Genomic DNA, 115,343 nt, shown 5'->3' on the forward strand with positions numbered 1-115,343 from the left:
ACGCATTTCCCTTCTATTTCTTTGTCAATTGTTTGAGGGAAGTGCGAAACATGAGAAAATGATAAAATAGAATGGCTTACAGGGAGTGTGGAAAGACAAGATATATCCAATATGGTGACATGTACCGGAACACTGGAACCTATCACGAAAATTGATGTGGGAACACAGGTAAGCGGGAGAGTCGATAAAATTTATGTCGATTACAATAGCATAGTTTCACAAGGTGAATTGCTTGCCGAACTCGACCAGACAGTTTTGCTGGCAACATTATCATCAGCAAGGAGTTCGATGGCCACAGCCAAAAGCGAGCTGGAATACAAGGAGAAGAATTATGGGCGTTTTAAGGTATTGTATGAAAAACAACTGATAAGCAGTTCGGATTACGAAGAGGCGCTATATTCTTATCAAAAAGCCCGGAATGATTATAATGTGAGCGTAAGCAGCTATCAGACAGCCGAAACGAATCTGGGATACGCGAAAATATATTCTCCCATCGACGGTGTTGTTTTAAGCCGTGAGGTAGAAGAAGGCCAGACCGTTGCTGCCAGTTTCGAAACGCCGACACTATTCACTATAGCAAATGATCTTACCAAGATGCGTGTAATAGCGGAAGTGGATGAAGCGGATATGGGTGATATCGCCATCGGACAACGGGTGATGTTCACCGTGGATGCTTTTCCCTATGAAGAGTTTACCGGCACAACTACCCAGGTTAGACTATCACCTACGACTACCAATAATGTCGTTACTTATGAAGTCGTGGTGGAGGCGCCTAACGGTGGACTGAAGCTGAAACCGGGCATGACGGCTACCTGTACGATCTATACACTGGATAAACCGGATGCACTTGCCGTTCCGTCCCAGGCCGTTAATTTCAATCCCGGAAATGAGATGATTAGCGAAAAAGATACGGTTGTATGGGTGCTTGATGAGAATAATTTCCCGGTCCGCCGACAGATAAAAACAGGCAATAGCAATAATATGTATACCGAAGTAATATCGGGCCTGACCGAAGGTGAAAAAGTGATTACAGGAAAGAATACCCAGGCACGCAAGCTTACAACCCCACCGGATAGTGGAAACGAATCCAGTCCTTTCATGGCGCAACCGCCACGTCGTGGAGGCGGAGGTGGAAGAAGGTAACCAGAATACGAATGATTCCAAAAGTTGAAAAAATGAACAATAATCCTGTTATCATCGACATATCGGATATCCGTCGCGATTTCATTGTAGGTGCGGAAACCGTCCATGCCTTACGTAGTGTAACGTTCAGTATCAAGGAAGGTGAATTCGTTACCATCATGGGGAAATCGGGAAGCGGGAAAAGTACCCTGCTGAATATTCTGGGTTGTCTGGATACCCCTACCGAAGGTTCTTACCTGCTCGACGGCATCTCGGTACAGAAAATGAACAAAGACCAGCGCGCCAGGATCAGGAATACCAAGATAGGATTTGTTTTCCAGAGTTATAACCTGTTGGCTAATACCACGGCTGTGGAAAACGTGGAACTTCCGCTGATGTATAATCCCGGCATTTCCTCATCCTTGCGCCGGCAGAAAGCTATCGATGCGCTGGAGAGGGTGGAGCTTGGCGATCGCCTGTTGCATAAGAGTAACCAGATGAGTGGCGGACAGATGCAACGTGTTGCCATAGCCCGGGCATTGGTGAATGATCCGGCAGTGATCCTCGCCGACGAAGCGACCGGAAACCTGGATACGCGCACATCGTTCAGTATCCTGAAATTGCTCCAGCAACTGAATCAGGAAGAAAGAACCATTATTTTCGTAACCCATAACGAGGATATAGCCCGCTACAGCACCCGCAATATCGTATTGAAAGACGGGCGGATCATTGAAGATACGTATAATCAACACATCTTGTCGGCTGCCGAAGCTTATGAGAAATTGCCCAAAGAAGAGGTGTAAGTTGATCCCGACAAGTCGGGACAGGTCGTGATGATTTACTGATTTGATAATTGGTTAGATACACCATAAAGAATAGAAAAATCAAATGAATGCAGAGAATTTATTTAAAATAGCGCTGGTAGCACTGTCCCGAAACAAAGTCCGGGCGTTGCTGACTATGCTCGGTATTATTATCGGCGTAGCCTCGGTCATTACCATGTTAGCGATAGGAGAAGGCTCCAAGCGAAGCATACGGAAGCAGATATCGGAGATGGGATCGAATATGATCATGATACATCCTTATTCCGAACGTGGCGAGGGTGGGGCACGCATTAGTATGTCCAGTCTGGAAACACTGAAAAACAGAGACTATTTCGACATAAGGGATAAAGCTGAATATGTTTCAGCAGTCTCCCCGAATGTAAGCAGTAGCGGACAGTTCATTTATCAGAATCAGAATTATCCGAGCAGTATCAACGGCGTAAGTCCTGAATACCTGATTATCCGCCAGTTGAAAATTCAATCCGGCTCCATGTTCACTCAGGAAGATGTGGAGACGAACAATAAAGTCTGCATCATCGGGAAAACTATTGTCGATAATTTATTCACAAAAGGCGAAGATCCCATCGGCAAGGTCATTCGTTTCAACACGATCCCTTTCGAAGTGACCGGAGTGCTGGAAAGCAAAGGATATAATACAATGGGAATGGATCAGGATGATATCGTACTGGCTCCCTATACCGCCGTGCAAAAAAGAATCTTAGCGATCAACTATTTGCAGGGAATCTATTGTTCTGCTGTTTCGGAAGAAGCGACGCCAGATGCTGTTGAAAGCATCATGGCAATCCTGGCAGAGAATCACGGTATATCGGATCCCGACAATTATGATTTCGAGATACGTTCACAGGAAGAATTAAGTTCAATGCTCACGACTACTTCCGATCTGATGACGATCCTTTTGGCCTGCGTAGCCGGCATCAGCCTGGTAGTAGGCGGTATAGGAATTATGAATATCATGTATGTCTCCGTCACCGAACGTACCCGTGAAATCGGATTGAGAATGAGTGTGGGAGCCCGGGGAAAAGATGTATTGATGCAATTCCTTATAGAAGCGATTCTGATTAGTGTAATTGGAGGAATTATTGGTATTTTTGTGGGTGTGGGTGCTACATTTGTAGTAAAATGGGCTGCTTCGTGGCCGGTATTCATTCAATCATGGAGCGTATTGCTCTCATTCGGTGTTTGCTCGATAACCGGTATTTTCTTTGGATGGTATCCGGCAAAGAAAGCTGCAAAGCTCGATCCTATCGAAGCAATACGATATGAATAAGGAACTGTTAAAAATCAGAGAAGATGGATCAGAAAAAAACAGATGCACCGGGAGGTAAGTCAAAATTGAAAATAACACCTGATAAAGTTCAGTATTGGTTGCCTTATACAAAATTGGCTGACAATATCTTTATCCACATTGCAGCATGGAGCATAATCTTTGGACTGCCATTGTTTTTCATGAGCCGGGGAGATTTTTCCTGGGTAAATTTTCTCTTGTTTCTTCCTGTTCCGGTTTGTTTTATGATCGTGTTTTATAGTAATTACTTCTATTTTATCGATCGTCTCTTATTTGAAAACAGGAAGAACGAATTTTTTATTATCAATATCCTATTGATTTTGGGAACAGCTTTACTCATTCATCTTTGGCATGAATTTTCTTTCACATTGAATGTACAGGGTAATATGCCTCCTTTTGGCGGGGGAAAGCCCCCGGAAGGGCCTCCTCCTCCGGAAAAAAACAGATGGGTGCCGATTGTGATTTTCATACTTCGGGATGTAATTTTACTGACATTGGTGGTCGTTTTGAGTACGGCTATCAAAATGAGCAGCCGATGGACCAAAATAGAGGCCATGCAGAAAGAAATGCAGCAGGCGATGATAGAAGCCGAATTGAAAAACTTGAAGAATCAGATAAATCCGCATTTTCTGCTCAATACGCTGAATAATATCTATGCGCTGGCACAACTCAATTCGCCGAAAGTGAAACCGGCTATTATGGATTTAAGCCGGTTATTGCAATATGTGTTATATGAGAATAATAAGATGTATGTGCCATTGAAAGAAGAGGTGAATTTTATCGGTAACTATATTGATCTGATGCGTCTGCGTTTGCCCGCCAATACCAACCTCAGCGTAAAATTCGATATCAGGGAAAATAGTCAGGTGATGATTGCTCCGCTTATTTTTATCTCGTTGATAGAAAATGCTTTTAAACACGGGGTGAGTAGTGATGAGTATTCATTTATCGATATTTCTTTGACGGAAAAGGAAGACAGGAAGATCGAATTCTTGTGCCGCAATAGTCATTTCCCGAAGGACGAGTCGGATAAAAGCGGTAGCGGTATCGGGTTGCAACAAGTGAAGAAGAGACTGGAACTGATTTATCCTTACCGCTATATGTGGCATAAAGAAATTGAGAATAATATCTATTCAACTGTATTGATCATCGAAACCTGAAAAAAGAAGAATAATGAATAAAGTACTGACCTGCTGGATTATTGACGATGAGCCGTTGGCATTGAGCCTTTTGGAATCGTATATACAGGATACCCCCGGCCTTTTATTAACGGGAAAATACAATAATCCCGCTTTGGCGATGCAAGACCTTGTAAACAAAAAGGTAGATTTGATTTTTCTGGATATCCAAATGCCGCATATCAACGGTATGGAATTAGCCCGTCTGGTGCCGCCTGACACAAAGATCATCTTTATTACGGCTTTTAAAGAGTATGCATTGGAGGGATATCGCGTAAATGCCTTCGACTATTTGTTAAAACCGGTCTCTTTCGACGAATTCCTGGTAACGTGCAAAAAAGCACAAGACTGGTTTGAAGCTGTAACGAAAAATGTTCCTATACAGAAAAATATTCTTGAAACAGACGCGATTTTCGTGAAATCAGACCAGCAGATCATTCCCATCCCTTTTAAGGATATCCTTTATATCGAAGGTCTAAGGGATTATATAAAGATTTACACCGGAAATCAGAGTCGGCCATATATCACCCTGGAGTCGATGAAAAATATGGAAAAGGTACTTCCTGCCCATTTATTTATCAGAGTGCATCGTTCTTTTATAGTACAGAAAAACAAAATTGAGTTCCTCAACAGAAACCGGCTTATGGTAGCGAATCGGGAGATACCCATCGGAAGGACTTACAAACAAGGAGTGTTCAATTTTATCGCTGCTAAATAAGATAAACGCGGTGGTCTCTTGCTCCCCTTAATGGGTAACCTGCTTCCACCAAGCGGTCAGGTGTATAATTATGTGGCGATGTGGTTAACAAGAATACTGTGAATAATTTCACAATTCGGATAAAATGAAAGAGGATTTGAAAAATTAGTTGCATTATTTCCGGAATTTTTCTAACTTTGTGTCCTAATATCATACAATTATCAACTCTACAAATAATGTAACGCACTATGCACAGATACAAACCGGTGCGATTGATCCTTGAAAACGGGATGTTTTTTCATGGGCAATCTTTTGGAGCCGAAAAGGCAACATCGGGAGAGGTAGTTTTCAACACGGCAATGGTCGGTTACCCCGAGAGCCTGACAGACCCCTCCTACGAAGGACAAATTTTAACACTCACATATCCTATAATCGGAAATTACGGAGTTCCCGCTCACAGCGAAACAGACGGAATTTCCGATTTTTTTGAGTCTGAGCATATCCATGCCTGTGGTTTGATCGTGCAGGATTACTCCCGGGAACATTCTCACTGGAATGCGGTGAAAAGTCTGGGCGACTGGCTTAAGGAAGAAGGGGTGCCCGGTATCTGCGGAGTCGATACCCGTCTGCTTACAAAGATCCTCCGGGAAAAAGGATCCATGCTGGGGAAGATAGTATATGAGGAAGATGGTGAAGTGGATTTCTACGATCCCGAAACTGAAAACCTTGTAGCCAAAGTCAGCTGCAGTGAAGTGATCGAATATGGGCAGGGTGAAAAGAAGGTAGTCCTGATCGATTGCGGTGCCAAACTGAATATCGTACGGGAACTGGTTAAGCAGGGAGTTCGTTTGATCCGTGTTCCATGGGACTACGATTTCAACAGGATCGACTACGATGGAGTGATGATCTCCAACGGCCCGGGAAACCCCGATCATTGCGGAATCACCGTCGCCCATATCCGTGAAGCAATGAAGAAAGAGAAGCCTATCTTCGGGATCTGCATGGGGAACCAACTGCTGTCGAAAGCGGCCGGAGCCAATATCTACAAACTGAAATACGGGCACCGCAGTCATAACCAACCGGTACAAAAGGTGGGGAGTAGCCGTTGTTATATTACTTCCCAGAACCATGGCTATGCAGTGGACGAATCGCAGTTGGGTGCTGGGTGGGAACCCTGGTTCGTGAATATGAATGATGGTACCAACGAAGGAATCCGGCATAAAACGAAACCTTTCTATTCGGTGCAGTTCCATCCTGAGGCGACTGGCGGACCGACCGATACCCGCTTTTTCTTTGAAGAGTTTGTGAAGATGCTTTGATCGTTTGGAAATTACAAATTACTAATTACCAATTTTATATGCTGATTGTCGTGAAGCGAGATGTGAATATTAAAATCAAGAACCAGGAGTCAGGAGCCAAGACTTCTTCACTTCTTGAACTTCTTCACTTCCGACTTCCAAATTCTCAGTTCTTAGTTCTCAATTCTAACTTCTGCAATAATAATGAACAATAATTTATTTACACAAGATATGGCACCTGCTTCCGGGGAAGACAAGATAAAAGTGAAAAAAGCGCTTATCCTTGGGTCCGGCGCACTTAAGATCGGTGAGGCGGGTGAATTCGACTACTCCGGTTCACAGGCACTGAAAGCATTGCGGGAAGAGGGTGTAGAGACCATCCTGATCAATCCGAATATAGCCACAGTGCAGACTTCGGAAGGATCAGCCGATAAGATATATTTCCTGCCGGTAACGCCTTATTTTGTAGAGAAGGTGATCGAAAAAGAACGGCCCGATGGTATCCTGCTGGCTTTCGGTGGACAGACCGCGCTGAACTGTGGTGTACAGTTATATACTGCAGGCACGCTTGAAAAATATAATGTCGCTGTGCTGGGAACACCGGTACAGTCGATCATGGATACCGAAGACCGCGATCTGTTCGTGAAAAAACTCGACCAGATCAACGTGAAAACTATCCAAAGCTATGCTGTCTCCACAACCAAAGATGCTTTACAGGCTGCAAACCGACTGGGTTATCCCATTATCGTCCGTGCCGCTTATGCGCTCGGGGGACTGGGTTCGGGTTTCTGTAACGATGAAGAAGAACTGAAATCGCTGGCCTCCAAAGCATTCAACTACTCCGACCAACTTCTGGTGGAGAAATCCCTTAAAGGGTGGAAAGAGGTCGAATATGAAGTGGTGCGTGACCGATACGATAACTGTATCACCGTCTGTAACATGGAGAACTTTGACCCGCTCGGCATACATACCGGCGAGAGTATTGTGGTGGCTCCCTCGCAAACGCTGACCAATTCCGAGTATCACAAGTTAAGGGAACTCTCGATCAGGATTGTCCGTCATATCGGTATCGTGGGAGAATGTAACGTGCAGTACGCTTTCGACCCTGCCTCGGAAGATTACCGGGTGATCGAGGTCAATGCCCGCCTGAGCCGTTCATCGGCACTGGCATCCAAGGCGACCGGTTACCCGTTGGCATTCGTAGCGGCCAAACTCGCTTTAGGATACGGCCTGTTCGACCTGAAGAACTCGGTGACCCGTTCGACCAGTGCCTTTTTTGAACCGGCACTCGATTATATCGTCGTGAAAATACCCCGCTGGGATCTGGGAAAATTCAGCGGAGTTTCCAAAGAGATCGGTTCCTCTATGAAATCGGTCGGTGAGATCATGGCGATCGGCCGTACCTTTGAAGAAGCCATACAAAAAGGACTTCGGATGACCGGTTTAGGAATGCATGGCTTTGTGGAGAACAAAGAATTGAAGATCGACGATATAGACAAAGCGCTCCGGGAGCCGACCGACCAGCGCATCTTCGTCATCAGCAAAGCATTCAGGAAAGGATATACTATCGACCAGATTCATGACCTGACAAAAATAGACCGCTGGTTCCTGCAGAAACTGTATAATATCGTAAAGACTGCGGAAACATTGGAAAATTATACGGACGAATCAATTGATCCTGGAAAAGAAAATAATCCCGGGTTCGATGAGATACTGAAAACAGCCAAACAACAGGGATTTTCCGATTTTCAGGTGGCACGGGCTATCCGGAAGGAAAAAATGAAAGAAGATGATTTCATTCAAATACGTGAATACCGGAAAAAACTGGGTATCCTGCCATTTGTGAAACAGATAGATACACTTGCCGCGGAATATCCCGCCCAGACTAATTACCTCTATCTCACTTATAACGGATCGGAAAATGATGTACATTATCTGGGGGATCACCGCTCGGTCATCGTGCTTGGGTCGGGTGCTTATCGTATCGGCTCATCGGTGGAATTCGACTGGTGCTCGGTCAATGCGTTGAACACAGTCCGTAAGGAAGGGTTCCGCTCCGTGATGATCAACTACAATCCCGAAACGGTGTCGACCGATTATGATATGTGCGACCGGCTTTACTTCGATGAGTTGTCATACGAGCGGGTAATGGATATCATCGAACTGGAGAATCCACATGGTGTCATCCTCTCCGTGGGAGGACAGATCCCCAATAACCTGGCAGTAAGATTGGATCAGTCGGGTGTGAATATTCTGGGTACGGGTGCCAAAAGTATCGACAATGCAGAAGACCGGCACAAGTTCTCTTCCATGCTCGACCGGTTGGGCATCGACCAGCCGCGCTGGAAAGAGCTCACCACCCTCAGTGATATCCATCAATTTGCCGAAGAAGTGGGATTCCCTCTGCTGGTACGCCCTTCCTATGTCCTTTCGGGGGCAGCCATGAATGTTTGTTCCAACGAAAAGGAACTGGAGCATTTCCTTACGCTGGCAACTGAAGTATCGGCCAAATACCCGGTGGTAGTATCGGAGTTTGTCGAAAATGCCAAGGAGATAGAGATGGACGCGGTAGCACGCAACGGCGAACTGATCGTCTATGCCATCTCCGAACATGTGGAATTTGCAGGTGTACACTCCGGCGATGCCACCATTCAGTTCCCGCCGCAGAAAATTTATGTGCAAACGGTAAGGAGAATTAAACAGATCACGCGGGAGATTGCACGAGCCCTGCAAATTACCGGACCGTTCAATATTCAGTTTCTGGCCAAGGATAACGCCATCAAGGTGATCGAGTGTAACCTGAGGGCGTCAAGATCATTTCCATTTGTATCCAAGGTATTGAAAATTAACTTTATAGAACTCGCAACGAAAGTGATGCTTGATATTCCGGTGGAGAAACCGGAAAAATCGGCGTTCGAACTCGATTATGTGGGTATCAAAGCACCCCAGTTCTCTTTTACCCGGCTACAGAAAGCTGACCCCGTATTGGGAGTGGATATGGCTTCCACGGGAGAAGTAGGAGCTATCGGAACCCATTTTGATGATGCGTTACTTACTTCTATGCTGGCAGTAGGCTACCGTATTCCGGAGAAAAATATCATGGTTTCTTCAGGAGGATCCCGCTCGAAAGTCGACTTGCTGGATGCCTGCCGTCTTTTGCAACAACACGGTTACAACCTGTATGCTACCGGTGGGACGCAGAAATTTCTGGAGGAGAACGGTGTCAAAAGTCATTATGTGGCCTGGCCCGATGAGAAAGGAGCGGAACTGAAGGTGGATGAGATGATTGCCGAAAGGAAATTCGATCTGATCATCAATATTCCTAAAAACCTTACCGAGAGGGAGTTGACAAACGGATATAAGATCCGTCGCGGGGCCATAGATTACAATATCCCGCTTATCACCAATGCCCGCCTGGCAAGTGCTTTTATCAAAGCCTTCTGCAGGATGTCGCAGGATAAAATAGAAATCAAACATTGGGGAGAGTATAATTAATTGACAATTGATAATTGATAATTGACAATGAATGTGTAAATTCGCTTTTAGTAAACTCAAATGAACCACTCATTACATCAATCTCATTCAATCTCTATCAATCTGGTTCAATTTCCATCAATCTGATTCAATCAAAAAAATCATATAATTCAATTCATGGACAAATCAATTAAAAAAGTTATTTTATTGGGTTCCGGCGCCCTGAAGATCGGACAAGCGGGAGAATTTGATTATTCCGGTTCGCAGGCTTTGAAAGCAATGCGTGAAGAGGGAATAGAGACGGTATTGATTAACCCCAATATTGCCACTATCCAAACTTCTGAAGGCGTGGCTGACAGGGTTTATTTCCTGCCAATCACTCCCTATTTCGTAGAGAAGGTAATCCGGAAAGAGCAACCGGATGGTATCCTCCTGGCTTTTGGCGGGCAGACGGCACTGAACTGTGGCGCCGAACTATACCAAAGCGGAATACTCGATAAATATGGCGTACGTGTATTGGGAACGTCGGTAGAGGCGATCATGATCACAGAGGACAGGGATTTGTTTGTGAAGAAATTAGATGAGATCGATGCCAAAACACCTGCATCGAGAGCGGTAGAAAACCTGGAAGATGCTTTGGCTACAGCACGTGAGATGGGATTTCCTATTATGGTGCGTTCGGCATATGCATTAGGCGGACAAGGTTCGGGTATCTGCACGAATCAGGAGGAGTTTGTAGAGCTATGCAAGAGTGCCCTCTCTTTCTCCAGCCAGATACTGGTAGAGGAAAGCCTGAAAGGGTGGAAAGAGATTGAGTTTGAAGTGATCCGCGACAAGAACGACCACTGCTTCACGGTCGTACCGATGGAAAACTTCGACCCACTGGGTATCCATACCGGTGAAAGCATTGTGGTGGCGCCCATCATCACACTCAGCAAAGAGCAGATTGCCATGCTCGAAGATATCGCACAGCGTGTGGTACGCCATATCGGCATCGTGGGAGAATGCAATATCCAGTATGCTTTCAATGCGGAAACCAACGATTACCGTATTATCGAGATCAATGCCCGTCTGAGCCGCTCATCTGCCCTCGCTTCCAAAGCATCGGGATATCCTCTGGCTTTTGTGGCGGCAAAACTGGCTTTGGGGTATACGCTCGACCAGATAGGGGAGATGGGAACGCCCAACTCCGCCTATGTAGCTCCAAAGGTAGACTATATGATCGTGAAGATCCCCCGTTGGGACCTCAATAAATTCTACGGCGTCAGCCACGAGATCGGCTCCTCCATGAAATCGGTCGGTGAGATCATGTCCATCGGACAATCGTTCGAAGAGATCATCCAAAAGGGATTACGTATGATCGGGCAGGGGATGCATGGCTTCGTGGGAAACAGGGAGATGACCTTCGATAATGTGGAGGATGCTCTCTCAAAGCCGACCGATATGCGTATCTTCGCTATTGCGGATGCTTTTGAAAAAGGATATTCAGTGCAACAAATTGAGGAATTGACTAAAATCGATCCGTGGTTCCTGGAGAGGCTGGAAAATATTTATAACTACTCAAAGGTACTTGCAGCTTATAACAAAATCGACGAGCTACCCGAAGATGTGCTTCGTGAAGCAAAGCGTCTTGGCTTTTCCGATTTCCAGATCGCACGGTTTGTAGAAGATCCGCAGAGTACGGTAGAGGATGAGCTGATCAGGGTACGTAACTATAGGAAGTCTTTACAGATTACACCCATTGTACGCCGCATTAACACGGTTGCTTCCGAGAATCCGGATAAGACCAATTATTTATATTTTACGTATGATTCAGATAAAGCTTTTACACCCGGTAAAAGTGAAAAAGAATCGGTGATTGTATTAGGATCGGGAGCCTATCGCATCGGCTCGTCGGTGGAGTTCGACTGGTGCTCGGTCAACGCCGTACAGACTGCCCGTGAACTGGGATATGAATCGGTAATGATCAACTATAACCCCGAGACGGTATCGACCGATTACGATATGTGTGACCGGCTCTATTTCGATGAACTGTCGTTCGAGCGTGTACTTGACGTGATCGATATAGAAAATCCAAAAGGGGTGATCGTTTCGGTAGGGGGACAGATCCCCAACAACCTCGCCATGAAGTTGTACCGGCAGAATGTATCCATCCTGGGAACCTCTCCCTTGTCGATCGACCGGGCCGAGAACCGCCATAAGTTTTCCTCCATGCTCGATGAATTGGGAATCGACCAGCCCCGCTGGAAAGAGATGACCAGCTTCGAAGAGATCGATGCTTTTATCGACGAAGTGGGCTTCCCCGTATTGATCCGTCCTTCTTATGTGCTTTCGGGGGCTGCCATGAACGTTTGTTACGATAAGGAACAGATGCATGCTTTCCTGAAAATGGCGGCCAATGTATCGAAAGAGTACCCTGTGGTGGTCTCCTCTTTCCTGCAGAATGCCAAGGAGATTGAATTCGATGCGGTAGCCCGTGAGGGAGAAGTGGTAGAATATGCCATTTCGGAACATGTGGAGTTTGCCGGTGTCCATTCGGGCGATGCTACTCTGGTATTCCCCGCGCAGAAGATCTATTTCGAGACCATGCGTCGAGTGAAGAAAATATCCAAGCGAATCGCGAAGGAATTGAATATCAGCGGGCCGTTCAATATACAGTACCTTGCCAAGAATAACGAGATCAAGGTGATTGAGTGTAACCTGCGGGCATCCCGCTCTTTCCCCTTTGTCTCCAAAGTATTGAAACATAATTTTATTGATACCGCAACCCGCATCATGTTGGATGCGCCTTTCAGCAAACCCGACAGCTCGGTCTTCGACCTGGACTATATTGGGGTAAAAGCATCCCAGTTCTCTTTCTCACGTTTGCAGAATACCGACCCGGTACTGGGTGTGGATATGTCCTCCACCGGTGAGGTGGGATGCATCGGGGAAGATTTCTCGGATGCGATCCTCAAGTCGATGCTCTCGGTAGGATACAAAATACCCCAAAAAGGTATCCTGATTTCTTCGGGAGAGATGAAGTCGAAAGTCGACCTGCTGGAGGCATGCAAGCTATTGGGTGAGAAAGGCTATGATCTCTATGCCAGCCACGGTACGCAGAAGTTCCTGGAGGAGAACGGCATTAAGGCGACCGATGTGAACTGGCCGGACGAAGATGGGGAAAACAATATCAGGCAGATGATCGTTGACAAGCGGTTCGACCTGATCATCAATATTCCCAAAAACGTCACGAAACGGGAGCTTACCAACGGATATATCATTCGTCGTGGCGCGGTCGATTTTAATATCCCACTCATCACCAATGCCCGTCTTGCCAGTGCTTTTATCACTGCTTTCTGTAATTTGGATAAGGAAGATCTTGAGATCAAGAGCTGGAACGAGTATTAAAGAATCGATGTTTCGCTGGTCGAGTGATTTAGTTGCAAGTACCACGTATTACAAATATAAAACGAGAGCCAAGATTTTAATGTCCCGGCTCTCGCATTTTTTATCTAAAAGTCTAATTCCAAAAATCTTAAATCTTGAATCTTGAATTCTAAATCTAAACATATTTGAATCGACGGATACTTCGTTTAGGTGTTTTTTCGAACTCTTCTTCCCGAATCCGGAAGGAGGTGATCTTACTGTACGAAGGCAATTGGCTGTTTACCTCTGCAATCACCTGCTGGAACAAGGTATTCATATCCTGGTCTGTAAAACCATTTTCCTTCAGGATATCCTTGTCGGGTACGAGCAGGGCGATGATCTTTTGGTCTTCACTGATAGCCAGTGATTCTTTTACATACGGAGAACTGTTGATCTTCTCTTCAATCTCTTCGGGATAGATGTTCTGCCCGGAAGATCCCAGTATCATATTTTTATTTCGACCTTTGATAAAGATGAAATCGTCGCTGTCTATGGTTCCCAAATCTCCGGTTTTTAACCAGCCATCTTCGGTAAAGGTTTGTTTTGTAGCCTCTTCGTTTTTATAATATCCCAGCATTACGTTACTACCGCGGGCCAATATTTCACCTACGATATTTTGCGGGTCGTCCGAATCGATCTTCACCTCCATCCTGTCCACGACTTTTCCACTGGAACGTTCTTTATACTTAGTCCAGTAGGCGTAAGAGATCAATGGGCCACATTCGGTCATCCCGTATCCTACAGTGTAAGGGAATCTGATTTTCCTTAAAAACTTCTCTACATCGGGGTTGAGTGCTGCACCGCCGATTACCACTTCAACCAGCTCTCCGCCGAAGAACTTGATCATTGAGGCTCGTACCTTACTATATACGACACTGTTTAACAGGGGGACTTTGACAAGGGTTTTTGCCGCTCCCTGCTGCAGTTTCGGAAGTACACTCCGGTTGACAATTTTCTCTATGATAAGAGGAACTGCCAATACCAATTTGGGTTTCACTTTCGAAAACATCTCGAGTAGTACCTGAGGAGAAGGAGTCTTTCCCAGAAAATGAATATGACAACCCAGGGAGATGGTATTGAGTATTTCGAAAGCCAGGCCGTAGGCATGTGCTATCGGTAGCATACAGACTATTTTATCTCCCGATTCGATAAATGGCAGGTTGTCGATTGCGAATCTGGTATTTGACCAAAGGCTCCTGTAGGGAAGCATTACCCCTTTGGGACTATTGGTAGTGCCAGAAGTGTAATTGATTACGGCCAGCTCTTCCGGTTTATCGGTACGGAAAACAATATCGTTCACGAAAAATCCTTTTCCATATTTTTTATCGAAATAGTCCGGCGTGTCTGCATCGAACTGTTTCAATTCGTCGGAAGATGATTTCAGCAACAAATAGTTTTCAAGGGAAAAAACAGTTTCAACTTTTGGTATGGTTTTCTCATCGATTTCGTTCCAAATGGTGTCGTCGACAAATAACATTTTTGAATCGGAATGATCTACGATGAATTGCACGCTGGCCTTGTCGAATTCATGAAGGATACTCACTGCGACAGCACCATAGGAGAGTGTGGCAAAAAAGGAAATAACCCATCTTGCAGAATTTTTACCGCATATCGAAATTTTGTCACCTCGTTGAATGCCGGCAGTTCTAAAATAGTCATGCAGTTGGTCTATCTCGCGGGCAAAATCTTTGTAATAAAAAGTCTTGCCCTGGAAGTCGGTCATAGCCGGCATCTCCCAATGATTGCGAATACTTTGCTCGATTAGGCCTAAAAAGGTGTTTTGATTCATCTTTTCAATATTCAATAAATTAATGGTCAGAATTTTTATATTTTTAAAAACAATCGGTTAAACGATTTGTTTGTTTTTATTCGCTACAAATGTCGGAATTTTTTCCTTCTTAGAAATAAAATATCTAATTTTGTTCAATTACTGTAATAAAATTTCATTTTCAAAAATATTTGTTTTACTTTTACACCTGAATTATGGAATGAGGTGAAAATTTTTAGTCAGATAAGAGATGCAATCAATACATTATAGCAAATTACAACGATACGCGCTGTTTATTCTACGTGTTCTGATAGGATGGTATTTTTTATATGAGGGTTTGGCAAAGGTATTTACCCCGAACTGGTCGGCATTTGGCTACCTGATGGATTCAAAAGGTATGTTTGCGTCGTTTTTCGTGCGGCTTGCAGAAAATCCGGCATCGCTTGAAGTCGTCAATTTTATCAATATCTGGGGATTGACAATCGTTGGCTTGATGTTGGTTTTAGGGCTTTTTACGAATATCGGCTATATAGGAGCCATGATCTTTTTGCTGCTCTACTACCTCTCACACCCTCCTTTATTATTTGCAGAATATATTCTGCCCGCCGAAGGATCTTATCTATGGGTTGATAAGAATCTGATTTTATTGGTGACAGTAGCAGTATTGATGTTGTTTCCGGCCTCCAGGGCTATTAGTTTTGACAGCTTACTATTTCGTAAAAGTAGGTAGATTATTATTTTTATGAAGGAAGAAGAAAAAGAGATTAACAATCAAAAAGAAGATAAGACCCCATCAGCAAAAGAGGTTTCTCAGGGTCGCCGTGATGCGCTTAAGGCTATAGTTTCCGTACCGGTATTGGGGGCTATGGCTTATGGGGTTTACAGGAAGAGAAAAGCAGAAAGTACCCACCGTAACGCAGCGGAGATGTCCCGTTTTCGTACGGATGTGGTACCTTACTCGCCACCCTCTCCCGATGCGGAAGTAATCCGGGTAGGTATCATCGGTTTTGGTATCAGGGGAGCCCAGTTGGTGCAAGGATTAGGATTTGCCACTCCCGAATATGTGGAAAACCTGATCCAGCAATCGAAAATAAACCCGGAGAATACCCGTTATCAGGATTTTATGGAGCAGGATGATCTGCGGGTAGTGGTTACTGCGGTGTGCGATATTTTTGATGCTTATGGCGAAGAGGCTGTACTTGCCGGAGCCAACATCCACAGAGAGGGAGTAGGAGGGACATTAGGCCCCAAACCCAGACGTTATCGCTACTATAAGGAATTATTGGCTGCACCCGATGTGGATGCCGTGGTAATTGCATCCCCCGATCATTGGCACGGTACCATGGCTATGGATGCTATCAGGGCCGGTAAACATGTTTACTTGGAAAAGCCGATGACATGGACGGTCCCCGAAACTTATGAGCTTCGCGCTTTGGCGAGAAGCAACCCTCAGCTGGTGTTTCAGTTGGGACATCAAAACAGGCAGATCGAAGCCTACGAGAGGGCGCGGCAGATTATAGAAAAAGGACTGTTGGGGAAAATCTCACTTGTAGAGACGGGTACCAATCGTAACGATCCCAATGGGGCATGGGTTTACCCCATACATAAGGACGCCAATCAAAAAACCATCGACTGGGAGCAGTTTGAAGGAAATCCGGACAGGATTAAAGAATATATGGATTATATGACTTCGGCAGGATTGTTGAAGTATGTGGGGCCTGAATCCCGGGAGAAATTCAGCCTGGAAAGATTTTTCCGCTGGCGCTGCTGGTGGGATTACAGTACCGGCCTGAGCGGCGATCTGCTGACACACGAGTACGACGCGATGAACCAGATCCTTCATCTGGGTATTCCCTCATCGGCCTCCTCTTCGGGAGGAGTCTATTTCTTTAAGGACGGCCGTACCGTACCCGATGTGTTACAAACGGTATTTGAGTTCAGAGATAAGGAACTCACCATGTTGTATTCAGCTACGTTGGCCAGCCAGTTCAGCCGCAGCCGGAAAATCATGGGGCACGATGCGACTATGGAAGTGGGCAACACACTCAAGATAACTGTGGATCCGCAGTCAGAACAGTATCGTAGGCAGATCGACCAGGGTATTGTGAAATTAGACGAACCGTTCTATACCTATCTTCCAGGGCAGAGTGTAGATGCTGTGTCTACCGCTACCGAGAGATATTTTGCCGAACGGGGCCTTCTCTATTCATTCATCAGTGGAAAGCGTTATAACACTACTTTCCTGCATCTGAAAGAGTGGCTCGATTGCATCAGGAACGGTAAACAACCTTCTTGTGGCATCGATCAGGGATTCGAAGAAGCTATTACCGCCCATATGGGAACACGGGCGTACCTGGAAGGACGAACAATGTATTGGGATAAGGATAAAGAAGAGATAACCAGAGAATAAATATCAAAAACGTTAAAATTTAATCCAAAAAAAAGTACTTATGTCATCAAAAATTTCAAGAAGAAAATTCTTAGAAACCGGTGCGATTGCAGCAGCCGGTCTCACAGTTGTACCTTCTTCGGTACTGGGAAAGAGTATGGGGTACAAGGCTCCGAGTGATAAACTCAACATTGTAGGTGTTGGTGTTGGAGGGATGGGTAATGCTAACCTGAACCAGCTCCAGAGTGAGAATATCATCGGGCTTTGCGATGTAGACTGGAAATACAGCAAACGCGTATTCGACAAATATCCCAACGCGAAGAAATATTACGACTACAGGAAGATGTATGATGAGTTGGGTAAATCCATCGACGGTGTAGTGGTGGCTACTGCCGACCATACACACGCGATTATTGCCGCAGACGCCATGACGATGGGCAAACATGTGTATGTACAGAAACCGCTTACTCATAGCGTGTACGAATCGCGTCTGTTGACAAAACTTGCCGCCAAACATAAAGTGGCTACCAGTATGGGTAACCAGGGTTCTTCCGGACCCGGTGTTCGGCAGGTAATCGACTGGATCAGAGACGGACAGATCGGTGAAGTAACGAAAGTAGAAGCATTTACCGACAGGCCTATCTGGCCACAGGGATTAATGACTCCTAAGCAAGCGCATAAGGTTCCTTCTACCTTGAACTGGGATCTCTTCATCGGGCCGGCCAATAAACGTCCGTTCAATGAAATTTATCATCCCTGGAACTGGCGCGGATGGTGGGACTTCGGAACCGGCGCTTTGGGTGATATGGCTTGTCATATACTTCATCCGGTGTTTAAAGGATTGAATCTGGGCTACCCCACAAAAGTACAGGGATCGTCCACCATGCTGCTTACCGACTGTGCTCCCAATGCACAGATGGTAAAATATGTGTTCCCGCAACGCGACAATCTGCCCAAAGTGGCTATGCCCGAAGTTGAGGTGACCTGGTACGATGGCGGTTTGACCCCCATGCGTCCTGAAGGTGTTCCCGCCGGTAAGAACCTGAATGATCAGGGTGGTGGTGTGATATTCTACGGAACCAAAGATATCCTTATCTGCGGATGCTATGGCGTGAATCCGTGGTTGGTATCCGGACGCAAACCCAACTCTCCGAAAACACAACGTGAAGTAACCCTCTCTCACGAAATGGATTGGGTGCGCGCATGTAAGGAATCTCCCGAAAACCGTGTAGAAACAGCTTCACCTTTCTCTGAAGCAGGACCTTTCAACGAAATGGTGGTGATGGGTGTGCTCGCAGTAAGACTGCAGGCTTTGAATCAGGAATTGCACTGGGATGGTGAAAATATGAAATTCACGAACATTCCGTCCGACGCGACTGTCAGAACTATTATTGAAGACGGTTTCAAAATTACCGACGGTCACCCCACATTCGACAAAACATGGACTGAACCGGTAAATGCCATTGCATATGCTGAAGAAATGATCAAGCATACTTATCAGAATGGCTGGAAATTACCCGACATGCCGTAATTTTACAGTATTGAATAGTATTGAAGGGAATAGCGACGGCTTTGTCCGTCGTTATTCCCCCATTTCAACAGAAGTTAATTATCAGTTTAATTAAAAGAAAAATAGTTATGAAACGAATTAAAAAATCAATTTACGGATTAAGTTGTTGTATGCTTGCAAGTGTATTGATGGCTTGCGGTCCCGGTGGAAAAAAGACCGATGCTGCCGCAGATAATGGAGCCGATTCTACTGCGGAAAGTGCCGTTCCTGAATATACAGTATTAGATAAACCTCAGGTAGACCTATCTCAGTTCCAGACAGATAAAGACGGATATATCGTTATCTTCAACGGTAAAGACTTCACAGGATGGAGAGGTTACGGAAAAGATGATGTTCCCGGGAAATGGACTATCGAAGATGGTGCGATCAAGTTTAACGGTTCCGGTGGTGGTGAAGCACAGGACGCTGACGGTGGCGATATCATCTTTGCTCATAAGTTCAAAAATTTTGAACTGGATTTCGAGTGGAAAGTAGCCAAAGGTAGCAACTCAGGTGTATTCTATCTTGCACAGGAAGTACAGACTAAAGATCCTAACACTGGCGAAATGAGGATGGAACCTATTTATATCTCTGCTCCGGAAGCTCAGATACTTGACAATGAAAATCATCCTGATGCAAAATTGGGTAAGGATAACAACCGGCAGTCACTGTCGTTGTACGACATGATCCCGGCCGTTCCCCAGAACTCAAAACCGTTCGGAGAATGGAATACCGGTGGAGTAATGGTGTATAAAGGAACCGTTGTTCACAGGCAGAATGGTGAAAATGTGGTTGAATATCATTTGTGGACACAACAGTGGACAGACATGTTGCAGGCAAGTAAATTCAGCCAGGAAAAATGGCCATTGGCATTCGAATTGCTGAACAACTGTGGTGGTGAGAACCGTGAAGGTTACATTGGTCTGCAGGACCACGGTGATGATGTGTGGTTCAGGAACATCCGTGTTAAAATTTTAGATTAATTTTTATCAAATAACTGAGAAGAATATTTCTGCCTGAAGGCGGGAATATTCTTTTCTTTAAACAAGCAATACAATGAAAAAGGTTTCATTTTTATTAATGGCTGCACTTCTGGGAGGACTGTTAATTTTACCGGCCTGTACCCAGAAGAAAGAGATTTATCTCCAGCTTTATTCAGTGCGTGACGATATCAAGGCCGACTATACAGGTACTATCGCTAAAGTGGCTGAGATGGGATATACCGGAGTAGAAACAGCCGGTTACGCCGACGGACAGTTCTATGGATTGTCACCGGCCGATTTCAAAAAATCTATTGAAGAGGTGGGTATGGAAGTACTCTCTTCTCATACGGCAAGACCATTGGCTGACAGTGTAGCCGCAACCAACTGGGATGAGGTTTGGGCTTGGTGGGATACCGCTATCCAGGCGCATAAGGAGGCAGGTATGAAATATATTGTTACCCCCTGGATGCCTACACCCGCCACGTTGGCCGATCTGCAGGCCTATTGCGATTATTATAACCAGATCGGTGAGAAGTGCAATGCAGCCGGTCTCCGCTTCGGCTACCACAATCACGATTTCGAATTCAAGGAGATAGAAGGCCAGTTGATGTATGATTATATGCTCAACAATACCGACCCCTCCAAGGTATTCTTCCAGATGGATGTCTATTGGGTAGTGAAAGGCGGTAAAGATCCGGTGGATTACTTCAACAATTATCCCGGCCGTTTCGAACTGCTTCATATCAAGGACGAACTCGAATTGGGCAGAAGCGGTGAGGTTGATTTCGAGAGCATCTATAACAATGCTGAAACTGCAGGAGCCAAATACATGATCGTGGAGGTAGAAAGATATACCGAAGGATTAACTCCTTTTGAAAGTGTGAAGGAAAGCTACGACTTTTTGAATGATGCTCCTTATGTGAAGGCCAGCTATTCGAAATAACCCCTTCCGTTCATACGGACCATAGAGAAAGCCCGGGCAGATATCTGTTCGGGTTTTTTGTATTGCGGCAAGGCTTAAAAAATCTCTATCGCACTTATATGACCTTTTTCTAAATTATTGTATGTGAATAATTTTACTTCCTATAAAAGTTAAACTACTTATACCGTGTTTATACCTTATTCCTGGCCTGTTTATTTCTTTTTAGCTTTACAGCAGAATTCAGCCTCAATTATTAAATTTTATATGTAAAAAGAAGGTGGTAGTTGGACAATTTACTATATTTGCAGGGACTATCTGGGAAGCATTACCCATATAGCCAATGCCGATGGTTCTTTGAAACAGGAATTGAGTTATGACGCCTGGGAACGGCTCAGGAATCCATCCTCACAAGTGGCATACGCGCCGGGAAGCGAACCGGCACTGTTCCTTGGGCGGGGTTATACCGGCCATGAGCACCTGCCTTGGTTCGGATTGGTAAATATGAACGCAAGGTTGTATGATCCGGCCCTAGGACGCTTTTTAAGTCCTGACCCATATGTGCAGATGCCAGATTTTACACAAAACTTCAACAGGTACAGTTATGCATTAAATAATCCACTCATGTATGTGGATGAGGATGGAGAATTTGTACATTTAATAGTAGGTGCCCTCATCGGAGGCGTCGCAAATGTTGTGGCTAATTGGAAAACTATTAAGCAACATGGATTTTGGACGGGGCTTGGCTATTTTGGAGTTGGAGCTGCTGCTGGGGCACTAAGTGCGGGTGTTGGAGCAGGTATAAGTTCTGCATTAGTAAGCGGGGGCTCTTTTAGTGCCGGATTCTTAGGCACTGCAGCTGCGAAAACAGCAGCATCAAGTTTTATATCCGGGGCAGCAATCGGCGCTGGGTCTGGAGGTTCTGGAGGCTTTGTAACCGGTTTTGGAAATGGATTACTCAGTGGAAAAAGTTTTGGGCAGTCTCTTGGACAAGGTGCAGTCTTTGGAGCTACAGGTATAGCTTCCGGAGGATTAGTCGGTGGTCTTATTGGAGGTGTTAGTGCCGTTATAGATGGAAGACGCTTTACTGATGGAGCAAAAGTTACAAAGTCGTTTGTAACAGAGGTTGATGTGGTTAAAGTTAAACAGATTGGGGATCAAAACTGTCTTCCGGCATCTGGTGAGAGTGTTAATAAGTCATTAAAAGGTAATCTCGACCAAAAGCAATTAAGATCGTTAGCCGGGGGAAATCCCCAAACAGACGCATTACCAGATGGATACTTTTGGGAGGATATTTATCAAAACAATTCCGGACATACTGTTACAGGAAAAGGTGGCCTCACCACTTCAAAATTAAATGACATAATACCAACACTTAAAGCGGGAGGACGAGTAACTGTTGGTGTTGAGGGAGTTGGAAATGTTGGACATTCCGTTGTTGTGAAAAGCGTGTACCTTCAAACGGTTGAGAAAGTAAACGGGACTATTACTAATACAGTAATGTACCGGGTTATGGACCCTGCAACAGGATCTTTCAGAACAATTCCATTTAATAAGATTATAGGAAACGTATGGCATATAATTCCGGACACTATCCCAATAAGTGTGTAAGTAGTAATTGAAGGGCCTTCTTTACAGTCGTACCCTATCGGCAAAGATAACTAAAAATTGGTTTAAAATTAGTCCCCAGTTCCTCACCGGCCTCGTCCATTTCTTGGTCGCTTCTCTAACGGCCAGGTATACAGACTTCATGACGGCCTCGTCGGTAGGGAATGAAAGCTTGTTTCTCGTGTACTTCCTGATCTTCCCGTTCAGGTTCTCGATCAGGTTGGTAGTATAAATAATACGCCTGATTTCCACCGGGAAATCAAAAAACACGGTCAGCCCCTCCCAGTTGTCCCTCCAGGATTTGACGGCATACGCGTATTTACCTTCCCATTTGAGGGCGAAATCGTTCAATGCCGCTTCCGCCGCCTCCCTGGTGGGGGCATCATATATCTGTTTCATGTCAGCGGTGAACTCTTTCTTGTCTTTCCACACCACGTACCTGCACGCGTTCCGTATCTGGTGAACCACACATATTTGTGTCCTGGATTGGGGGAACACGTTTTGTATGGTGTCGGTGAAACCGTTCAGGTTGTCGGTGGCCGTGATCAGGATATCCTTGACACCGCGGGCTTTCATGTCTGTCAGGACACTCATCCAGAAAGAGGCGCTTTCATTCTTGCCGAGCCAGAGGCCCAGCACCTCCTTCTTGCCATCACGACGGAGCCCCACGGCAATGTAAACGGTCTTGTTGACCACCCTGGAGTTCTCGCGCACCTTGAAAACGATCCCGTCCATCCAGACGATCATGTAGACCTCTTCCAGGGGCCGGTTTTGCCAGGCTATGATATCTTCCGTCACGCGGTCCGTTATCCTGGATATCGCGCTCGTGGAAAGCCTGAAGTCATATATCTCGTGGAGTTGCTCCTCGATGTCGGCATTACTCATCCCTTTGGCGTACAGGGATATCACCAGGGATTCCATCCCCTCGGCGAGGCTCTTCCGCTTGGGCACAATGACCGGCTCGAAGCTGCTGTCCCGGTCACGGGGGACGTCAATGCGGGCTTCACCGAAACCGGTCTTTATCGTTTTGCTCCCGTACCCGTTACGGGCGTTGGAATGGCCACTTTTGGCGTGTTTGTCGTAACCCGGGTGATGGTCAAGCTCACCCTCGAGCATTTGCTCGATACCTCGTTTATGTAACCCGGAAAGAAAGCTCTCGAACTCTTTCCCGCTCTTGAATTGTTTAAAAAAATCGTCGTTTAATAATTCTTCTTTTCTCATAACTGTTGAAGTGGTAAGTTAATAAAAATTTCTGAAGGGTTCAAGCCCGGGCTTGAACCCTTCAGATTACCAACTTACACAGTTCATGGGATACTCCCAATAAGATAATACAAGTGATAGCCGTAAGTGGGATTCTTCTTAAAACTATTGTTATACAACTATTTAAGTCCATATTCTTGATAATTTCGTTTTCACCAATAACAGCCACCTTCTACCTGGTCAGCATCACGAGGTTTCAAGTTATCTCCCGGTCTGACCCAATATTCATTCATTAAAGCCGAATAATTAATGATAGCGTTATAATTCGGATTTTCCCAACGTTTGCCCCTTATTCCAAAAAGTAATTGTAGCGAACCACCTAAATGTACTGCTTTTTTACCGCTTCTTTTTGCATGTGCAGCTAATGGAAAGCCATAAGCGCCACAACCAATCAACGCTATATCATAATCAATATTATTCATTTCATTCTTCATCCATTCCAATGCTTCAAACCAGTCTTCAAATGTGTCCGAATGTCCACCTATACTTTGTACGGCGCGCAGAGTCAGAAGAGAGAATCCGGGAAGTATTTCTTTATTGTCAAAAAGTTTTTCCCTATTTTCCTGATACTGGTATTCAATTAATTCGGCAAAGGGATGAACGACCAAAACTTTTTTACCCTTTAAAGCCCGGGTCCACGGATACTGGGTGAAATAAGGATTTAATAATTCTATAGTCACTTTAGTCACCTCTTTTAATCCGTCCTCAAAATATTTTTCCCCTTCCAGCCAACTACCCAGGACATCCACTTCTTTCATATCTTCAAGCATTAATTCGCCAAATTGAGAGATCTTTTCTTCGGTAGGAGGAAAAAAACCAGCATTACTTTGCATCTGTTGTACTGACTTCTTATTCCACCACCACTGTAATGTTTCACCCTTAATATATTTCCAGATATTCTTATCAGGGTATTTTACTCCTATGTAGTTTATGATGGCAATTAATTCTACGCTCCCAAACCGTGCAATCATGCACGGTTTATCGTCCATTAACCTGTTGTATATAATCTGTGAAACTTTATCGGGATCCTGTTCGCAGATATAGGGCCAGGGCTGTTTACGGAATATTTTTCCGTATAACTTGCGTAAGGCTTTTAAGATAAGTTCAGATTGTCGGTTCATTTTCTTTTATTTGAATATTTTTGTCTTTAAAGAATTTATCAAATTGGCAGTCAGGGATCTCTCTTCTTTTGTCATGATAACATACATCATAATAACAAACGAAATACTGGTTATTGTTCCAACAAATAGTAACCGAATAAAGGATTCGTTTAACCAATAAACAGGCATAACTCCTAAAATGAACATACATATAGTAAGCACCATACAAGGAAATAATACTTTACCTATAAAATCAGAATACTTAAGTCCGCATTTCAGTTTTGCAAAATAGACAGAAAGTCCCCCGCCTATTACTCCTCCTCCCAAAATCCAGACAACATATAAAAAGTAAGGTGGGAAACCGTAATAGAAAAACAAATAAGTTAAGATAATAGGCAATGTATTCAGGAAAGATTGTACGGCAGAAAATACCTTTATGTCTCCTTGTACATAGACAGTCCTGCCAACCATGACAGTCAGTTGCTCTACTAATGAGCGAATTAACTGTAGTCTGACAAACAGTACAGCCCATTCAGGAACATTTTTGAGCCATATTCTAAGGATATACGGGGTTTCCAATATAAACGGTATGGCAAAAAAAGCCAATAACAAAAAAGCGTATTTAGCAGATACTAATGATGCATTCACCATTTTTTCTCTTTCTCCTGCTCCTTCACTTTTTGCAATCACCGGTGTAACTGCCTTTATCATGGTGTTGGAAAAGACCATCAATTGACCGGATATCTGATTGGCAATAGCTTGTGCAGCGTTTAAAATGGTTCCAAAAAAATTATTTAATACAATACTCAATCCGTATTGTGAAATCATCCCCGTGGCACTGTTCAACAAATTCCATCCTGCAAATCCGGTCATCTCTTTCATCAGCCCGATGTCCCAATACCGTTTAGGCGCGATAGTGCATTCTTCGTAGCGTCTGTGACAGTATACACGCATAACCACCATGACCAGCAGCGAGATTACCGCCATCAATACACCATATACTATCAGTTTATCCTGCAGGACATACACTACGATAAAAGCTACTGCCAATTTTAGAAAGGATTCTATGATACCTACAATAGCATAGTATAACATATTCTCCCGGGCGTTCAGTACGGCATCATAGGGTACGGTCATCACCGTAAACATGGTACTGATGATCATACTGCCATACACTACCTTGGCTGCAAATACCCTGTCAGCAGGAATATTCAATATACCATTGAAGAAAAAATAGCCTGCTCCCAGCAGCATCAATCCAAGGATAATAGCGATAGCCAAATGTAATATTACGCTGATATTGAATATAGTTTTTTTCTTCTCCGGCTTACCTTCTCCTTCTGCAATGCTCATGAAGCGTTGCGTGGCACCAGCCATGGCTGCATTCAAAAAACCCAGCATGGCAATAGCACCACCCACTACATTAAAAATACCGAAGTCGGAAGCTCCCAATGAGTTGAGTAATAGCCGTGTAGTATAGAGGGATACGAACATGGTTATCCCCATCCTGACATACAAGAAACCGGTATTTTTTATGACTCTGCTGGCTGTACTCACCTTTTTATTACTAAAGTTTGGCACTTCCCGTAAATGCATGACAAAGAGATAGAAAGGAAATGCGATATTTTTCTATATCCGTGTGATTAATACTGATAGTATATCTTTTTCATCGCTTAAGTATCTTTGTTTTTAAAGAACCTATCAGATTTACACTCCAGGCTCTTTCCTCATGGGACATGATAACATACATTATAATGACAAACGAAATACTGGTCATTATACCAACAGACAGTAACCGAAGCAAGGAATCGCTTAGCCAATAAACAGGTAAAGCCCCTATAATCAACATAGAAATACTAATCAGTAGACAGGGAGAGAGTACTTTCTTTACAAAGTCGGTATATCTGAGACCACATTTTATTTTTGCAAAAAAGACCCGAACAGCTCCACCTAATCCACCACCAATAACAATCCAAATGATATATAGATAGTAAGGAGGAAAACCAAAAGAGAAAAACAGGTAAGTGAGTATAATAGGCAAAATGTTAAAAAGGGACCGAACAAGAGAGTAAGCCCGTATATCCCCCTGCACCTCCACAGTCCTACCGACCATGAAAGTCAGTTGCTCGACTAATGAACGAATTAACTGTAGTCTGACAAACAGTACAGCCCATTCAGGGACATTTTTGAGCCATATTTTAAGGATATACGGAGTTTCCAATATAAACGGTATGGCAAAAAAAGCCAATAGTATAAAAGAATATTTCGATGCCAACAATGAAAAATTCAGCATATTGTGTCTTTCTCCCGCACCCTCACTTTTTGCAATCACCGGTGTGACGGCCTTTATCATATTGCTGGAAAAGACCATCAATTGACCGGATATCTGATTGGCAATACCTTGTGCAGCGTTTAAAATAGTTCCAAAAAAACTATTTAACACGACACCCAATCCATATTGTGAAATCATCCCCGTGGCACTGTTCAGCAAATTCCATCCTGCAAACCCGGTCATCTCTTTCATCAGTCCACTGTCCCAATACCGTTTAGGCGCGATAGTGCATTCTTCGTAGCGCCTGTGACAGTATACGCGCATAACCACCATGACCAGCAGCGAGATTACCGCCATCAATACACCATATACTATCAGTTTATCCTGCAGGACATACACTACGATAAAAGCTACTGCCAATTTTAGAAAGGATTCTATGATACCTACAATAGCATAGTATAACATATTCTCCCGGGCGTTCAGTACGGCATCATAGGGTACGGTCATCACCGTAAACATGGTACTGATGATCATACTGCCGTACACTACCTTGGCTGCATATACCCTGTCAGCAGGAATATTTAAGATGCCATTGAAGAAAAAATAACCTGCTCCCAACAGCATCAATCCAAGAATAATAGCGATAGCCAAATGTAATATTACACTGGTATTGAAAATGCTCCTCTTCTTCTCCGGTTTACCTTCTCCTTCTGCAATGCTCATGAAGCGTTGCGTGGCACCAGCCATGGCCGCATTCAAAAAACCCAACATGGCAATAGCGCCGCCTACTACATTAAAAATACCGAAGTCGGAAACTCCCAATGAGTTGAGTAATAGCCGTGTAGTATAGAGGGATACGAACATGGTTATCCCCATCTTGGCATACAAGAAGCCGGTATTTTTTATGACTCTGTTGGCTGTACTCACCTTTTATTAACTAATATTTCGCACTTTCCAGAAATACCTGACAAAGAGATAGAAGGGAAATATAATGTCTTTTAAGTCTCTGTGATTTATACTATATTGGCATCCACCAAGGTTTAGTCATTGCTTTGGATTGGTTGTCCCACCAGGACTCGAACCTAGACTGGCTGAACCAAAATCAGATGTGCTACCATTACACCATGGGACAATCCTTAACTGCTTCGTGAAAAGCAGTGCAAAAGTAGTATAATATTTGTAACATTCCAAATAATTGGGGTGATTTTTCCCCTCTATTCTGCAATCAACAGGAAGTAGTTCTTTTTCCCCCGCTGAGCGAGAATATATTTGTCGCCGATAAGGTGGGAGAGGGCAATAGTTTCGTCGAATGACTCCAACTTCTCCTTATTGATCATCACGCCTCCTGCCTGTACGGTCTTGCGCATTTCTCCTTTGGATGGGAATACGGCAGCCTCTTCGGTGAGCAGATCGACTGCCTTGATACCTTGTGCCAGTTTTTCCCGTGAAACGATAAATTGCGGAACCCCTTCAAATACCTGTAGAAAAGTTTCTTCATCGATGGAACGGAGCGATTGTGAGGTGGACTTGCCGAACAGTATCTCCGAAGCATTGACTGCCATCTCGTAATCTTCGCGCGAATGTACCATTACCGTAATCTCTTCGGCCAACCGTTTTTGTAATGGACGAAGATGAGGGGTTGTTTGCTGCTCTGCCACCAATGCTTCTATTTCCTCTTTCGGCAGGGAAGTGAAGATCTTGATATATTTTTCTGCGTCGGCATCGCTCACATTAAGCCAGAACTGGTAGAATTTATAAGGTGAAGTATAGCGACGGTCGAGCCATACATTGCCACTCTCGGTCTTGCCGAACTTACCTCCGTCGGCCTTGGTGATAAGCGGACATACCAATGCATAGGCCTCACCCCCCTCCACACGGCGGATCAATTCCGTGCCGGTAGTGATATTGCCCCACTGGTCCGAACCTCCCAATTGGAGGCGGCATTCCTTGTCACGGTAGAGATGGAGGAAATCGTACCCTTGCAACAGTTGATAAGAGAACTCGGTAAACGACATACCCTCGCTTGATTCACCGCTCAGTCTCTTCTTGACAGAGTCTTTGGCCATCATATAATTGACGGTGATATGCTTACCGATATCACGGATGAAATTCAGGAAAGAATAGTCTTTCATCCAGTCGTAATTATTCACCAGAATAGCTTTGTTGGGGATCTCACTTTCAAAGTCGAGGAATTTCGCCAACTGTTTTTTGATGGCTTCCTGGTTATATCGTAATGTTGCTTCGTCGAGCAGATTACGTTCGGCCGATTTCATGGATGGATCGCCGATCATTCCCGTGGCACCGCCCACCAGTGCGATAGGAGTGTGTCCTGCACGTTGAAAATGCTTCAGCATCATTACACCCACTAAGTGGCCGATATGTAGCGAATCAGCTGTGGGGTCGATCCCCAGATATCCCGCTGTACGTTCTTTTAATAACTGTTCTTCCGTCCCGGGCATTATTTCATGTATCATACCACGCCAACGGAGTTCTTCCACAAAATTCATCATTTGATTAAGTCTATAGTTCGTTTTTAGAGTGTGCAAAGTTACTATTTCTCATTCAATTTTTCCTGAACTTTGACTCTTTTGTTTTTCATTTCTATTTTCATTTTGCTCATTTAGAATTGTATGGTATTTTTTAATATGAAGGTCTGAAACTATTGGTAATAAAAATCTTTCTTTCACATTGTTTATGGATGCTAATGATTGCTTTTTCCATTCTTTTTCATTTTCTAAAATGAATTTTATCGCACTGTAAATTTCATCTGTTGATCTGACATCTATAAGAGTGCCTGCTTTTCCATAGTCCAATACCCAGGGAACTGCTCCTGAATATTTTCCTCCTATACATGGTGTTCCTTGTGCCATTGCTTCCACTAGTGTATTACCAAAGGATTCTTCTAAGGAGGGATGAACCAGAATATCTGCGTTTCTTAAAAGGTCAATTACTTCAGAATTGGATTTATGGCCTAAAAACTCTATGCCGCCCTCAATATTATGTTCAATAGCCCACTTATGAGCCATTCCATTCGCTTCAAAATGAATTCCTACTAACTGGAGTGTAACATTTTTATTTTCATTATGGATACGGGAAAATGCTGACATTAATTTACTGGTGTTTTTCAGTTTGCTAAAGCCATTATTTATTGAGATAATTATTTGATCTGTTTTTCTCAAATTACGTTGTGCTGCATTTTCATAAATTGAGTCTATTGGATTTGGTATAATATCTATTTCCCTTCTGGTTTTTTTTTCTAAATATTTTTGGATATATAATGAGTTTGCAATTAAATTTTTTGCATGAGATAATACATATTCATTCATAAAATATCTGACTAACCTATATATTTTATCATTAAAATTTTTCAATACATTTAATGCATTATCTCTGACTGTAATTACATGTGGCTTATTACTTTTCAATGCAGCAATTGCATATTCATAACTCCAATGAGCATGTATAATATCTATGTCTGATTTATTTATTATTTTCTTCAAATATGAAATCTCTTTACTAAATACATCTATTATTTTTATCTTTCCACGCGAGGGGAAAATATGTATCTTAATATTATCCCCATGGATATGTATTTCTTCATTAATATTCGGGTCTAAAGTGAAAACTTCAATCTGATACCCCATGTTCAATAAACCCAATATTATTCTAACAACACCATCACCACCTGTACCCAATTTCAAATACTCTGGGTTCGTGGGGTTTATGTGTTTGGAGAACGGACCTACTAGTATGGGTGAACATATACCGATTTTAAGACTCATAATTTCGTATTAATGTCCAGTTATGGACAATGTAATTATTAATTTTATTATAGCGGCGTAAAACTACAATAAAACCCTTCTTTCCCCGATCTTTTTATTGTTTAAAAAACTAAAAAAAGAACGGATTTTTATTGTTTTGTCCTTTTTTTGCATCGTTGTCCCTTTTTTGTGATTTTTAAACACCCCGCCGCCTTCAGTGCGATAGGGGTGTGTCCTGTATGTTGATGCCCAACATGGAGTTTCTACTTTAATCTTTCCTGCACAGCAATAAGAAAAGAGCGAATACGTTCATAATTTCCAGACGTCCCAGTAACATATTCGCTGAAAGTATGTATTTGGCTGCATTGGGTAGCTGGCCGTAATTGCCGAGTGAACTCACATCTCCGAAACCGGGGCCTACGTTTCCGATGGTGGCAATGGAGGCCGACAAAGAAGTTGTTCCATCTATTCCCATGGTTGCAAGCAGGAGGGTTGTAGTCATCATCGTGATAAGATAAGCGACGATAAAGATCATAACCTGTAACTCAAGATTGTGATCGATGATTTTTTTATCCATTTTCACGACATACATTCCTTCGGGATGAATGATCGATTTAAATTGCTTTTTTACAGATGCGAAGAAGAGATAGATCCGGTCGAATTTAATACCGCCGGCTGTAGAGCCAACCATCCCACACTGCATGGAATAATACAGAAGCAGGATAATAGAGAACAAGGGCCACTTCGCCGTATCTACAGTAGCAAGACCGGTAGTGCTTACCAGTGAAATCACCTGAAAAGACGCATACCGGAGGGATTCCCCCAGTCCATATACTTTTTCCTGTGCCAGTTGAAAAGTTATCAGAATAATCCCGATGAATATGACAACCATATACATGCGTGCGGGACGGGAAGTGAAAATATTTGTCTTCTGGTTCGTCATGGTGCCATAAACCAGACCGAAATGCATACTGCTGATCAACATAAAAAACATGATGACCAGTTCCATCCAGATATTGTCATAAGCGGCAATACTCAGGTTTTTCGTGGAAAAACCTGCTGTCGCAACCGTGGAAAATGAATGACAAATGGCATCGAAAAAAGTCATGCCGAGCAGTTTCAACAGGATTGTCTCCACTACGATTAACGTGAAATAGACTGTGGCTATCATACGGATGATATACCGGGAGCGGGCCCGAAAATTCATTTTCGACAGATCCGATACTTCCGAGCGATAAAAACTGGCTTGTACCCCTTTCTTTTCCGGTAGGATCAGCAGTACAAAAAGAATAATACCTACACCCCCGATAAATGTAGTGGAAGAACGCCAGAATAACAATCCTTTCGGAAGCGCCTCTACATCACTCAAAATGCTTGCCCCGGTTGTAGTATAGCCTGAGACGCTCTCGAAAAGCGCATTCACCAAGCTAAATTCTCCTCCCCAGATATAATAGGGGATCATACCGACGATACAGGTAATGATCCAACCCATCACACTGATCGCCAATCCCTCGTGAAAAGATATCTCTTCTATCTTTTCGACAAAAATTTGCGGGAAAACTCCCAGCGCTGCTGTTAACAGGGCACTGAAAAGGAGTGCACTCACTGAGTCCTCATCATTGGCAAAGGAGATCATTGCCGAAATGGACAGGAATAATGCATTGAACAGTAGTATATAACCCAGATATTTGATAATTACTCTTGTTCGTATCATTGACCTAATGTTTATATTGAGTTTTTAGTCCGCCGCAGCCTGTATATTAACTGGTTGATTTCTTCTTCCAGTTCCTTAAATTCATCTTTGGATACTATTCCGGTGGACAATCGACCTTTTTCCGGATAGTATTCCTTTATACTGTTGATCAGTTGTCTGACGGGCCGGATAAAATAAGTACCGATAAAAAAGTAAAGCAATAGTGCGAAGATGATGGCAGCCGCGATAGAGACGGTGGCAGGCATCATGGCCCGGCGCGATTGCTCTTTCACGATCCCTGCCTGCCGGTACATCTGATCTTGATTCAATACCATCAGTCTGTTAATGGCCTCTTTTGTTTTGAGGAAAAGCGAATCTGTTCTGCTATAGTATATCAGTTTAGACTCTTCGGCATTATGTCCGCTTTCCAATATTGTCATTACGGAAGAATAGTATTGTTCATACTCATCCATAATTGCCCTTACGTACTGTGCTTCGTTGGTTTCGGTGATATTCTCTTCTATATCCACGATTGCTTTCCTGATTATTGAGTCGGAACCCAAAACGGTTTCAATTCCCGAATCTTTATTCCCTATCAGCCATAGCAATATACCACTATCTTCTCTTTCTACAGCATCGAGCATCTTCTTCGCTGATTCAATAGATTGGTAATTATTTTTCAACACCGTATCTACTGAGTTTCCTATTTTTCTGAAATCCAGAATAGACATAACGCCGGCAGCCATCAACATAAGAATCAGGAGGGAAAGGCTGAGCACAATCTTTATTTTGAGTGATTTTATCATCTTGATTTCATTTATAATGAGAGATAATTTACCGGTTGGCAAAGTTACGTGTTTTCAGGTTTGTTTATTTCATTTGAATAGGGTTTTTACAAAAAAAGAGAGACTGCCTCACTGAAGTTAATCTTCATTCTGAGACAGCCTCTTTGTCTTATAAACCTTGTAAGGGGTAATTAGAACTATTCTTTCAGTACTTGGATTTTATCTGACGATTGACATAAATTCCTGGTTAGTGCGATATTTCGCGAATTCCAGATCGTTCAGAGCCTTGGTGGCGATACTTCTGTCCCGGCCGATGGCAGTACGCAGATTGGATGCCACTTCGTTGAAGTTATTGGTTCTGGAGGCGATCACAGCAAGTAGGTAAGCCGTTATTGCATCGGGATTTTCCACTGCTTCAAGAGTTTGTTTTGCCCTATTATAGTCTCTTACTAATAATTGCGCCAAGCCTGCATTGTTGCTTTTGCTTTGTCCATAAGCACCCACAGCCTGGTTATAATTACCCTGAAACAGGTTGAGAAGACCCATGGCTTCATCAAGTCCGGCAGCACCGGCAGACCGTCCCAACAGTTCGTTGGCGGAGTTCAGGTCATTGTCCATTATAGCAAACAGGGCTTTGTTCATATTTACTTCTGGAGCAGAAGGATTCACCTGCGCTGCATGATCAAATGATTGTTTAGCTTTGGCATAATCCCCGCGTTTAAAGAACATGGTTCCGATATTGTTCCATCCCCTGTAATCGTTGGAGAAGTTTGCAGTTACATATTGATAAATACTCTCTTTTAGGGTCTCGTCGTTGGTGAGCGTAGAGGCGTACAATAATTCTTCAACCGATAGTTCTTTCGGATTTTGCTTCCATGCCGTCATGATTTCATCATCCGACTTACCGATGATCTCGATATTGGCGATGATACGTGAACGGCGCAGTTGAGGCAGAATGGTGCCTGCCAGTTCCTCGAACACATAAGAGATATTCTTGATTTCTCTTTCGCGGGTCTCAGAATCGGGATACATCTCCAGTACACGTAGGATTAGTTCTTTGTCCTGCAGATTGGAGGCGGAAACCAACTGACGGAATCCTTCCCAGTCCTGGGCCGTATAATGTGCATACACTTCGGTATCGATCTTTCTCTTATCCAACTCACTTTCCAGATATTTGGAGGTGTTCCGCTCACGTTCAGCGGCAAGTCTTTCGTTAAGGGAGAGACCCCCATCGGGTGATGCATAGGCAGACACCTCTACATTTACATTTTGACGGGGATCGTTGAATGCTTCTTCCACACGACGTTTCCATTCTGCCATATCCCGTTTGTTCAACTCACTCTGGCGCAAATTGGCTTGCTGGATGACGAACATGATATTGGCTTCCTGGGCGTCCTGAATGATACGCTGAAATCCATCAGGCGCTACGGAAGGAGAGGTAGTTGCCACATCCGCAAGGGCTGATGTAGCGATCACTCCATCAGCCACTTTCAGATCAGGTAGATTAGAGCGTTTGTTCTTAATTCTTCCGTCGAACCTGAGGTAGAGTTCTGATGACTGCATCTCGGGAGTGTAAGGGAATGAGCTGTTCATCGAGAAGTTACCACCCCTGTTTTGAGAAATGGTAATCCTGTTACCGGAGATATTCTCTCCCTGATAACTGTAAGGAGTGCCGGCAATTTCACCACTGGCATATTTCAGAATGGGGGTGATAGTCACCGTAGCATTTTTGTTAAACCATTTTTCGGGGAATGTACCATTAATGGTCACAGGGATTTGGTTCCCTACTGTTTCAAGCGGGGAAGGTGTTACGTTGAAGTTGTTCTGCGTAAGCGGCTTTAATTTGCTGCTGCACGAAGTCGAGAAAATGGCGACTCCGACAATGAGCAGAAGGGACAAAATAGAAGATTTTCTTTTCATGTGTGAATTTATTAATTTGTTTGCATTGATCAATTTTCCAAGAGTTTGCGAAAGACAAAAATACCCAATTCTACGCAATTAAAAAACAGGTTAATCTATATTTTTGCTATTTTATCAATCTTTTATATTGGATTTATACATATATGCCCCATGGTTCTACATTATACTTTTTCAGCATATTTAAAAAGTAAAAAGCAACTCCAGGGTGAATTTATCAGAATCCATCTCATCATTTGGTGAAAAGATATCCATTTCATGATTCACCATATACCATTCATAATCGAGCCGGAGAATAGAGGAAAAACGCTCATTATTAAATCCGAAACCGATACCTGTTGTCAACCGGTTGACATCGAAACCGCCTACTTCGGGTTGTCCGTCAATGGCATCCCATCGAACGGCTGGCCGGACAAATTCAAACATCTTTGTCCGGACGGGTATCGTATATGCACCTTGCAGATAATAAGAAAGCAAATCGGTATGAAACTCAGTTTTACTCTCTTTCTTCATGATTTCAGTTTCTACTTTCCAGTTATTTTGTTCGTAACGCAGGTCGGCACCATAGAAAAGAAAATGGGTAGTTTCGTCATTAGGATAGTCGTATATTTTTGCGGTCATGCGAAACCCCTGCATATTACCCAATTCTATTCTTCCTCCATAAGACATATTTTTCTTCCAGACCGGATCGTTGATCGTATTTCCATTAAATACGCCAAACTCAAACTTCGTGGGAATAGTACCGAGAAGAAAATCATATTTAGCTACAAAACCCAAATCACGGGTACTTAAAAAATATTTCCCCATGAAAGCTCGATTGGCAAACATCATTGCACCGGGAGTGACAATATAACTATTGAATAAAGGTATACTGGTTTGTCCTAATGTGAGTGACAGACCTTCGATAGGTTTCAGTGTCCCACTGAGGTCCAATACACTGAATTTGCCTTCGTCACTAAGCTCCACTTGTACCCTGTAGGCCGAATAAGAATTGATATTCCCTGCTACACCGATACGGGAGTTACGGACAGAGAAACGGGACATGCCAGTCTCAGAGGCATGCTCGAATTTATTTTTTAATGTTCCATCGACTTTAAAATTGGGGTATGTAGGTGTCTCGGCTTCTTGGGCGGGAAGAAAAAAAGAAGAGAATATAAATAATATCGATAATGCTATGGATAGCTTTCCATAAGATGCATCAGATGTGTTGGCACTGATTATGCCCCGATTTTTCTTTTGATGACACATTTTTTCAATATTCAGGCTTTTTTTCTTTGCTTGTAGTTGTTCCATTCTTTTTTAGTATATCCATTTTATTATGCATCGTCTTTTTTCACAAAAAACTGTTCAAAGCCTTCAGAATACTCTATACCGAATGATCCGTCGGGTTTTTCATAAATAAAATAATAGTGTAACCCGGGTATTTGTTTGGCTGTTTCAACCGATTGCTCTAAACCCATAGCCATAAAAGCGGTGGCATAAGCGTCGGCGGTCATACAATCATCGGCAATTACGGTAGCTCCCAAAATATCCAGTTGTGCGGGATATCCGGTATGTGGATCAATGGTATGGGCATATTTCTTACCTTCTTTGATATAGTAGTTGCGGTAGTTCCCCGATGTGGCGAGTGATTTATTGCAGAGTGAAAGTACTGCTTGCAGGTTGTGTAACATACCGGTGGCGTCGTCGATGGGTTTATCTATCCCGATACGCCAGCAGTCTCCCTTGTCGTTCACCCCTTTGGCCGCAATCTCGCCGCCAATTTCCACCATATAATTCTCTATGCCATAGCTTTCCAGCAGATCGGCAATTACATCACAGGCATATCCTTTGGCTATGGCAGAAGTGTTTATCTGCACCCGTGGGTCGGTTTTGACAATATTTCCCCCGGCATCGACCGATATTTTTTCATAGCCGACAAAGTCTTTCAGGCTATCGATAATTTCCGGGGTGATAGTGTCCATATTCTGAAAACCGAAACCCCAGGCATTGATAAGCGGAGAGACGGTGATGTCGAATTTCCCGCCTGTCGTGCGTGAGATCTCTTCCGATCTCCGGAACACCTTCAGGAAGAAAGAATCGAGTTCCACCGGTTCATTTCGATTTACTTTCGTAATGATAGAGTTCTCTTTGAAAGGGTTTAACGACATATCAAACCTGTTGAGTTCCGCCACGATATCCTCCTTTAATGAGCGGTTGTAGGCATACTTGATATTATATCCGGTCGTGAATATCTCTCCCTGATCCTGATAATAAAGGTCGTTCCGTTTGCTTCCCGACGTACAGGACAGCATAAGAACTAAGAACAATAACAGATTGTATTGATATTTTATTTGCATATATTTTTAATTAAAAGTGAAAATAAAAATTACTTATTATCAAAATGCTACATCGCTAAACCATCATTACTCCTCCCGATTCTATCGGGGCAACCTAATCACCTTTCCACCTTTCCACTTTTCCACTTTTTTCAGAATTCTTCATCAATCCGGTAGTGGTTTCTTTCAGGTGCATTCCTTGATACCAGTTCGCCCAGGAATCCTGCGAGGAAGAGTAGGGTACCCAGAATCATCATGGTAAGGGAAATATAAAAGTAGGGCGATTCTGTGACCAGGCGGTATGGATTGCCGTGATGCATATCATACAGTTTAATAGCGCCCACCAGAACAATAGCAATCAATCCCAGCAGGAACATCAGGCTTCCCCACAGGCCGAAAAAATGCATAGGCTTTTTCCCGAACCGGCTCAGAAACCAAAGCGTCATCAGGTCGAGATAACCATTGACGAAACGGTTTGCACCGAATTTACTTTTTCCGTATTTCCTCGGACTGTGCCGGACCACTTTCTCGCCTATACGGGTAAATCCTGCATTCTTGGCTAATACAGGGATCCAGCGGTGCATATCATTATAGACCTCGATACTCTTAGCCAGCGATTTACGATAGGCTTTCAATCCACAGTTAAAATCGTGGAGTTTAATGCCTGAAACCTTTCTGGCAGTAGCGTTGAAGAGTTTCGAAGGTAAGTTTTTGGTCAGTTTATCATCATATCTTTTCTTTTTCCAACCTGAAACCAGATCATACCCCTCTTCCTGAATCATCCGGTAAAGCTCCGGTATCTCATCAGGGCTATCCTGAAGGTCGGCGTCCATAGTGATGATTACATCGCCTTGCGCTTTCTGGAAAGCACAATACAGGGCCGGCGATTTCCCGTAATTCCGACGGAATTTAATCGCCCTTACAGTATCATATCTGTTTTTTAGTTCTTTAATGATTTCCCATGACCCGTCGTTACTCCCATCATCCACGAAAATAATCTCATACGACAGTTTGTTTTCAAGCATGACGTGCCGAATCCACTCATGCAGTTCGGTGAGCGACTCCTCCTCGTTGTAAAGCGGTATGACAACTGATATATCCATGTTTTCGTTTTATCATACAAATATACATGATTAAAGCGAGTTCCATACGCTACCTTTGAAAATAAATAATTTTGATCGTATGAAATAACTCCGGGGGAAAGATTGTTTTGTAAAGAATTATTTGTATTATTGCACACTGAAAAGTCCTTTCAGGTTCTTGTTGTTGTATATTATTAAGAGGATGCGAAAAAAACAATATATATCGATCCGGACAAGACGTTAACTCTTATTTGAATAACTTATTTATCCACCTGAGGTGCTCTTATAGATCTAGAACAATGAATTCTGTGACTTTTTTTACTATTTTATTTGCTTTCTTTCAGTGCATGACTTTTTGAAAAGGACTAATAATAATTCAGGCTAAAAGTTTTATAGTAACAGTATATATAAATTAACATTCAGATGAGTGCAAAAAGAAAAATACTTTGGTTCGCTGCCTCCGCACAATTTTCAGATGAAAAAATTAAATCTACAGGAACGTGGTTAATTGCAATGGGTAATGCGATAACTGAAACTACAGATATTGAACTTTATAATGTAACCTACGGAAATGTTAAATCCATTACGCAAAAGAATGCCAATAACGTAACTCAATGGCTTATACCCTATAAAGAAAAAAGAAACTACAAAAAAGCATCAAAAAAGCTAATCTCGTTCGTAAAAAAGATTAATAATGAAATAAAACCTGATTTAATCCATGTTTGGGGGACAGAAAATGGTCTTGTCTCCGCATTAACCGAAGCAAAGATTCAAACCCCTATATTATTGGAAATACAGGGGTTGTTATTTTCTATAGCGAGAAATTATTACGGTGGACTATCCTACAACGATCTGTTGAGATGTATCGGTTTGAAAGAAATACTTCGCCCGAAGAATCACCCTTATTTTGTCCGGAAAGAATTTGCAAATAGAGGTAGATATGAAACTCTATTGATCCAGCAGATGGAAAATATTTCAGTACAATCAGATTGGGTTGATTCGATCATTAAATCTTTAAGTCCAAAAAGTAATATCTTCAAAGCGGGAATCATGCTAAGGAGTGAATTTTATGAAGCGCCGATTTGGGAGTATCAGAAAAACAGTCAGACTATAAATATATTTACCTCATGCTCCGCAGCCATTCCTTATAAAGGTTTACAGGTTATTTTTGATGCTATTGCACTCCTTAAAAATAAGTATCCCAATATAAGACTGAATATTGGAGGAGGTATTCAGATTAAGAAAAAATATGGATTTATTAGAGAAGGTTATACCAGTTGGTTACTCAGAAAGGCAAAAAAGTTAGGTATCGCAGATTCTATTTCATGGCTGGGAAAATTGAACGCAAATGAAATGATAGGTGAAATGCATAAATCATCATTAGTGGTGGTTCCGTCCTTTGTTGAAACATATTGTCTGTTTATGGCAGAATCTATGATGGTGGGTGTTCCTATTGTTGCTTCATTTGCCGGTGCTTTGCCTCAACTGGCAGAACACGGTAAATCTGCTCTTTATTTTCCAACTGGAGATCATTGGTCATGTGCTCAACAAATAGAAAGAATTATCACTGATCAGGAACTGGTTAAAAAAATGTCGGTAGAGGCTAGAAACACGGCATTCCAAAGAAATGACCAAACTAAAGTGCTTCAAAACCAGTTAGATATTTACAATGAAATAATAGGTGCATTATGAGGAAATATTTCTCTTTAATATTTAGGGCGTTCAGGTTCGTTTTAAGATACGTGAAAGGTAAATTTCAATACATAGCATGCCGAATAATCTTGGAAGGAAATAATGTGGAGTACAAAAAAATAGTTACTAATGGAGTTCCTTTCGTATCGGTTGCACGAAAAGGAAAATGTGTAATTGGTGATAATTTTCACATGAATAATAATATACGAGGAAATCCTATAGGGAGGGTGCAAAGATGTATACTATTTGTGGACAATGGCGCTGAATTAATAATTGGTAATAATGTAGGAATAAGCTCTACTGCTTTGATAGCCAATATAAGTATCCATATAGGTGATAATGTGAAAATAGGAGGAGGGGTCTGTATTTACGATACTGATTTTCATTCTTTAGATTCCGAAATCCGCAAAGATAAAGGTATGGATAAAATTAATACAGATAATAAACCGGTTATAATTGGCAACAATGTATTTATTGGCGCTCATTCAACAATATTAAAAGGAGTAACCGTAGGTAATAATTCCATTATAGGGGCTTGTTCTGTTGTTACGAGAAGCATTCCGGAAAACGAAATATGGGCGGGTAATCCGGCTAAATTTATTAGAAAGATAAATTTTGACTAAAAAGAGCCTGTGAAAATTGCATTGGAGTAATTTGGGTAGTTAAAGTTGAAAAAAAGTTTTCACAATTAAAAGTGCAGAAAACTGTGGAATTATTCCATATGAAACAAAAAATATTAATTCATTTAAATATTTTAAAATCAATCATTTGCTATAAGTGTGTTGAAATTTGTAAGTTTTTGTAAGTTTTTTCTTGGTTAAATAGTATTTAAATATCGACCTTATGTTATATATTTGCGACAAATATTAAAAGTCACAGCAAAATGCGAACCCAAAAATTTGAAATAGGGGTTGGTACTGAGTACCAGTCCAATGTAGCGATTGTGGTCGATATTAATCAAATTCCTTATCCTACGGCTGTTTATATTCCTTTGAAAGGGGAAGTTGTCTTGAACAGGCGTGCTTATGAAATGCTTGGAATGAATGAAGGGGAAATCTTCGACCTGACAACATGGAGAAAAATCAATCCATATTTATGTGATTGTTATAAAAAAGTCAATGAAGATATAGTTAACGATCAGAAGGTGCATGTCATTCTACTCAATGGCAAACACGAAATAATGAATTATTCCCTGAGTCGGGTTAACAATCCTTCATTAGGACAAGTGTATATTATATATTTTTCAAAAGCATCTGAAAAATATTCTGTAGCCTCCATCTCGTCACTCTATTCGGTGAAGGAAGAGGTTGCAAAATTGAAACCCTATTTGAACAGAACGGGAAAAAGCATGCATGAGAGCTTGATGAAGAAATATTTCAGGGAGGAAAACCAACAACTGACGTTAGACGATCTGGTTTATTATGAAAGGGAATTACGCATTATCCAGAAGGCGTATCCCTCACTGTCCCATCGAGAAGTGATCCTTTGCGGATTACTTGTAAACGATATGGACAGCAAGGATATTGCCTCAATTACTAACCGGACCCTGGATGCAGTGTTCGTGACGATTCACCGTATTAACAGGAAACTGGATATACTCAACAAGAAGCAACTGATAGACACACTGAAAGAACTGGTCAATAAGCAAGAAGTAGATCAACCTGTTTCTTCTGTTGCACAAAGGTGATTTATTCCTTTATTCGATGTCCTTTTAACTGGTAAGTGTTCCCGTAAGGAGTTTCATCGTCCTCGAACTGTATCTCGAAGTAAATGCTGTCCGAATTGAATATCTTTCCGTTCGAAATTTTTATTCCAATAGCTTCCTCACTTACTTCGCAATTAGATAGTTCCGTTTGGAAAGTGCCATTCTTTTCGTCGACAAACGCTTTTATTTGGAATTCCCAGAATTTCACCTCAGTGTCCTGAATAGTGATCGAATCACTCTCGGCAGAAGGATTTTTCAGGGTGATTACCTTAAACGGTCCGGATATTAGTGTGGAATCATTATAGGCTGTCACTTCCCATTGTCCGGTGACGTTGACCAACTTGGTTGCATCGGCTGCTGCAGCGCTTTCTACTTCCTTCTCGCAGGAAACGATGATTCCTAGCGCAAGGAATCCCAGTAAGTATATAATTTTTTTCATACGATTGTTTTATTATTTAGATGTACTCTTCAGAGTCATCTTTTTATACGCGATGATAATGTGTTTGTTTTGTATGATTGTTATAATAATGTAGTTATATGCAATTTTTGTATTTAAGCCGAGGATAGGAAAGATGCATACTCATACGTTATATGGCCCAGGCTTTTAAATATTGCAATGATATAATTTCTGAATCAGGGAATATAAAGCGTTTTCATGTGTGCTTTATCCCCGTTTGTTACGAAGATAGTGTAATTACCCGGAGCAGGTCTATTAGGCAGCACAGTATGAAAACGTTTTAGCGGTTGGCGATAGATGATCTCCGATTTGTTGTTGGCACCGATAATTTCTGCCGATGGTGAAATCAAAGTTCCCTGAACGTTCACACAAACCCGGTTATAGCTATCCAGATAAATCTGGATGGAGGGGTCATTCTTTATATCGGGCAATGAAGTATCGGGATTGCTTTTATCATCTTCTGGAGAAGTAGTTGAGCGTGCTCTTCCTAAGATCTTATTCGGGAGGATAGAAGCCGATAAACTCGGGTCATATTTGTTGCTCTCTACGACTGTGACCGGTTTCACGTTGTCGCTAATCCACCATGAGTTACCGGCTACTCCGTCACGGTTTGTATAATTAACGATGTTGTTCTCAATCCTAAGCGTGTGAGATTTGCCAAACCTGGACTCGTAAAAATTTTTGGCGTAAAGAGCTACATTGGTAAAATATTGTTTTTTGCCATATATCTTATTATTTCTTATGGTCATGTTATGGCCACCTGCAATACCAATACCATATTGTCCGGGATCGACAAGGATATTATCTTCAGCAATTTGATAAGAGCCTCCTAAATCTCCTAACAGAATTCCTCCACCGTTTGGTGACGGGCCACCTCCTTTGATCCAGTTTCCTTTCACCATAATAGGGCTTTGGGACGTTCCGTCTGATCCATTCACGTTGATAATATCTCCAGGAGAACTATCCCCGAAAATATTTTCGATAGCATTGTAACTGATACTGTTCCCTGCTCCGGTTACCTTGTTAAACAAGGTGGCAAAACCATTAATGGTATTATCCGATAAAGCTAAAAGGCCTCCTAAATTAAGTACGTCATTGTACTCAAATTTGATTCCTTGAGATTCTTGGGCAGTCAGTGCAGTTCGCACATTTTCGAATGTATTGTCTATAATTGTTATGTTTTTGCATTGATACAAATACACACCTCTTTTATCAGAAGAGCGAAACCTGTTGTTCCGAATGATAACATTTTCACAATGGTATAGTGCAATAATATCACCTTTAGCATCAGAAAAGTCTAACCCCTCAATCACAAAATTATTTTTGCGATTATGGGTAATGATGGATGATTTCTTGTATGATCCCGTATATCTGGCACCCTGGCCATAAGATATGTGGATAGGGAGGCACAACAATGCCACCCCCAGAATGATAATAATGTTGTTTCGTTTCATTTTCCTTTTTTCAATTAAATAGTGTTGTTTTAAACATAAGTCTGATATCCGGCATTATTCGGTGGAAAGTACCGATAACTAACGATTTATTTCCCGACAGGTTGTTTAACGGGAGAGTATGCCTAATTTTCCAATAAAGTTACTTCCACCGAGAGTAACCAGTTCAATGTAGCTTGTTGTTTGATTGCAGTGCAAATATACGCTTTTATTTTCGTATCATCATGTTAAAATACAGGCCTATAGATGTGAAAAATATTCAAATTAATAAGAATTAAAGTGTATTAACGGGACAAAAATACACAATGTAGAATTATTTCAAAAAAATAAAGATTAGCAAAGTGAGCACCATAGTAGGTTTTGTGATTTTTGTTGTCCAAAATGTAATATTATGTAAGCCTTTTTTTATAGAAAAAATGTATTCTCTATTTATATTTGCAGCACTTAACTAATTTAGTTAAGAATATAGCGGTGCACAAAATAAAAATTTTGTCATTGTAGAGAAATTAAAAATCACAGTTACTGGTTGTTGCATAACCAATTGTCCCTTTTCTGTTGAAAATAGGGATATATTGTGCAATTACCCCAAAAGAAAATTCGAAAATGAGAAAAATTATTTATCTGCTGGTCTTTGCTTGCATTACAGTTTCCTGTACACAAGTGAAAGATATTGCCTACTTCCAGCAAACCGACCAAGGGCAGACTGTCCTCAACAGTGAAAAATATGATGCCCAAATCAAACCCAAAGATATGCTTTCAATTACGGTAGTGAGTAGTGAACCTGCGGCTGCGAGTAGATATAACCTCGTTATGCCACAGGTTGATGCCAGATCGAGCTCCATTCTGACTCAACCTGCATTGCAAAGCTACCTTGTGGACAATGATGGGACCATCAATTTCCCCTCCTTGGGAAAGCTAAAGGTGGGGGGATTAACCGCCAAGCAATTGGAAGAGCATATTGGAAAGCAATTAGAACCTTACTTTATAGAAGAGATGCCGGTGATTACCGTCAGATTTTTGAATTACACGGTGAACGTACTGGGAGAAGTACAGAGACCGGGTAAGTTTGAAACTACAAACGGTCGTATGACCATATTTGAGGGATTGGCCATGGCCGGAGACATGACCATATATGGTAAACGCGACAATGTGAAAGTATTGCGGGAAAATGAAAACGGAGAGAAAGTAATCTATACCTTGAATCTTAACAATAAAAAAGTATTTGATTCTCCTGCCTTTTTCCTGGAACAAAATGACATTGTCTATGTTGAACCCAATCAAACGAGAGCCAACTCATCCAGATATGGTGCGGCGGAGAACTTCAGGATTTCTACCTTGTCAATACTGATCTCCGTGGCCACATTAGGAGTCTCCCTTTTTTCAGTATTGTCACGACCACGATAAACTTATAAAAAATTATGAACATGAATTTGGGAGTTGAAGAAGAATTTATCGCTCTGTCTGAAAAGAAGATTGACGGGGTGTCTATTCTTATGAAATATTTAGGTTACTGGAAATGGTTTGTATTGTCTATTGCTTTCTGTCTTGCCATCGCGGTAGCTTATATCTATTTTACATTGCCAAGATACCAGATTACCACTTCTATTCTATTCAAAGATGATCTGAAAGGGGGCAATGCTGAATTGAATATGGGGCATGATATTGGCGTAGTTACCAGAAGGAATAATGTGGATAATGAAGTGCAGATCATGAAAAAGTCGATGATTGCTGAAAGTGTTGTTCGTGAACATCACCTGTATGCCACTTACACTGAAATGAAGCCTTTGTTGGGGATAAATAAAATTATCCCAGACTTCCCTAAACGAAAGACTGCAGTACTATATGGAGACGAACTACCTCTCAGGGTCATACTATCGGAAGATCAACTAAATGTCTTGCAAAAAGAAATAACGTTTGATCTGACAGCCTATCCCGATGGTAATTATCTGTTTGACGGCAGGTTTGACGGAGAAAAGTACCGGGTGAAAGCTTCGAAAAACGATTCCACCGTGCAATTACCCTTTGGAGAACTCCGGATTGCTAAAGGCAAAGTAATACCGGAAGAAAGATGGGTCAGGGTAGTTATCCGGCATCCATTAAGTGTTGCAGATGGATTTATAGGTTCGATGGATGTGAAATTAACCTCAAGAGCCTCTTCAGTAGCGGATATCACGATGAACGCTGCCAATATGCAATTGGGAAGGGATTTTCTGAGAGAATACATTGAGGCATATAACGAGCAGGGGATCAGGGATCAATTGGTACTGGCCGAAAAAACAGCAACGATAATTGACAACCATCTTGCCAATCTGAGTAACGAGTTAAGTAGTGTGGAAGATCAGGCACAACAGTTCAGACAATCACAGGGACTCACCGATATCGCATCTCAGGCCAACCTGTATAATTCTCAACTGGCAAGTATAAGCCAGCGAAGAATGGATGTTGAATCGCAATATGGTATCGTCTCGAGTTTGTTAAATTCCATACAGCAATACAGCGGTCATACTCAATTTATCCCTGCCAATACCGGCATTCAAAGTGCCGTATTGAACTCCCAGATTACAACCTATAATGATTTAGTATTGGAGCGAAACAGGCTGGCACGGATTGCCTCCAACAGCAATCAATCGATGATTGACCTGAATAATCAACTGCAATCCACATTCAGTTCCGTAGTGTCCGGTTTGCAAAGTGAGAAAAATACGCTGGAGATCCAATTAAAGGATATCAACAACGAGTATTATCGGAATAACGCTATGATCAGGGCTATACCCCAACAAGAACGGGCTTTCTCCGATATTAAACGTCAACAGAATATCAAGGAAGAGTTATTTCTCTATCTGCTTAAGAAAAAAGAAGAACGTTATATGAATATGACGGCAGTGGAGCCTAATTCTAAATTGGTGGACAATATCCGTGTAGCAGGTGTGGTATGGCCTCAAAAAATGATTATTCTGCTTCTGTTTTTTGTCATTGGCGCAATCTTACCCATAATTGGCATTAAGATAAGGGATTTATTGCGTTATCAACTAGATAGCAAAGAGGAATTGGAGAGAATATCTTCGATCCCACTTTTGGGAGAAATACCCAAGACGACGCAGTCGGAAACTGTTATGGTGAAAGAGGACAACAACGATAGTTTTAACGAAATGTTGAGACTGCTACGTGCCAACCTTTTGTTTGTGGTTGACAGTAAAGATAAAAAAGTGATCAATATACTATCGAGCGTCAGTGGAGAAGGGAAATCGTTTGTATCTCTCAATCTGGCAATGAGCCTGGCCTTGCTTGATAAAAAGGTGTTATTGGTCGAACTTGATATTCGAAAACCCAAACTGGCCAAACAACTGGGTCTGGACACTAAAAAGGGAATTACGCTCTATCTTTCAGGTTATTTGGATAAGCTGGAACTGGTAAAGCCATCAGGAATCCATCCCAATCTATCTGTTATCACTGCCGGATCTATTCCTCCAAACCCGAACGAGCTATTGGCAAAGCCGGCGCTGGATGAATTGATCAACGATTTAAAAGGTGAATACGATTTTATTATTGTCGATACATCACCGATAGGGATGGTGTCCGACGGCTTTTTGTTGGATCGTATCGCAGATGTGAATCTGTTTATTACCCGTGCCGGCGTTACACCGAAAAAGTATGTGGAAGATGCTGACAGGTATTTTAATGAAAACAGACTTAAGAAGATGTATTTCGTACTCAATTCTGTCAATTTAAACCGAGCGTCCTACCGATATGGCATTTATAAGAAATACGGGTATGGATATGCATAATTGGGTATGTACAATTGGCTGACAAAAAACTGTCGATTTTTCTAAATAAAGTGTCCGATTCTATTTATAAAGAATGTATGATGTTTAACATGTTTAAATGAATTGCAAGATGGCATTCAATGATGCGGAAATTATTCAACTTCCCAAGAATTTTGACAGAAGAGGAAATCTCTCTGTTATTGAACAGAGAAACCATATTCCCTTCAAGATTGAGCGCACCTACTGGATCTATGATGTCCCTGGGGGAGAGGTGAGGGGCGGACACGCCTACAAGTACAATCAGGAATTTATTGTGGCTTTGTCTGGAAGTTTCGAAGTGTTGCTGGATGATGGGAAATCAAGAAAACTTTTTTCCCTGAATCGCTCCTATTATGGGTTATATGTCCCTCAAGGGGTATGGAGGCAGATGCAGAATTTTTCCACCAACTCGGTTGCATTGATTCTGGCATCTACAAAATTCGATTTGTCGGATTATATTTATGATTACAACTCTTTTAAAGAAAATCCGGAATGAAGAAATCCACCATATACGATTGCTCTATTATAGAGATTGATAAGCATCAACACGAAAAAGGGAATATCAGTGTGATTGAAAACGGAAAGTCGATCCCGTTTGAAGTCAATCGTGTTTTTTATCTCTACGATATACCCGGAGGAGAGGATCGGGGAGCACACGCGCACAAGGAGTGTCATCAGTTTTTGGTTGCGGTGAGCGGAGCATTCGATATCATCCTGGATGATGGAAAGACAAAACGGACTCTCACGCTGAATCGACCCTATCTGGGATTACATATTCCACCCGGTATCTGGGCAGGGGAGATCGGTTTTTCATCAGGATCGGTTTGCTTGGTGTTGGCATCGCATTTATATGATGCCGGTGATTATATCAGGGATTATGAACAATTTTTATCATATAAGCAGGGAGATGATTAAATTTCTTGATTTACAAAAAATAACGCAGCAATACGCCTCAGAGATTCACGATGCCGTATCGCGCGTGATTGACGTGGGATGGTATCTGTTGGGAGAAGAGGTTAAGCAATTCGAAAAGAACTATGCAACATATACAGGAGCCGATTATTGTGTGGGTGTTGCCAATGGTCTGGACGCCTTGCGGATCATATTAAGGGCTTATATCGAGATGGGTGTGATGCAGCCCGGAGATGAGATCATTGTTCCGGCAAATACCTATATTGCTTCTATTCTTGCAGTTTCCGATAACGGCTTGGTACCGGTTCTGGTGGAGCCTGACATTAACACCTACCAAATAGATGAGTTGAAAATTGAATCGGCGATAACAGCAAAAACAAAAGGTGTCATGATTGTGCATCTATATGGACAATGTGCTTATACGGATAAGATCGGTAGCCTTTGCAGGCAATATGGTCTGAAACTGATTGAAGACAATGCACAGGCACACGGTTGTAAATTTAACGGAATGACGACCGGTACATTGGGTGATGCTGCAGGACATAGTTTTTATCCCGGTAAAAATCTGGGTGCGTTGGGAGATGGCGGAGCTGTTACTACGAATGACAAAGCATTGTCCGAAGTAGTAAGAACTCTTGCTAATTACGGGTCATCAGTAAAGTATCAATTCGATTATCAAGGGTATAATAGTCGTCTGGATGAGTTACAAGCAGCTGTATTGTCCGTAAAACTTCCAAATCTGGATAATGAAACAACTCGTCGAAGAGAAGTGGCAGCCTATTATCTGGAGCATATTACACATCCCGATATTATTTTGCCTGTGATAACTGACTGGGATGCCTATGTGTGTCATCTGTTTGTAATTCGTACGGTGAAACGAAATGAATTGCAGCGGTTTCTACATGAGAAAGGAGTGCAAACACTGATCCATTACCCGATTCCACCTCACAAACAAAAGGCATACAGCACATGGAACGACCTTTCGTTTCCGATTACGGAAAAGATACATGCCGAAGTATTAAGCCTGCCTGTCAGCCCTGTGATCACAGAGGAAGAGGTAAAAACGATTGTAAATGCAGTCAATGCTTTTGGTGGATATTAGGTAAAGGATATAATTTAGAATAGTATAAAAAAATTAGAAAATAATTGTTTATGACCCAAACTGACAACCCATTGGTCTCGGTGATCCTTGTCACTTATAACAGTGCTCCATATGTGGTGGAGACATTGGAAAGTGTAAAAAAGCAAACTTGGAAAAATATAGAGATTATCATAAGTGATGATGGTTCGACAGACAACACTATTCTGCTATGTTCTGGCTGGATAGAGAGAAATGAAGATCGTTTTGTGTCGATAAAATTAATAACTGTAGAGAAAAATACCGGTATTCCATCCAATTGCAACAGGGGATTACGGGCTGCAAACGGAGAATGGATAAAAATGATTGGTGGTGACGACAAACTCCTTAGAAATGCTGTTACGGACAATCTTACATATGCCCGGTGTTTTCCCGATGCTTCTTTTATCATTTCAGATGTTCAGGAAATTGACGAAAATGGCATGTTGATAAGAGATAGTGTCATCAATAAAGGACTGATTTTTTTCTCAAGTTTGCCCACAGCAAAAAAACAACTGAAAAACTACTCCCGGTGGCCGTTTTTTTTAAATTCTCCTACTTTCTTCTTTAAAAGAGAGTTGATCGATAAAATTGATTATATAGATGAAGAATTCAGGATATTTGAAGATATGACCACTTTGGTTCGGGTAATGGAAAATGGGATAAAACTGTATTATATGAGGAAGCCCACCGTGGCGTACAGGGTTCACCGGAGTTCTATTTCAAGAAGCCTGCAGATGGATGAGTTCAGGAAGAAAGAAACTTTTCGTTTTTTTAGAAAATACAGGAAACCCCATCTGAATCCATTCAATCCCATTGATTTATCAGTACATTATGAAAGTTGGTTAATATTTAAATACAAAGGATTTAACGGACGAAAAGGATTTACCATTTTGAGAAAATTCAGTCTATTTTATTGGTACTTAAGAGTAAATGGGATAAAAATGCATTAATATATTCTATCATAATTGAACAATGTAATGAAGGTACTACATATACTCTATGAACTAAAATACTCCGGGGCGGAGATAATGTATGTGGATGCAGCTCCTGCTTTTCAGGATAGAGGCTTCGAGCTCACTGTGATGGGCACGGCACCTAACCTTGGGGAATATGCTCCGCATTTCAGGAATGCCGGCTATGGAGTGGTGCATAAACCTTATCCTAAGGGATTAAATGTACATAAAATAAAGTATTACAGAGAGTTTATTCAATTTTTGAAAAAATCCAATTTCGATGTGATCCATATCCACGTACATGAATTTATGTGGACATTGGCATTCTGTACATGGATAGCAGGAAAACGACCTATATATACCTTTCATAGCATCTTTCTTTCTCATTCTTATAGTTATCTCTATCACATATTAAAACGATGGACGGCTAAAAATATTCTCGGTTGCAGATTCCAAAGTATAAGTGACTCGGTATGTGACCACGAGTTGACTTATTACCATAATAAAACAAAGAAAGTATATAACTGGTATGGTGAGAACAGGTTTTTTCCGGCACAAGAGGAGGAAAAACAACGTATCAGAGAGGAGATGAATATATCGGCAGAAGCACTTGTATTGATAACAATTGGTATTTGCAATGAGGTGAAGCGGCACTGCGACATAATAAAAGCGCTCCCATATATAATGAAGGAATATCCATCTTTATTATACCTCCATCTTGGTGAGGGATATACGGAGGATGAGGAAAAAGAGTTAGCAGTTGAGTTAGGGGTAAATAGAAATATAAGATTCTGTGGAAACCAAACAGATGTCCGGAAATTTTTAGTGGCATCCGATATCTACCTTATGACGAGTAAGCATGAAGGGATTTCCATTACAACTATAGAGGCGATGGCGTGCGGTATTCCTGCTATACTTTATGATGTGCCCGGCTTGCGTGACTTCAATAAGACGGGTGAAAATTGTTGCCTTATCCCCGAAGATTATAGCGTATTGGCTGAGAAAGTGATCGAACTTCACGCCAATCCTGAAGTTTCGGCCAGGCTCTCCGCCAATGCGAGGGAATTAGTCAACAATACATATCATATGAAAAAAAATGTGTCGGAAATAATCAAACTTTATACTCAATAAATAATGAAAAGAGTAAATGTAAATAAACAGATTGTCAGTCGTTTCATTCCAGTTACCATTCTACTGATTGCGGTCTATTCGGTATTGTCCTATTTTAAGCCTGGAGTACCGATAGTTAGCTCTTTGGATAATACGACATTGTGGTGGGGCATATCTTTTTTAATTTTATCTGCATTTTTTCTATCCAGATATTTTTTCTACGATAAAAGGAATGAAGATAATATGCTCATTGTATGGCTTTATTTGTTATGGAACCTTGTTTGCATTATAAGAGGAATGTTCGTTGCTGAAACTTATTGGGATTGGAAAATACTGATAGGCAATACAATGGCCCTGTTATTGCCGATTGTGATCTTTTCAGCCACCAACAAGATGGTGGTACAATCATTACTTTCATTTTATATAAAATATGCTTTACCGTTATTTGTCGTATTTGCATTAATTATCTATACGAATGTCTATGGTTTTTATCTGATGCCGGCGAGTCTATTGATCCTGTTTTTACCAGCCTTTACCAAACGTCAGAGAATATTCATCTTACTTATCACCGCGACGGTACTCTTTGCTGATCTTACTGCGCGGAGCAATGTTATAAAATTCGGGGTGCCATTTCTTATTCTTGGAATTTATTTCCTGAAAGACATGATTGCGGTTAAGTGGATTGAAACGCTTCGCCTCTTATTGTTTATTATTCCGGCACTACTTTTTGTTTTGGGGGTTACCGACATATTTAACGTATTTAAGACGGACGAATATCTCAGTGGTGATTACACCGCTACGGTTTCCCAAGGTAGCTACCAGGTTGAGGAGAATCTGGCAGCAGATACAAGGACATTTATATATGAAGAGGTATTGGGGTCAGCTTTAAATCACAATTACTGGTTGTTGGGACGAACTCCGGCAAGAGGTAATGATACTGAATTTTTCGGTGAGTGGGCATTTTACACATACGGGAGGTACGAGCGACCGTCCAATGAAATCGGATTAGCTAACGTGTTTACATGGACTGGTATTGTGGGAGTGATCCTTTATTTTCTGCTATTTTTCAGGGCATCCTATCTGGCTGTAAACAGATCGAATAACATTTACATGAAAATGATGGGCATTTTTGTGGCCTTTCGATGGCTCTATGCATGGATTGAAGATGTAAATAATTTTTCTCTTAACTATTTTATGTTGATGATTGCATTGGGTATGTGTTTTTCCTATTCGTTTAGAAAAATGACAAATAATGAAATGGTTATCTGGTTGAGGAGCATATTCGATGTGCGATTTGTTCGTTATCAATACCATCTTATGAGGAAAAGAAGATATGAAGCCAAGTTGAATGTGAATGCGGAAAAACTTTCTTCCCCATTAACAAAAAATTGAATAACTATATGAACAAATTGAATATAGCAGTATTGCTAACGTGTCATAACAGAAGAACCAAGACGATTACCTGTCTGGAATCATTTTATCAGGCAAATATACCCTCCGGATATCATTTCGATATCTATTTAACAGACGATGGCTCTACCGATGGTACGGGTGAAGCGGTGAGAGAACTGTTCCCCGACGTAAATGTAATACAAGGCGATGGAAATTTGTTTTGGGCAGGAGGAATGCGCCTGACATGGAAAACCGCAATGGAGTTAAAGTCGTATGATGCTTATCTGCTGATTAATGACGATGTGTTACTACATCAGGACTTTATGTTAAATCTGTTGGAAGCTGATGCACATTCCATATCGGAGACCGGCCAGCAAGGGATATATTCCGGCGCAACTGTGGATGAAAACGGGCAGCTAACCTATGGAGGATCGATTATAACGCAGAATCATCTTATAATGAATGCACAAAAGGTTGCACCGAAAAGTCATCCACAACGATGTGATCTTACTAATGCTAATGTGTTGTGGATCAGCAGCAGTGTTGTGGATAAAATTGGTATTTTCGACGAGCGATATACCCACGGAATTGCTGATTATGACTATTCACGCCGGGCAATTGAAAATAAAATACCGGTCTGGTTGGCACCCAATGTCTGCGGAGTATGTACCCACGATCATGGGAATAACTGGAAAAGTAGTAATAAGCCTTTGAAAGAGAGAATTGAATGGATGAAAAGCCCCAAAGGTTTGGCATACAGTGAGTATATGTATTATATCAGGAAGCATTTTCCGGTTTATCTTCCCTATTCATTCATTATGATGTGGATGAAGACATTTTTCCCTTTTATCTGGGATCGATTTAAAAATTGAAAACATATTTAAGAGTAAAAATATTATGAGTCCTACACAGAAAGATATACTCTATCTGCTCCATCTTCCACCACCGGTGCATGGATATTCCATCATAGGAGAACAGATAAAAGAGAGCAAACTGATCAACGATGTTTTCAAGGGAAGATACATAAATCTTATCCTGTCACGCAAGGTACATGTGCGTGGAAAGGCTGGTCTCGTGAAAATTGTCCGGTTTGTGAAAATATGGTTTCTGCTATTGGGCAAGTTAATTCATCGTAAACCCGTTCTTTGTTATTATGCACTGACAACTACGGGATCTTGTTTTCACAAGGACATATTACTGACCATCTTATTGCGCTTTTTTCGGGTGAAAATTATCTATCATGTTCATAACAAAGGGATAATACAGGCAAGAGAAAAGAAACTCAATCATCTGCTTTACCGGTTTGTATTTAAAAATACATCTGTGATCCTACTTTCCAGACACCTATATCATGACATAGAGCCATATGTGGCGGAAGATCATGTTTATTATTGCCCAAACGGTATTAAGGATTATGAACCGAGTGCCGCTCTTGTTACTTTGCCTGAAAACAGACCGTTTAATATTCTTTTTTTCTCGAACCTGGTAGAAGAAAAAGGCGTATTTGTACTGATGGAAGCCTGCTCGATCCTAAAGAATAAAGGATATTCATTTCAGTGTGATTTTGTCGGAGGAGAAGGCGATATCAGTGAAAAGCGATTTAACGTCGTTGTAAGAGAGAAAGGTTTGACAGAACAGGTGAAATATCTCGGGACACGGCATGGCCTGTTGAAAGAGATGGCTTTTGAGCAGGCTGATGTTTTTGTGTTGCCTTCACGATACGATTATTTTCCGCTGGTGATTCTGGAAGCCATGCAACATAACCTGCCGGTGATAGCGGCATATGAAGGAGGAATACCGGATATGGTAGATGAAGGTAGTACAGGTTTTCTGTTCTCTCCTTATGACAATGCACAGGCTTTGGCTGATAGACTTGAACTTTTGATGTTTGATCCGGTATTGCGTAAACAGATAGGAATAAATGGTAGAATAAAATACGAGAATAATTTCACGCTCCCTATTTTCGAACAAAGATTGCTAAATATATTACAGAAAGTTATTAATAAATAGAATAAAATGCTTGTAGACGTATCAAAAGAAGAATACAGAAGACGTTTTACTACCGATCCGCATATGTTTATTTCGGAAACGTTTATCGGTATGGTAGAGAACAGATGTGACAGAGTGGTCCGGTTAATGAAAGATGATGATTCATCCATGGGATTGATCGCAGGGATAAAGGATGGTATTCTCAAATCACCTTTCTCAGCACCTTTCGGTGGATTTCATTATTCGCACGAACATCAATTCTATTATACCATATTCAACTTCCTCACAGATTTGAAAGAATATGTTAAGAAAGAGGGATTGAAAGAAGTTTCAATTATATTACCCCCCGACCTGTATCAGACCAATATGAATGCGAAACTGGTCAATGCATTTATCAGGGCTGGTTTTACCATGGCCACACCGGATATCTGCAATTGGGCGGATCTGAAAAATTTTGATGGTAAATGGGCCAAATATGTGGTGGAACAAAATTGCCGCAAAGCAGTAAAGCATGGCCTCACCTGGTCGATGGTAACCGATAGGGAATCCATGGAGGAAGGCTACAAAGTGATTCTCCGCAATCGTGAGGAACAGGGCCGTAAAATACATATGACTTTGGATGACCTGCTGGAAATGAATCGTATTGTGCCTGTAGATTTCTTCTGTGTGAAAGATAGTGAAGGTAATACCTTAGGCGCGGGAGTTTTTTATCGTGGACACGAAAAGATCGTACAGGGAATCTTTATGGGAGATGATATGGAGAGAAGAAATTTGGGGATTATGAATCTTGCATACAAGAATTGTTTCTACCATTACAAAGAGATGGGTTTCGATTATATAGATCTGGGTACTTCGAGTTTCGAGGGAGAACCGAATATAGGTCTGATTCGCTTTAAAGAGCTTCATAATTGTCTCACATCATTACGGTACACTTTCTCCTGGACTCTTTAACAGGAGGGTATAAGTGTAGTTTATAATATGTTTAATGTTTTTTAATCACAAAGTTATGTTACATCAATTTGAACTCTTCAATGGATCTTTAGAGGAAATATCATCTTCCAAACAGCTAATCACCACCCTGAATGCCCATTCATTTAATACACTTAAGAAAGATGCTGCTTTTCATGAGGCACTTCAGGCCAGCAACATACTACTTCCCGACGGAATCAGCGTAGTGCTGGCTGCGCATTTGCTACAGGGTAAAAAAATAAAGAAAATAGCTGGAGACGATCTCTTTCGTTATGAGATGCAGCGTACGCAGAGTATCGGTGGCAAATGCTTTTTTCTTGGTAGTTCGGAGACTACTTTAAACCTTATCAAAGAGAGAGCACAAAAAGAGTTTCCCGGCCTGCAGGTGTATTGTTATTCACCTCCGTATAAACCGCAATTCACGGAAGAGGATAACCTTGCTATGATTGATGCGGTGAATAAAGTGGAACCCGACGTGCTTTTTGTGGGGATGACTGCACCCAAACAGGAAAAATGGGCTTTTGCACACTACGAACAATTGAAAGCCGGCCATATCTGCTGTATTGGTGCAGTATTTGACTTTTATGCCGGCACTGTACAACGGGCACCCGCATGGATGATCTCTGTAGGAATGGAGTGGTTCTACCGATTGATTCGCGAACCGCGGCGAATGTGGAGGAGATACCTGATAGGGAACACTTTGTTTGTGTCGGAAATTTTGAAGGAAAAATTTCGAACTCCCGTAAAACCCAGACTTAGTACTCTTCAATCGGAGACGGTAAAAACGGAGCAGGACTAAAACGGGAAAAGATGCCTTCTTTCCATTCAATGGGTTGAAAGTCCTTTTTTTTGAACATAATTGCATTTTTTTATAATCACAGCATATGAAGACAGATCATTCAGGAGTAAGGTTCTTCTATCTCCTTTTCGATTTATTACTTTTAAATATATCGGTTTATATGGTATTTTTCAACAGCCCGATGTATGACTATGTGGATCTTCCTCAAAGAAACCTCTATATTCTGCACGCCAATATTTCTGAACTGTTGGCGTATATCATCTACTCAAAACAAAATTACTATTTCACGGATAGTTATACTGAAAGGGTGAAATCATTCAGCATACGGTTTATCATCTTTCTTCCCACTCTCTTCCTGCTTGCAGAGGTATTTCTTCCTGAAGGATATCATAAGGGATTTCTGTTGGAATATACCGGTTTCTTTTTTGTGTTGAAAGTAGCTGTTTTTTATCTTATATACAAATTTCAGCAGTTCAGGTATAAAAAGGGATATGCACATCACAGGGTCGCCATTCTGGGGGTAGGAAACTCAGACCTGATATTGGGGAAATTGCTCAATGATAATCCCTCTTTGGGGTTTAAACTGGCAGGGTATCTTTCAAGTAAAGGACTACAGTCAGATTTTGCTACATTGGGTAACTTGGACGATTTATCCTATATGTCGGAAAAATACAAATTGAATATGCTTTTTGTAACTGATCCTTCCTATTTTACGAAAGAAAACACCAGAATGTTGCTATCCAAATGTAACGAAACAGGGATGCGGGTACGGTATGTACTTACAAAAGGGTATTGGAATAATAACAATAATATAGGGAGGAAAAAAGAGTCAGCCCGTTATTTTGAAATGTTCAATCCTCAGGAAATTCCATTAGACAGTCTTACATTACGTACTGAAAAACGGATCTTCGATATTCTCTTCTCAGGTACAGTTATCCTGTTTATTTTCAGTTGGCTATTCCCAATTATAGCCATATTGATAAAATTAAATTCGAGAGGTCCTGTATTTTTCAAGCAGCAAAGAACGGGAATTAACAATAAAACTTTTTGGTGTTATAAATTCAGGACGATGACTGTGAATAGTGAATCCGATAGCAAACAAGCGCAAGTGAATGATTCACGCATCACGTCAATAGGGAATTTTCTGCGAAAAACCAATATCGACGAATTACCTCAATTCATTAACGTATTTCTCGGTAATATGTCGGTTGTGGGACCCCGTCCGCACATGTTAAAACATACTCAACAATATTCTGAACTGATCCGACATTATAAAGTACGTCATTTTGTAAAACCTGGTATCACCGGTTGGGCACAGGTCAACGGATTCAGAGGATTGACGGATGAACTGTGGAAGATGGAGAAAAGGGTGGAATACGATATGGAGTATCTGGAGAAATGGAATTTCTTTTGGGATATCAAAATAATTTTTATGACGCTATTTGGCAATAAAGCTTATGAAAATGCCGGATAAATATACGATGAAAGTTAAAAGTGAATAGTGAATTTTTTGAGTAACGAGGGCTGAAACAAACTTGTTTGTAGTATGCCGAGTGACGACAGAAAATCTACGAAGTGAAAAAATAATAGTTGAGAATTATAATTTAAAATTGAAAACAATATGACAAAAGTAGCGCTGATAACAGGAATTACTGGACAAGACGGATCATTTCTGGCCGAGTTATTAATAGGAAAAGGATATGAAGTACATGGAATATTACGCCGCTCTTCATCATTCAATACAGCTCGTATAGAACATCTATATTTCGACGAGTGGGTAAGGGATATGCATCGTGATAGGCTTGTCAATCTCCATTATGCCGATATGACTGATTCCAGTTCTTTGATCCGTATCATTCAGACGACGAAACCTGATGAAATTTACAATCTGGCAGCCCAAAGTCATGTGAAAGTGAGTTTCGATGTGCCTGAATACACTGCAGAAGCCGATGCCGTAGGTACACTTCGTCTTTTAGAAGCAGTTCGTATTCTTGGTTTGGAGCAGAAAACCAAAATATATCAGGCATCGACTTCCGAACTCTACGGATTGGTACAGGAAGTACCTCAGAAAGAGACAACTCCTTTTTATCCCCGTAGCCCATATGGAGTAGCCAAGTTATATGGATACTGGATCACGAAAAATTACAGGGAGTCTTACAATATGTTTGCCGTAAATGGGATCCTCTTTAATCACGAGAGTGAACGTAGGGGTGAAACGTTTGTCACCAGAAAAATAACAATTGCCGTAGCCCGTATTGCACAGGGAGAACAGGATAAACTCTATCTTGGTAACCTGAACGCATTAAGAGACTGGGGCTATGCTAAAGATTATGTAGAGTGTATGTGGCTGATGCTCCAGCACGACAAACCCGAGGATTTTGTAATCGCTACCGGAGAAATGCACACCGTACGCGAGTTCTGTACTCATGCCTTTGCAGAAGCCGGCATAAATCTCCGTTGGGAAGGCGAAGGTATAAATGAAAAAGGAATAGATACCGCAACAGGTAAGGTGCTGGTAGAGGTAGATCCCAAATATTTCCGTCCGGCTGAAGTAGAACAACTTTTAGGTGATCCTACAAAAGCGAAAACTTTACTGGGATGGAACCCACGAAAAACATCATTTGAAGAACTGGTCAGATTGATGGTAAGGCACGATATGAAATTTGTAAAAAAATTAAAAGCAAAAGATGCAATCGACAATGAATGAAAATAGCAAAATTTACATTGCCGGACACAATGGCCTGGTAGGATCTGCCATCTGGAAAAATCTGCTATCAAAAGGATACACCAATCTTGTCGGCCGTTCTCATAGCGAGTTGGACTTAATGGATGGTGCTGCAGTAAAAAGATTTTTCGATGAAGAAAGACCGGATTATGTGATACTGGCAGCAGCTTATGTGGGAGGGATTGTTGCGAATAATACCTACCGTGCCGATTTTATCTATCGCAATCTCCAGATACAGAATAATGTGATAGGGGAGAGCTACCGACATAACGTAAGGAAGCTATTGTTTCTGGGAAGTAGCTGTATCTATCCGAAAGAAGCCCCACAGCCAATAAATGAAGAATATCTGCTCTCTTCACCGCTTGAATATACCAATGAGCCTTATGCAATTGCCAAAATTGCAGGACTTAAGATGTGTGAGAGTTTTAACATTCAGTACGGTACCAATTATATTGCTGTGATGCCCACCAATTTATATGGTCCGAATGATAATTTTGATTTGGAGAAAAGTCATGTACTTCCGGCATTGATTCGGAAGATGCACCTGGCCAAATGTATGAAAGAGAATAATTGGAGCGGCATACAGAAAGATTTAAGGCGAAGATCACTGGATGGAATAGATGGTCAGAGTACCATGGACGATTTTGTTTTTACACTGAACAAGATCGGGATATTTTCGAACCATCTTGAATTATGGGGAACCGGCAAACCTATGAGAGAGTTTCTATGGAGTGAAGATCTGGCTGATGCTTGTGTGTTTGTCCTGGAAAATGTAAATTTTGACGACCTTAAACAGGGAAAGGAGGATATCCGCAATTGTCACATCAATATCGGTACCGGAAAAGAGATAAGCATCAAAGAGCTGGCTTTACTTACTGCCGGCATTGTGGGATATACCGGAAAAATTAAGTTCAATCCGTCGAAACCAGATGGGACAATGAGAAAATTAACCGATGTTTCCAAACTGGAATCATTGGGTTGGAAGTATCGTGTAGAACTTGATGAGGGAATCCGACGGATGTACCAATGGTATCTCTCGGATCAGGAGGAGAATGAATAGGAAATATACAACAAAAAAGCAATAAAAAATTATATTTGAAATGAGAGAAAATACAATCGCGTTACCGCCTTCACAAAGAATAACCGTAATCGATGCTTTGAGAGGTTTTGCATTGTTAGGAGTGATTCTAATGCATATGCTTGATCATTTCGGTTACACCAGTGTGTCGGGTGTTACTTTTCCCACCAAGTGGGATGGCATAATTCAATGGTTTACCAACACAATGATCAGGGGTAAATTTATAAGTATTTTCTCCTTTCTTTTTGGTCTCAGTTTTTTTATTCAAATGGATAGAGCGTCGAAGAAAGGTTTTGACTTTCGTGGGCGCTTCTTATGGCGAATGTTGCTGCTTTTTGTAATCGGCCTGATTGGATTAAGCTTCACTTACGTTGATATACTTACAATTTATGCGGTTTTCGGTGTGGTGCTGGTATTCCTGTTCCCGTTGAAAAATTGGGTCTTGATGCTTCTTGTATGCTTGCTGTTAATAGGTGTTCCGAATTGGTTTATAATCGGTTTCGACAACATCAGATTTGATAATGTAATCAATGAACAGACGATAGTAACAGTTCTCCCGGATATAACGGAACAGCCGATTGAGAATAGCACTCCCGAACGAATGACATTCCTGCAATCGGCAAAAGAAAACCTGACTGTTAAAACTTTGGATAAACTGAAATTCCAATTTATATATAGCAGTACAGGATATCTGATTCTGGCATTATTTATCATGGGATTTATTGTGGGAAGGCTTCGTTTTTTTGAGCAGGTACACATCAGAAAAAAGAGGAATATCGTGCTATTTCTCCTGTTTCTCGTAAGTACTTTTATTCTTTTAATGGTAATCAAATTAGTGCCAAAAGTACCGGTTAATCTGTTGACAACAGGAACGGAGGTACCGTTTATTGCACTTGTAATCTCTGCTTTGAATAGCCTCAGTACAATTACCTTGTCCGCAACATTGGCAATGGGATTTATTTCACTTTACCAAGTGGCTGGTATCAGAAGATATTTGAATCTGCTTACCCCATATGGACGTATGGGGCTTACCAATTATGAGATGCAAAATGTAATGGGTGCTATTCTGTTTTCGGCATGGGGATTTGGTCCAATTTTCGGTAGTATGGGAGCGGCATTACTTTTTGTGTCGGGATTAATAATCTATTCGTTACAGGTTGTCGTTAGTGAGCACTGGATGAAACATTTTCTATACGGTCCCCTTGAATGGCTTTGGCGCTCGGGAACCTACCTGAAATGGCAACCTTTTACAAGAAGACAAAAGTCGCAAAAGGCGGAAGTAATTTCACAACAAAGATCAATATAAATAAAAGAATTATGGAATACAGGAAAATTTTAGAATTAGAGTTCAGGGAATTCTCCCGCGAGGTGCTTGAAAAATCGTGGGAATGGTTGAACGATCCTCAAATGAGGGCACTAACATCTACTCCGGATTTTGACAGAGAGTCTCAGGAGAAATGGTTTGAGAATTTAAAAAACAGGAAAGATTATTTTATCCGATCGATATGGCATAAGGATAAACCTATTGCTGTAATGGGTATTAAGCATTTAACCGGCAAAGATGGTGAAGTTTTTGGCTATATCGGTGAGAAAGAATACTGGGGTAAAACTGTGGGCATTCAAGGATTGGAATTTATGGTAAATTATGCTAAATCATTAAATTTAGAGTCTCTGTATGCCACTGTGCTTAAAGAAAATATTAATTCTTATAAATTGAACCGGAGGCTGGGTTTTGAAAAAGAAAAGGATATTGACGAAAATACTATCCTGATGAGGCTCTATTTGAGTACATTGGAATAATTGGTTGCTCCCTTAATGATAAAAAAATACTAAAAACCTTTTTATGATAACGATAAAATTTTTTGCGGATATAGCACCTCATTATAGGAGACCGATATGGAATGTTTTGCTCAATAATCCCGGCTGGGATATGCATTTTTTCTTTGGAGATAGTGAGAACGGGGTTGCAGCAATCGATTTTGAAAAGGAAGGATTTTCATCGAACAAACATCGATTGCATAAAGTGAAAAATTATTGGTGGAAAAAAGAAACGCTTCTTTGGCAAACAAAAGTTATACGTGAATGTTGTGGAACTAAATTTGATTATGCCATTTTTACATCGGAGATGTCCCGCCCATCGACCTGGATAGCGGCTTCGATTTGCAGACTCCGTGGAATCAAGGTCTTTTTCTGGGCACATGGATTGTATGGACGTGAGAAAGGATTGAAACTGAAGTTGAAAAAGATCTTTTTTCGACTTGGAAACAAAATTCTACTGTATGAAAGGCGATCGAAAAAATTTCATATCCGGCATGGATTTAAACCGGATAATCTATATGTAGTTTTTAATTCTTTAGACTACGATGCCCACAAATTGTTGACTCAGAAACTTCAGGGACTGGAAAAGAGTGAGGTGTTTCCTTTCTTTAATGATCCCTCTTTGCCTGTTGTCATCTTTATCGGAAGGTTGACCAAAGTGAAAAAATTGGATATGCTTTTACAAGCTGTCAATCAGATAAATGATAAAGTTCCTGAGGTTAATCTTGTGGTAATGGGGGAAGGCCCCGAAAGAGAGAAACTGGAAGATATGGGAAAAATAGGGTTGGAGAATAAATGGTTGCACTTTACAGGGGCATGCTATGATGAAGAGGTAATAGGCAAATTTTTATCCATGTCTGACCTGTGTGTATCTCCTGGAAATGTGGGGTTAACGGGAATTCATTCTCTGAGTTTCGGCACGCCTGTGGGCACCCACGATAATATGGTGAACCAAATGCCCGAAGCAGAGGCTGTAGAAGATGGATATAATGGTTTCTTCTTTAAGGAAAACGATGTGAATGATCTAAGAGATAAAATTAAGGACTGGGTGAATAATATGGATAGGAACTTATTGAGAGAAAGATCGTACGAAATAATCGATAAGTATTATAATCCGCACTATCAATTAACTGTGTTTAAAAGGGCCTTTTCCGGGGAAAATCCTGAGTTATAAAAAAGTATATTACATTCAATAAGAAAAAAATTGAAATAAATAATTTTAGTCATATGAAACCGACATGTTTAAAATAATCATTAAACACCCGAAGGGAATGATATTTTGAACATCAAAGGTTCCATATACCGAAACAAAACAATAAAATAATCATATGAAAATAGCAATTATAGGTACAGGATATGTTGGACTTGTTTCAGGAGCATGTTTTGCAGAGATGGGGGTAGATGTGACCTGTGTGGATATTGACGCCAAAAAAATTGAGGATCTGAAACAAGGTATTATCCCTATCTATGAGCCGGGATTAAAAACTATCGTTATTCGTAATACGGAAGCCAATCGTTTACATTTTACCACGAGCCTGGCATCGGTGATAAATGATATGGAAATAGTTTTTATCGCTGTGGGTACCCCCTCCGATGAAATGGGGACGGCCGATCTTTCTTATGTGATGGCTGTTGCAGAGAATATTGCCGACAACATGACCAAACCACTGTTGATTGTCACTAAGAGTACTGTACCGGTGGGTACTTCATTTCGTATAAAGGAGTTGGTAAGAAACTGTCTCGATAAACGAGGAATGTCGGACCTGGAGTTTGATGTAGCCTCCAATCCGGAGTTTCTGAAAGAAGGTGCGGCGGTTAATGACTTTATGAGTCCCGACCGCGTGGTGGTAGGTGTGGAATCCGAAAGGGCAAAGGAGCTAATGACACGTCTTTATCGTCCGTTTGTAATGAATAACTTCCGGGTAATATTCATGGATATATTATCATCCGAGATGACGAAATATGCTGCGAATGCCATGCTCGCCACCCGGATCAGTTTTATGAACGATGTGGCAAATCTTTGTGAATTAGTTGGAGCAGATGTTAATATGGTACGCCGTGGAATAGGGAGTGACTCCCGTATAGGTCGTAGTTTTCTCTATCCTGGTTGTGGTTATGGAGGTAGTTGCTTCCCAAAAGATATTCGAGCTTTTATAAAGGTAGGAGAAGCTTTTGGCTACGAGATGAAACTTTTAAAAGCGGTAGAAACAGTCAATAACAATCAGAAAAATATTCTTTTCCAGAAATTCAATCATCATTTTAACGGAGATATAAAGAATAAAACTGTTGCTGTATGGGGATTGTCTTTTAAACCTGAAACCGACGACATGCGTGAAGCACCCTCACTCACCCTTATTAATAGCCTGTTGGAGGCTGGGGTGGTAGTAAAGGCTTATGATCCTGCCGCAATGAATGAGGCTCATAAATATCTGAATAATAAAATTTATTATGCTACCGATATATATGATGCAGTACAGGGAGCTGACGCCCTCATTGTCCCTACTGAATGGAAAGAGTTTCGTTTACCGGACTGGAATAGACTGAAAAAAAGTATGCATGATCATCTAGTCGTAGACGGACGTAATATCTATAATAAAGAAGAACTGGCATCTCACGGTTTTATATACAGCGGGATAGGATAACAATAGGCTTTGATACTGATAATCCCTTTTCCGAAACATTGCCGTACGGATCTATCAATCAATATTAAACGAAAACTTATCAAACAAAAAAGATATGAAAAAATTAAAAATCCTTATCAATGCGTATGCTTGTTCCCCGATTAGGGGTAGCGAACCCGGTACGGGATGGAATATGTGCGCTCATTTAGCAAAACATTGTGATGTGCATATTATCACAGAAGGAGAATTTCGGGATGAAATAGAATCAGTGTTGCCTACTCTGCCTCAAGGAAAAAATATACATTTTTATTATAATCCGGTATCCGAAAAAATAAGGAAGATGGCCTGGAATCAAGGAGATTGGAGATTCTACGCTCATTATAAAAAATGGCAAAAGAAAACGCTGGAAATTGCAAGGCAAATTGTTGCTGAGCAAAAAATAGATATCCTGCACCAACTCAATATGATTGGTTACAGGGAACCGGGGTATTTGTGGAAAATAGAGGATATTCCTTTTGTATGGGGTCCCATCGGGGGGCTGAAGCAATTTCCTGTAGCTTATCTTCAGGGCGCAGATATAAAATTACAACTTTTCAATCGCCTCAAAAATAGTATCAATCTATTGCAATTGAAGTATGATGCCCGTATCGATAAAGCGTTTAAACGTGCGGATTTATTAATGAGTTCTATTCCTGTTTCATACAGCGCAATAAAAAAACACAAAAAAAGAGAATCTGTACTTCTTTCGGAAACCGGTTTATTTGTGAAGAGCGATGTGCCTACGGAAAGATTCTATAATCAGGATTTTCATGTGATGTGGGTAGGGAAATTCGATTTTCGTAAACAATTACCATTGGCATTAAAAGCCTTGGCAGCTACAAATAATAAACGAATCATTTTAAATGTATATGGACAGGGCAACGAAGCCCAGGAAAAAGAAGCAAAGCAGCTTGCAGCCGATTTGAATATCTCCGATCAAGTAGTGTGGCACGGTAACAGGCCTCTTGCTGACGTACATCAGGCTATGCGTGAAGCGCAACTTTTTTTCTTTACAAGTGTAAATGAAGATAATCCTAACGTTGTATTAGAGGCTTTAAGTAATCGTCTGCCAATATTATGTTTTGATACCTGTGGCTTTGGGGCTACTGTCAATGAAACGGTAGGCCGTAAAATTCCACTCACAAATCCTCAAAAATCGATCATTGATTTTGCCGAACAATTAAATATGTTTTATGCCGATCGTCCGTTGTTGGAAGAATTATCCTTGAATTGTAAGACACTTCAGGAACAACTCTCATGGGACGAAAAAGCAAAAAAAGTTGTAGATTTATATCAAAAGGTATTGTCTGATTTTGTACCAATTGAGCAAGGTAAAAAGTAAATTTTTGAACTGAAAAAAGCATTGTAATAAATAACACAGAAATAAAAAATATGCATAAGATTGTAGTAACCGGAGGTGCCGGTTTTATCGGATCAAACTTAGTTGAAGAATTGCTCTCTTTAGGAAACAGAGTAATATGTCTCGATAATTTTTCTACCGGAAAACGGGAGAATATCCAATCCTATCTGGATAATCCGCATTTCATATTAATAGAAGGTGATATCCGTAATATGAATGACTGCCGTAAGGCTGTAGACGGAGCAGATTTTGTGCTGCATCAGGCAGCTCTGGGTTCTGTCCCCCGCTCCATTAAAGATCCGGTCACCACCAATGAAGTAAATGTGACCGGTTTTTTGAATATGTTAGTGGCTTCCCGTGATGCAAAAGTAAAACGCTTTATCTATGCAGCAAGTTCCTCTACTTACGGTGACAGTCCCTCTCTTCCCAAAGTGGAAGAGGTGATAGGCAAACCGCTCTCACCTTATGCCATCACCAAATATGTGAATGAACTCTATGCTGATGTCTTCGCCAGGACTTACGGGATGGAGTGTATTGGGTTACGTTACTTCAATGTGTTCGGACGCCGGCAGGATCCCAATGGCGCTTATGCCGCCGTAATACCACTCTTTGTAAAGAAACTGATGCAGCATGAGTCTCCTGTCATCAATGGCGATGGCGAGTATAGCCGGGATTTTACCTATATCGACAATGTGATCCAGATGAATTTGCTGGCGATGGAGACAACCAATCCGCAGGCGATCAATCAGGTGTATAACACCGCTTATGGCGAAAGAACCACACTCAACCAATTAGTGGCATATCTGAAAGAATATCTGAGTGAGTTCGATCATGCTATCCGGAAAATCGAAACCAGTTACGGATCCAACCGTGCGGGAGATATCCCTCATTCTTTAGCCAATATCGATAAAGCAAAACAACTATTAGAATATAACCCCCGATACAATATACGCGACGGATTGAAAGAAGCCGTACAATGGTATTGGAAAAACCTGTAACTATATTTAAGTAAAATGAACAAAGAAATAAAAATCGCAGTGATCGGCCTGGGCTATGTCGGATTACCTTTAGCCCGTTTATTTGCTACTAAATATCCCGTGGTGGGATTTGATGTCAACCGGCCAAGAGTGGATGAGCTGATGACAGGACATGATCAAACCCTAGAAGTAGAGGATGAAATACTCCAGTTGACTTTAGTAAAAGAAAATCCTTTCCACAATCATCGTAACGGACTTTATTGCTCCTATGACCTCAACGATATCAAAGAGGCCAATATCTATATTATCACTGTCCCCACACCGGTAGACAGAAACAATCGCCCCGATCTGACGCCACTGGTAAAAGCCAGTGAAACGGTAGGAAAGGTGATCGGTAAAGGGGATATCGTGATTTATGAATCTACTGTCTATCCGGGCGCAACGGAAGAGGATTGTATTCCCGTAGTGGAAAAAACCTCAGGTTTAGTATTCAACGAAGATTTCTTCGGAGGCTATTCCCCGGAACGTATTAACCCGGGTGATAAATTGCACACGGTCGAAAAGATTAAAAAAGTGACTTCCGGTTCCACTCCCGAAATTGGGAAAATAGTGGATAAACTCTATAAATCAGTAATTACTGCCGGTACCCATTTGGCACCTACCATTAAAGTGGCTGAAGCTGCCAAGGTGATCGAGAATTCGCAACGCGATATCAATATAGCGTTTGTGAATGAGTTAGCCAAAATATTTAACCGTATGGGTATTGATACCCACGATGTGCTGGAAGCAGCAGGTACCAAATGGAATTTTCTGCCATTCAAACCCGGATTGGTGGGTGGCCATTGCATTGGTGTAGATCCTTATTATCTTGCACAAAAGGCGCAGGAGTACGGCTATCATCCGGAAATTATTCTGGCCGGACGTCGGACGAATGATACCATGGGAGAATATGTCGCATCGCAGGTAATAAAGTGTATGATCCAAAAAGGGATTAGTATCAAAGGAGCCAATATCCTTGTATTAGGTATTACTTTTAAGGAAAACTGTCCTGATGTGAGAAATACCAAAGTAGTTGATGTCGTTCGTAGTTTGGAAGAATACGGTGCGACCGTTACTGTGCATGATCCCTGGGCCAATCCGGAGGAAGTAGCACATGAGTACAATATCGAATCGGTAAAGGAAAAACTGCCAGTGGTAGCAAACAATAAATATAATGCCGTTGTACTTGCGGTAGCACATAATAATTTCCTGAACTTGGATATTGCATCACTATTAAGTGAGAATGGTATAGTGTATGATGTGAAAGGAGTATTGAAGGAAAAAGCCGATAGCAAATTATAGTTTTATAATTCTTTAACTTCTTTATTCTCTTTCCTTTTCGGCAGGATCAGGTTCAGGATCACCCCTATAAGGGCTGATAAGCCGATGCCGGTCATGCTGATATTGCCTACCTGCAATACGGCACCTCCGATTCCTGTGGTAAGGGTCAGCGAGACGATGATCAGGTTGCGGGTGTTACTCATATCGGTTTTATTCCGGATCATGTTGTTTACACCCGTGGCTGCGATCATACCGAAAAGTAATAGCATAATACCACCTAACACCGATCCCGGTATCGATTTCAGGAATGCACTTACTTTAGCCACCAGTGAGAAAACAATCCCGGTAACCGCTGCGATACGGATCACTGCCGGATCGGTCACTTTGGTAAGGATCATGGCTCCGGTCACTTCTGAATAGGTAGTTACGGGAGGACCTCCAATGAATCCTGCTACGCAGCAGGCAATACCGTCGCCAAACATGGAGCGGTGTAGCCCTGGCTTTTTTACGAAATCTTTCCCGGCGACCTGGCTTACCGCGTACATATCGCCCACATGTTCAATCACCGGCGCAATGGCTACAGGTATCATAAAGAGAATGGCTCCCCAGGAGAATTCCGGTTTAACGAACTGTGGCAGGCCGACCCATGGCGCTTCTGCTATACCGGAGAAATCAACCCTGCCCAACAGCATGGCAGCCAGATAGCCGACGATAATTCCACTGAAGATCGGGATCAACTGCAGCAAGCCTTTGGCAAACATACTTACCACGATGGCTGTCACCAATGCGATGACCGCCAGCAACCAGTCCTCCTTCGCCATGTCGACCCCTACACCCGCCAAAGAAAGGCCGATCAGCATGATTACCGGCCCAATAACTACCGGCGGGAAAAGACGCTCAATCACTTTCACTCCCTGCCATTTAACCAACGCACTCATCAGGAAATAGACAAGGCCGACGGCTACCAAACCCGAGAGTGTTCCGGCCAGGCCGTACAACTCTGTAGCCTTTATAATGGGGGCGATAAAAGCAAAACTACTCCCCAAAAAAATAGGGACCATCCCTTTCGTAACCAAATGAAAGATCAGAGTCCCTACGCCTGCGGTAAACAGTGCTGTGGAAGGATCAAGTCCTACTAATAACGGAACCAGTACCGTGGCACCAAACGCCACAAAAAGGAATTGAACCCCCACGATGGTCTTATAGGTGGGGCTGAGTTGCTTGTTGTTCTCCATTGAATTGGGTGAAAATTAATTTTTGCGTGCAAAGATAAAAGGTTTTAGCAAATATTTAAAAAAATTAGACTTCAATATTGCTCGTAAACTGTTTTATAATTGAATGATAAACCTTCTTCCAGTAATTTTCAGATATTTATTCGTACATATTACCGACATCGTTTTTTGCCAACTCCAACAATACGGCAGCAACTTTTTCGGTAATTGTTTCAAAAAATCGTTTCCCTTTGTCTGCAGTCGACGCTTTAGGATCACCGATACCAGTATCTTCCGTCACTTGCGACCAACGTCGTTCTGCCCAGAACCAACCTTGTCTTAAGGCTTCGATCTTATGTTTTTTCTCTTTTCCTTCGCCTGCCTCGTCCAATGGGAGTACTAATTCCGGCCTGAGATGCAGCAACAGGCTGGTCTCCATCTCATCGGCATGGTCGCCTTTGTGTTCAAAGAAATCATCTCTCCCTTTCCATTGAAACCAATTGCATACGCAGATAAACATCTCCGGATATTTCGCCCCCAGTTCACGTGCCATAATCCTGAAATCATTACCTCCGTGACTATTGAGAATAACCAACTTTTTAATACCATGCCGGTTGAGATTTTCCACAATGTCATTCAGGATGATCAACTGTGTGCTCGGATAAATATTCATATCGAGCCGGATATCCAACTGTCCGGTATTCACTCCGAAAGGTATATTGGGCAGTACGACCGGTCTTGCGCCTTTCTCCCATGCAATCCGTGCTGCTTCGGCTGCGATGTTTTCCGCCAGAATATTGTCCGTGGCGTAAGGTAAATGGTAGTTGTGTGCCTCGGTAGCGCCCCAGGGCAATATCGCCAGGTCAAAACCGGCATCCTTGACCGATTTCCAGTTCGATTCCGCTAAAATATAAGGTCTGATCATCTTTTGTTGTTTTTATAAATGATTGGACTTCCGTATGTTCATCCGTCGAAATATATGCAACTGATGAAACTTGAATAAATGAATAAAAGCAAAAGTAGATGAAAATCGCATTATTTCCAAACGCATCCCTCTTCATCCATCAGCAATATCGTTAATTTGGCACTGGGTAACAGGGGTTCACAAACTTTCCGGCAATGATGGAGTAAAGCTTGAAAGAAGACTCTCTCCGATACCGGAATAATCTGCCACAGTTCACGGGCAAGCGTTATTCCTGCGATTTTCTCAATAGTGATTCCTGTACAGCCGGCTTCCCTCGCTACGGATTGAATAAAACGCCTGTTCATCACGGATCTTTTACTGTGGGTATCCAGCAGTCCTTCCGCGAGTTTTACAGCCTTGCCGATCATAATGCCGAGTGTCACTTCTTCAAAATTTTCTTCTGCCGCTATCTGTAATGTTTCACCGATAAAATTACCATACTGTACGAATGCCTGTGGCAAAGCATCGGGATACAGAGATTTCAGGTATCTTTCACTCTTTGCTCCTGAATTAATAATAAGATGTTTCACCCCCAACGCTTTGGCAACTTGCGCTTCACGACGAATGGAGTGGATAAATGCCTCATTGGAATAGGGTTTTACGATTCCCGATGTCCCGATGATGGATATGCCGCCCACAATTCCCAGCTTCGGATTAAAAGTCCTTTTGGCAATCTCTTCCCCACAGGGTACTGAAATGGTAATATCGATGCCGATATGGAGATCGTCCGACAACTTTTCGAGTGTCTTCTGCGCTTCACGCTCCATCATTTTACGAGGTATGGCGTTGATGGCCGGACCGCCAATTTCGAGTCCCAATCCCGGTAGGGTTACTTTTCCTACGCCTATACCTTGTAAAAAACGTATTCCGCTGTGTGTGGAATTAATAGCGATATTGGCGCATATTTCCGCTCCGTTGGTTATATCCGGATCATCACCCGCATCTTTCAATACAGTACAGGTCACGCTGCCATTCGGCTCAAAAACTGTACGGACAATATCGATGGTAACCGGTTCGTCATTTGGCAGTGAAATGGTAATATCTTCTACCGGAATACCCGATAACAATGCGGTGAGTGCTGCTTTGACAGCAGCCGTGGCACAACTTCCCGAGGTATATCCTGTTTTCAGATCGAAAAAACCGGGTGACAATGTTTCAATCTGTTTGCGCAAACCATGCTTGCCATAGATCGTTGCATGAGCGAAGTAGGGTAGTGGGGGGCGACGAATAACGAGCACAGGAATACCGAGTGCCAGTGCTGTGTCTATTTTCCCGGTAAAGCCACCCGATTCACCACTCTCTTTTGTAATGATTGCTCCGGGGGATAGGCGCTGGAAAAGTGCAGTCTCGTCACGTTCATCCTCATAGAACAGGATATCTTCGTGCGGGAATCCGTTTTTTTCGACAACCGCCAACGACTCATTCCGCTTCATAATACGGAATATACATCTGTGATTTAGCCAATAGGGTTTCAGTTTGAGAATGGTATTCACTCCCGTAAGAGCAAGCAGATTATGGATATTCTTTTCTTCCAGAAAGCGGATAGCCGAATGATAGTCGTCGAACCAGTGCAATTGCGGATTGGGGGGTGGAAAATTCCGTTCGAATCGGATCACAGGGATTTGTAACTTTTGCGCCGTTATCCCAATGTTCTTATGCACATTTTCGGCAAACGGATGGGCTGCATCCACGATAAGGCGGATGTTGTGTCGAAGGCAGAAACCGGGCATCGACTCTTCGTCCAATCCGCCCGAAATACGCTTACCATGTGCACAATCTATTTGTTGGGAGGCGTTTTTGGTAGAATAAAAATAGGGCTTACCCGCTTCGTCGCATACCTCCACAGCAATCCTTCCTTCGGTCGTGCCACCGATGATGAGAATAGTGGCTTGCGTCGGTTGTTTAATATCTGCGTTTACCATTGACTCCTTGAATTAATAGTAGTTCTTCATCTTCTCCAATAGTTCCTCGATAGTGTCAACCCATATCTGAGGCTGATTTTCGATTGAGAGGAGGATTCGGTTCTCCACTATTTCGATAGTGTCGTACGACGGGGCATTGCGTTCCGCAAGAATACGGTTACGCAGCAATGCCTTACGGATCATGGAATAGCGTTGTCCGTGTCCGACGAGGCGTATTTGCCGGTCGAAATCATTTTCCACCCTGAACAATCCTGTATCCTTGTCAAAAAGGATACCTTTGCGGGCAAAGAAGTTACTCAAATCGCCGTTAAGCGAAAGGTCTTCGGGCGTACCGACATGGATCCGGGCGCGGTCGTCCATCAACCATATCTTATCGGCAATTTGCAGTGCCAGTTCGAGATCGTGTGTGGAAAGGAAAATGGTTTTCTGCGTTTCCCGTGAAAGACGGTGCAACAACTGCATCATCTCCACTTTGCTGGGGAAATCGAGGAAGGCCGTGGGTTCGTCCAGGAAAATAACCGGAGTGTTCTGTGCCAGCGCTTTGGCAATCATCGCTTTTTGACGTTCGCCGTCACTGAGCGTATGTACCATCCGGTGGGTGAGATGTGTTATCTTTACAAGTGAAATCGCTTTATCTATTTCCTTATGATCTTCCGGAGTAAGTTTGCCCCAAAAACCGGTATAAGGGCTTCTGCCGAGTGCGACAAGCTCATGTACGCTCATATTTTTAATGTCGAGCCTTTCAGTCAACACTACGCTTATAAGCCTCGCAAGTGCTTTTTCGGAATAAGCTCCGATTTCCTGTCCGTGGATAAAGACATCTCCTGACAGTTTGGGTTGGAATGCCGAAAGAGTACGTAATAAGGTAGACTTTCCTATACCATTGGCTCCCAGCAGGCAGGTCAACTCGCTACTAAAAATACTGGCATCGATGTGTTGAGCCACTACTTTTACTGGTTGACGGTTTTTGTAGCCAATAGCAAGATCGCGGAGTTCAATACTTTTAGTCATTATTTTATATCGAATCGTTTAACTGTTTAATCGTTGAATTGTTGAACAGTTGAATCATCACATCATCACTACTGATCCCGATTTATCGGGATCAGTAAATCATCAAATCAATTTACCTCATTTTTTCGTTTTCCAAACAAGACTGAAATAACAATGGGTGCTCCAATCAGTGCTGTAACCGAGTTGATGGGTAACGCCCCTTCAAAGCCCGGCATGCGTGCCACCAGATTGCAGAAGAGTGCCAATGCGGCTCCGGTAAGCGTGACGGCGGGAACAAGTACAATATGGTTGGAGGTGTTGAAAAGCGTACGGCAAAGGTGCGGAACAGCCAGCCCGAGAAATACGATAGGGCCGCAATAGGCTGTAACTACCGCCGTAAGTACACAGGAACAGGCGATTACTGTAAATCGTGCACGTTTGACGTTCAGTCCGAGGTTGCGGGCGTAATTATCACCCAGCAGCATCAGGTTGAGCGTTTTAATGAGCAGGAAAGATAAGGGGATCAATACTGCCATTACAATGACAAATGTGTGTACCTGATTCCCCGAAACTTTAGAGAAACTACCCAATCCCCAGATCACATAAGCCCGTACATCTTCATCGTTACTGAAAAATTTCAGTACGCCGATGATTGCTGTGGCAATATAACCGATCATCACCCCCATAATCAACAAAACCACGTTGCCCCGTACGCGTTGCGAAATGGCAAGTATAATAGCCATCACAGCCATGGCACCAATGATAGCGCTTATTGTAATGGCTACTTCTCCCATAAGTCCCATACGGCTCAGCGCCCTGCCGCTGATACTCCCGGAAAGTAATATAATGGTAGCTACCCCCAGACTTGCTCCGGAACTGATACCCAGTTCCGACGGACCTGCCAACGGATTGCGAAAAACCGTCTGCATCTGTAAACCGCTGATCGATAATCCCATACCGGCCACCAACGCCGTAATAGTCTGTGGGAAGCGTGACTTCCAGACAATATTCTGCCAGATGATCTGCGACTCATCATTTTTCCCCAACAGAATATTCCATATATCGGCAAGCGGGATAGAAATGGTGCCTAACGCCAGGTTGAGCATCACCAAAACAATGATACTAATGAAAATAAGGGTGAAAAAAAACGTATTACGGTTCATCTGAATGTCTCCGTTTTAATTGCATACATACGAAACTAGAGTTATAATCATTCCTATTTCAATACTTCATAATAGACTGGCGTATGATCCGGCAGCAATTCTGGATGAAATGCCTTGATAAGGTCGGCCAATACCACTTCAGGCTCTACAGGGGTATTTTCGTAGAACGGCTTATTGCGCAGGCTGCAATAGATTATCTGCTTCTCTTTAAAAGCTTTGAAATCGGCATAACGAGGGTCGGTTTGTTGCAGAGCCTGATAAGTGAACTCTCCGTCAAAACTGTTCACGATCCGCCAGAAGTCGGCATTGGCGCCCTGTGAGTAGACGCTCTCGAAATCGACATAAAATCCACCTGACTCATTGTCATTCTGCATGAAATAATCGGCCCCTGCATCTTCGAAAAGGTGCGCCAGATAGCTTTTTCCTCCCACCACATACCAGTTTCCGCCATGCATTTCGCCACTCAATACTTTAGGACGGGATGATGCCGTGGCCACCAAACTCTTGAGTTCGTCATAACGCTTTTCGATTTTATCGAATTGACGGTTTGCCTGCTCTTCGATGCCCAAAAGCATGGCCGTAAATTTTATCCATTCCGCCTGTCCCAATGGGGAACTTTCTTTGTATCCGAGAAAGGTGACCAACGGGAAGCCCAGGTTCCTGATGGCATCATATCCCCCTTTTTTGAATGGCGATACAAGAATAATATCCGGATTGATGGCAAGAATTACCTCGTTATCGAAGTTTCCCTCGATGCCGATACGGCTTGCCTTGTTCTCTTTGAGTTGCTGTTTGATCTTTTCATTAAACAGGAAACGCGTGCTATTGATCCCGACAATTTTATCAGTCTGTTCCAACTTAATGAAGTTCGACATTTGCAGTGCCGTCATACATATCACACGTTCCACAGGCGTTTCAATAATAGTGTAATGATCGGGAATCCCTTCGGGTTTGGTACCCCGGGGCACCAATGCATAATGATAGGTCAAAATGCTTTCATCCAACGGATCCCGCACATCGACAAGGCGGTATGACCCGAAATCTTTTACGGAAAAACCCCTGGCATATTTGATATGTATGTCGGCAGCACCGGAAGTATCTATACTTTTTGAGCTGCTGTTTTCTTTCTGTGCATTGCCTTTACATCCGGTAAGGATTAAAAGACAACCAATTAGGATAGAAGTTATTTGTTTCATATTATTATTGTTTTCAATCTATTATCAATCTTCTTCAATCTTCTTCAATCTTCTTCAATCTTTCTCAATCTTTCTCAATCTCCCCGTCTCCCTTCCCACTAACTTCTGAACAGATGTTTAAACTCATCAGCATACAACCGTGAAAGTCCGTGGCGGTTATCGATAGCTTCACCTACCACAATCATTGTCGTCAGCGTGAGGTCGTTATCACGGATAATCTTTGCCAGGTCTTTTAATTCTCCGCGATAGATTCGCTCATCTTTCCAAGTGAGTTTGTAACAGGCTGCTACAGGGGTGGTAGGAGGATAATGTTCCAGTAACTCCCTTTGCACATCTTCGGCTATGGCAGCGCTCAGAAAAATACACATCGTACTTTGCGAACGGGCAAGCAGGTGCAACTTTTCCTTTTCGGGCATGGGTGTGCGCCCTTCTCCGCGTGTAAGGATGATGGTTTGTACTTTCTCGGGAATGGTGAATTGCGATTGCAACGCCGCTGCTGCTGCCTGGAACGATGAAATACCGGGAGTGATGTGATACGACATGCCGTGTGCATCAAACAAAGCCATCTGTTCCTGAATAGCGCCGTAAATGCAGGGATCACCCGTATGCAAACGCACAATAAGTTTACCCTGATCGTAAAATTCTTTCATTATAGCGAATTGCTCTTCGAGGCTCATCGGAGCCGAACTGCGAACTGTCGCTCCTTTCTTTGCATAGTGCGTGAGTTCCACGGGAACAAGGCTTCCGGCATAGAGGATCAGGTCAGCATCTTCCAGGAAATATTTCCCTTTCAACGAAATCAATTCGGGATCCCCCCGGCCCGGCTCCCACAATTTCAATATGCCCATGGCGCAATACGCTCCGGTTGATGGCCAGTGAAAACGTAAAGTCATTGCCTTCGCTTAATACACCTTTCTGTTTCTCCAGGATCAACAGCCCCATTTCCGAAGCCTTCAATGCCGATGCTTCTGATACGCTCGGCACGGATGTTACACTCACCACCTTGTCTGATGGATTGGGTACATCGATACCCTCTAACTCCGATGCGGTGTAGATATGCAAAGGGGCATTATAACGTCGGGAAAGGTCCTGCAGTAGTGGTTCATCCTTCTTTAGTTCGATAGAGGAAATACCTGCAATCGCCTCTTTCGCCACATGTTTCTCCGACAGAAAACGATCAATATATTCACCTATCCCGGCAGGACTGCATAACTTGCGGCAACCGATCCCCAGCTGCAATACTCTCGGATGAAAATAAATCACGGGAACAGGAGAATCGGGATATAAGAATGGGGTGACGGTGATCAATAATTCATATTTTTCCCAGCCAATATTTTCAATGGAATAGAAAATATCAGTATGCTCAGGTTTGGTGCGCTCCAAATAATCACAACCGGCATCTTTTATATCGAGCAGCAATGCTGTCGGTTTCCTGTTGACGAAAGTGGTGAGCGGATGGTTGAAGTTGCCGGCAGTCGTACGTGTTATCCATCCGAAACGCTGGTCCAACGTATCCAACGCCCACAATCCGGTGTTGTCGCTTTGCGTGGTGATGATCTCTTCTCCGCCTATAATGTGCGCCAAACGTTCGCTAAAGGTATTGGCGCCGCCTACATGCCCTGATAAAACGGAAATAACGTATTTTCCGGTACTGTCGATATTGATGACTGCCGGATCGGTATGTTTATTCTTTATACAGGGTGCAATGCTACGCACACAAATGCCCATTGCCCCGATAAAGACCAGTACATCGACAGTCGGGAACAGTTGTTTTACTCCTTTTGAAAAGGATGATATCTGTACGCACCCTTCTATAGGGGACTTTGTGTAGATAACCGTTTCGGGGAACTCCCGCCGGATCAGGCGGGCGATCTCGATAGCGGTTTCGGAAACCAGTATAACGGCAAGTGTTGCCTGTTCAGGTTTGTCTGTTTCTGATTGTATGCTGGAGTTATTCATCTTTCCATTATGTTTCAGGAGTCTTATGGTTTTGAATATTAGCGCTTTCATCTATTTGGTTGCTTTCATCACATCAATCGGGTTGAAGTCATCCGTTTGGATACGGATCGTTTGCCTCAATTGCAAGTTGTATCTGTCAATAGCCTTCAGAAATAGCTGGCGGCTCTCTTCCGATACGGAGTTGAAAACAATCACACCGTCATCTGCCAACAGATCGCTGGTCTTTTCTATGATTTCATCCATCTTCCCTCCGTGTCCGCCAATGAAAACTGCGTCGGGACTGGGGTAGGGGGTAATATCGATTTGTGCGAAATCGCCGATGACCGTCTCGATACCGGGTGTACCGAATTTTCTTGCGTTATCATGTATCAACTGTTCTCCTTCGGGACGTTGTTCAAATGCTATGATACGCAGGTGTGGAAATTGCAGTTTCGCTTCTACCGATACCGACCCGGTACAGAAACCGATGTCCCAGAAAACGTGGCGATCATGCAAATCAAGCATACTGAGCGACAGTAACCGGATAGGCATTTTGGTAATCATCCTGGCCCTCCCGTCAAGCAAGTGAAAATCGGATTCGGGAATACCGAACGGTCGCGGACGCAGATAGGTGCGCCGCAAAATAAGATTATTGGGAAATGCGAATGTTTTACCAACTACTTCTTCCAATCTCCAATCCGACACTTTTTCCTTTTCTCCGTTTCCAAGCAGTTCACCTACTGACATCGTATAATTGTCATACCCATATTCCAGCATTCGTGCAGCGATGGCAGACGGTGTGTGCTCCTTATTATCAGTCAATATCCCGATCTTTTCGTAACCCCGTATCAGCGCTTCATCGAATTTGTTCCATGAACGTCCTGTAAGTGACACAACGTGCATATTATGATAAGGCATCAGCAGTCGGTGTGCCAACAATTGCAAAGAGTTAAAGAACGGGAAAACCTTTACTTCTGCTTCCGGTATCTCACGCAACACCGTGTTGGCAAAGCCATAGAATAAAGGATCACCCGATGCGAAGACCACCACCGACTCGTGAGAGTGGTATTGTTCGAACACATCGGAGAGAGGTACCGTAATGGGTATCCAACTATGCTCCAAAGGCAAATAGGGCTTGACAATCTCATAATGTCGTATCCCACCCGAAAAGAGAGTATGTGATTGTATCACCTGCTGTACTTCGGGTGTAAAGTACTGTTCCCTGTTGTCATCTATGCCTATAATAAAGAAGTTCATTTACATACGTCTTACATGTCTTTTCCCGGCTTGAGCTGCGCTGCATCATCGAGCGTGAGAATGGAATTTACAAGCGTAGCAGCGAGATTGCTTCCACCTTTACGCCCCTCCACGATCAGTTTGGGGATATGCCTGAACGGCTTGGTCATATGTTTCGACTCGCGTACATTGACAAAGCCGACCGGTGCGGCAATAATACCTGCGGGATGGGCTTTGTCTTTGCGGATCAATTCGCATAATTCGATAAGCGCAGTCGGTGCATTACCGAAGACGAACAATGCATCGGGATGTTCCGCTACAGCCAGCCGGATTCCGGCTTGCGTACGGGTGATCCCCTTCTCTTCCGCCAGTGCTGCCACGCGTGGGTCGTACAGGTAACATTTGGCTTCTATTCCGAGTCGCTCTAAGGCTCCTTTACGAATTCCGGAAACAACCATGGTTACATCGGAGATTATATACTTGATCTGCCCGTTCCTGCATTGTTTATGCAGTTTTTCCACGGCGTTCTCATCGGTATAGAGAATATTCTCCATGTCGAAATCGGCAGTGGTATGGATCGCATGCAGCAACGCCCATTTCTTATCCAACGCAATATCGCGGTCTTTTAATTCACCGTCGATTGTCCGGAAACTGCGGATCATAATATCCTGTCCTATATTCCTGGCGCCATTGTCGATATCTTCACGATAGTAACCCCGAGGAGTGATAAAGGTGTTGTCTGCAGAAAAGTAGGATTGTGAGTTGCCGATGATTACCACAGTGAACATATCCACCTCTTCGGGATCAAATTTCTCCAGCGTGGTGACTTTGATCTCCTGTTCATCACGTCCCGCCTGGCGGACATAACCGACCGGTGTTTCGGGTGAACAGTGCCGTAAAAATATCTCCTGCAGACGGTACAATTGCCAATAGCGCCCCTTGCTTTTAGGGTTGTAAACCGCCGTAACGAAATCGGCTGTCGCAGCCGCTTCTATCCGTTTTTCTATCTTGTTCCAGGGCGTCATCAGGTCGGAAAGCGAGATCACACAGAAATCATGCCCTACCGGACACCCCAACAAGGCGGCTGCTTTCTGAAATGCACTGATGCCGGGCAGGATTTCCACTTCCACATCGCTGTTGCGCTCGGTTTTCATCTCATGAACAAGTGGCGCCATGCCATAGATCCCTGCATCGCCGGAACTGATTACACAAACCCTCTTGTCCTGCTCCGCATATTCAAAAGCCTGTAAAGCCCGTTCGCGTTCTTTTTTCATGCCCGTATCTATACAGGGCGTTCCAGGCTTGATGATATTCTCAACAAACCGGAAATAGTATTTATATCCCACAATGACATCCGACACGGCTATCGCATCAAGTACTGCAGGTGTAATATCTTCTTTGCCTCCGGGACCTATACCGGCAACAATGATCTTTCCTTTCGACATGATTTTACTTATAATGATTGTCAAATTACTTTTTTTAGTCCTCTTTTTCTCCCGTTTGACGGTACTTCGCTTTCTTTTCCATGATGTCCAGTTTGCGGTGGCGGGTTTTGAATTTAAGATGGTTAATAAAAATATCCTGTATCTCAACATTCTCCCCGAGCCCCTGCATCTTTACTTCGACGGTATAACCCGCCTTTTCGAGTTCTTCTTTCCAGTCGCCCTCAATGTCGTTTTTGGCATGTTCACCTGCGACAAACATAAACGGCACTAAAACGACCTTTTTCAATCCTGACTGTTGCAATTGAGCCAGCATATCGTCATATTCGGGATATCCTTCGATTGTTCCCACGATGAAGTTCTGATGTCCTTTTGCCTTCAGCATATAGTCGAGCATCGCATATTGCGCCGTGGTTGAATCGTATGTGCCGTGTCCTACCAGAACGTAAGCGAGATTTTTATCTGCTCCTTTGGTGATTGCCGCAATGACTGCTTCATAATCATCCGGATCGTAAAGCAGTGGTTTTCCGACACGTACCTCCTTAAATTGATCTTTTACTTCAGCCGCATTTCTCTCAAGAGATTCCATCTCTTTCCCGTCGATAATGGTGGAAGACTGGATGAGGATATGGGTATATCCCTCCGATTTGAGTTGTTGAAGCACTTCAAGTGGATCTGACTTTGTGATGCCTCTGTCACCCAAACGCTTTATCACAATCCGGGAGGTATAGGCTTCACGGACTTCCAGATCCGGGAACTGTTGTCTTACGCGATCGTTTAGTACATCAATTGTCAATGCGCGTGTATCGTCATGTGTGGTGCCGAAATGCACCATCAGAATAGCAGCTTTGTCACCGATCTGCATTGAGCCGAAGAAATCGGAATGTTCATAATTCCCGCCGCCATGGGCTAATAAACCGAACGTAGTCAGTAGCATAAAGAAAGAAGTGAAAATCGTTTTCATATTATCATTGATTTATTTTGAAAAGTTGATTGCAAGACTCATATATACCGTTCGTCCCGGAGAGAGGATTGCATAATTCACACCATAGGCGCTATCCTGTGCCACAACAGCATTCGAAGCCAGCATACCCAATACAAGCAGCATAACTGACGTACGCTTTACATACTTCATTTATGATAAATAATAAATTGGTGAATTATTCTTGCGATAGGAAGAATTCATTCATCCGGTTCTGTATCCAAAAACCCGGGACACTTTCACTTGTGTTGTTCTTGCGTTTCTGGCAGGTCTTCTGACTTACTCCCGTGTCTGAACGCCTTCCCATCCCTGATCGGGACAGTGGCATTGGGTTATTTGTTCAGCACGTAAGCGGAGCTTACAGCAGCGGGTCTGTTCAGGACTTTCACCTGATTCCCTTTTCATTCCGATCGCGAGACCTCGTGATCGGAACACCAAAAATCGGATGCAAAGATAGCTCTTTTTGTATAATAAGAATAATAAAAATGATAGGATATAGTTTTTATCTATAAGGTTGAACTTTTGATTGCAAATATTCGATAAATAACTCAACTTTCGTGTGTAAATTTGAATGTATGCAACTAAAGCGAAGACATTTAGATGATTTGTGGGGACCCATAGCTCAAGATGAACGTAAAAAAGAGTAGTTGTCTGAGCGAAGCGAGTTCTACTCTTTTAGTGAACGAGAGCTATAATGGGTCACAAAACATCGTCAGACGAATGCTTAGTTGCAATCATACGACGACTTACGAAACGTAAATACAGTATCTTCTAATCGAACAGCAGCATCAAATCATCCATTTCTGCCCAGTAGATATGTGTATATCCGGCAATTGCATTCTTATAGCGTAATAGTTTCGTATCAACCGGAATACCTTTGGCATTGTATTGAGTGATGAAACTTTCTTCATTTCCGGAAACGGACGAGTAATGAAATTCATGTCCCTTCACACAGATACCATTCGATGTGAATTGCCGGTACCCCAGTGTGAGTTTCATTGCTTCCATACTGGCTTTTTGTTTAAAAATATTAACCATGGGATACTCTTTTCCGGTTTTATCGGCAATGCAGGATGAAAGGTACATCATCCCTCCGCACTCAGCCAGCAGTCGTCCTCCCTGCTCTACATAACGGCGGATGCTCTCCAGCATAGATGTGTTCTCACTTAATTTGTCGGGATATAATTCCGGATATCCACCCGGAAGGTATATAAAATCGGCATCAGGTAGTTCCTGATCGTGCATCGGACTGAAAAAAGTGACCGTTCCTCTCTTTTTCAGATACTCGATATTTTCATGGTAGTAAAAAGCAAAAGCTTCGTCAGTGGCGACAGCGGATTTTAACACTTTGCGGTGTGATACCGCGTTTTCCTTTGAGAGAACAGGCGGAGTTGAGCTTTTCCGGGTCATCTCCAGTATTTCATCAATAGGGAGATGTTGCTCCACAAAATGGCCCGCTTTCTCAGCAAATTCATCCAAAAGCAGGTTGCCGTCGATACTCAATCCGAGATGACGCGACGGAATCTCCAGATCGTTGTTTTTCGGCAGACGTCCCAATGCGGGTATACCCACATCATTGCAGGCATCCTGTAAAAACCGGTAATGGCTGTCGGAATTGACCATATTAAAAATAACACCTGCAATAGATATATTCTTGTGAAAATTTTTAAAACCATACAGGATAGGTGCTACGGAGTAGGCCGTTGCTTTGGGATTCAAGACCAGTATAATAGGTATATCGAGTATTTCGGCAATATGTGCACCGCTGCCCTGCCACTTGTCAAATCCGTCGAAAAGGCCCATAACCCCTTCGGTCAGGGCAATATCACAGCCGGACGTATAGGTCGAGTACAATTGCTTTACATGTTCTTGTGAGGAAAGGAACAGATCCAGGTTGATAGAGGGTTTACCCGCCGCCAGTTCGTGGAATTTCGTATCGATATAGTCGGGACCACACTTAAACGGTTGTACCTGTAACCCCCGGTTTTTGAATGCTCGCAACAACCCGATGGTCAGCATAGTCTTTCCGCTTCCCGATGATGATGCTCCTATTAAGAACTGAGATCTTGCCATAGTTGCAAAGGTAAGGTTTTTGAATAAAATTTTACCTGTTAAATCACTGTAAACCGACGAATATCCGGATACTATTCATTTCACAGTCATTCCGGATAATTTCCGGATAATAAAAATTGTATTTTTTATGTATTAAATATCAGATACTTATGATTGAATTATGCGCAAATAGTACAAATACATTTTATTGTTAATGCACGATTTGTACAAATTTTCGCATGTATAATCCTACCATTTTAACCCCGCATCCAATTATGTTTGCCAGCGTCCTCAATCGCTAAAGACAATAAAAAATGAATGCGCAATCATCAAATAAATCCAGCTTTCAATTTCTCAAAACAGATGGAGGAAAAACCGAATCCAATGCGATAGAAGTACCATCCATTTCATTACCCAAAGGTGGTGGTGCCATAAAAGGAATTGATGAAAAATTTTCTGTGAATGCTGTAAATGGAACTGCTTCATTTTCCATTCCACTTCCATTCTCTCCGGCGAGGGGTGATTCTCCTACTTTAGATTTATTTTATAACTCAGGGTCGGGCAATAGTATTTTTGGTTTGGGTTGGAACTTGAGTGTAGGCTCAATCAAGCGTAAAACAGATAAAGAATTGCCTCAGTATCTTGACTCCATAGATTCGGATACATTCTTGTTTTCAGAGGCAGAGGACCTGGTGCCGGAATTTAAAAAGAATCCTGATGGAACTTTTACTGTGGATGCTGATAACGAATACATCCTGAACGAAAGAAATTCGACAGATGGATTGTTCACTATCAGAAACTACAGACCACGTATAGAAGGTCTGTTTGCCCGTATAGAACGGTGGACGGAAAAATCAAATGGCAGGATCAGATGGCGCGTAATCACCCGGGAAAACAGAACCACTCTTTTCGGATGGACGGACAATTCCATTTTATCTGATCCGGTTGATTCTTTGAAAATATATGAATGGCTACCTGAATTTGAGTTTGACGATAAAGGAAATTGTACGCATTATCTCTATAAAAAAGAAGATGAAATTGGTTTTGATGAATCATTGTTACACAATCGTAACCGGCTGAAAGATGGTACCATTTCCTATACCAATCTGTATATAGATAAGGTATTGTATGGCAATAAAACACCTTACAGGCAATTTGGAGATGCCTTTCCTGATGAGACAGATTATTTATTTGAAACACTGTTTGATTACGGGACAACCGATTATACTACGCAACACATAGATCAATTAAATCCATGGGATTTCAGACAGGATGCTTTCTCTGATTACAAAGCCGGATTTGAAATCCGTACAACCCGGCTTTGCAAAAGGGTTTTATTGTTTCACCATTTCAAAGGAGCTAATGAATACGACGGACTTGTCCGGTCATTAAATTTTGAATACGACATTTCTTCCGGGCAGGATTTTACCTTTCTGAAATCCATTTCCTCATACGGATATATAAAAAAACCGGATGGTTCCTATTCCTATAAAAAATTTCCTCCCATGGAGTTTGAATACCAGAAGCATGAATGGAACAGTGAAATAAAAACTGTTTCACAGGAAGCGTTGATGCATGCTCCTACAGGTATAGAACATGCTCCTTATCAATTTGTAGATTTATACAATGAGGGACTTGCCGGTATTCTTTCAGAACAGGCAAATGGTTGGTATTACAAACATAATCTTGGTATCCGTAACAATGATGGTGAGGCGGAACTCATGTTCGAACAGGCGAAATTAGTTTCTCCCAAACCATCTTTCATGGGATTGGGCGGCCAGCTCCAATTGAACGATCTGGATGCGGATGGAGGTAAGCAATTGGTCAGTTTTGAGGAAGAACCACGGGGCTATTTTGAACTGGACGATGACAATGAATGGCAAGGATTACGTTCGTTTAAAGGGTTACCCAATATTGATTTTGGTGATCCCAATACCCGGATGCTCGACCTGGATGGAGATGGGAAGCCCGAAATAGTAATTTCAGAAGATACTGTTTTTACATGGTATGCATCTGAAGGCAGAGGTGGTTTTACTACTGCACGAAAAACATCCAAACCTTTTGACGAAGAAGAAGGTCCGCATATTGTTTTTGCTGACGCTAAACAAACCATTTACCTCGCCGATATGTCGGGTGATGGAATGACCGATATTCTGAGGATCCGGAATGGTGAAGTCTGCTACTGGCCCAATATAGGATATGGAAAATTCGGAGCCAAAGTAACAATGGACCAATCTCCTGTTTTTGATCATCCTGATGCTTTCAATCCCGACTATGTAAGACTGGCAGATATTGATGGGTCAGGCACTTCGGATATTATTTACCTGGGAAAAAATAAATTCACCTGCTGGAAAAATTTAAGTGGAAACCAGTTTGACATTGCTCCGTTTGAAATCAATCCCTTTCCTGAAATTCATCCGCAGTCCGCAATAACCGTGACCGATTTGTCAGGGAATGGAGTGGCATGCATTGTATGGTCAAGTCCTTTATCAAAAGATGCCAATGCTCCATTAAAATACATCGATCTGATGAATAGTAAGAAACCGCATATCATGGTTTCTTATAAAAATAATCTGGGTAAAGAAGTATCATTGGAATATACACCCTCCACAAAATTTTATATGGATGATAAGCTTGCCGGAAAACCCTGGGTAACCAAACTGCATTTTCCGGTGCACTGTATTTCGAAAACCATTATCGAGGATAAAATTTCGGGTTACCGCCTTGAAAGTTCTTACAAATATCATCATGGGTATTATGACCATGGAGAACGGGAATTCCGCGGATTTGGCATGGTGGAACAAACCGATGCCGAGACCTTTGCACACTGGGTAAAACAAGATGCGACCAACATTACCGAACAAGCATTACATCAGGAACCTGTCGTTGTTAAAAACTGGTATCATACCGGAGCATTTTTGAGAAATGACAGAATCCTCAATCAATATGAAAAAGATTACTGGTACAATGAATATGAAAAGGAATTCGGAATTATAACCCACCCTGAGATTGCCTTGCCCGATGCGCATCTTACGGTGCCCGAAGGGATGGATGTCTCATTAATTGACCAACTGACTGCGGATGAGTGGCGGGAAGCCCTGCGTGCATGTAAAGGTATGGATTTGCGTGTTGAAACTTTTGCTAAAGATGCCGTTCAATTTGGAAATACCATGGAAGCCCGTAAAAAAGAGTTGATTCCATTTTCGGCAGCTACCCATAATTGTGTGATAGAACTATTGCAGCCACGAGGCAAAAACAAACATGCCGTTTTTGTTGTAAAGGAAAGCGAAGCTATTACGTATAGCTATGAACGCAATCCCGACGATCCGAGGATCGAGCATGATCTGAATATCCGGTTAGACGAATACGGTAATATATTGGAAGCTGCATCGGTAGTGTATCCCCGGTTAAACCCCGATTCTTCGCTTCCAGTCGAAACGCAGCAGGAACAAAGTAAAACGGTTATCATATATAGCCATAACCAATTTACCAATGATGTTCCGGGTGAAAACACACATCGTTTGAGGATGTCATCTGAAGTAAAAACGTATGAATTGAAAGGCGTAGCAAAATCGGGAGTCTATTATATACCGGCAGACTTTACAGACATTCTTTCGGATGTAAATTCAGACACTGCCTTTTATCATGAGTTTAACAAACCGTTAACCTCAGGAAAAGCACAAAAAAGATTGATTGAACATGTCCGCACTATTTATTATCGAAATAATTTAACCGGAACTTTGCCATTGCATCATCTGGAATCTTTGGCACTTCCTTATGAAAGTTATCAATTGGCCTACACTCCTGAGTTGATAACAGATATTTTTGGCACAAAGGTGGATGCGGGAATTCTTGCTGAAGGTAGATTTACACATAGTGAGGGAGATGATAATTGGTGGATCCGATCCGGTACAATTCAATTTAAAGCATCATCAGAAAGTCAGACGGATGCGCAGGATCGTTTCTATTGTCCGGTCTCTTATACAGATCCATACGGAGCTGTAACCAAAGTAAAGTACTATGGTTCCTATTTCCTTTTTATAGAAGAAACCGAAGATGTATTGGGTAATAAAGCCAGGGTTGATGCATTTAACTTCCGTACGCTTTCTTCCCGAAGGATGAAAGATATCAACGGCAATTTATCTGAGGCTGTTGTGGATGAACTGGGCTTGGTTAAGGCGGTGGCAGTGATGGGAAAAGGCAATGAGGCAGATGACCTCTCCGGCTTTTCTGAAATTACAGACGCTGCAGAATTAACAGCTATTTTCAATTTTCTCCAATCTTCCGATTCCACACAACTCACCGGTTCAGGAAAGAATTTATTGAATCATGCTTCTTCGAGATTTGTATATGACTTTGAAGCTTATATTAATCACGGTAAACCTGCTGTAGTGGCAGCTATTATACGGGAGCAACATTTTCAGCAGCTTTCTGATTCTCCCGTTCAGATGGTTTTCGAATATTCCAACGGCATGGGCGAAGTGATCATGAAAAAAGTGCAGGCGGCTCCCGGAAAAGCGAAACAGGTTACTGTAAATCCTGATGATTCAATTTCAGTGTCTGAAATAGATACCGCTTCCCTCAATCCCAAACAACTTCGTTGGATAGGCGATGGCAGAACCATCAAAAACAACAAAGACAATGCTGTCAAACAATATGAGCCCTATTTTTCAGTAGACTGGGGATACGAAGACTATAAAGAATTGGTAGAAACAGGTGTAACACCGGTAATGTACTACGATGCGCCAGGCAGGCTGATTAAGACCGAAATACCCGATGGCACCTTCTCCAAAGTGGAATTTGATTCATGGAAACAAATTATTTATGATGCCAACGATACAATTCTGGAATCATCATGGTACAACAACCGTACAAACCGTCTTATCGATGCTGCACTCATAACGGAAGGCAAAGAGCCGGGCCGGGAAAAAATGGCTGCCGATAAAGCCGCCAAACATGCAAACACACCCAGTATACTGCATTTCGACACCCTGGGCAGGCCGGTCCTCTCTGTTGAGCACAATAAAAATATAGCGACGGACGCTGATGAGTTTTACCTCACCCGGGTTTATCTGGACACGGAAGGTAATCTGCGCTCCGTTACTGATGCCCGGGGAAATATTGTCATGCAATACAAGTATGATATGCTCGGCAACTTAGTATATCAAAACAGTATGGATGCCGGACAGAGGTGGCTGCTCACAAATATTCTGGGCAATCCGCTTCGGACCTGGGATGAAAGAAACCACGAGTTTCAATATTTTTATGATGTAGCGCAACGTCCCACATATAGCAAGGTAATAGGGGGTGATGGATCTACTCCGCTTGATCACATTTTCGACAGGATAGTATATGGAGAAAGTCTTTTGACAACAGACCGAAATAACGAAATGACCCTGCAATCCAGAAATATTTTAGGTCAGGTTATCCAACACTATGATACCGGAGGATTGGTTGATACTCCTGACTTCAACTTTAAAGGGCAGCCTTTAGCCACGACGCGTAAATTATTCAGAAAATACAAAGAGATAGCCAACTGGATTGATGCTAATTTGGGGAATGAACTGGAACCCGAAGAATTCAAATTCATCACACAAACCGATGCTTTGGGAAGAATTACCCGACAAACGGCACCGGATGGCAGCATCATTACCCCTTCTTACAATGAAGCCGGTTTGCTGAATGGAGAAAGTGTGGTGCATCCCACTTATGCAATCCCATCTGTTTATATCAAAGACATTGATTATAATGAAAAGGGGCAACGGAATAAAATCATCTACGGCAATGATGTAAGCACTAAATTTTATTACGATAAAGAGACTTTCCGGCTCAAACGGCTGGAGAGCAAACGACACAATGGTGATCCTCTTCAGGATTGGTATTATACTTATGATCCTGTCGGGAACATTACGCATGTGGAGGATAAAAACATTCCGGTATTATTTTTTAATAATCAAAAAATAACCGGAGTTTCCACGTATACTTATGATGCTCTATACCGGTTAACTGAAGCCACCGGCAGGGAAAATAATGGCGCTTTGCATTTCGGCAATTGCGACAACTGGAACGACAATCCCTTTATGCACAGCATGAACCCGGGTGACCCGATGGCAATACGGAACTATGTAGAGAGTTATCAATACGATGAAGTAGGGAATATCATGCAGATGAGGCACCTCGCCGGAGGTGGTAACTGGACAAGAAGATATGAATACGAATCTACCAATAACCGGCTCAAAAGCACTCATATAGGAGACAACGCCAATCCTGCCGATTATACGCAATATCGCCACCATGCAAAGCATGGGTATATGGAGGAACTGCCCCATCTTGAAAAAATCGACTGGAACTTTAAGGAAGAAGTGGTACGCACTATCAGGCAACATTGCACGGCCGACAATACACCCGTAATTACGTATTATCAATACGATAGCGACGGCCAGCGTATCCGTAAGATTACTGAAAACCAGGCCGCACCGGGAAATATGCCTACCAAAAAAGAGGAACGCATTTATATAGAGGGTTATGAACACTATAAAAAGTATACAGGTACACATGCGGGATTGGAAAGGGTAAGCCTGGGACTGATGGATGAGGATCACCGCTTTGTCATGATTGAAACCCGAAATGATGTGGATGATGGAACGGAAAAACACTTGATTCGTTATCAGCTACACAATCTCTTAGGTTCTGCCGCCTTGGAGTTAGATAACACGGCACAGGTTATCAGCTACGAAGAATACCATCCTTATGGTACCACGGCTTACCAAGCCATAAATGCTGCTATAAAATCAGCTGCTAAGCGCTACCGCTACACCGGTATGGAACGCGATGAAGAAACCGGTCTGGAGTACCATAGTGCAAGGTATTATCTGCCGTGGCTGGGAAGATGGTTAAGCAGTGATCCGATCGGGATTGGGGATGGAGTAAATGTATATGGGTATGTGAAAAATAATCCGATAAGTTGTTTGGATTTGACAGGAACACAGGCTAATACACAAGATCCTACGGATCCACACAATTTTGTCAATTTCGATTCTTATAGGGCAGCTAATGCCGATCAACCAGAAGATGTGGTTTGGCAGGTATGGGCTGAAGCAAATCAGGATAATCCTTCAGCGATAACTTCAGAAACTACAGAATCTGGGGTGGCGCCTATCCTCCTTTCTCCGACGATATCTACTGGTGGTACTGTAATTATGCCTCCACCACCCGTTTCTCCAACTGATTATACATTATATGTCCCGGAGGGCTTTGCCTATACACAATACCAGACTGCTAACAGGGAATGGCAAAACCCCGATAATCCGATGTGGGCCAGGACTGTTTTCTTTGGGTTAGGAGTTTTAGCAGGACCTCTCGCTCTGGCAGAAGAGCATATTGCTCGTCCGGTAGCCAACGTTCCATTTGTAATGTACAATGCCGGTGTTGGGATTGGGGAGCATACAGGACGTGCGATGCTATGGGCTGAGCAGGGCGAATACGCAGAAGCAACGTTAGAAGGGCTGTATGCAGTAAGGGATACTTCGACCGGAGTTTTGGCCGGCTTGTCTGTCGCGGTTCCTATTTCTGGGGCTATTGAAAGCAGGACTTCTTCAACAGTTGTTTTATCCACCACAGAAAGTAGAATAGTCTCCTCTACTATGAGTCAGACCGAAACAAGAGTGGTCTCTTGGGCAGAAGCGGGAATAGCTCCAGACCTGAATCCCGGTAGATGGGTAATGATTGGTGAGCCTACAAGGTTCAATTTTATCAGATCAGGGTTAATTGGACCAAAAGCAGATTTCATTTTAAGACCGCCTTTTCTCACCAATATACGCTCGTCCAATGTTCCTTTTAATAATTATGTTACAGGACAAGTGCCGACATCATCATTGTACTGGCCTCCTGGATTGGAAGCATGGAAAGGTATCCTTGGACAACGGGTTATCAGATAATCATTTTTCCGGGAAAATAGATAATAAACATTTGGACAAACAGTGACGATAAATTAATGATTAAATAACGGATTAAAAAATTAAAAATTATGCCAGGACCAGCATTACATCACATGATTGCAGACAGATTAAAAGCATTGATCTCTCTGAACGAAGGCCTGGGGTCAAAGATGACATCGGCCCAGTACACTGCGTTGCAGAATTTATTGGCAGACGACAAGAACCTGCCTTACCTGTTTTTTGGCTGCCAGGGGCCTGATTATCTTTTTTTCAACACAAAAGATATGCCCGGACCAATTGGCGATATGGCCGAATTTTATTTTGAGGTCGTGGATTTTATCGAAGACTTCAAACAAAAATTGCTCGCCGTGGTTCCCCAACCGGTATTGGACGCTTTGGAGGCATTTAGCGAGGCCGTGGACGAAATAATTGAAGATTCGGCTTTGCTGAGTGAACTTCAACAAACGTTTAACGATATCAACCAGTTGTTGGACGGATTCTCTGCCACATTAATGGCGATGGTCCAGAAATTCATCTCTGATTTCAACCTGTTTGATGTGTTTGATCATCCTTATCGTGACGGAGTACCCAATAAAAGCAGGCCGCCACTTTTGCAAAGTGATAAATGGTGGTGGTTCGATGCGCTGCATTACCGTAAAACAGGCAAATTTACAAAAGCGCTGTTGGATGCTACGGCCGGAGATTTCTCCGATCCCAAGATCTTATACGCATTGGGTTATCTCACCCATTATTGTGCCGATGTCGTTGGACATCCCTATGTGAACCTGATTTCGGGAGGGCCTTATCGTTCGCACGCCCAACGCCACAAAACAGGGGAGAACTATCAGGATGTTTTCAATCTGCTGAATGCTACAGGAACCGATTGGAACCGCTCAAAAATTCATGCTTTTTATAATTTTAATTTTGATGGGACCATTGATACCGAGAACGACAAACCGGATCCATTTACCGTATTGCCTGATGATCTGGCTGAAATGATCGCTGAAGCCATCAATAAAGTATACCAGGAAGATGGTGATCCCGAACCGGAATATGGCCCTGAAATATCGGCAGGTGATGTAAACAATGCCTATCGTATTTATTATAAATGGCTCAGGAGTTCTACCGACACAGGCACCATTCCCGAACCGGTACCCTATTCATTCTCAAAGGAGATAAGGGAAGTCTGGGAAAAGACAGTGGATAATCTTGGCGATGCCGGTGATTTTCTTGAAGATGCCATTGACAATGCCGGAAGTTTTGGCATCCTGAGTATTTTCATCATCCTGGCCGCATTGGTGATTGCAGCGGTAATGGCAGCGGCTGCCATCGCAGATGGGATTGCCGGCGCCATTACTACCCTCGGAACGTCAACCATACGTGCTGCTGCTTGTCTGATTTACGAACAGGTCTACAATGCCTATCAGAATTTCAGGCTTGGTGTGGCACTAAATGGATTGGCTTTCCCGATGAAAGAGCATCTGAATGATCCCAGGCTTACTCAGTTCGCCAATCCGTCAAATATTGACCCCACCGGTGTCAACGCCTTGCCGTTTGTACCTCATCTGCCTTTGCTGAAATTTATGCCTGCCACTTTTGAAGATACCTTGTTCAATATGGAACGTCATTTAATTTATCCTGTTACTCAAAATGAAAAAGGCGCTGTAATGGGGACACTCAACAGCTACCTGACTGAATCATCGTTACATTACGCTTTTGGCAGAATACCTTTTCAGCCAAAAGACATTCTTGACCGCTTGCAAGGGTTGACTCCCGATGTGAATCCCATACATAACGACGACGGCACCCGCCTGAAAAGTTTACTGATGGAAAAAGCCAGTTTAGGGAATGCAATGGATCTGATTGAAAAAACATTTGAACGTTTTGCCGATAAAGAAGATTTGATCGATTTTAACCTGGACGGGGACAGAGGCTATTCTTATCTATGCTGGACGCAAAAGCAAACGAGTTCTGTTGATGCTCCTGATTTTCCCGAAAAATTAAAGGTAAATGTACCCGGTGGAGATCCTTCGGATGATAATATCAATGTGGATTTAAGATTTATAAAATAATAAAACATTCATAGCCATGAGTTTAGAAAATATACATAAGGCCAGTGAGATCATCAAAAAGCTTCAGGGCCAACGCAGGGAAAAGAGTGTCAAATTCAGGGAAACATGGTATAAGACAATCGAAGCCTCTCCGGTTAAAAAAAGACGCATGCCCGAGGATTTCAAAGATAGCTCCTATCTCTACATCCGTTCCTATGAAGGCGATAACGGTTACAGGCCGGGGGCGAATGTAGCATACTGGAGATCGCCTGATGTAATGGTTTCGCCTGTCTCTTCATTGAACTCTTATACTACGGAATTGAATGCCGGCACATTGTACAATATCAAATGCCTGGTACACAATAAAGGTGATTTAAACGTACCTTCTGCCAAAGTCGAATTTTATTTAGTGACGCCAAGTCTGGGTTTTGATACACGTTTTGGAAAAAAACTGGGTATTGCTTCTACCTGGGTAAATTGCTACAGCTCGTCTGAAGTAAACATCCGGTATCTGGTGGAACCGTCTGATGCAGGTCATAAATGTCTGTTTGCAAGGGTGTTCTCTTTTTCCCCGCTCGATATCCCGCTTCATGATACCTTGCTCGACCCTGTGCAGGACAGGCGTATCGGACAGAAAAACCTGAATATTGCAGGCCAGGCAACGCAGATGAACCTGAATATCCTACACATGCCTCAGGCCCAATTGACAGTAAAATTCGTTCCGTTGACCAGGGAGGCAGTTTTAGCAATACGTCATCCTGTTGCTGCGGATTTTAGGATTATCGATAAACCAAGGGAAAAGGCTGAGTTCAGATTGAATTTTGCAAAGGAAACAGTAGCGGATGTAATTGACGTAAAGTTACCCAAGCGTCTGACGAATTTGAGAAATCGGTTGGGAGAAATCAAAAGAGGAATTGATCTGAAAATAAATCAACCGGGTAAAATTGAATACAAAGACGCTGCTTTTCATTTTGAGTTCAATCAGGAAGGAAAATATAACCTGAAAGAGCAAAAAAGGATTGAGGATGAGATGAAGAGAATTCATAAAATGATTCAATCAGGTGAAAGAAAAGCATCAGATTTCAAAAAAGAGATTGACGAATACCGTCAAATGAACCTTGAAAGACGAATGACATTGCTATCGGTGGACATTCCCAACATAGGATTGCAAAAAGGAGAATTGGCCGGGTATGATGTTGTTGCCATCAACAATATAAATGGGGAAATCTTTGGTGGTATCACACTACTGGTACATGGTTAATAATGATACATCAACAAACTGAAAATTAAAAAACAAAAATATGAAACCGGGTAATGATAATTCGTATATCGTAAGGGGAACAATAACCGATAATAGAGGAGTGCCTCTTTCAGGTTATGCTGCGGAAGTATTTATTCTCACTATCGTTAATGGCGCTTCTGCGGGTAAAACAATTTCAGGTAAAAACGGGGAGTATGCTATTTCTTACAAAGTTGATGATAGAAACAATAATCCGGATATCGAGGTGCGGGTTTATGAAAAAAACGAGCGGAAAGAGATCGGGAGATCCGCCATTAAATTCAATGCGTCAAGAGATGAGACCCTGGACATCATTGTATCTGGCGGTGAAATTAAAAAAGAAACAGAATTCAGTTTGGTTTTAAATGAAATCAAACCTCATTTGGGTCGATTGAATTTAACCGAATTAAAAGAAGATGATAAAAACCGGAATATTTCGTATTTGTCAAACAAAACAGGGTGGGATGCAAGAATAACGGCAATGCTTGTCAGTTCAGCTAAATTAAGTGATAGTTTAAAAATAGATTCCTCTCATATATATGCCTTATTACGGGCAGGTGTACCGGGAACTGAAGAGGCGATTCAATCCGTTTCTTCCAAAGATGCGGAAGCTGCGATAAAAAATGCCGTTGAAAAAAATATAATCCCCTCAACCGGTAATATCCGGGAAACTATTGGAACATTGGAAACATTATCAGTTAATCATATTCTTAATAACAAACTGCCATCATCCGTTTCTTCAATGAACGAAATGTTGGATATAAGAAAACTGAACACCCAACAAAAAACTATTTTTGCTCAAATACAAAAAGAAGCAGGCAATGACAGTGGAAAATTATGGAATTCCCTTTCTGAACAAGGATTTGATTCCAATACGATTGCAGCTTTACAATTAGACGGCAAACTGGGCTATCTCACAGGACAAAACGTGCCGCTTATCAGGAAAGTATACGACAAATTCAATATTAAAAAAGATGTTGATCTGGCAACCAGCGGATTATATAGAGCTGATGAATGGAAAAATTTGATTGATAATAACTTGCCCCAGGGAATCACAGCGGATGAATATGCCCGGTATCTTGCCTTTCAGGTGAAAATCGGGTATCCTACGGCAGTAGCAGGTGAAATGATAAAAAGAAAAGAAATTGACCTGGGTGCCAATGCACCCACAAATGAACTTTATCAGTTTTTCAGCAGCAATCAGATCAAAAACCTTATTGGAAGCCAACCTGTGAAGAATTGGGACGGATTCGATCAGTTAACTACTCCGGCAAAAGCTTCTGCTAAAATCATGGAAAGGATGTACCAGATGAGTCCTTCGGATGAATCAATGGTCGCTTTGAGTAAGTCAGGGCTATATTCGGCATACCAGATAGCCGGTTATACAAAAAATGAATTCTTACAAGCCTATGGTGAAAATTTCCCCAATACCGTGGAAGCCGAAATGACGTATAACAAAGCTGTCGAAATAAACAATGCTTCCATTGGTATTGCTACCGGCTATATTACGGCTCGTACCATGCCCAACGTTTATTCCATTACCGGCAAGTTAGAGAAAGTGCAAAACGAAACTATTGCTTATCCCACTCTTGAAGATCTGCTGGGCAATATGGATTATTGTGCCTGCGATCATTGCAATTCAGTGCTCAGCCCTGCAGCTTATTTGGTTGAACTGCTCCATTTTATCGATCTGGAAAAAATCCCGCATGAAAAAGAAAATCCCATTGATGAATTGTTGAAGCGAAGACCCGATATACAACACATCCAGCTTTCATGTGAAAACACCAATATGTCTCTTCCCTATATTGATCTGGTGAACGAAATATTGGAACATTATATTCTTCATGGCGATCTGAAGGATTTGACAGGACATGATATAACAGAAGATATAACTCAATCGGAATTGCTCGCCGAACCTCAGTTTGTTGAAAAAACTGTGTATGATGAGCTGAAATCGAAAGTATTTCCTTATAATCTTCCTTTTCATCAACCGCTTGAAACCCTGCGGAGAATATATAAAATCTGGGATACAAGCCTGGAGGAGATGTTGTCAGTTTTTTCAGCACCATTGTCTTCAAGGAAGGAGGCGCTTAGCTTTAGTGAAGATGAATATAAAACCATTACGGATATTAACTTTAAAAAATTACCGGAATATTTCGGTGAACCTGAGGGTAACACAATTGCTCAATTAAACGCAGCCATTGCCAATGGAAAAGCCTTCTGTCACAGAACCGGTATCAGTTATGATGACCTGGCGACCTTGTTAAAAACCAATTTTATAAATCCGGGATTAACAATCGTTCCATTGTTTCAAAAATTGCAGATCAACCTTACCGACCTGAATGAATTTTATAACGGCACATTGTCAGATGCAACATTGGATGCAATGATCCCGCCTGAAATATCGCCGGATGATTATGAAGGTGATATAAAACAGTGGCTTAACAAGCATAGGGATTTGATTATGGGGCTGATTACACTTACAGATACAGTAACCGAATCAGTGGAGTGTGATTTTGCTAAAGTAGAATTGAGATACGCTCTTCCGGATAATACAGGTAACCAGTTGACCGAACTTTCGTACCATAAGTTCCACCGGTTTATAAGACTGCTGCATAAAACAGGATGGAGTATCATTACTTTGGACAGTGTTATATCCACTTTGAGTCCGGTCCCTTCAGGACAAATTGTTATTGACAATATTGATCCGGTTTTTGTGACGTTGTTCAACAGGATTGCGAATTTTAAAAAAATTGCAGACCATCTTTCCTATTCCGAAAAAAAATTCGCAGAGTTGTTGCTCATTCTGAACAGTGCCAACCTGCGGGAATTACGTATCCAACAGTGTGCAAAAATCACAAAGTTGAGTCTGCCCGAATTGACAGAATTAAGTGTAATAACCGGAATAGATCCGCTCGCCGATGATATGGAAAGTGACGAACCATCACTCCTGAAATTTATTCTGACTGCCCAGCAGTTAAAAGCCAATTCCTTGAAAGTGGCAGATCTTTCTTATATCCTGCACCATGTGGATTTGACCGGTAAGCTTACAATCTCAGAGGAAACAGCGCTTAAGAATGTGAAAATTTTACGTGAAACACTGAACAGTGTTGAAAAGGAGTACAGCATTGCTCCTGATAATGCAGATCCCGATTTTGCAAGAGGTAAGATGTCTTTGGTATATGATGCAGGCATCACGGGCTATTTCTTTGGATTGCTTCTGGGGACAAACACCTATAGTGAATCCTTCGTGACAATCGAAGAAGTTTTGCCAAAAAAGATAACTGATGCCGACAGCCGGATAGGATTTGATCCATTTAAAAAAGAACTTACATACACAGGGATCTTGTCCGATGCTGCCAAAACGTTACTTGAAAACATGGCAGACTCATTCGGATTGACAGATATGGAAATTATTGCCACACAGCCGGATCTGGACACGTTTATTTCAGATTTCAAAGCTGCTGTTGATTTGCTGTCCGTGGTCAGCAATGCAGCACTGACCGACTTCGCCGCAAATTATCCGGAACTGAAAGATATTTACGATCAGGTTGTTGCCGAATCTATACCTGCGTTACAAACAAAGAAGCTGACAGAACTGATTTTGCCGGAATTGAAGTCGAAACTGAAAAGCAATGGTTTAAAGCAGGCTTTGATAGCTGTTTTAAAATCTGATGCGGATACAGTGAATATACTGACCGCCCGGAAAGAAACCATTCAGTCGGTATCTGATGCCTCCGAATCGGTGATAAATGACTTTTTACAATTGGAAAATACGCCGGTATTCAATCAAAACATAACTTACAATTTTTATATAGACGTGCCCGCAACGGATGAATATCTTTTTTACGTTTCTGCTGCGCAAAATACAGTCATTTCACTGACGATAAATGAACAGCCGGTAATCAGCAATATTACTGTCGGAGCTTCAGGAGAAGTAAAAAACGCATTGCCTGTATCATTGAAAACAGGAATATTGCACAAAGTTACAATGACAATTGCGTCGTTACCCGCGACTGAAACTGTGAATTTATTATGGCGCACCAAGGCTATGGAGAAATCTGCCATACCGGCAATGGCAGTATATACAAAGGAAAATGTTGATTTTGCCAGGGAATCGCTTATCCGGTTATCCAAGGCCTCCCAACTGCAAAAACTTTTTGGGTTTACTCCTGCCGAATTGAATTATTTTGCTTCGGTAAATGAAGAAACAAAAAATTTCCTGAATGAATTGGACACGGATGGCAGCATCAACAATGCAGATCTAAAAACCTTATGGGAAAAAATAAATCTGCTTGTCAATTTCAAACAAATGAAAGATGAAAATGAACCTGAAGACAATACATGGCTGCAGGTATTACAGGATCCAGATGTAAAGAACAGCCGGAATAAATTGTTGCTGGAATATTTCAATTTGTGGAATGAAGCAGACCTTACAGGGGTGCTGCAACATTTTGGGTTGGTTCGTAGCGACCTTTCAAAATTGAGTCAGCTGAAAAAAGTGGTTGATGCCATGGCTTTGTTGAGCAACATCTATTATCCCTCTTCAGATCTGCTTTCATGGATTACAAATAATCCCTCTTATGATCTGGTCGCCGGCATAAAAGCCACAATAAAGCAAAAAGTGACTGAAGCAGTCTGGCTGGAAACCATGCAGACTGTCAGTGACCCCGTTAGAAATTTATTGAGGGATGCCTTGGTGAGTTATGTCTTACAATACAAAAAACCATCGCCTGAAATTGTTACTCCCGATAAACTGTACGAATATTTTCTGATTGATGTGGAGATGGATGCCTGTATGAAAACTTCCCGGATAAGGATGGCGCTTTCAACCTTGCAATTATTCATTCAGCGTTGTATGATGAATCTCGAACCCGATGTGTCTCCCGATTCCATACGGGCTGAACAATGGGCATGGATGAAACGCTACCGGTTGTGGGAAGCCAACAGGAAAGTATTTCTCTATCCGGAGAATTGGCTTGAACCCGAATTGAGGGACAACAAATCATCCTTATTTAAAGAGCTGGAAGGGGAATTATTACAGGCAGAAGTTACTGATGAATCAGCAGAGCTGGCATTCCTGAATTATCTGAAAAAATTGGATGATATTGCCAAACTGGAAATCGTCGGTATGTATCTGGATGAGAATGAAAAAGGGAATCAGTTCGATGATGTGCTTCACGTGATAGGACGAACCAACGGCAACACAAGACAATACTATTATCGACGTTATGAGTATGGTTATTGGACACCCTGGGAAAAGATAAACCTCAATATAGAAGGCGATCATATTTTCCCGATTGTGTGGAAAAGGAGACTGTTCCTCTTCTGGTTGAATATCCTTGAAAAACCTGTTGAACGGAACACCGGTTCTTCTCCAAAAGCAATCTCTGAAAAGCCATGGACAGACCAAAAAAGGATAAATGTGGAGATTAATATGTGTTGGGGTGAATACTTTAAAGGTAAGTGGACATCACCAAAATCGACCGAGCTCAAACGACCGATTGTAATACCAAATATCAAATCGTTCGACAGCCGCACAATATCGCTCTACGGAAGAAAAGACAGGGTTGAAAATCCGACAGGGAAGTTCAGGGAACGCCTGGATTTCTATCTGATATATTATGGTACAGGGAGTATGCACAGGGTAATATATACATCAAAGAATGCTCCTCCTTATATAGAGAAACTAAATACTTTGGTAAATATTAACCAACTGGTAGAAAGTGAATACACAACATTCCTTGAATCATATATGACGCTGGATACACAGAATTATTTTACGCAGATGCTTATTCCATCCAGTATGTTTAAGACAAAAGTGAAACAACCCGCCGGCGCCACAACCAATTACGTGACCGAAAACATTTTTTCCAAAAAGGATGTTTTGCAGCCCGGCCTTTCAATTACTCCCTTGCGGCATCCGACAGAAAATCAGTTTGAAGCGCCATTTTCTTATGCGGATGAACACAGTACTTTTTTTGTACAGCCGGACGAGAAAGTATACAGGAGACTCCCCGAAATTGATATTTACTTCCCATGGGTTGAATTACCGCTTTTAGAGGTAAATATTCCCGAATTGGTTGACAAACCAATACCCGGATGGCCTCCGGTAATGGAAGATGTGATCAGGTTTGACGAAATAGTGAATCCTTCCGATCCATGGAATCAGGTAATAGGGCAGGTAGATTTCAATACTAACTACAATAAGATTCTTGTAACAAACGAGCCTTATCTCTTCGAGGGTAAGGTGATTAACACAAGAGGACCTGTGAATAAATTGATAAACAAATAGTTTTATAAGCATTTAAAAGTTGAATGTCATGATAGCAAATAATAATTTTCATTATCAGTCAGAACTAATGCTAAATAATAATCTGATGGTTGACAAAGGGTTATTATGGTTATATTATAATAATGCACGAAAAGTGAACTATACACTTTCCCCGCATTATCACCCTTATACCGATGAACTGATTGAAACCCTCAACAGGGACGGTTTGCCGGCATTATTGGATGCAAAATATCATAAGAGCCTCGAACGACCGTTGACTGACTGGTATATTCCGGGAGCTTATGCCATGTCGCCGTTTCCGAAGGAGAATATTGATGTGAGCGATGACGGACCGTATGCCGTTTATAATTGGGAGCTTTTCTTTCATGCTCCCCTTACGGTTGCTGTCCATCTGAGCAAAAATCAACGTTTTGCGGAGGCTCAAAAATGGTTTCACTTCATTTTTGATCCGACATGTACCGACAGCAGTGTCGAAGCACCACAACGGTTTTGGAAATTCCTCCGTTTCAGGGAAGAAACAAAAGCTGAGTTTATTCAGGAGATGCTGACAGAGCTTGCGAAAAATGAAGACAATGAATTGAAGCAGCGCATGGAGAAAAGCATCCAGGCCTGGCGGGACAAACCATTTCAACCGCATGTCATTGCCCGTACCCGCTACCTTGCCTATCAGCTGAATGTGGTGATGAAATACCTGGATAACCTCATAGCCTGGGGTGACAACCTGTTCAGGCAGGATACCATTGAGACACTCAATGAAGCTACGCAGGTATATGTGCTTGCAGCCGCTGTTTTGGGACCTAAACCACAAAAAATCCCGCCTCGCAGAAAAAGAACTCCAAAAACTTACAAACAGTTGAAAGACACGGGTATTGACGCATTTGGCAATGCATTGATGGAGATAGAAAACGATTTTCCGTTTAACACAAATCCCACTTCCACTACGAAAGTGAATGAGGGAGGAACTTCTGCTCTGTTTGGTATTGGCAGATCTTTATACTTCTGCATTCCGCAAAATGATCAATTGCTTGCGTATTGGGATACTGTGGCTGACCGTCTGTTCAAAATCAGGCATTGCATGAATATTGAAGGTGTTGTCCGTCAATTGCCATTATTTGACCCGCCCATTGATCCCGGCATGCTGGTGAAGGCTGTCGCTGCCGGCATTGATATAGGGAGCATTGTCAATAATATCAATCAGTCTGTCTCCACAGTACGCGGACCGTTGCTGCTGCAGAAAGCGATGGAAATATGTGCTGAAGTGAAATCGCTGGGGAATGCCCTGCTTTCCGCACTTGAGAAAAAGGATGCGGAACATATTGCCCTGATGCGGCAGCAGCACGAATTAAACATTTCAAAACTGGTGCAGGATATAAAATTCCTTCAGTGGAAAGAATCGGAAGCCGCCACTGAATCGTTGCTGAAAAGCAGGGCCGTCGCTTTTGAAAGATACCGGCATTACAAGAAAATATTGGGAGTCAGTGATTCGGATATCGATAAATTAAAGACCATCGATCTTGCAAGAAATGAGCTGAATGAGGAAAACTTTGACGAAGTATATGCGCAGTTCATTGGGGAATATGCGGGAGAACTGAGCCAGGAGGATTACAGGAAAGAAACATCTGTCGGCGGCCTAATGGAATTTGCAGGAAATATGGTTACCGGAATTTTGGGAGGTGAATTGGGCAAGACATTGCCATTGAATAAAAATGAGAATGCGGAGTTGAATATTTTTCTACCCAGCTATGATACTTTCAGTACTCTCTCTTCGGTATTGAAGTTGATTTCACCGATTGTAGGACTTATACCTCAGTTCGACGTGCACGGAACGCCATTAGGTGTCGGAGGGGCAGCCGAGTTTGGCGGGAAACAGTTAAAAGCGGCAGCTGACGGAGGTTCAGAAATTGCACAAAAAATCGCAACCGCATTTCTTACCAGTGCAGAGAGAGCTTCCAAAATGGGAGGCTATTACCGAAGGGCAGAGGATTACGTGCTTCAGGCAAACAGTGCCACTGCGGAGCTTGTGCAATATGGCAGACAAATTATTTCATCCCTGATCCGTGAACAGATTACCAAAAAGGAATATGAAAATCATATCAGACAAATTGAACAGTCGGAAGAGATAAACGCCTTTCTGCAGGATAAATTTACCAATGAGGAGTTGTATAGTTGGATGCAAGGAGAAATTTCAAGGATTTATTTCTCTTGTTACCAATTTGCTTACGATATCGCAAAGAAAAGCGAACAGACAATGAAGTATGAATTGATGCGTCCTGAGTTCACTGACACCGATTTCATTCAATTCGGCTATTGGGACAGTGCAAGAAAGGGCTTGTTGTCGGGTGAATCGTTGTATCTGGATCTGAAACGGTTGGAAATGGCCTATCACGAAAACAACAAAAGGGAGTATGAAATTACAAAACATATATCCATACAACGTTTGGACCCAATGACCCTGTTGAAATTAAAAGCTACCGGCACCTGTGAGATTGCAGTTCCCGAATGGATATATGATCTGGACAGCCCCGGACAGTTTATGCGGCGCATCAAGACGGTGGCTGTTTCCATCCCCTGCATTACCGGACCTTATACTACCGTCCATGCAAAATTGACATTATTGCAGAGCAGTATCAGGATTTCATCATTGAAAGGGGACGACTACCAGCGGTCAGGCCCGGAAGACAATCGTTTCCGGGATTACAATGGCGCCATTCAATCCATTGTTACCAGCTCGGCACAAAACGACAGCGGTTTATTCGAAACCAATTTACGCGATGAGCGTTATTTGCCGTTTGAAGGGGCCGGGGCAATCAGCAGATGGAAAATCGAACTACCCAACGATATTCCTCAATTTGATTTTGAAACCGTCGCCGATGTTGTGTTGCATTTCCGCTATACATGCAGGGAAGCCGGTCATCTGGCAAAGGATGCGACAACCTGGATTAAAGAGGAGATTTTATCTGATCCGGAGAAAGGATTGCTTCAGTTATTCAGCATCAACAGCGAATTTGCAGGAGAATGGAATCTGTTTAAAACAGCTACCAATAATAATGAAAGAAAACTAGTCCTGAGTATCAATAAAAATCACTTTCCTTACTGGACTAAAACATTAGGGTTGGATGATCAGATAACTGCTACGTTCTGCAGTATGGATTTAAAGAAGAAAAAGCTGACCGTTGCAGCAGAAAATGTGGATTTAGTGGGTGATGTCGACAGTGGATGGAGTCTGACAATAGATAGTACAAATGCCGTTCCGTTTAATTTCCTGAATAAAATGCGTACTGAGAACAAAACTGTTTACATGTTGCTGAGTTATAATGCAGGTTTATGAGGGTATAACTTTTCCCCCATTGGTATGCTAAATCCCACTTGTACGTTAAGGGCCTTGCTTTTGGTCGGGAAAAAATGGGAATTCACGTGTGGGAATATATAATCGCTTGCAAGGAAAAAACGTATTCCCTTTGGGGGAGCAAGGTGGGCGGCAAATCCCAGGGTGTTGAAAGCGCCATGCATCACGGAATAGCTTCCGGTCAGTCCCAGCCAACCGGCATGGACGAAATTTGCTGAAACCGTAAGTTCCGGAGAATTGAAATAGGTTCCGAAATAGTTCGAGAACAGGACTCCGAACGACAGTCTTTCATTCATCCTGTATTCCGTCCCGATATTCAGGGAAGATCGCAACGGGACGGTTCGTTTAACCGGCTCTGTTTCCTGTAGGTCCACCGCGGATTGAAGGTCTTCCACGACATCTTCAAAAACGTCGTTTAACGACGACGACCCATCGGTATGCAGTGTATAATCGTTGGGATTGATACGCACCGTTGTTTCGGGAGACTCCAGGAATACGGTATTTTTCCTTCCGAATCTTATAAAACCGATATCCGTTAAAGCCGCGGAAACGGTTAATCCGTTCAGCCTGGGAAATATTTCCGACAGGTCGTACTGCGCCCCGATATCGAATCCGGCGCCCCATCCGGTCGCGCTTATTCTTTTCCCTTCCGACAGCTCGAATCCGTCAAATTTACCCTCTTCGTCGTGCTTCACCTTTATTCCCGGCATGGATGCTTTCAGCAGCACGGACGACTGAGCTTCCCAGTATTCTGTTCCTGCATCGACGGTTAACCGGGAAGCATTTAAATTGAAATCGGCTATCCCTATCAATCCTTTCATACGTCCGCCGACTATCAGATTATCGTTTATCAACGGGCGTGAATAGCCCACTCCCAACTCCAGCTTGCCGTTACCCGTGGCACGGATATTTTCTATTTCATATTTTGTCTGCTCCTGACGTCCAAATCCTTTTTTTACGAGTTCGAAAACCGATTTTGGAATATTGGCATCCACGTGTGTCTTGATATCCAGATCGATGCTCCAGAAATCGTCGTTCCTGTAAAAGCCCAGTCCGAACAGTTTGTAAGAAACCGTGCCGATGACATAATTATTATTTTTCATCCTGTGTAAAAAATCATCGGCATCTACCGATTGGTGGAGAAAGGTTACCCGTTCTCCACTGGCTTTCCTTGTAAGATGGTCAAGGTTGAGTGTATTTGTTTTCACCTCGCCGTAAAAGCTTGGCAATACCGGTAAAACCATATATCCCTGATTGGGACGCAATGCCGGGTTCAAGGAACCTCGTTCGAATGACGATTGCATAAAATATTCAGTTTTACTCTGGCCCTTTGCCGTGCCGGAAACAAAATAAAATGCGATAAAAATAATAAGAATAGGGATCGGGAAACGTTTCATTTTTATTATTTTTTTTGATTTTCAAAAAGATAAATGAGCGATATGCGCTATATATGAAAAGAGGATTGTTTATAAAGTAATGGACATACCGCCGGTATTGAGTACAAGCTTGTCGAGCAGAAGGTAGCTGTCTTTACCCAGGGAAGAAGGAAGGGTGTCGATAACGATTGAGATACACAATGACCGAGCCACTGAGTTGAAAAAAAGCTGATTTTAAATTCATATTTTGTGCTGTGAAGTTTCAATATCTGCGATAAATATATGCAATTTCTTCGTATGACGCACTTTCTTCGCAAAAAAAACAGATTGTTGAGGTATCAAACCTATTGGATAGGTAGGTTATTTATATCATTTGTTTACCCATTTTATCCATAAAAAAAACAGCTACAGGTTTTACGCCGTAACTGTTTAATATTCAATCCGTAGCGAGAGGGGGGCATGATCCCCCGACCTCATGATTATGAATCATGCGCTCTAACCAACTGAGCTATCTCGCCAACAAAAAATATGAATTGCCCTCCGGAATTCGAGGTGCAAAAGTAGTACAACTTTTTGAATTCTGCAACACCAAAATCGAAAAACATACAGGAAAATTAAAAAACAGTCAAAGCGATCCTCCGGAAGGATCATCATCGGCCTCTGAATTAATATAACCGGTTGTATCTGTCTAAAATGGTAAATATCGGTTTAAAATTGTAATTTTGCAGCCTCAAAGGTATTTTACACTGACAGATAATGATCTATCCCGATAATTTCGAACAGAAAATAGAATTTCAGAAAGTACGCCAACTTCTTTTGGAACGGTGTCTGAGTCCTCTTGGAAAAGAAAAGGTGGAGAAGATGCATTTCTCTGCTTCTTATAATGAAATAGAGCCTCTTCTTTTCCAGACCGAAGAGTTTGTCCGTATCAGGGAGGAGGAGGATTCATTTCCTGCCGATCACTTTTATGATATGCGTCCCGTGCTGAGGCGCATCCGGGTGGAAGGGGCGTGGATCGACCAGAATGCCTTGTTTGAATTGCGCCGATCACTGCAGACCATCAACGGGATCGTAGCATTTCTGCGGCGTGATGAAGAGAAAACACCCAAATATCCATATTTGCTTGCATTGGCAGGTGAGGTCCTGACCTTTCCGGAAATTACCAGGAGGATAGATTCTATACTGGATGGTTTCGGACAGGTAAAAGACCATGCGTCGCCACGCCTATCGGAAATTCGGCGCGAATTAACCTCTACCATGAACGGTATCTCTAAAAGCCTGAATGCCATCCTGCGAAAGGCTCAGGCCGAAGGGTATGTGGATAAGGATGTGTCGCCGAGTATGCGCGACGGACGGTTGGTGATTCCGGTGAACCCTTCCCACAAGCGAAAGATCAAAGGTATAGTGCACGATGAGTCGGCTTCGGGTAAAACGGTCTTTATCGAACCGTCGGAAGTAGTGGAAGCCAACAACCGGATTCGTGAGTTGGAGGCCGATGAACGGCGGGAGATCATCAAAATACTGACAGACTTCACTAATTACCTGAGGCCTTTTCTGTCCGATCTGCTGGAGTCATACGAATTTCTGGCAAAAATCGATTTTATCCAGGCAAAAGCAGCTTTCGCAACGCTGATAGGAGGTATCAAGCCTTCTATCGACAACACTCCGCAAATCGATTGGGTGGAAGCAGTGCATCCATTGCTTTACCTGTCTCTAAAGAAGCAGAACCGGAAGATCGTCCCGCTCGATATTATCCTGGAAGGTGATAACAGGCTCCTGGTGATCTCCGGTCCCAATGCCGGTGGTAAATCTGTTTGCCTGAAAACGGTGGGGCTTTTACAATATATGGTGCAATGTGGACTGTTGATCCCGTTGAAAGAGAACTCCAGGGTAGGAGTGTTCGATGATATCTTTATTGATATCGGTGACGAACAATCCATTGAGAACGATCTGTCGACCTACAGCTCTCACCTGCTGAATATGAAATTCTTTGAGAAGCATTGTAATGGTAAATCGCTGTTATTGATCGATGAGTTCGGGAGCGGTACCGAACCCCGGATAGGGGCAGCCATTGCCGAAGCGCTATTGGACAGGTTCAACCGTCGGCAGTCGTTCGGCGTGATCACCACCCATTATCAGAACCTGAAACATTTCGCCAACGAGAATAAAGGGGTAGTGAACGGTGCCATGCTTTATGACCGACATGAGATGCAGCCGCTCTTTCGTCTCGCTATTGGTAATCCAGGAAGTTCATTTGCCGTGGAGATCGCCCGCAAGACAGGTATTCCGGAAGATGTAATTACCCATGCATCAGAGATCGTAGGGAAGGATTATATCGATATGGATAAATACCTGCAGGATATATCACGCGACAAGCGATACTGGGAACGGAAACGGGACGAGATACGCCGCGAACGGAAACGGTTGGAAGAGATTACTTCAAAATATGAGGCTGATCTGGAAACGATCAACAAGCAGAAAAAGGAAATACTGGCGCAGGCTCGTGAGCAGGCGGAACAGTTGTTGGCCGAAAGCAACGCCCGTATTGAAAATACAATCCGTGAGATCCGGGAGGCAGGAGCTGATAAGGAAAAAACCAAACAGATACGGCAATCGCTCCGGGAATTCAAAGAGAAAATAGAACCGGTCGACATGCCGGAAATAAAAAAGCGAAAAAAGCAGAAACAGAAGCAGACGGCAGGTAATGATAACGGTTTGAAAGCAGCCCAACCTCTTGCAGCCGGTGACACGGTACGGTTGATAGGCCAAAGCTCACCGGGTGAGATTATGGAGATCTCCGGAAAGAAAGCGGTCGTGGCTTTCGGGATGATCAAATCCACAGTCGATCTCAGTAAATTGGAACGGGTAAGTGCCAATCAGATAAAAAAAGAGAAGAAAGCCTCCAATACACGCGACTTGTTGCATGAACGAAAACTCAATTTCAAGCAGGATATCGATGTGCGGGGTATGCGTGGCGACGAAGCGCTGCAGGCAGTGATGTACTTCGTGGATGATGCCATTCAGTTGGGAGTGTCCCGGATACGAATTCTTCACGGTACAGGTACAGGAGCGCTGCGGCAGGTTATCAGGGAATATCTGGGTAGTGTACATGGGGTAGCACGTTTTCAGGATGAACACGTGCAGTTCGGAGGTACCGGTATTACGGTAGTCGATCTTGAGTAAAAACAAGCTTGACAGTCCCTTCAATATTCAAATTTTTTTTTATCTTTGTCGACGATATTAAGAAACTGTTTAAATTTTACCGAAATATTTTTATAATTGTACTGTTTGTTTTTCTTTGCTACTGTTTTGGTCTCTTTTGAGCATCTTTTTCACTTTTTCCTTTTGATTTAGCCCGCTAAATCCGCAAGAAAAAATAAAAAATCTATCCCAAAATAGATTCAAAACAGTTTAGCAATAAAATTTAAACAGTTTCTAAATTTATTCTGATTTTTTTTAACAATTAAACAATCTCTGATGGTTAAATTCTCCAAGCCCTTCTGGGTTGCCAATTTTGTAGAACTTCTCGAGCGTCTGGCATATTATGCCGTTTTTATTGTCATTACACTTTATTTGTCTAATGTATGGGGCTTTTCCGATATTGAAGCGGGAGTTATCGCCGGTTTGTTTTCGGCCATGCTTTATTTACTGCCAGTGTTTGCCGGTGCCATTTCTGATAAGATCGGGTTCCGTTCGGCCATCATTCTGGCTTTTGCACTGCTGACAGTTGGGTATGCCGGGCTGGGAATCCTGCCTACGATGCTTGAAAGTGCAGGCTTGGTAAGCTATGAGATGACTACCACTTACACAGGGTTGAATGAGAGTTATCTGAGATGGTCTATCATTGCTCCGCTGATACTGGTCGTTATTGGAGGGTCATTCATCAAATCGGTGATATCCGGTACGGTAGCGCGCGAAACCACACCGGAAAACCGGGCTCGTGGTTATTCCATATTTTATATGATGGTGAACATCGGAGCCTTCACCGGAAAGACGGTAGTCGATCCGCTGAGAAGGAGCATGGGCGACCAGGGATTGGTTTACCTGAATTACTTTTCGGCAGCCATGACACTCCTTGCCCTGATTGCCGTTTATTTCTTCTATAAATCGGCAAAGACCGAAGGAAAAGGGAAAAGTTTTGCAGAGCTGGGCCGGTCGTTGGGAAAAGTGATGCTGAACGGCCGTTTGATGTTACTGATATTGATTGTGAGTGGTTTCTGGGTTATACAGAGCCAGATGTATGCCACCATGCCTAAATATGTGATCCGGTTGATCGGAGAGGGAGCATCCCCCGGATGGTATGCCAACGTAAACCCCTTAGTGGTTTTTGTATGTGTGAATTTCGTCACCTCAATCATGAAAAAACGGAACGCCATCACCTCTATGATGATAGGAATGTTTATTATTCCACTATCCGCATTGGTGATGTCCTTTGGTACGCAAGTGGGAGCAGCCAATATTCTGGGCATGCATCCCGTAGCATTCATGATGATTGTGGGGATCGCCATGCAGGCGTTGGCAGAATGTTTTATTTCACCCCGTTACCTGGAATATTTCTCCCTTCAGGCACCCAAGGGTGAAGAAGGACTCTATCTGGGATTCAGCCACCTACATTCATTCTTCTCCTTCTTGCTGGCTTTCGGGTTGTCGGGATTCCTCCTGGACAAATACTGTCCCGATCCACGGCTGTTCACCAATGAAGCCGGCGTCCTCGATGCAGTGGCTTACGCTGCAGCTACGCAAAACGCCCACTATATCTGGTATGTGTTTGTGGGGATCGGAGCCATTTCAGCCATAGCCCTTGTATTTTACGGACATATTACACGTAAATTGGATAAGAAGAGGGAACAACCGGCTACTGGGATCTGAAAAACAGGAAATGAAATCCTGAAACAGAAAACTTGTCCCTTTGCCGGGTGTTATAACAGAATAAGTATATAGTTATCTTTTTTTAAATCGTATAGAGATATGAGATTAGATCTGAGTTCACACATTACTTTTGAAAGGGTTCCCAAAAAGTATTACAGGCCGGAAAACGATTTCGAGGAATATAATCTGTCGCGTTTCGAGAAACTGCCGGTAGCCATTTTTGAAGAATCGGGGAGAGCGGCAAAAAAAATTGCGAAAGATATCGTCAACGAGATGAAAGTAAAACAGCAGGAAGGTAAACCCTTTGTGCTGGGAATTAGCGGGGGAAACTCCCCTCTGCCGGTTTATGAGGAGTTGGTAAGATACCATAAGGAGGAAGGTGTCAGTTTCAGTAATGTGATCGCTTTTAACACATATGAATTTTATCCGGTACTCGATTTTACCTATAGCAACCTGCAGATGTTAAAGGAGATCTTCCTCGACCAGGTGGATATTGCACCAGAGAATATTTTTTCTCCGAATGCCACCGTTGAGAAAGATCTGATCGCCGAAAATTGCGAGGCGTTTGAGCAAAGCCTGAAGAAAATGGGTGGACTTGATTATTTGCTGTTGGGATTAGGCAGTAAAGGGAATGTAGGATTCAACATGCCTGGTAGCAGCCTTCACTCGGAAACCCGTCTGGTGATGCTTGACGGTGACTCCAGAAAAGACATTGCCCGTAACTTCGGGTCGCTCGACAAAGTACCGGTAAGCGCTATCACTATGGGAATGTCCGATATGATGGATGCAAAAAAGATTTCGCTGGTAGCCTGGAGTGAGCAAAAGGCACAGAGTATCAAGGATATCGTAGAAGGAGCGGTAACCGACCTGGTACCCGGGTCTCTGTTGCAGACACACCCTGAATCCAAAGTCTTTGTAGACCTGGCAGCCGCTTCTGAATTGACACGTATCAGCCGCCCCTGGTTAGTGACCAATTGCGAATGGACCAGCAAATTGATCCGTCGGGCTATTGTCTGGCTTTGCGGGGTGGTAAACAAACCTATCCTTAAACTGACAAATAAAGATTACAGCGATAACGGATTGAGTGAACTGATTACACTCTATGGATCTGCATACAACGTGAATATCAAAATATTCAATGACCTGCAGCATACTATTACCGGCTGGCCGGGAGGAAAACCCGACGCCGATGATACTTATCGTCCCGAAAGGGCAAAGCCCTATCCCAAAAGGGTAATTATTTTCAGTCCGCATCCCGACGACGATGTGATCTCTATGGGAGGTACATTTCAGAGACTTGTCAATCAGGGACATGAGGTGCATGTGGCTTACCAGACCTCCGGAAATATTGCCGTGGGCGACGAAGAGGTGATCCGCTATATTTCCGTGCTGAACAGCATGCGCAAGAAATTCAATCCCGAAAACACAGGATTGCTGGAAAAATATGAAAGTATTCGTCATTACCTTTTACATGAAAAATCGAAAGATGATGTCGATACTCCCGATATCCTTTTCATTAAAGGCAGAATCCGCCGTGAAGAGGCCCGTTCGGCCGACAGATACGTAGGTCTTCCGGAAGAGAATGTACATTTCCTTGATCTGCCCTTCTACGAAACCGGTAAAATCAAGAAGAATCCCATATCGGAAAGAGATGTCAATATCGTAAAAGATTTTATTGAGACCATCAAACCGCACCAGATCTATGTGGCGGGCGACCTGGCCGATCCGCACGGAACGCACAAGGTATGCCTCGATGCAATCCTGGCTGCAGTCGACCTGATGAAAGATGACGACTGGTATAAAGATTGTCGGGTCTGGATGTATCGTGGTGCATGGATGGAGTGGGAGATAGACCATATAGAAATGGCAGTACCACTCTCTCCTGAAGAACTTCGACAGAAAAGGAACGCTATCCTCAAACATCAGTCACAAATGGAGAGTGCGCCTTTCCTGGGAGATGATGAGAGATTGTTCTGGCAACGTTCGGAAGAGCGTAACAGGGCAACGGCTGACATGTACTGGAAGTTGGGATTGGCCTCCTACGAAGCCATAGAGGCATTCGTCGAGTATATTCCCGTACAATAACTTTCGACCTGATAAAGAACTCCTGGTGTCCCGGACAGATAACACTGTTCCAGGATGCCGGGGGTTTTATTTTTAAGCTATTTCCGGCTTCATATTCAACGCTATGCAATTCAATATAAAATTAACCGTCCAATAATAGGTGTAAATCCCTAAAAAAATTGTATATTGTGAGCCTGTTTTGAATAAATAGATGTCAAAAGAGAAATTTCATATCGAGTTCCTTATGGGAAATGCCACTCAGAGTAGTTTGTGGCGTATGATCAGTCAGATTGACGGCCTTTCGGAATGGTTTGCTGATGAGGTGACGATGGATGAATCAGAGACCATCTACAAATTCATGTGGGGAAAAACGGATAATGAAGCCCGGATTATTCACAAAAAACCACAATCAAGCATCCGATACAGGTGGCTCGATGAGGAAAATGAAGAACTTTATTTCGAATTTTTACTACGTAAACTTGACCTGTCGGGTGCTATGACTCTTGAAATAACTGATTTTGCCGAGCCGGATGAGAAAGGTGATGCCATAGCGCTATGGGAATTCCAAATCGATGAAATGAAAAGGAGATTGGGAATCTGATTCACCCATACTCTCTGCCATGACAAAATCCCGACAAGTTTGGGGTCGTTCATCTGGCTTTAACGGAATAGTTCTATTCAAAAAACCACAATTCGTTTGATTTTATTATCTTTGGATAAAAATAGGATGCGCCTCGGAAATCTTTTGAGAGTAAACTCTCACGATTTCTCTCAGCTTTCATTATCTTTGTCATAAAATTGAACTTATTTTTTTTGTCCATTTTTTAATGAGAAGATTTTTCCACATAAAGCGGCTATACAGCTATATTCTCACTACCTATATCCCGCTTCTTCTGATGACTTTTGCCATATGCCTCTTTTTGGTATTGATGCAATTCCTGTGGAAATATGTGGAGGATATGGTTGGCAAAGGGCTGGAGATAAGTGTGCTCGGTGAAATGTTTGTCTATGCAGCTCTCACGCTTGTCTATATAGCGTTGCCATTGGCGATCCTACTGGCTTCCCTGATGATGTTCGGGAACATGGGTGAGAGTCTGGAGTTGCTGGCTGTAAAAGCGGCCGGCGTCCCGTTGCTGACGGCTATGAAGCCGCTTACCATCCTGATTGTGGGTATTGCGGTCGGAGTTTTTTTTTATCAGAATAATGCTCTTCCGAAAATACAAACTAAATTTTATTCGCTGCTCATCTCCATCCGGCAGGCCTCACCCGAATTAGATATACCTGAAGAAGTTTTCTACAAAGATATTCCCGGCTATAATCTTTATGTGGGAAAGAAGGACCAGAAAACAGGGATGCTGCATAATGTATTGATCTACGACATTGCAAGCGGCTTCAATAATATGGCCGTGATTATCTGCGATTCGGCTGAGATGAGTACGACAGACGATAAGAAGATGCTTATCTTCACCATGTACAGTGGGCAACAGTTTCAGAACTTTCAACAGGGCAATGGTTCCTCTTCGCGATATAACGAGGACTTCGTTCCCTATGCACGGGAAAGTTTCGATACAAAGACGATGATGATCGCTTACGATGCCAACTTCAACCGTATGGGGGAAGAGGTGATTGAAGGCAGTGCCACCAGCAATTATGTATCCAAGAACTTAGCGGAACTGGGCGCCTCCATCGATTCTATGTCCCTGATCTTGGATAGTGTGAACCGGGTGGATAGGAAAACGATGAAGAACCATTCCTATCTCTCTTTCAGGAATGGATACCCTGCAGGGAAGAAAGACTCCCTGATCGCTGCCGCACGACTTGCACCCGTAGACGTGCCTCGTCCCGATACCCTGGTGCTGACAAAAGCACTGAACGAGCAATCCGCTATTTTGCAAAGTGCCTATATGAAAGCGGATAATAACAGCAATGAGTTTCTCTTCAGGTCGCTCAATAAAACTACCACGCAGCGTACTATTAACCGGCACTGGGTGGAATGGCACCGCAAATTTACTATCCCTTTCACCTGTCT

At 42.5% G+C, this 115,343-nt stretch carries 76 protein-coding genes, 2 tRNA genes, 1 pseudogene and 1 riboswitch (1 of these 80 running past the window's edge); of the genes and pseudogenes, 49 read left to right on the forward strand and 30 right to left on the reverse strand.

The genetic code is table 11. From position 1 onward, the window contains the following. The first annotated feature begins 87 nt into the window (after nucleotides 1–87). The 8 genes from U2P89_RS05295 to carB (U2P89_RS05330) all read left to right on the forward strand — a co-directional run bounded on the left by U2P89_RS05295 (nucleotide 88) and on the right by carB (U2P89_RS05330) (nucleotide 13,289). Nucleotides 88–1,143, forward strand: coding sequence for an efflux RND transporter periplasmic adaptor subunit (locus U2P89_RS05295; protein ID WP_322190822.1), 1,056 nt, complete (start codon nucleotides 88–90; stop codon nucleotides 1,141–1,143). 32 nt (nucleotides 1,144–1,175) lie between these two features. Next, nucleotides 1,176–1,925: an ABC transporter ATP-binding protein gene (locus tag U2P89_RS05300; RefSeq protein ID WP_322190823.1), complete on the forward strand. Its 750-nt coding sequence runs from the start codon at nucleotides 1,176–1,178 to the stop codon at nucleotides 1,923–1,925. 85 nt (nucleotides 1,926–2,010) lie between these two features. Then, a complete protein-coding gene (locus tag U2P89_RS05305; protein WP_322190824.1) occupies nucleotides 2,011–3,234 on the forward strand; it encodes an ABC transporter permease in 1,224 nt (407 codons plus the stop codon). A gap of 23 nt (nucleotides 3,235–3,257) precedes the next feature. Next, nucleotides 3,258–4,412: a sensor histidine kinase gene (locus U2P89_RS05310; RefSeq protein WP_322190825.1), complete on the forward strand. Its 1,155-nt coding sequence runs from the start codon at nucleotides 3,258–3,260 to the stop codon at nucleotides 4,410–4,412. A gap of 13 nt (nucleotides 4,413–4,425) precedes the next feature. After that, a complete protein-coding gene (locus U2P89_RS05315; RefSeq protein ID WP_322190826.1) occupies nucleotides 4,426–5,148 on the forward strand; it encodes a LytTR family DNA-binding domain-containing protein in 723 nt (240 codons plus the stop codon). A 227-nt stretch (nucleotides 5,149–5,375) separates the two neighbouring features. Then, entirely contained in the window at nucleotides 5,376–6,446 is a 1,071-nt protein-coding gene (gene carA / locus U2P89_RS05320; RefSeq protein ID WP_322190827.1) for a glutamine-hydrolyzing carbamoyl-phosphate synthase small subunit, read from the forward strand. A 210-nt stretch (nucleotides 6,447–6,656) separates the two neighbouring features. Next, entirely contained in the window at nucleotides 6,657–9,920 is a 3,264-nt protein-coding gene (carB, locus tag U2P89_RS05325; protein ID WP_416188616.1) for a carbamoyl-phosphate synthase (glutamine-hydrolyzing) large subunit, read from the forward strand. A gap of 156 nt (nucleotides 9,921–10,076) precedes the next feature. Further along, complete coding sequence (gene carB / locus U2P89_RS05330) at nucleotides 10,077–13,289, forward strand: carbamoyl-phosphate synthase (glutamine-hydrolyzing) large subunit (protein WP_322190829.1); 3,213 nt, start codon at nucleotides 10,077–10,079, stop codon at nucleotides 13,287–13,289. A 154-nt stretch (nucleotides 13,290–13,443) separates the two neighbouring features. Here the strand turns inward: carB (U2P89_RS05330) and U2P89_RS05335 are convergent, their stop codons facing one another. Beyond that, nucleotides 13,444–15,096: an AMP-binding protein gene (locus U2P89_RS05335; RefSeq protein ID WP_091905385.1), complete on the reverse strand. Its 1,653-nt coding sequence runs from the start codon at nucleotides 15,094–15,096 to the stop codon at nucleotides 13,444–13,446. A 229-nt stretch (nucleotides 15,097–15,325) separates the two neighbouring features. On the opposite strand from U2P89_RS05335, the gene U2P89_RS05340 reads away from it, so the two are divergent. The 6 genes from U2P89_RS05340 (at nucleotide 15,326) to U2P89_RS05365 (ending at nucleotide 22,526) form a co-directional block, all read left to right on the forward strand. Continuing rightward, nucleotides 15,326–15,805, forward strand: coding sequence for a DoxX family protein (locus tag U2P89_RS05340; RefSeq protein WP_019540815.1), 480 nt, complete (start codon nucleotides 15,326–15,328; stop codon nucleotides 15,803–15,805). A 12-nt stretch (nucleotides 15,806–15,817) separates the two neighbouring features. After that, nucleotides 15,818–17,485: a Gfo/Idh/MocA family oxidoreductase gene (locus U2P89_RS05345; protein WP_322190830.1), complete on the forward strand. Its 1,668-nt coding sequence runs from the start codon at nucleotides 15,818–15,820 to the stop codon at nucleotides 17,483–17,485. Nucleotides 17,486–17,525: 40 nt separating this feature from the next. Beyond that, the gene (locus tag U2P89_RS05350) at nucleotides 17,526–18,995 is read left to right on the forward strand and encodes a Gfo/Idh/MocA family oxidoreductase (RefSeq protein ID WP_322190831.1); all 1,470 of its coding nucleotides are present in this window, start codon (nucleotides 17,526–17,528) and stop codon (nucleotides 18,993–18,995) included. Between the two features lie 116 nt (nucleotides 18,996–19,111). Next, nucleotides 19,112–19,996, forward strand: a complete 885-nt coding sequence (locus tag U2P89_RS05355; protein WP_322190875.1) for a DUF1080 domain-containing protein — start codon at nucleotides 19,112–19,114, stop codon at nucleotides 19,994–19,996. A 73-nt stretch (nucleotides 19,997–20,069) separates the two neighbouring features. After that, on the forward strand, nucleotides 20,070–20,939 hold the full coding sequence (locus U2P89_RS05360; protein ID WP_322190832.1) for a sugar phosphate isomerase/epimerase: 870 nt from the start codon (nucleotides 20,070–20,072) through the stop codon (nucleotides 20,937–20,939). Between the two features lie 390 nt (nucleotides 20,940–21,329). Continuing rightward, nucleotides 21,330–22,526 (forward strand): RHS repeat-associated core domain-containing protein, encoded by a 1,197-nt coding sequence (locus U2P89_RS05365; RefSeq protein ID WP_313382131.1) that lies wholly within the window; start codon nucleotides 21,330–21,332, stop codon nucleotides 22,524–22,526. A 21-nt stretch (nucleotides 22,527–22,547) separates the two neighbouring features. Here U2P89_RS05365 and U2P89_RS05370 read toward each other — a convergent pair whose 3' ends face one another. The 13 genes from U2P89_RS05370 to U2P89_RS05430 all read right to left on the reverse strand — a co-directional run bounded on the left by U2P89_RS05370 (nucleotide 22,548) and on the right by U2P89_RS05430 (nucleotide 38,732). Then, nucleotides 22,548–23,744, reverse strand: a complete 1,197-nt coding sequence (locus U2P89_RS05370; RefSeq protein WP_322190833.1) for an IS256 family transposase — start codon at nucleotides 23,742–23,744, stop codon at nucleotides 22,548–22,550. Nucleotides 23,745–23,935: 191 nt separating this feature from the next. Continuing rightward, nucleotides 23,936–24,904: a hypothetical protein gene (locus tag U2P89_RS05375; RefSeq protein WP_313382306.1), complete on the reverse strand. Its 969-nt coding sequence runs from the start codon at nucleotides 24,902–24,904 to the stop codon at nucleotides 23,936–23,938. Between the two features lie 6 nt (nucleotides 24,905–24,910). Next, nucleotides 24,911–26,479: a hypothetical protein gene (locus U2P89_RS05380; protein WP_409568097.1), complete on the reverse strand. Its 1,569-nt coding sequence runs from the start codon at nucleotides 26,477–26,479 to the stop codon at nucleotides 24,911–24,913. Nucleotides 26,480–26,549: 70 nt separating this feature from the next. Then, nucleotides 26,550–28,031, reverse strand: coding sequence for a hypothetical protein (locus U2P89_RS05385; RefSeq protein WP_416188617.1), 1,482 nt, complete (start codon nucleotides 28,029–28,031; stop codon nucleotides 26,550–26,552). Nucleotides 28,032–28,213: 182 nt separating this feature from the next. Further along, nucleotides 28,214–28,287: transfer RNA gene (locus tag U2P89_RS05390), tRNA-Gln, on the reverse strand. 82 nt (nucleotides 28,288–28,369) lie between these two features. Next, on the reverse strand, nucleotides 28,370–29,662 hold the full coding sequence (gene tyrS / locus U2P89_RS05395; RefSeq protein ID WP_313382307.1) for a tyrosine--tRNA ligase: 1,293 nt from the start codon (nucleotides 29,660–29,662) through the stop codon (nucleotides 28,370–28,372). Between the two features lie 51 nt (nucleotides 29,663–29,713). Further along, nucleotides 29,714–30,937 (reverse strand): glycosyltransferase family 4 protein, encoded by a 1,224-nt coding sequence (locus U2P89_RS05400; protein WP_322190835.1) that lies wholly within the window; start codon nucleotides 30,935–30,937, stop codon nucleotides 29,714–29,716. Nucleotides 30,938–31,184: 247 nt separating this feature from the next. Beyond that, entirely contained in the window at nucleotides 31,185–32,630 is a 1,446-nt protein-coding gene (locus tag U2P89_RS05405; RefSeq protein WP_313382301.1) for a TrkH family potassium uptake protein, read from the reverse strand. Between the two features lie 11 nt (nucleotides 32,631–32,641). Further along, nucleotides 32,642–33,415, reverse strand: coding sequence for an MCP four helix bundle domain-containing protein (locus U2P89_RS05410; protein WP_322190836.1), 774 nt, complete (start codon nucleotides 33,413–33,415; stop codon nucleotides 32,642–32,644). 198 nt (nucleotides 33,416–33,613) lie between these two features. After that, on the reverse strand, nucleotides 33,614–35,314 hold the full coding sequence (locus U2P89_RS05415; protein WP_091905278.1) for a tetratricopeptide repeat protein: 1,701 nt from the start codon (nucleotides 35,312–35,314) through the stop codon (nucleotides 33,614–33,616). Nucleotides 35,315–35,494: 180 nt separating this feature from the next. Next, nucleotides 35,495–36,604 (reverse strand): hypothetical protein, encoded by a 1,110-nt coding sequence (locus tag U2P89_RS05420; RefSeq protein ID WP_322190837.1) that lies wholly within the window; start codon nucleotides 36,602–36,604, stop codon nucleotides 35,495–35,497. A gap of 23 nt (nucleotides 36,605–36,627) precedes the next feature. Further along, on the reverse strand, nucleotides 36,628–37,650 hold the full coding sequence (locus U2P89_RS05425; protein ID WP_313382299.1) for an FAD:protein FMN transferase: 1,023 nt from the start codon (nucleotides 37,648–37,650) through the stop codon (nucleotides 36,628–36,630). 131 nt (nucleotides 37,651–37,781) lie between these two features. Next, the gene (locus U2P89_RS05430; protein WP_322190838.1) at nucleotides 37,782–38,732 is read right to left on the reverse strand and encodes a glycosyltransferase family 2 protein; all 951 of its coding nucleotides are present in this window, start codon (nucleotides 38,730–38,732) and stop codon (nucleotides 37,782–37,784) included. 402 nt (nucleotides 38,733–39,134) lie between these two features. Here U2P89_RS05430 and U2P89_RS05435 point away from each other — a divergent pair, with 402 nt between their 5' ends. The 3 genes from U2P89_RS05435 (at nucleotide 39,135) to U2P89_RS05445 (ending at nucleotide 42,090) form a co-directional block, all read left to right on the forward strand. Then, nucleotides 39,135–40,403, forward strand: a complete 1,269-nt coding sequence (locus tag U2P89_RS05435; protein WP_322190839.1) for a glycosyltransferase — start codon at nucleotides 39,135–39,137, stop codon at nucleotides 40,401–40,403. Beyond that, entirely contained in the window at nucleotides 40,400–41,026 is a 627-nt protein-coding gene (locus U2P89_RS05440) for an acyltransferase (protein WP_322190840.1), read from the forward strand. Before U2P89_RS05435 ends, U2P89_RS05440 begins: the two co-directional genes overlap by 4 nt. A gap of 260 nt (nucleotides 41,027–41,286) precedes the next feature. Next, nucleotides 41,287–42,090 carry a hypothetical protein gene (locus U2P89_RS05445; protein WP_313380221.1) on the forward strand — a complete coding sequence of 268 codons (804 nt, stop codon included), beginning with the start codon at nucleotides 41,287–41,289 and terminating at the stop codon, nucleotides 42,088–42,090. A 1-nt stretch (nucleotide 42,091) separates the two neighbouring features. On the opposite strand, the gene U2P89_RS05450 is transcribed toward U2P89_RS05445, so the two are convergent. Further along, nucleotides 42,092–42,547 (reverse strand): lipid-binding protein, encoded by a 456-nt coding sequence (locus U2P89_RS05450; protein WP_322190841.1) that lies wholly within the window; start codon nucleotides 42,545–42,547, stop codon nucleotides 42,092–42,094. Between the two features lie 194 nt (nucleotides 42,548–42,741). Further along, nucleotides 42,742–44,019, reverse strand: a complete 1,278-nt coding sequence (locus tag U2P89_RS05455) for a right-handed parallel beta-helix repeat-containing protein (protein ID WP_322190842.1) — start codon at nucleotides 44,017–44,019, stop codon at nucleotides 42,742–42,744. A 600-nt stretch (nucleotides 44,020–44,619) separates the two neighbouring features. Between U2P89_RS05455 and U2P89_RS05460 the strand changes: the two genes are divergently transcribed. The 22 genes from U2P89_RS05460 (at nucleotide 44,620) to U2P89_RS05565 (ending at nucleotide 69,022) form a co-directional block, all read left to right on the forward strand. Then, the gene (locus U2P89_RS05460; protein ID WP_313380226.1) at nucleotides 44,620–45,420 is read left to right on the forward strand and encodes a polysaccharide biosynthesis/export family protein; all 801 of its coding nucleotides are present in this window, start codon (nucleotides 44,620–44,622) and stop codon (nucleotides 45,418–45,420) included. Nucleotides 45,421–45,434: 14 nt separating this feature from the next. After that, entirely contained in the window at nucleotides 45,435–47,801 is a 2,367-nt protein-coding gene (locus U2P89_RS05465) for an exopolysaccharide transport family protein (RefSeq protein WP_322190843.1), read from the forward strand. A 109-nt stretch (nucleotides 47,802–47,910) separates the two neighbouring features. Then, the gene (locus tag U2P89_RS05470; RefSeq protein WP_313380229.1) at nucleotides 47,911–48,315 is read left to right on the forward strand and encodes an FdtA/QdtA family cupin domain-containing protein; all 405 of its coding nucleotides are present in this window, start codon (nucleotides 47,911–47,913) and stop codon (nucleotides 48,313–48,315) included. Further along, complete coding sequence (locus U2P89_RS05475) at nucleotides 48,312–48,734, forward strand: FdtA/QdtA family cupin domain-containing protein (protein ID WP_313380230.1); 423 nt, start codon at nucleotides 48,312–48,314, stop codon at nucleotides 48,732–48,734. Before U2P89_RS05470 ends, U2P89_RS05475 begins: the two co-directional genes overlap by 4 nt. After that, a complete protein-coding gene (locus U2P89_RS05480) occupies nucleotides 48,727–49,833 on the forward strand; it encodes a DegT/DnrJ/EryC1/StrS family aminotransferase (RefSeq protein ID WP_313380232.1) in 1,107 nt (368 codons plus the stop codon). Before U2P89_RS05475 ends, U2P89_RS05480 begins: the two co-directional genes overlap by 8 nt. A 50-nt stretch (nucleotides 49,834–49,883) precedes the next feature. Beyond that, entirely contained in the window at nucleotides 49,884–50,801 is a 918-nt protein-coding gene (locus tag U2P89_RS05485; protein WP_313380233.1) for a glycosyltransferase, read from the forward strand. 27 nt (nucleotides 50,802–50,828) lie between these two features. Next, nucleotides 50,829–51,935, forward strand: coding sequence for a glycosyltransferase family 4 protein (locus tag U2P89_RS05490; protein ID WP_322190844.1), 1,107 nt, complete (start codon nucleotides 50,829–50,831; stop codon nucleotides 51,933–51,935). Nucleotides 51,936–52,211: 276 nt separating this feature from the next. Beyond that, a complete protein-coding gene (locus U2P89_RS05495; RefSeq protein ID WP_313380237.1) occupies nucleotides 52,212–53,306 on the forward strand; it encodes a hypothetical protein in 1,095 nt (364 codons plus the stop codon). A gap of 8 nt (nucleotides 53,307–53,314) precedes the next feature. Further along, nucleotides 53,315–54,178 (forward strand): glycosyltransferase family 2 protein, encoded by an 864-nt coding sequence (locus tag U2P89_RS05500; RefSeq protein WP_322190845.1) that lies wholly within the window; start codon nucleotides 53,315–53,317, stop codon nucleotides 54,176–54,178. A gap of 25 nt (nucleotides 54,179–54,203) precedes the next feature. Further along, nucleotides 54,204–55,316: a glycosyltransferase family 4 protein gene (locus U2P89_RS05505; RefSeq protein WP_322190846.1), complete on the forward strand. Its 1,113-nt coding sequence runs from the start codon at nucleotides 54,204–54,206 to the stop codon at nucleotides 55,314–55,316. A 6-nt stretch (nucleotides 55,317–55,322) separates the two neighbouring features. Next, on the forward strand, nucleotides 55,323–56,246 hold the full coding sequence (locus U2P89_RS05510; protein WP_313380241.1) for a hypothetical protein: 924 nt from the start codon (nucleotides 55,323–55,325) through the stop codon (nucleotides 56,244–56,246). A gap of 55 nt (nucleotides 56,247–56,301) precedes the next feature. Further along, complete coding sequence (locus tag U2P89_RS05515) at nucleotides 56,302–57,063, forward strand: WecB/TagA/CpsF family glycosyltransferase (protein WP_322190847.1); 762 nt, start codon at nucleotides 56,302–56,304, stop codon at nucleotides 57,061–57,063. Between the two features lie 85 nt (nucleotides 57,064–57,148). Continuing rightward, complete coding sequence (locus U2P89_RS05520; protein ID WP_322190848.1) at nucleotides 57,149–58,537, forward strand: exopolysaccharide biosynthesis polyprenyl glycosylphosphotransferase; 1,389 nt, start codon at nucleotides 57,149–57,151, stop codon at nucleotides 58,535–58,537. A 147-nt stretch (nucleotides 58,538–58,684) separates the two neighbouring features. Continuing rightward, a complete protein-coding gene (gene gmd, locus U2P89_RS05525; protein WP_313380245.1) occupies nucleotides 58,685–59,770 on the forward strand; it encodes a GDP-mannose 4,6-dehydratase in 1,086 nt (361 codons plus the stop codon). After that, nucleotides 59,763–60,848: a GDP-L-fucose synthase gene (locus U2P89_RS05530; RefSeq protein ID WP_313380246.1), complete on the forward strand. Its 1,086-nt coding sequence runs from the start codon at nucleotides 59,763–59,765 to the stop codon at nucleotides 60,846–60,848. The genes gmd and U2P89_RS05530 overlap by 8 nt, the downstream gene beginning before the upstream one ends. Nucleotides 60,849–60,888: 40 nt before the next feature. Further along, nucleotides 60,889–62,172 carry a DUF418 domain-containing protein gene (locus U2P89_RS05535; RefSeq protein ID WP_322190849.1) on the forward strand — a complete coding sequence of 428 codons (1,284 nt, stop codon included), beginning with the start codon at nucleotides 60,889–60,891 and terminating at the stop codon, nucleotides 62,170–62,172. A gap of 11 nt (nucleotides 62,173–62,183) precedes the next feature. After that, a complete protein-coding gene (locus U2P89_RS05540; protein ID WP_322190850.1) occupies nucleotides 62,184–62,666 on the forward strand; it encodes a GNAT family N-acetyltransferase in 483 nt (160 codons plus the stop codon). A 43-nt stretch (nucleotides 62,667–62,709) separates the two neighbouring features. After that, nucleotides 62,710–63,858, forward strand: a complete 1,149-nt coding sequence (locus tag U2P89_RS05545) for a glycosyltransferase (protein WP_322190851.1) — start codon at nucleotides 62,710–62,712, stop codon at nucleotides 63,856–63,858. Between the two features lie 154 nt (nucleotides 63,859–64,012). Then, nucleotides 64,013–65,326, forward strand: a complete 1,314-nt coding sequence (locus U2P89_RS05550; protein ID WP_313380251.1) for a UDP-glucose/GDP-mannose dehydrogenase family protein — start codon at nucleotides 64,013–64,015, stop codon at nucleotides 65,324–65,326. 94 nt (nucleotides 65,327–65,420) lie between these two features. Further along, a complete protein-coding gene (locus tag U2P89_RS05555) occupies nucleotides 65,421–66,686 on the forward strand; it encodes a glycosyltransferase (RefSeq protein WP_322190852.1) in 1,266 nt (421 codons plus the stop codon). Between the two features lie 50 nt (nucleotides 66,687–66,736). Beyond that, the gene (locus tag U2P89_RS05560; protein ID WP_322190853.1) at nucleotides 66,737–67,702 is read left to right on the forward strand and encodes an SDR family oxidoreductase; all 966 of its coding nucleotides are present in this window, start codon (nucleotides 66,737–66,739) and stop codon (nucleotides 67,700–67,702) included. Between the two features lie 15 nt (nucleotides 67,703–67,717). Then, nucleotides 67,718–69,022, forward strand: a complete 1,305-nt coding sequence (locus U2P89_RS05565) for a nucleotide sugar dehydrogenase (protein ID WP_322190854.1) — start codon at nucleotides 67,718–67,720, stop codon at nucleotides 69,020–69,022. 2 nt (nucleotides 69,023–69,024) lie between these two features. On the opposite strand, the gene U2P89_RS05570 is transcribed toward U2P89_RS05565, so the two are convergent. The 12 genes and pseudogenes from U2P89_RS05570 to U2P89_RS05625 all read right to left on the reverse strand — a co-directional run bounded on the left by U2P89_RS05570 (nucleotide 69,025) and on the right by U2P89_RS05625 (nucleotide 84,118). Beyond that, on the reverse strand, nucleotides 69,025–70,236 hold the full coding sequence (locus U2P89_RS05570; protein ID WP_322190855.1) for a uracil-xanthine permease family protein: 1,212 nt from the start codon (nucleotides 70,234–70,236) through the stop codon (nucleotides 69,025–69,027). 136 nt (nucleotides 70,237–70,372) lie between these two features. Further along, nucleotides 70,373–71,137 (reverse strand): creatininase family protein, encoded by a 765-nt coding sequence (locus U2P89_RS05575; RefSeq protein WP_322190856.1) that lies wholly within the window; start codon nucleotides 71,135–71,137, stop codon nucleotides 70,373–70,375. 110 nt (nucleotides 71,138–71,247) lie between these two features. Continuing rightward, nucleotides 71,248–73,098, reverse strand: a complete 1,851-nt coding sequence (gene cbiD / locus U2P89_RS05580) for a cobalt-precorrin-5B (C(1))-methyltransferase CbiD (protein WP_322190857.1) — start codon at nucleotides 73,096–73,098, stop codon at nucleotides 71,248–71,250. A gap of 12 nt (nucleotides 73,099–73,110) precedes the next feature. After that, nucleotides 73,111–74,112, reverse strand: coding sequence for an ABC transporter ATP-binding protein (locus tag U2P89_RS05585; protein WP_154670990.1), 1,002 nt, complete (start codon nucleotides 74,110–74,112; stop codon nucleotides 73,111–73,113). Between the two features lie 104 nt (nucleotides 74,113–74,216). Beyond that, nucleotides 74,217–75,251, reverse strand: coding sequence for an iron ABC transporter permease (locus U2P89_RS05590; RefSeq protein ID WP_092024744.1), 1,035 nt, complete (start codon nucleotides 75,249–75,251; stop codon nucleotides 74,217–74,219). Between the two features lie 53 nt (nucleotides 75,252–75,304). Next, nucleotides 75,305–76,447 (reverse strand): ABC transporter substrate-binding protein, encoded by a 1,143-nt coding sequence (locus tag U2P89_RS05595; RefSeq protein WP_322190858.1) that lies wholly within the window; start codon nucleotides 76,445–76,447, stop codon nucleotides 75,305–75,307. A 98-nt stretch (nucleotides 76,448–76,545) separates the two neighbouring features. Next, nucleotides 76,546–78,406: pseudogene (cobM, locus tag U2P89_RS05600) on the reverse strand (precorrin-4 C(11)-methyltransferase). 51 nt (nucleotides 78,407–78,457) lie between these two features. Continuing rightward, the gene (gene cbiE / locus U2P89_RS05605) at nucleotides 78,458–79,642 is read right to left on the reverse strand and encodes a precorrin-6y C5,15-methyltransferase (decarboxylating) subunit CbiE (RefSeq protein ID WP_322190859.1); all 1,185 of its coding nucleotides are present in this window, start codon (nucleotides 79,640–79,642) and stop codon (nucleotides 78,458–78,460) included. 11 nt (nucleotides 79,643–79,653) lie between these two features. Continuing rightward, nucleotides 79,654–81,066 carry a precorrin-3B C(17)-methyltransferase gene (cobJ, locus tag U2P89_RS05610; RefSeq protein WP_322190860.1) on the reverse strand — a complete coding sequence of 471 codons (1,413 nt, stop codon included), beginning with the start codon at nucleotides 81,064–81,066 and terminating at the stop codon, nucleotides 79,654–79,656. A 34-nt stretch (nucleotides 81,067–81,100) separates the two neighbouring features. Further along, a complete protein-coding gene (locus U2P89_RS05615) occupies nucleotides 81,101–82,027 on the reverse strand; it encodes a sirohydrochlorin cobaltochelatase (protein WP_322190861.1) in 927 nt (308 codons plus the stop codon). Between the two features lie 12 nt (nucleotides 82,028–82,039). Next, the gene (locus U2P89_RS05620; protein ID WP_154670991.1) at nucleotides 82,040–82,198 is read right to left on the reverse strand and encodes a hypothetical protein; all 159 of its coding nucleotides are present in this window, start codon (nucleotides 82,196–82,198) and stop codon (nucleotides 82,040–82,042) included. A 93-nt stretch (nucleotides 82,199–82,291) separates the two neighbouring features. Continuing rightward, nucleotides 82,292–82,499, reverse strand: a riboswitch (cobalamin riboswitch). 317 nt (nucleotides 82,500–82,816) lie between these two features. Beyond that, nucleotides 82,817–84,118 carry a cobyrinate a,c-diamide synthase gene (locus U2P89_RS05625; RefSeq protein ID WP_322190862.1) on the reverse strand — a complete coding sequence of 434 codons (1,302 nt, stop codon included), beginning with the start codon at nucleotides 84,116–84,118 and terminating at the stop codon, nucleotides 82,817–82,819. Between the two features lie 293 nt (nucleotides 84,119–84,411). Here U2P89_RS05625 and U2P89_RS05630 point away from each other — a divergent pair, with 293 nt between their 5' ends. From U2P89_RS05630 to U2P89_RS05650, 5 genes are all read left to right on the forward strand, one after another. Then, nucleotides 84,412–92,034, forward strand: a complete 7,623-nt coding sequence (locus U2P89_RS05630; protein ID WP_322190863.1) for a SpvB/TcaC N-terminal domain-containing protein — start codon at nucleotides 84,412–84,414, stop codon at nucleotides 92,032–92,034. Nucleotides 92,035–92,123: 89 nt separating this feature from the next. Then, complete coding sequence (locus U2P89_RS05635; RefSeq protein ID WP_322190864.1) at nucleotides 92,124–94,106, forward strand: zinc dependent phospholipase C family protein; 1,983 nt, start codon at nucleotides 92,124–92,126, stop codon at nucleotides 94,104–94,106. A gap of 16 nt (nucleotides 94,107–94,122) precedes the next feature. Then, nucleotides 94,123–95,346, forward strand: a complete 1,224-nt coding sequence (locus U2P89_RS05640) for a hypothetical protein (protein WP_322190865.1) — start codon at nucleotides 94,123–94,125, stop codon at nucleotides 95,344–95,346. Nucleotides 95,347–95,386: 40 nt separating this feature from the next. Further along, complete coding sequence (locus U2P89_RS05645) at nucleotides 95,387–101,659, forward strand: neuraminidase-like domain-containing protein (protein ID WP_322190866.1); 6,273 nt, start codon at nucleotides 95,387–95,389, stop codon at nucleotides 101,657–101,659. 67 nt (nucleotides 101,660–101,726) lie between these two features. Beyond that, nucleotides 101,727–104,987 carry a toxin gene (locus tag U2P89_RS05650; RefSeq protein WP_322190867.1) on the forward strand — a complete coding sequence of 1,087 codons (3,261 nt, stop codon included), beginning with the start codon at nucleotides 101,727–101,729 and terminating at the stop codon, nucleotides 104,985–104,987. Here U2P89_RS05650 and U2P89_RS05655 read toward each other — a convergent pair. Continuing rightward, nucleotides 104,969–106,402, reverse strand: coding sequence for a DUF5723 family protein (locus U2P89_RS05655; protein WP_322190868.1), 1,434 nt, complete (start codon nucleotides 106,400–106,402; stop codon nucleotides 104,969–104,971). The two genes, U2P89_RS05650 and U2P89_RS05655, sit on opposite strands and share 19 nt — an antisense overlap. Nucleotides 106,403–106,825: 423 nt before the next feature. Further along, nucleotides 106,826–106,899 (reverse strand) — tRNA-Met (locus U2P89_RS05660). A 238-nt stretch (nucleotides 106,900–107,137) separates the two neighbouring features. Here U2P89_RS05660 and U2P89_RS05665 point away from each other — a divergent pair. From U2P89_RS05665 to U2P89_RS05685, 5 genes are all read left to right on the forward strand, one after another. Continuing rightward, nucleotides 107,138–109,564: an endonuclease MutS2 gene (locus U2P89_RS05665; protein ID WP_091905122.1), complete on the forward strand. Its 2,427-nt coding sequence runs from the start codon at nucleotides 107,138–107,140 to the stop codon at nucleotides 109,562–109,564. A 294-nt stretch (nucleotides 109,565–109,858) separates the two neighbouring features. After that, nucleotides 109,859–111,250, forward strand: a complete 1,392-nt coding sequence (locus U2P89_RS05670) for an MFS transporter (protein ID WP_092024718.1) — start codon at nucleotides 109,859–109,861, stop codon at nucleotides 111,248–111,250. Between the two features lie 99 nt (nucleotides 111,251–111,349). Next, nucleotides 111,350–113,335 (forward strand): glucosamine-6-phosphate deaminase, encoded by a 1,986-nt coding sequence (locus U2P89_RS05675; protein WP_092024716.1) that lies wholly within the window; start codon nucleotides 111,350–111,352, stop codon nucleotides 113,333–113,335. 190 nt (nucleotides 113,336–113,525) lie between these two features. Beyond that, on the forward strand, nucleotides 113,526–113,915 hold the full coding sequence (locus U2P89_RS05680) for an START-like domain-containing protein (protein WP_092024714.1): 390 nt from the start codon (nucleotides 113,526–113,528) through the stop codon (nucleotides 113,913–113,915). Between the two features lie 226 nt (nucleotides 113,916–114,141). Then, nucleotides 114,142–115,343: the 5' portion of an LptF/LptG family permease gene (locus U2P89_RS05685; RefSeq protein WP_092024712.1), read on the forward strand. The gene runs 757 nt beyond the window's last position; 1,202 of the gene's 1,959 nt are visible here — the first part of the coding sequence; it begins with the start codon at nucleotides 114,142–114,144; the stop codon falls past the right edge of the window.

The organism is Proteiniphilum sp., assembly GCF_034331125.1.
Taxonomy (GTDB): Bacteria; Bacteroidota; Bacteroidia; order Bacteroidales; family Dysgonomonadaceae; genus Proteiniphilum; species Proteiniphilum saccharofermentans.

Excerpts from the sequence above, each read along its gene's own strand:
- U2P89_RS05445 (WP_313380221.1), top strand. The coding sequence starts at position 41,287 with ATGCGAACCCAAAAATTTGAAATAGGGGTTGGTACTGAGTACCAGTCC.
- U2P89_RS05520 (WP_322190848.1), top strand. The coding sequence starts at position 57,149 with ATGAAGACAGATCATTCAGGAGTAAGGTTCTTCTATCTCCTTTTCGAT.
- U2P89_RS05575 (WP_322190856.1), bottom strand. The coding sequence starts at position 71,137 with ATGATCAGACCTTATATTTTAGCGGAATCGAACTGGAAATCGGTCAAG.
- U2P89_RS05505 (WP_322190846.1), top strand. The coding sequence starts at position 54,204 with ATGAGTCCTACACAGAAAGATATACTCTATCTGCTCCATCTTCCACCA.
- U2P89_RS05680 (WP_092024714.1), top strand. The coding sequence starts at position 113,526 with ATGTCAAAAGAGAAATTTCATATCGAGTTCCTTATGGGAAATGCCACT.
- U2P89_RS05510 (WP_313380241.1), top strand. The coding sequence starts at position 55,323 with ATGCTTGTAGACGTATCAAAAGAAGAATACAGAAGACGTTTTACTACC.
- U2P89_RS05430 (WP_322190838.1), bottom strand. The coding sequence starts at position 38,732 with ATGGATATATCAGTTGTCATACCGCTTTACAACGAGGAGGAGTCGCTC.
- U2P89_RS05550 (WP_313380251.1), top strand. The coding sequence starts at position 64,013 with ATGAAAATAGCAATTATAGGTACAGGATATGTTGGACTTGTTTCAGGA.
- U2P89_RS05465 (WP_322190843.1), top strand. The coding sequence starts at position 45,435 with ATGAACATGAATTTGGGAGTTGAAGAAGAATTTATCGCTCTGTCTGAA.
- U2P89_RS05545 (WP_322190851.1), top strand. The coding sequence starts at position 62,710 with ATGATAACGATAAAATTTTTTGCGGATATAGCACCTCATTATAGGAGA.
- U2P89_RS05385 (WP_416188617.1), bottom strand. The coding sequence starts at position 28,031 with ATGGGGATAACCATGTTCGTATCCCTCTATACTACACGGCTATTACTC.
- U2P89_RS05480 (WP_313380232.1), top strand. The coding sequence starts at position 48,727 with ATGATTAAATTTCTTGATTTACAAAAAATAACGCAGCAATACGCCTCA.
- U2P89_RS05410 (WP_322190836.1), bottom strand. The coding sequence starts at position 33,415 with ATGATAAAATCACTCAAAATAAAGATTGTGCTCAGCCTTTCCCTCCTG.
- U2P89_RS05670 (WP_092024718.1), top strand. The coding sequence starts at position 109,859 with ATGGTTAAATTCTCCAAGCCCTTCTGGGTTGCCAATTTTGTAGAACTT.
- carB (WP_416188616.1), top strand. The coding sequence starts at position 6,657 with ATGGCACCTGCTTCCGGGGAAGACAAGATAAAAGTGAAAAAAGCGCTT.
- U2P89_RS05450 (WP_322190841.1), bottom strand. The coding sequence starts at position 42,547 with ATGAAAAAAATTATATACTTACTGGGATTCCTTGCGCTAGGAATCATC.
- U2P89_RS05470 (WP_313380229.1), top strand. The coding sequence starts at position 47,911 with ATGGCATTCAATGATGCGGAAATTATTCAACTTCCCAAGAATTTTGAC.
- U2P89_RS05565 (WP_322190854.1), top strand. The coding sequence starts at position 67,718 with ATGAACAAAGAAATAAAAATCGCAGTGATCGGCCTGGGCTATGTCGGA.
- U2P89_RS05455 (WP_322190842.1), bottom strand. The coding sequence starts at position 44,019 with ATGAAACGAAACAACATTATTATCATTCTGGGGGTGGCATTGTTGTGC.
- U2P89_RS05590 (WP_092024744.1), bottom strand. The coding sequence starts at position 75,251 with ATGAACCGTAATACGTTTTTTTTCACCCTTATTTTCATTAGTATCATT.
- U2P89_RS05555 (WP_322190852.1), top strand. The coding sequence starts at position 65,421 with ATGAAAAAATTAAAAATCCTTATCAATGCGTATGCTTGTTCCCCGATT.
- carA (WP_322190827.1), top strand. The coding sequence starts at position 5,376 with ATGCACAGATACAAACCGGTGCGATTGATCCTTGAAAACGGGATGTTT.
- U2P89_RS05495 (WP_313380237.1), top strand. The coding sequence starts at position 52,212 with ATGTTCGTTGCTGAAACTTATTGGGATTGGAAAATACTGATAGGCAAT.
- U2P89_RS05490 (WP_322190844.1), top strand. The coding sequence starts at position 50,829 with ATGAAGGTACTACATATACTCTATGAACTAAAATACTCCGGGGCGGAG.
- U2P89_RS05665 (WP_091905122.1), top strand. The coding sequence starts at position 107,138 with ATGATCTATCCCGATAATTTCGAACAGAAAATAGAATTTCAGAAAGTA.
- U2P89_RS05675 (WP_092024716.1), top strand. The coding sequence starts at position 111,350 with ATGAGATTAGATCTGAGTTCACACATTACTTTTGAAAGGGTTCCCAAA.
- U2P89_RS05335 (WP_091905385.1), bottom strand. The coding sequence starts at position 15,096 with ATGAATCAAAACACCTTTTTAGGCCTAATCGAGCAAAGTATTCGCAAT.
- U2P89_RS05310 (WP_322190825.1), top strand. The coding sequence starts at position 3,258 with ATGGATCAGAAAAAAACAGATGCACCGGGAGGTAAGTCAAAATTGAAA.
- U2P89_RS05635 (WP_322190864.1), top strand. The coding sequence starts at position 92,124 with ATGCCAGGACCAGCATTACATCACATGATTGCAGACAGATTAAAAGCA.
- U2P89_RS05540 (WP_322190850.1), top strand. The coding sequence starts at position 62,184 with ATGGAATACAGGAAAATTTTAGAATTAGAGTTCAGGGAATTCTCCCGC.
- U2P89_RS05640 (WP_322190865.1), top strand. The coding sequence starts at position 94,123 with ATGAGTTTAGAAAATATACATAAGGCCAGTGAGATCATCAAAAAGCTT.
- U2P89_RS05595 (WP_322190858.1), bottom strand. The coding sequence starts at position 76,447 with ATGAAACAAATAACTTCTATCCTAATTGGTTGTCTTTTAATCCTTACC.
- U2P89_RS05630 (WP_322190863.1), top strand. The coding sequence starts at position 84,412 with ATGAATGCGCAATCATCAAATAAATCCAGCTTTCAATTTCTCAAAACA.
- cbiD (WP_322190857.1), bottom strand. The coding sequence starts at position 73,098 with ATGGTAAACGCAGATATTAAACAACCGACGCAAGCCACTATTCTCATC.
- gmd (WP_313380245.1), top strand. The coding sequence starts at position 58,685 with ATGACAAAAGTAGCGCTGATAACAGGAATTACTGGACAAGACGGATCA.
- U2P89_RS05535 (WP_322190849.1), top strand. The coding sequence starts at position 60,889 with ATGAGAGAAAATACAATCGCGTTACCGCCTTCACAAAGAATAACCGTA.
- U2P89_RS05485 (WP_313380233.1), top strand. The coding sequence starts at position 49,884 with ATGACCCAAACTGACAACCCATTGGTCTCGGTGATCCTTGTCACTTAT.
- U2P89_RS05425 (WP_313382299.1), bottom strand. The coding sequence starts at position 37,650 with ATGCAAATAAAATATCAATACAATCTGTTATTGTTCTTAGTTCTTATG.
- U2P89_RS05435 (WP_322190839.1), top strand. The coding sequence starts at position 39,135 with ATGAGTGCAAAAAGAAAAATACTTTGGTTCGCTGCCTCCGCACAATTT.
- U2P89_RS05380 (WP_409568097.1), bottom strand. The coding sequence starts at position 26,479 with ATGCATTTACGGGAAGTGCCAAACTTTAGTAATAAAAAGGTGAGTACA.
- U2P89_RS05350 (WP_322190831.1), top strand. The coding sequence starts at position 17,526 with ATGTCATCAAAAATTTCAAGAAGAAAATTCTTAGAAACCGGTGCGATT.
- cobJ (WP_322190860.1), bottom strand. The coding sequence starts at position 81,066 with ATGTCGAAAGGAAAGATCATTGTTGCCGGTATAGGTCCCGGAGGCAAA.
- U2P89_RS05405 (WP_313382301.1), bottom strand. The coding sequence starts at position 32,630 with ATGATACGAACAAGAGTAATTATCAAATATCTGGGTTATATACTACTG.
- cbiE (WP_322190859.1), bottom strand. The coding sequence starts at position 79,642 with ATGAACTTCTTTATTATAGGCATAGATGACAACAGGGAACAGTACTTT.
- U2P89_RS05625 (WP_322190862.1), bottom strand. The coding sequence starts at position 84,118 with ATGGCAAGATCTCAGTTCTTAATAGGAGCATCATCATCGGGAAGCGGA.
- U2P89_RS05305 (WP_322190824.1), top strand. The coding sequence starts at position 2,011 with ATGAATGCAGAGAATTTATTTAAAATAGCGCTGGTAGCACTGTCCCGA.
- U2P89_RS05645 (WP_322190866.1), top strand. The coding sequence starts at position 95,387 with ATGAAACCGGGTAATGATAATTCGTATATCGTAAGGGGAACAATAACC.
- U2P89_RS05420 (WP_322190837.1), bottom strand. The coding sequence starts at position 36,604 with ATGGAACAACTACAAGCAAAGAAAAAAAGCCTGAATATTGAAAAAATG.
- U2P89_RS05360 (WP_322190832.1), top strand. The coding sequence starts at position 20,070 with ATGAAAAAGGTTTCATTTTTATTAATGGCTGCACTTCTGGGAGGACTG.
- U2P89_RS05300 (WP_322190823.1), top strand. The coding sequence starts at position 1,176 with ATGAACAATAATCCTGTTATCATCGACATATCGGATATCCGTCGCGAT.
- U2P89_RS05460 (WP_313380226.1), top strand. The coding sequence starts at position 44,620 with ATGAGAAAAATTATTTATCTGCTGGTCTTTGCTTGCATTACAGTTTCC.
- U2P89_RS05560 (WP_322190853.1), top strand. The coding sequence starts at position 66,737 with ATGCATAAGATTGTAGTAACCGGAGGTGCCGGTTTTATCGGATCAAAC.
- U2P89_RS05345 (WP_322190830.1), top strand. The coding sequence starts at position 15,818 with ATGAAGGAAGAAGAAAAAGAGATTAACAATCAAAAAGAAGATAAGACC.
- U2P89_RS05615 (WP_322190861.1), bottom strand. The coding sequence starts at position 82,027 with ATGAAAACGATTTTCACTTCTTTCTTTATGCTACTGACTACGTTCGGT.
- U2P89_RS05375 (WP_313382306.1), bottom strand. The coding sequence starts at position 24,904 with ATGAACCGACAATCTGAACTTATCTTAAAAGCCTTACGCAAGTTATAC.
- U2P89_RS05650 (WP_322190867.1), top strand. The coding sequence starts at position 101,727 with ATGCTAAATAATAATCTGATGGTTGACAAAGGGTTATTATGGTTATAT.
- U2P89_RS05655 (WP_322190868.1), bottom strand. The coding sequence starts at position 106,402 with ATGAAACGTTTCCCGATCCCTATTCTTATTATTTTTATCGCATTTTAT.
- U2P89_RS05500 (WP_322190845.1), top strand. The coding sequence starts at position 53,315 with ATGAACAAATTGAATATAGCAGTATTGCTAACGTGTCATAACAGAAGA.
- carB (WP_322190829.1), top strand. The coding sequence starts at position 10,077 with ATGGACAAATCAATTAAAAAAGTTATTTTATTGGGTTCCGGCGCCCTG.
- U2P89_RS05400 (WP_322190835.1), bottom strand. The coding sequence starts at position 30,937 with ATGAGTCTTAAAATCGGTATATGTTCACCCATACTAGTAGGTCCGTTC.
- U2P89_RS05315 (WP_322190826.1), top strand. The coding sequence starts at position 4,426 with ATGAATAAAGTACTGACCTGCTGGATTATTGACGATGAGCCGTTGGCA.
- tyrS (WP_313382307.1), bottom strand. The coding sequence starts at position 29,662 with ATGAATTTTGTGGAAGAACTCCGTTGGCGTGGTATGATACATGAAATA.
- U2P89_RS05530 (WP_313380246.1), top strand. The coding sequence starts at position 59,763 with ATGAATGAAAATAGCAAAATTTACATTGCCGGACACAATGGCCTGGTA.
- U2P89_RS05620 (WP_154670991.1), bottom strand. The coding sequence starts at position 82,198 with ATGAAGTATGTAAAGCGTACGTCAGTTATGCTGCTTGTATTGGGTATG.
- U2P89_RS05340 (WP_019540815.1), top strand. The coding sequence starts at position 15,326 with ATGCAATCAATACATTATAGCAAATTACAACGATACGCGCTGTTTATT.
- U2P89_RS05475 (WP_313380230.1), top strand. The coding sequence starts at position 48,312 with ATGAAGAAATCCACCATATACGATTGCTCTATTATAGAGATTGATAAG.
- U2P89_RS05370 (WP_322190833.1), bottom strand. The coding sequence starts at position 23,744 with ATGAGAAAAGAAGAATTATTAAACGACGATTTTTTTAAACAATTCAAG.
- U2P89_RS05570 (WP_322190855.1), bottom strand. The coding sequence starts at position 70,236 with ATGGAGAACAACAAGCAACTCAGCCCCACCTATAAGACCATCGTGGGG.
- U2P89_RS05415 (WP_091905278.1), bottom strand. The coding sequence starts at position 35,314 with ATGAAAAGAAAATCTTCTATTTTGTCCCTTCTGCTCATTGTCGGAGTC.
- U2P89_RS05440 (WP_322190840.1), top strand. The coding sequence starts at position 40,400 with ATGAGGAAATATTTCTCTTTAATATTTAGGGCGTTCAGGTTCGTTTTA.
- U2P89_RS05515 (WP_322190847.1), top strand. The coding sequence starts at position 56,302 with ATGTTACATCAATTTGAACTCTTCAATGGATCTTTAGAGGAAATATCA.